This is a genomic window from Flaviaestuariibacter terrae (assembly GCF_054777635.1).
Map to the genome: position 1 here is coordinate 1 of NZ_BAAHAL010000006.1, position 114,036 is coordinate 114,036.

The 114,036-nt window shown below is 59.4% G+C and carries 101 protein-coding genes and 1 rRNA gene (1 of these 102 only partly in view); 49 read left to right on the forward strand and 53 right to left on the reverse strand.

From position 1 onward, the window contains the following. A 5S ribosomal RNA gene (rrf, locus tag ACYU7Z_RS00690) occupies window positions 1–80 on the forward strand; the annotation flags it as partial. 140 nt (window positions 81–220) lie between these two features. Here rrf and ACYU7Z_RS00695 read toward each other — a convergent pair. Together ACYU7Z_RS00695 and rpsT are read right to left on the reverse strand one after the other, a co-directional pair. Beyond that, complete coding sequence (locus ACYU7Z_RS00695; RefSeq protein WP_460566601.1) at window positions 221–1,963, reverse strand: M14 family metallopeptidase; 1,743 nt, start codon at window positions 1,961–1,963, stop codon at window positions 221–223. An 80-nt stretch (window positions 1,964–2,043) separates the two neighbouring features. Next, window positions 2,044–2,298 (reverse strand): 30S ribosomal protein S20, encoded by a 255-nt coding sequence (gene rpsT / locus ACYU7Z_RS00700; protein ID WP_460566603.1) that lies wholly within the window; start codon window positions 2,296–2,298, stop codon window positions 2,044–2,046. A gap of 165 nt (window positions 2,299–2,463) precedes the next feature. Here rpsT and ACYU7Z_RS00705 point away from each other — a divergent pair, with 165 nt between their 5' ends. The 3 genes from ACYU7Z_RS00705 to ACYU7Z_RS00715 all read left to right on the forward strand — a co-directional run bounded on the left by ACYU7Z_RS00705 (window position 2,464) and on the right by ACYU7Z_RS00715 (window position 7,706). Continuing rightward, window positions 2,464–5,214: a 2-oxoglutarate dehydrogenase family protein gene (locus ACYU7Z_RS00705; RefSeq protein WP_460566605.1), complete on the forward strand. Its 2,751-nt coding sequence runs from the start codon at window positions 2,464–2,466 to the stop codon at window positions 5,212–5,214. Window positions 5,215–5,311: 97 nt separating this feature from the next. Further along, window positions 5,312–6,556, forward strand: a complete 1,245-nt coding sequence (gene odhB / locus ACYU7Z_RS00710; RefSeq protein WP_460566607.1) for a 2-oxoglutarate dehydrogenase complex dihydrolipoyllysine-residue succinyltransferase — start codon at window positions 5,312–5,314, stop codon at window positions 6,554–6,556. 70 nt (window positions 6,557–6,626) lie between these two features. Next, a complete protein-coding gene (locus ACYU7Z_RS00715; protein WP_460566609.1) occupies window positions 6,627–7,706 on the forward strand; it encodes an RsmB/NOP family class I SAM-dependent RNA methyltransferase in 1,080 nt (359 codons plus the stop codon). Here the strand turns inward: ACYU7Z_RS00715 and ACYU7Z_RS00720 are convergent. From ACYU7Z_RS00720 to ACYU7Z_RS00735, 4 genes are all read right to left on the reverse strand, one after another. Beyond that, window positions 7,701–9,698, reverse strand: a complete 1,998-nt coding sequence (locus tag ACYU7Z_RS00720; protein ID WP_460566611.1) for a S8 family serine peptidase — start codon at window positions 9,696–9,698, stop codon at window positions 7,701–7,703. The genes ACYU7Z_RS00715 and ACYU7Z_RS00720 overlap by 6 nt on opposite strands. 6 nt (window positions 9,699–9,704) lie before the next feature. Beyond that, window positions 9,705–10,709, reverse strand: a complete 1,005-nt coding sequence (locus ACYU7Z_RS00725) for a hypothetical protein (protein ID WP_460566613.1) — start codon at window positions 10,707–10,709, stop codon at window positions 9,705–9,707. Window positions 10,710–10,774: 65 nt separating this feature from the next. After that, a complete protein-coding gene (mnmA, locus tag ACYU7Z_RS00730; protein WP_460566615.1) occupies window positions 10,775–11,869 on the reverse strand; it encodes an MnmA/TRMU family protein in 1,095 nt (364 codons plus the stop codon). Between the two features lie 218 nt (window positions 11,870–12,087). Continuing rightward, entirely contained in the window at window positions 12,088–12,504 is a 417-nt protein-coding gene (locus ACYU7Z_RS00735; RefSeq protein WP_460566617.1) for a DUF5684 domain-containing protein, read from the reverse strand. A gap of 100 nt (window positions 12,505–12,604) precedes the next feature. Between ACYU7Z_RS00735 and ACYU7Z_RS00740 the strand changes: the two genes are divergently transcribed. Continuing rightward, entirely contained in the window at window positions 12,605–13,651 is a 1,047-nt protein-coding gene (locus tag ACYU7Z_RS00740; RefSeq protein WP_460566619.1) for a hypothetical protein, read from the forward strand. A gap of 180 nt (window positions 13,652–13,831) precedes the next feature. Here ACYU7Z_RS00740 and ACYU7Z_RS00745 read toward each other — a convergent pair whose 3' ends face one another. The 7 genes from ACYU7Z_RS00745 to ACYU7Z_RS00775 form a co-directional block, all read right to left on the reverse strand. Beyond that, window positions 13,832–14,191, reverse strand: a complete 360-nt coding sequence (locus tag ACYU7Z_RS00745) for a hypothetical protein (protein WP_460566621.1) — start codon at window positions 14,189–14,191, stop codon at window positions 13,832–13,834. Next, window positions 14,188–14,736: an RNA polymerase sigma factor gene (locus tag ACYU7Z_RS00750; protein WP_460566623.1), complete on the reverse strand. Its 549-nt coding sequence runs from the start codon at window positions 14,734–14,736 to the stop codon at window positions 14,188–14,190. The genes ACYU7Z_RS00745 and ACYU7Z_RS00750 overlap by 4 nt, the downstream gene beginning before the upstream one ends. Window positions 14,737–14,890: 154 nt before the next feature. Further along, window positions 14,891–15,337: a sulfite exporter TauE/SafE family protein gene (locus ACYU7Z_RS00755; RefSeq protein WP_460566625.1), complete on the reverse strand. Its 447-nt coding sequence runs from the start codon at window positions 15,335–15,337 to the stop codon at window positions 14,891–14,893. 10 nt (window positions 15,338–15,347) lie between these two features. Continuing rightward, window positions 15,348–15,911 (reverse strand): inorganic diphosphatase, encoded by a 564-nt coding sequence (locus ACYU7Z_RS00760; RefSeq protein ID WP_460566627.1) that lies wholly within the window; start codon window positions 15,909–15,911, stop codon window positions 15,348–15,350. Continuing rightward, window positions 15,908–16,267, reverse strand: coding sequence for a fluoride efflux transporter FluC (locus tag ACYU7Z_RS00765; RefSeq protein ID WP_460566629.1), 360 nt, complete (start codon window positions 16,265–16,267; stop codon window positions 15,908–15,910). The genes ACYU7Z_RS00760 and ACYU7Z_RS00765 overlap by 4 nt, the downstream gene beginning before the upstream one ends. A 7-nt stretch (window positions 16,268–16,274) precedes the next feature. Continuing rightward, entirely contained in the window at window positions 16,275–16,688 is a 414-nt protein-coding gene (locus ACYU7Z_RS00770) for a hypothetical protein (RefSeq protein ID WP_460566631.1), read from the reverse strand. A gap of 122 nt (window positions 16,689–16,810) precedes the next feature. Next, the gene (locus ACYU7Z_RS00775; RefSeq protein ID WP_460566633.1) at window positions 16,811–17,818 is read right to left on the reverse strand and encodes a PhoH family protein; all 1,008 of its coding nucleotides are present in this window, start codon (window positions 17,816–17,818) and stop codon (window positions 16,811–16,813) included. A gap of 331 nt (window positions 17,819–18,149) precedes the next feature. Between ACYU7Z_RS00775 and ACYU7Z_RS00780 the strand changes: the two genes are divergently transcribed. Further along, window positions 18,150–18,386, forward strand: coding sequence for a hypothetical protein (locus tag ACYU7Z_RS00780; RefSeq protein ID WP_460566634.1), 237 nt, complete (start codon window positions 18,150–18,152; stop codon window positions 18,384–18,386). Window positions 18,387–18,564: 178 nt separating this feature from the next. Continuing rightward, on the forward strand, window positions 18,565–19,005 hold the full coding sequence (locus ACYU7Z_RS00785) for a single-stranded DNA-binding protein (RefSeq protein WP_460566636.1): 441 nt from the start codon (window positions 18,565–18,567) through the stop codon (window positions 19,003–19,005). A gap of 61 nt (window positions 19,006–19,066) precedes the next feature. On the opposite strand, the gene ACYU7Z_RS00790 is transcribed toward ACYU7Z_RS00785, so the two are convergent. Further along, window positions 19,067–20,020 carry a TolB family protein gene (locus ACYU7Z_RS00790; protein ID WP_460566638.1) on the reverse strand — a complete coding sequence of 318 codons (954 nt, stop codon included), beginning with the start codon at window positions 20,018–20,020 and terminating at the stop codon, window positions 19,067–19,069. Between the two features lie 116 nt (window positions 20,021–20,136). On the opposite strand from ACYU7Z_RS00790, the gene ACYU7Z_RS00795 reads away from it, so the two are divergent. Further along, window positions 20,137–21,261 carry an Ldh family oxidoreductase gene (locus ACYU7Z_RS00795; protein WP_460566640.1) on the forward strand — a complete coding sequence of 375 codons (1,125 nt, stop codon included), beginning with the start codon at window positions 20,137–20,139 and terminating at the stop codon, window positions 21,259–21,261. 11 nt (window positions 21,262–21,272) lie between these two features. Further along, a complete protein-coding gene (locus tag ACYU7Z_RS00800; protein WP_460566642.1) occupies window positions 21,273–22,592 on the forward strand; it encodes an aspartate kinase in 1,320 nt (439 codons plus the stop codon). Here ACYU7Z_RS00800 and ACYU7Z_RS00805 read toward each other — a convergent pair. The 5 genes from ACYU7Z_RS00805 to ACYU7Z_RS00825 form a co-directional block, all read right to left on the reverse strand. Continuing rightward, window positions 22,589–23,020 (reverse strand): response regulator, encoded by a 432-nt coding sequence (locus ACYU7Z_RS00805; RefSeq protein ID WP_460566644.1) that lies wholly within the window; start codon window positions 23,018–23,020, stop codon window positions 22,589–22,591. The two genes, ACYU7Z_RS00800 and ACYU7Z_RS00805, sit on opposite strands and share 4 nt — an antisense overlap. Before the next feature lie 125 nt (window positions 23,021–23,145). Further along, a complete protein-coding gene (gene queA, locus ACYU7Z_RS00810; RefSeq protein ID WP_460566646.1) occupies window positions 23,146–24,195 on the reverse strand; it encodes an S-adenosylmethionine:tRNA ribosyltransferase-isomerase in 1,050 nt (349 codons plus the stop codon). A 222-nt stretch (window positions 24,196–24,417) separates the two neighbouring features. After that, entirely contained in the window at window positions 24,418–25,374 is a 957-nt protein-coding gene (locus tag ACYU7Z_RS00815; RefSeq protein WP_460566648.1) for a phosphatase PAP2 family protein, read from the reverse strand. Between the two features lie 91 nt (window positions 25,375–25,465). Then, window positions 25,466–27,151 (reverse strand): ABC transporter ATP-binding protein, encoded by a 1,686-nt coding sequence (locus ACYU7Z_RS00820; RefSeq protein ID WP_460566650.1) that lies wholly within the window; start codon window positions 27,149–27,151, stop codon window positions 25,466–25,468. A 49-nt stretch (window positions 27,152–27,200) separates the two neighbouring features. Further along, the gene (locus ACYU7Z_RS00825) at window positions 27,201–27,971 is read right to left on the reverse strand and encodes an AMP nucleosidase (RefSeq protein ID WP_460566652.1); all 771 of its coding nucleotides are present in this window, start codon (window positions 27,969–27,971) and stop codon (window positions 27,201–27,203) included. A 30-nt stretch (window positions 27,972–28,001) separates the two neighbouring features. Between ACYU7Z_RS00825 and ACYU7Z_RS00830 the strand changes: the two genes are divergently transcribed. Further along, window positions 28,002–28,445, forward strand: coding sequence for a type I restriction enzyme HsdR N-terminal domain-containing protein (locus tag ACYU7Z_RS00830; RefSeq protein WP_460566654.1), 444 nt, complete (start codon window positions 28,002–28,004; stop codon window positions 28,443–28,445). 94 nt (window positions 28,446–28,539) lie between these two features. Here ACYU7Z_RS00830 and ACYU7Z_RS00835 read toward each other — a convergent pair whose 3' ends face one another. From ACYU7Z_RS00835 to ACYU7Z_RS00850, 4 genes are all read right to left on the reverse strand, one after another. Further along, window positions 28,540–29,061: a hypothetical protein gene (locus ACYU7Z_RS00835; protein ID WP_460566656.1), complete on the reverse strand. Its 522-nt coding sequence runs from the start codon at window positions 29,059–29,061 to the stop codon at window positions 28,540–28,542. Between the two features lie 11 nt (window positions 29,062–29,072). Beyond that, window positions 29,073–29,552 carry a hypothetical protein gene (locus ACYU7Z_RS00840; protein ID WP_460566658.1) on the reverse strand — a complete coding sequence of 160 codons (480 nt, stop codon included), beginning with the start codon at window positions 29,550–29,552 and terminating at the stop codon, window positions 29,073–29,075. A 225-nt stretch (window positions 29,553–29,777) separates the two neighbouring features. Continuing rightward, window positions 29,778–30,590, reverse strand: a complete 813-nt coding sequence (locus tag ACYU7Z_RS00845; protein WP_460566660.1) for a sterol desaturase family protein — start codon at window positions 30,588–30,590, stop codon at window positions 29,778–29,780. Window positions 30,591–30,651: 61 nt separating this feature from the next. Continuing rightward, entirely contained in the window at window positions 30,652–30,888 is a 237-nt protein-coding gene (locus tag ACYU7Z_RS00850) for a hypothetical protein (protein WP_460566662.1), read from the reverse strand. 84 nt (window positions 30,889–30,972) lie between these two features. Here ACYU7Z_RS00850 and ACYU7Z_RS00855 point away from each other — a divergent pair, with 84 nt between their 5' ends. Then, window positions 30,973–31,215 carry a hypothetical protein gene (locus ACYU7Z_RS00855; RefSeq protein ID WP_460566664.1) on the forward strand — a complete coding sequence of 81 codons (243 nt, stop codon included), beginning with the start codon at window positions 30,973–30,975 and terminating at the stop codon, window positions 31,213–31,215. A 54-nt stretch (window positions 31,216–31,269) separates the two neighbouring features. On the opposite strand, the gene ACYU7Z_RS00860 is transcribed toward ACYU7Z_RS00855, so the two are convergent. Then, a complete protein-coding gene (locus ACYU7Z_RS00860; protein WP_460566666.1) occupies window positions 31,270–32,502 on the reverse strand; it encodes a TCR/Tet family MFS transporter in 1,233 nt (410 codons plus the stop codon). Window positions 32,503–32,829: 327 nt separating this feature from the next. Between ACYU7Z_RS00860 and ACYU7Z_RS00865 the strand changes: the two genes are divergently transcribed. Continuing rightward, on the forward strand, window positions 32,830–32,997 hold the full coding sequence (locus tag ACYU7Z_RS00865) for a hypothetical protein (protein ID WP_460566668.1): 168 nt from the start codon (window positions 32,830–32,832) through the stop codon (window positions 32,995–32,997). A gap of 1 nt (window position 32,998) precedes the next feature. Further along, on the forward strand, window positions 32,999–33,184 hold the full coding sequence (locus ACYU7Z_RS00870) for a hypothetical protein (protein WP_460566670.1): 186 nt from the start codon (window positions 32,999–33,001) through the stop codon (window positions 33,182–33,184). Window positions 33,185–33,253: 69 nt separating this feature from the next. Here ACYU7Z_RS00870 and ACYU7Z_RS00875 read toward each other — a convergent pair whose 3' ends face one another. Both ACYU7Z_RS00875 and ACYU7Z_RS00880 read right to left on the reverse strand, forming a co-directional pair. Beyond that, window positions 33,254–33,523: an acylphosphatase gene (locus tag ACYU7Z_RS00875; protein ID WP_460566672.1), complete on the reverse strand. Its 270-nt coding sequence runs from the start codon at window positions 33,521–33,523 to the stop codon at window positions 33,254–33,256. Beyond that, the gene (locus tag ACYU7Z_RS00880; protein ID WP_460566674.1) at window positions 33,523–34,044 is read right to left on the reverse strand and encodes a YdeI/OmpD-associated family protein; all 522 of its coding nucleotides are present in this window, start codon (window positions 34,042–34,044) and stop codon (window positions 33,523–33,525) included. The genes ACYU7Z_RS00875 and ACYU7Z_RS00880 overlap by 1 nt, the downstream gene beginning before the upstream one ends. Window positions 34,045–34,135: 91 nt before the next feature. Between ACYU7Z_RS00880 and ACYU7Z_RS00885 the strand changes: the two genes are divergently transcribed. From ACYU7Z_RS00885 to ACYU7Z_RS00915, 7 genes are all read left to right on the forward strand, one after another. Continuing rightward, window positions 34,136–34,345 carry a hypothetical protein gene (locus ACYU7Z_RS00885; RefSeq protein ID WP_460566676.1) on the forward strand — a complete coding sequence of 70 codons (210 nt, stop codon included), beginning with the start codon at window positions 34,136–34,138 and terminating at the stop codon, window positions 34,343–34,345. A 92-nt stretch (window positions 34,346–34,437) separates the two neighbouring features. Beyond that, the gene (locus ACYU7Z_RS00890; protein WP_460566678.1) at window positions 34,438–34,695 is read left to right on the forward strand and encodes a hypothetical protein; all 258 of its coding nucleotides are present in this window, start codon (window positions 34,438–34,440) and stop codon (window positions 34,693–34,695) included. Between the two features lie 306 nt (window positions 34,696–35,001). Then, window positions 35,002–37,374: an outer membrane beta-barrel protein gene (locus ACYU7Z_RS00895; RefSeq protein WP_460566680.1), complete on the forward strand. Its 2,373-nt coding sequence runs from the start codon at window positions 35,002–35,004 to the stop codon at window positions 37,372–37,374. Between the two features lie 174 nt (window positions 37,375–37,548). Next, window positions 37,549–38,253, forward strand: a complete 705-nt coding sequence (locus ACYU7Z_RS00900; RefSeq protein ID WP_460566682.1) for a response regulator transcription factor — start codon at window positions 37,549–37,551, stop codon at window positions 38,251–38,253. Window positions 38,254–38,255: 2 nt separating this feature from the next. Then, complete coding sequence (locus tag ACYU7Z_RS00905; protein ID WP_460566684.1) at window positions 38,256–39,635, forward strand: sensor histidine kinase; 1,380 nt, start codon at window positions 38,256–38,258, stop codon at window positions 39,633–39,635. A gap of 79 nt (window positions 39,636–39,714) precedes the next feature. Further along, complete coding sequence (locus tag ACYU7Z_RS00910) at window positions 39,715–40,128, forward strand: response regulator (RefSeq protein ID WP_460566686.1); 414 nt, start codon at window positions 39,715–39,717, stop codon at window positions 40,126–40,128. 61 nt (window positions 40,129–40,189) lie between these two features. After that, a complete protein-coding gene (locus ACYU7Z_RS00915; protein WP_460566688.1) occupies window positions 40,190–40,387 on the forward strand; it encodes a hypothetical protein in 198 nt (65 codons plus the stop codon). A gap of 76 nt (window positions 40,388–40,463) precedes the next feature. On the opposite strand, the gene ACYU7Z_RS00920 is transcribed toward ACYU7Z_RS00915, so the two are convergent. Further along, complete coding sequence (locus ACYU7Z_RS00920) at window positions 40,464–40,721, reverse strand: hypothetical protein (protein WP_460566690.1); 258 nt, start codon at window positions 40,719–40,721, stop codon at window positions 40,464–40,466. 67 nt (window positions 40,722–40,788) lie between these two features. On the opposite strand from ACYU7Z_RS00920, the gene ACYU7Z_RS00925 reads away from it, so the two are divergent. After that, the gene (locus ACYU7Z_RS00925) at window positions 40,789–41,556 is read left to right on the forward strand and encodes an oxygenase MpaB family protein (protein ID WP_460566692.1); all 768 of its coding nucleotides are present in this window, start codon (window positions 40,789–40,791) and stop codon (window positions 41,554–41,556) included. On the opposite strand, the gene ACYU7Z_RS00930 is transcribed toward ACYU7Z_RS00925, so the two are convergent. From ACYU7Z_RS00930 to clpB, 4 genes are all read right to left on the reverse strand, one after another. Beyond that, window positions 41,553–42,353, reverse strand: coding sequence for an MBL fold metallo-hydrolase (locus tag ACYU7Z_RS00930; protein WP_460566694.1), 801 nt, complete (start codon window positions 42,351–42,353; stop codon window positions 41,553–41,555). The genes ACYU7Z_RS00925 and ACYU7Z_RS00930 overlap by 4 nt on opposite strands. Window positions 42,354–42,448: 95 nt before the next feature. Beyond that, window positions 42,449–43,288: an SDR family NAD(P)-dependent oxidoreductase gene (locus ACYU7Z_RS00935; protein WP_460566696.1), complete on the reverse strand. Its 840-nt coding sequence runs from the start codon at window positions 43,286–43,288 to the stop codon at window positions 42,449–42,451. 76 nt (window positions 43,289–43,364) lie between these two features. Continuing rightward, a complete protein-coding gene (locus tag ACYU7Z_RS00940; protein ID WP_460566698.1) occupies window positions 43,365–44,906 on the reverse strand; it encodes a YfcC family protein in 1,542 nt (513 codons plus the stop codon). 72 nt (window positions 44,907–44,978) lie between these two features. Continuing rightward, window positions 44,979–47,600, reverse strand: coding sequence for an ATP-dependent Clp protease ATP-binding subunit (clpB, locus tag ACYU7Z_RS00945; RefSeq protein ID WP_460566700.1), 2,622 nt, complete (start codon window positions 47,598–47,600; stop codon window positions 44,979–44,981). Window positions 47,601–47,679: 79 nt separating this feature from the next. Between clpB and ACYU7Z_RS00950 the strand changes: the two genes are divergently transcribed. Further along, entirely contained in the window at window positions 47,680–48,738 is a 1,059-nt protein-coding gene (locus ACYU7Z_RS00950; protein WP_460566702.1) for a serine hydrolase domain-containing protein, read from the forward strand. A gap of 120 nt (window positions 48,739–48,858) precedes the next feature. On the opposite strand, the gene ACYU7Z_RS00955 is transcribed toward ACYU7Z_RS00950, so the two are convergent. Genes ACYU7Z_RS00955 through ACYU7Z_RS00965 form a run of 3 tightly spaced genes read right to left on the reverse strand, consistent with a single transcriptional unit; the run spans window position 48,859 to window position 54,785 of the window. Then, the gene (locus ACYU7Z_RS00955; protein WP_460566704.1) at window positions 48,859–50,766 is read right to left on the reverse strand and encodes a DUF3857 domain-containing protein; all 1,908 of its coding nucleotides are present in this window, start codon (window positions 50,764–50,766) and stop codon (window positions 48,859–48,861) included. A 3-nt stretch (window positions 50,767–50,769) separates the two neighbouring features. Continuing rightward, the gene (locus tag ACYU7Z_RS00960) at window positions 50,770–52,761 is read right to left on the reverse strand and encodes a hypothetical protein (protein WP_460566706.1); all 1,992 of its coding nucleotides are present in this window, start codon (window positions 52,759–52,761) and stop codon (window positions 50,770–50,772) included. 23 nt (window positions 52,762–52,784) lie between these two features. Then, window positions 52,785–54,785, reverse strand: a complete 2,001-nt coding sequence (locus tag ACYU7Z_RS00965) for a DUF3857 domain-containing protein (RefSeq protein WP_460566708.1) — start codon at window positions 54,783–54,785, stop codon at window positions 52,785–52,787. A 132-nt stretch (window positions 54,786–54,917) separates the two neighbouring features. Between ACYU7Z_RS00965 and queG the strand changes: the two genes are divergently transcribed. Next, window positions 54,918–55,856: an epoxyqueuosine reductase gene (queG, locus tag ACYU7Z_RS00970; protein ID WP_460566710.1), complete on the forward strand. Its 939-nt coding sequence runs from the start codon at window positions 54,918–54,920 to the stop codon at window positions 55,854–55,856. Window positions 55,857–56,003: 147 nt separating this feature from the next. Here queG and ACYU7Z_RS00975 read toward each other — a convergent pair whose 3' ends face one another. The 3 genes from ACYU7Z_RS00975 to ACYU7Z_RS00985 all read right to left on the reverse strand — a co-directional run bounded on the left by ACYU7Z_RS00975 (window position 56,004) and on the right by ACYU7Z_RS00985 (window position 58,561). Further along, on the reverse strand, window positions 56,004–57,356 hold the full coding sequence (locus ACYU7Z_RS00975) for a hypothetical protein (RefSeq protein WP_460566712.1): 1,353 nt from the start codon (window positions 57,354–57,356) through the stop codon (window positions 56,004–56,006). Continuing rightward, window positions 57,343–57,903, reverse strand: coding sequence for an RNA polymerase sigma factor (locus ACYU7Z_RS00980; RefSeq protein ID WP_460566714.1), 561 nt, complete (start codon window positions 57,901–57,903; stop codon window positions 57,343–57,345). Before ACYU7Z_RS00980 ends, ACYU7Z_RS00975 begins: the two co-directional genes overlap by 14 nt. 190 nt (window positions 57,904–58,093) lie before the next feature. Then, the gene (locus ACYU7Z_RS00985) at window positions 58,094–58,561 is read right to left on the reverse strand and encodes an SRPBCC family protein (protein ID WP_460566716.1); all 468 of its coding nucleotides are present in this window, start codon (window positions 58,559–58,561) and stop codon (window positions 58,094–58,096) included. 143 nt (window positions 58,562–58,704) lie between these two features. On the opposite strand from ACYU7Z_RS00985, the gene ACYU7Z_RS00990 reads away from it, so the two are divergent. Then, the gene (locus ACYU7Z_RS00990) at window positions 58,705–59,286 is read left to right on the forward strand and encodes a hypothetical protein (protein ID WP_460566718.1); all 582 of its coding nucleotides are present in this window, start codon (window positions 58,705–58,707) and stop codon (window positions 59,284–59,286) included. A gap of 347 nt (window positions 59,287–59,633) precedes the next feature. Here the strand turns inward: ACYU7Z_RS00990 and ACYU7Z_RS00995 are convergent, their stop codons facing one another. Both ACYU7Z_RS00995 and sppA read right to left on the reverse strand, forming a co-directional pair. Beyond that, window positions 59,634–60,737 carry an ABC transporter permease gene (locus tag ACYU7Z_RS00995; RefSeq protein WP_460566720.1) on the reverse strand — a complete coding sequence of 368 codons (1,104 nt, stop codon included), beginning with the start codon at window positions 60,735–60,737 and terminating at the stop codon, window positions 59,634–59,636. Window positions 60,738–60,971: 234 nt separating this feature from the next. Beyond that, a complete protein-coding gene (gene sppA, locus ACYU7Z_RS01000) occupies window positions 60,972–62,720 on the reverse strand; it encodes a SppA family protein (RefSeq protein WP_460566722.1) in 1,749 nt (582 codons plus the stop codon). Window positions 62,721–62,753: 33 nt separating this feature from the next. Between sppA and folK the strand changes: the two genes are divergently transcribed. The 3 genes from folK (at window position 62,754) to ACYU7Z_RS01015 (ending at window position 65,357) form a co-directional block, all read left to right on the forward strand. Further along, window positions 62,754–63,263, forward strand: coding sequence for a 2-amino-4-hydroxy-6-hydroxymethyldihydropteridine diphosphokinase (gene folK / locus ACYU7Z_RS01005; RefSeq protein ID WP_460566724.1), 510 nt, complete (start codon window positions 62,754–62,756; stop codon window positions 63,261–63,263). A 40-nt stretch (window positions 63,264–63,303) separates the two neighbouring features. Further along, on the forward strand, window positions 63,304–63,936 hold the full coding sequence (locus ACYU7Z_RS01010; protein ID WP_460566726.1) for a deoxynucleoside kinase: 633 nt from the start codon (window positions 63,304–63,306) through the stop codon (window positions 63,934–63,936). Window positions 63,937–64,103: 167 nt separating this feature from the next. Beyond that, entirely contained in the window at window positions 64,104–65,357 is a 1,254-nt protein-coding gene (locus tag ACYU7Z_RS01015; protein WP_460566728.1) for an MFS transporter, read from the forward strand. A 19-nt stretch (window positions 65,358–65,376) separates the two neighbouring features. Here the strand turns inward: ACYU7Z_RS01015 and ACYU7Z_RS01020 are convergent, their stop codons facing one another. After that, window positions 65,377–66,708, reverse strand: coding sequence for a vanadium-dependent haloperoxidase (locus ACYU7Z_RS01020; RefSeq protein WP_460566730.1), 1,332 nt, complete (start codon window positions 66,706–66,708; stop codon window positions 65,377–65,379). A gap of 170 nt (window positions 66,709–66,878) precedes the next feature. Here ACYU7Z_RS01020 and ACYU7Z_RS01025 point away from each other — a divergent pair, with 170 nt between their 5' ends. Beyond that, window positions 66,879–67,781, forward strand: coding sequence for an MBL fold metallo-hydrolase (locus ACYU7Z_RS01025; RefSeq protein WP_460566732.1), 903 nt, complete (start codon window positions 66,879–66,881; stop codon window positions 67,779–67,781). Here ACYU7Z_RS01025 and ACYU7Z_RS01030 read toward each other — a convergent pair. Continuing rightward, window positions 67,768–68,241: a YkgJ family cysteine cluster protein gene (locus tag ACYU7Z_RS01030; protein ID WP_460566734.1), complete on the reverse strand. Its 474-nt coding sequence runs from the start codon at window positions 68,239–68,241 to the stop codon at window positions 67,768–67,770. The two genes, ACYU7Z_RS01025 and ACYU7Z_RS01030, sit on opposite strands and share 14 nt — an antisense overlap. Window positions 68,242–68,335: 94 nt before the next feature. Here ACYU7Z_RS01030 and ACYU7Z_RS01035 point away from each other — a divergent pair, with 94 nt between their 5' ends. The 4 genes from ACYU7Z_RS01035 to ACYU7Z_RS01050 all read left to right on the forward strand — a co-directional run bounded on the left by ACYU7Z_RS01035 (window position 68,336) and on the right by ACYU7Z_RS01050 (window position 71,412). Next, entirely contained in the window at window positions 68,336–68,605 is a 270-nt protein-coding gene (locus ACYU7Z_RS01035) for a hypothetical protein (RefSeq protein ID WP_460566736.1), read from the forward strand. Window positions 68,606–68,694: 89 nt separating this feature from the next. Beyond that, window positions 68,695–69,429: a tellurite resistance TerB family protein gene (locus ACYU7Z_RS01040; protein WP_460566738.1), complete on the forward strand. Its 735-nt coding sequence runs from the start codon at window positions 68,695–68,697 to the stop codon at window positions 69,427–69,429. 3 nt (window positions 69,430–69,432) lie between these two features. Then, on the forward strand, window positions 69,433–70,161 hold the full coding sequence (locus ACYU7Z_RS01045; protein WP_460566740.1) for an EcsC family protein: 729 nt from the start codon (window positions 69,433–69,435) through the stop codon (window positions 70,159–70,161). A gap of 114 nt (window positions 70,162–70,275) precedes the next feature. Then, on the forward strand, window positions 70,276–71,412 hold the full coding sequence (locus tag ACYU7Z_RS01050; RefSeq protein WP_460566742.1) for a YciE/YciF ferroxidase family protein: 1,137 nt from the start codon (window positions 70,276–70,278) through the stop codon (window positions 71,410–71,412). Between the two features lie 63 nt (window positions 71,413–71,475). Here the strand turns inward: ACYU7Z_RS01050 and ACYU7Z_RS01055 are convergent, their stop codons facing one another. Then, window positions 71,476–72,126 (reverse strand): DUF1579 domain-containing protein, encoded by a 651-nt coding sequence (locus ACYU7Z_RS01055; protein ID WP_460566744.1) that lies wholly within the window; start codon window positions 72,124–72,126, stop codon window positions 71,476–71,478. Window positions 72,127–72,545: 419 nt separating this feature from the next. Beyond that, on the reverse strand, window positions 72,546–75,440 hold the full coding sequence (gene gcvP / locus ACYU7Z_RS01060) for an aminomethyl-transferring glycine dehydrogenase (RefSeq protein WP_460566746.1): 2,895 nt from the start codon (window positions 75,438–75,440) through the stop codon (window positions 72,546–72,548). A 191-nt stretch (window positions 75,441–75,631) separates the two neighbouring features. Between gcvP and ACYU7Z_RS01065 the strand changes: the two genes are divergently transcribed. Then, window positions 75,632–76,096 (forward strand): hemerythrin domain-containing protein, encoded by a 465-nt coding sequence (locus ACYU7Z_RS01065; RefSeq protein WP_460566747.1) that lies wholly within the window; start codon window positions 75,632–75,634, stop codon window positions 76,094–76,096. A 138-nt stretch (window positions 76,097–76,234) separates the two neighbouring features. On the opposite strand, the gene ACYU7Z_RS01070 is transcribed toward ACYU7Z_RS01065, so the two are convergent. The 4 genes from ACYU7Z_RS01070 to ACYU7Z_RS01085 form a co-directional block, all read right to left on the reverse strand. Further along, window positions 76,235–78,751 (reverse strand): TonB-dependent receptor, encoded by a 2,517-nt coding sequence (locus ACYU7Z_RS01070; protein ID WP_460566749.1) that lies wholly within the window; start codon window positions 78,749–78,751, stop codon window positions 76,235–76,237. A 45-nt stretch (window positions 78,752–78,796) separates the two neighbouring features. Next, window positions 78,797–79,543, reverse strand: coding sequence for a class I SAM-dependent methyltransferase (locus ACYU7Z_RS01075; RefSeq protein ID WP_460566751.1), 747 nt, complete (start codon window positions 79,541–79,543; stop codon window positions 78,797–78,799). Between the two features lie 62 nt (window positions 79,544–79,605). Next, complete coding sequence (gene rpe, locus ACYU7Z_RS01080) at window positions 79,606–80,256, reverse strand: ribulose-phosphate 3-epimerase (protein WP_460566753.1); 651 nt, start codon at window positions 80,254–80,256, stop codon at window positions 79,606–79,608. A 54-nt stretch (window positions 80,257–80,310) separates the two neighbouring features. Continuing rightward, window positions 80,311–81,285 (reverse strand): tetratricopeptide repeat protein, encoded by a 975-nt coding sequence (locus ACYU7Z_RS01085; protein WP_460566755.1) that lies wholly within the window; start codon window positions 81,283–81,285, stop codon window positions 80,311–80,313. A gap of 72 nt (window positions 81,286–81,357) precedes the next feature. Here ACYU7Z_RS01085 and ACYU7Z_RS01090 point away from each other — a divergent pair, with 72 nt between their 5' ends. Continuing rightward, entirely contained in the window at window positions 81,358–82,434 is a 1,077-nt protein-coding gene (locus ACYU7Z_RS01090) for a TolB family protein (protein WP_460566757.1), read from the forward strand. A 116-nt stretch (window positions 82,435–82,550) separates the two neighbouring features. Continuing rightward, window positions 82,551–83,000 carry a hypothetical protein gene (locus ACYU7Z_RS01095; protein ID WP_460566759.1) on the forward strand — a complete coding sequence of 150 codons (450 nt, stop codon included), beginning with the start codon at window positions 82,551–82,553 and terminating at the stop codon, window positions 82,998–83,000. 229 nt (window positions 83,001–83,229) lie between these two features. On the opposite strand, the gene ACYU7Z_RS01100 is transcribed toward ACYU7Z_RS01095, so the two are convergent. Continuing rightward, entirely contained in the window at window positions 83,230–83,724 is a 495-nt protein-coding gene (locus tag ACYU7Z_RS01100) for a metallophosphoesterase family protein (protein WP_460566761.1), read from the reverse strand. 209 nt (window positions 83,725–83,933) lie between these two features. Here ACYU7Z_RS01100 and ACYU7Z_RS01105 point away from each other — a divergent pair, with 209 nt between their 5' ends. Then, window positions 83,934–85,097 (forward strand): homogentisate 1,2-dioxygenase, encoded by a 1,164-nt coding sequence (locus tag ACYU7Z_RS01105; protein ID WP_460566763.1) that lies wholly within the window; start codon window positions 83,934–83,936, stop codon window positions 85,095–85,097. A gap of 121 nt (window positions 85,098–85,218) precedes the next feature. Here ACYU7Z_RS01105 and ACYU7Z_RS01110 read toward each other — a convergent pair whose 3' ends face one another. Together ACYU7Z_RS01110 and ACYU7Z_RS01115 are read right to left on the reverse strand one after the other, a co-directional pair. Beyond that, on the reverse strand, window positions 85,219–86,778 hold the full coding sequence (locus ACYU7Z_RS01110; protein WP_460566765.1) for a DUF6770 family protein: 1,560 nt from the start codon (window positions 86,776–86,778) through the stop codon (window positions 85,219–85,221). Between the two features lie 30 nt (window positions 86,779–86,808). Continuing rightward, on the reverse strand, window positions 86,809–88,176 hold the full coding sequence (locus ACYU7Z_RS01115) for a M48 family metalloprotease (RefSeq protein ID WP_460566767.1): 1,368 nt from the start codon (window positions 88,174–88,176) through the stop codon (window positions 86,809–86,811). A 98-nt stretch (window positions 88,177–88,274) separates the two neighbouring features. Here ACYU7Z_RS01115 and ACYU7Z_RS01120 point away from each other — a divergent pair, with 98 nt between their 5' ends. The 10 genes from ACYU7Z_RS01120 (at window position 88,275) to carA (ending at window position 95,013) form a co-directional block, all read left to right on the forward strand. Then, entirely contained in the window at window positions 88,275–89,033 is a 759-nt protein-coding gene (locus tag ACYU7Z_RS01120) for a hypothetical protein (protein ID WP_460566769.1), read from the forward strand. 81 nt (window positions 89,034–89,114) lie between these two features. Next, complete coding sequence (locus ACYU7Z_RS01125) at window positions 89,115–89,525, forward strand: hypothetical protein (RefSeq protein ID WP_460566771.1); 411 nt, start codon at window positions 89,115–89,117, stop codon at window positions 89,523–89,525. Window positions 89,526–89,629: 104 nt separating this feature from the next. Then, window positions 89,630–89,848: a translation initiation factor IF-1 gene (infA, locus tag ACYU7Z_RS01130; protein WP_460566773.1), complete on the forward strand. Its 219-nt coding sequence runs from the start codon at window positions 89,630–89,632 to the stop codon at window positions 89,846–89,848. 41 nt (window positions 89,849–89,889) lie between these two features. Further along, complete coding sequence (gene ykgO / locus ACYU7Z_RS01135) at window positions 89,890–90,006, forward strand: type B 50S ribosomal protein L36 (RefSeq protein ID WP_046369371.1); 117 nt, start codon at window positions 89,890–89,892, stop codon at window positions 90,004–90,006. A 51-nt stretch (window positions 90,007–90,057) separates the two neighbouring features. Then, window positions 90,058–90,438: a 30S ribosomal protein S13 gene (rpsM, locus tag ACYU7Z_RS01140; protein WP_460566776.1), complete on the forward strand. Its 381-nt coding sequence runs from the start codon at window positions 90,058–90,060 to the stop codon at window positions 90,436–90,438. A 216-nt stretch (window positions 90,439–90,654) separates the two neighbouring features. Continuing rightward, the gene (rpsK, locus tag ACYU7Z_RS01145) at window positions 90,655–91,065 is read left to right on the forward strand and encodes a small ribosomal subunit protein uS11 (protein WP_460566778.1); all 411 of its coding nucleotides are present in this window, start codon (window positions 90,655–90,657) and stop codon (window positions 91,063–91,065) included. A 177-nt stretch (window positions 91,066–91,242) separates the two neighbouring features. Continuing rightward, window positions 91,243–91,848 (forward strand): 30S ribosomal protein S4, encoded by a 606-nt coding sequence (rpsD, locus tag ACYU7Z_RS01150; RefSeq protein ID WP_460566780.1) that lies wholly within the window; start codon window positions 91,243–91,245, stop codon window positions 91,846–91,848. A 174-nt stretch (window positions 91,849–92,022) separates the two neighbouring features. Next, window positions 92,023–93,024, forward strand: a complete 1,002-nt coding sequence (locus ACYU7Z_RS01155; RefSeq protein WP_460566782.1) for a DNA-directed RNA polymerase subunit alpha — start codon at window positions 92,023–92,025, stop codon at window positions 93,022–93,024. A 159-nt stretch (window positions 93,025–93,183) separates the two neighbouring features. Then, on the forward strand, window positions 93,184–93,702 hold the full coding sequence (gene rplQ / locus ACYU7Z_RS01160) for a bL17 family ribosomal protein (protein ID WP_460566784.1): 519 nt from the start codon (window positions 93,184–93,186) through the stop codon (window positions 93,700–93,702). A gap of 195 nt (window positions 93,703–93,897) precedes the next feature. Next, window positions 93,898–95,013: a carbamoyl-phosphate synthase small subunit gene (gene carA, locus ACYU7Z_RS01165; RefSeq protein ID WP_460566786.1), complete on the forward strand. Its 1,116-nt coding sequence runs from the start codon at window positions 93,898–93,900 to the stop codon at window positions 95,011–95,013. A gap of 36 nt (window positions 95,014–95,049) precedes the next feature. Here the strand turns inward: carA and ACYU7Z_RS01170 are convergent, their stop codons facing one another. Next, entirely contained in the window at window positions 95,050–96,996 is a 1,947-nt protein-coding gene (locus ACYU7Z_RS01170; protein ID WP_460566788.1) for a M1 family aminopeptidase, read from the reverse strand. Between the two features lie 96 nt (window positions 96,997–97,092). On the opposite strand from ACYU7Z_RS01170, the gene aroQ reads away from it, so the two are divergent. After that, window positions 97,093–97,509: a type II 3-dehydroquinate dehydratase gene (aroQ, locus tag ACYU7Z_RS01175; RefSeq protein ID WP_460566790.1), complete on the forward strand. Its 417-nt coding sequence runs from the start codon at window positions 97,093–97,095 to the stop codon at window positions 97,507–97,509. On the opposite strand, the gene ACYU7Z_RS01180 is transcribed toward aroQ, so the two are convergent. Further along, window positions 97,476–99,641 (reverse strand): FUSC family membrane protein, encoded by a 2,166-nt coding sequence (locus ACYU7Z_RS01180; RefSeq protein WP_460566792.1) that lies wholly within the window; start codon window positions 99,639–99,641, stop codon window positions 97,476–97,478. The genes aroQ and ACYU7Z_RS01180 overlap by 34 nt on opposite strands. A gap of 110 nt (window positions 99,642–99,751) precedes the next feature. Here ACYU7Z_RS01180 and ACYU7Z_RS01185 point away from each other — a divergent pair, with 110 nt between their 5' ends. Next, window positions 99,752–101,038 (forward strand): acetyl-CoA hydrolase/transferase family protein, encoded by a 1,287-nt coding sequence (locus ACYU7Z_RS01185; RefSeq protein WP_460566794.1) that lies wholly within the window; start codon window positions 99,752–99,754, stop codon window positions 101,036–101,038. A gap of 420 nt (window positions 101,039–101,458) precedes the next feature. Beyond that, window positions 101,459–112,885, forward strand: coding sequence for a CARDB domain-containing protein (locus ACYU7Z_RS01190; protein WP_460566796.1), 11,427 nt, complete (start codon window positions 101,459–101,461; stop codon window positions 112,883–112,885). Window positions 112,886–112,952: 67 nt separating this feature from the next. Here the strand turns inward: ACYU7Z_RS01190 and ACYU7Z_RS01195 are convergent, their stop codons facing one another. Continuing rightward, window positions 112,953–114,036, reverse strand: partial view of a beta propeller repeat protein gene (locus ACYU7Z_RS01195; protein ID WP_460566798.1) — the 3' end only. The gene runs 1,499 nt beyond the window's last position; the window shows 1,084 of its 2,583 coding nt (coding positions 1,500–2,583); its start codon lies off the right edge, out of view — the gene reads right to left on this strand; its stop codon occupies window positions 112,953–112,955.

Here is a 114,036-nt window from a genome sequence, read left to right on the forward strand (position 1 = left end):
CCCATCCCGAACAGAGAAGTTAAGCCCCTCATGGCCGATGGTACTGCACCAACATGCGGGAGAGTAGGTAGCCGCCATATTTATTACAAAATCAGCCCCACAGTAATGTGGGGCTTTTTTTATGCGCGGACCTGGACGGAGTAAATGAAAAAGAAAAAGGCCCTCAGGCCTCCTTCATTTCGTTTCCTTATTAAATACTGTCTCTGAGTCTTTCCAATAATCAATGCGCCGCCCTCAGCAGCCGGAACACCGGGTATTGCATGTGGCCCGGCTCGTACCACGGCGACCGCTTGTATACGAAATCCAACTGTGCGGCTGCACTCTTCGCGAATGCCGAATCCGTTTTCCGGCGTTCCTCCAGCGCAGCCTGCACCACCGGGTGCTCCTTCAGGAATGCCGCTGCCCGGTCTTCAAAAACATAATCCGAAAATCCTTCCTTCTGCGCCAGGATCGCATCGAAGAAGTTCCAGGCGAAATAACTGTCTTCCGCCTGCGGCTCCAGTGTCTCCATAAGGAATCGCTCCCCCGGCTGCTGCAGCGGGACATAATAATCTCCTTTGCGGAAATGCTGGCGCAGCTGCTGCCTGCTTACCTGGACATTACTATTCGGATGATGCCCCTCGTAGGGCCGCTGTGCCGCCGTATAGCTCTCGATCCGGTAGCCTTCGACGTCCAGCACCGTGTCGGCCGCCAGCCGGCGCATCCGGATCCCATTTGCCTGCAGCCGCTCGATCACCTTCCACCAGCCCTGCGGGATGATGTAGGCTTGTGGCACAGTCACCGGCAATGAGTCGATATACGTATTATAGAATGGGATCTGTTTTGTGAACGGGCGACTCCGGTCATAATACCTGCGGGGGAGTCCTGAGACATCGCTCCTTTTTTCAGCAGCCTCGAAGCCGTTGAACGTGATATCGGTATGCTGGGCCGGATCCAGGCGCCAGGCGAGCGGCAGCGAAGCGGCTTTCGCTTGGGCGGTAAATTGTTGCGCGCGTGCTTGTCGCAGCTCGCCGGCATGGGCCGCCATAAAGGCAATGAAGCTTTCCATCAGCAGGCGTGTGGCCTCCACCCGTTTTGCATAGGGTTTCAGCATATGCGTTTCCGGAACAAATCCGAAGGTGTTCCAGAGCGTCGTGTAGCCGCTCGAGTAACGCGGGCTGTCGTGGAATTCGGGCCAGCCCTTTTCAGGTGGGCCATCGTTCCAGTGGTTGACATAGGGAACCAGATCGATGCTGCGCGCTTTCATCAGCGAATACAGCGCCGGCTCGAAGGTTTTGTTGAGGTACGCGCCCATAGCTCCGCCCAGCTTGTTGTGCTGCGTGCTCAGGAGGGTCATCACGTGCTGGTAATCGGCGCCGTTGCTCACGTGGTTGTCGACGAAGACCTCCGGGTCGAGCCAATGAAAGATCCGCGCGAACGAGCGTGCGTTGCGGCTGTCGGCCTTGATAAAATCCCGGTTGAGATCGAGGTATTGCGCATTGCCGCGCGAGCCTTTTTCTTCGGGCCCGTCCTGGTCGATGCGGTAGTAGGGGCTGCGGTTGAGGGCACCACCGATATTGTACACCGGGATGATCGCCAGCACCACGTTGGCGGGCAGCTGGAACCTCCGCTCCACGATGGCCCGTACCAGCAGCATCGATGCATCGATACCATCGGGCTCGCCGGGATGGATACCGTTATTGACAAAGAGGATCGTCTTGCCCTTACGGTGAATCGAAGCGGGATCGAAGTCGCCGTCGGCGGAGACGAGCACCAGGTGGAGCGGCTCTCCGGCGTCGGTTGGCCCCATGGTCTTCATGAGCACGAGCGGCGAAGCGGCATCGAGCTTTTTCCACCAGGCGATCGCCTCAAAATAGGAGGGGCTTCCGTTGCCCCCGTGCTGTTCGAAATACGTTGGAAAGCGTTCCTGGGCGCCGGCGCTGAGCGTCGCGGCAAGCAGGAACGGGATAACCGGTTTGCGCATCTGCTAATTTAGGCCAGCGGGGGCCAACAAAAAAAGCGCTCCCGGGGGAACGCTTCAACGTTTTTATCGTGTTGCGGCTATTAAGCGAGCTTGTTGACGCGCTTGGCGAGCTTGCTCTTCAGGTTGCTAGCCTTGTTCTTGTGGATTACACCACGCTTGGCCAGCTTGTCGATCATCTCGACTACCGAAGGCAGCTTGTCGCCGGCAGCAGCTTTGTCGCTCAGTTCCTTCAGGTCGCGTACGGCATTACGGGTAGTTTTGCCGTAGTAACGGTTGCGCTCACGACGCTTAGCGGACTGACGCACATCTTTCTTTGTTGCCTTATGATTAGCCATGTTCTTTTAATTTCGGAGGGCAAAGGTAGGGAAATAAGTCCGAAGTCGAAAGTATGAAGTTGGATTTTTTTGTTAAGGGGTAATCGCAACGCTTCGTCCCGATTTGCCCGGGCAAGCGAAACAACGGTATATTTGCGTACCCAAAAAAATTCAAATCCCCTTTTCATGAAGGATTTCTCGTATATCACGAATTCACATCCTGCCTATATAGAAAGCCTTTACCACGATTTCCTGGAAAACCCTACGGGGGTAGACCCCGAATTCCGCCGCTTTTTTGAAGGTTTCGATTTTGCCGTCACCCAGGGCCGCAACGGCTCCGCCAGCGCGCCATCCGGCAATGGAACGCCAACCGCCACCGGTGGCGACCTGGCCAGGGAATTCGCCGTTTTCAGCCTCATCCAGGCCTACCGGAAGAATGCCCACCTCGTGGCGAAGACAAACCCGATCCGCGCCCGTAAGGACCGTGGGGCCAACCTCGAGCTCAAATATTTCGGGCTCTCGGATGCCGACCTCGGGCAAGCCTTCAGCGCGGGCAGCGCCATTGGCCTTCCCGGCGCCACCCTGAAGCAGATCGTGGAGCGCCTCGAGCGGGTCTATTGCCAGCATGTAGGCGTCGAATACCAGTACATCGTGGACCGCACGCGCCTCGAATGGCTGCAGCAGCAGGTGGAGAGCCTGTTCGACCAGCCGCTGCCGCTCGAAAAGCGCCGCCGGATCCTCGAGAAGCTCAACCAGGGCGTTATTTTCGAAAAGTTCCTCCATACCAAGTATATCGGTCAGAAGCGCTTCTCGCTGGAAGGCGGGGAGACCACCATTGCCGCCCTCGACGCCATGATCAACACCGGCGCCGAAGTAGGCGTGCAGGAAGTGGTGATCGGGATGGCCCACCGCGGCCGCCTCAACGTGCTGGCCAACATCATGGGCAAGACCTATGAGCAGATCTTCTCCGAGTTCGAAGGCACTGCCATCCCCGACCAGACGATGGGCTCGGGCGACGTCAAATATCACCTGGGCTTCACCTCCGAGCATACCACCCCTTCGGGCGCCAAGGTGCACCTGAAGCTGACGCCCAACCCGTCGCACCTCGAAGCCGTTGACCCCGTGGTGCTCGGCTACTCGCGTGCCAAGGCTGATGTGTTATACGAGTCGGAGTTCGATTCCGTACTCCCGGTGCTGATCCATGGTGATGCATCGGTGGCCGGCCAGGGTATCGTTTACGAGATCCTCCAGATGAGCAACCTCCGTGGTTATAAAACCGGCGGAACGATGCACTTTGTGATCAACAACCAGATCGGTTTTACCACCGACTTCGACGACGCGCGCTCGTCGGACTACAGCACGTCGCTGGCTGCCACGGTGCAGGCGCCGGTGCTGCACGTCAACGGCGACGATCCCGAAGCCGTGATCAAGTGCATGGAAGTCGCGACGCGCTACCGCCAGGAGTTCAATTCCGATATTTTTATCGACATGGTGTGCTATCGCCGCCATGGCCACAACGAAGGCGACGACCCGAAGTTCACGCAGCCGCAGCTCTATGCGCTCATCGACAAGCACGCCAACCCGCGCGAGCAATACGTGCAGTACCTGCTGCAAAACGGCGAGGCCGATGCGCAGGGACTGGCGAAAGAGATGGAGCAGAAGTTCTGGGGCGATCTGCAGGAGCGACTGGATGAAGTAAAGCAGAACCCGTTACCGTATAAATACCAGAAGCCCGACCTCGACTGGCAAAGCCTGCGCAAGGCGACAACGACCGATTTTGAAAGCTCGCCGGCAACCGCCATCAGCGAAGACCGGTTCCGCACGCTCTTCAACGGGCTCATGAAATGGCCCGAGGGATTCAAGCCGCTCCGCAAGGTGGAGAAGATCCTCCAGGACAAAGTGAAGCTTTTTGAAGGCGAGCAGAAGGTCGACTGGGCCACGGGCGAGCTTTTGGCTTACGCCAGCCTGCTGGCCGAAGGACACGATGTGCGCATGAGCGGACAGGACGTGAAGCGCGGCACCTTCTCGCATCGCCACGCCGTTATTTACGACGAGGCGAACAACCAGGAGCACAACCGCCTCAACGGGCTTGTGCCGGAGCAAGGACTTTTCCGCATCTACAATTCCCTGCTAAGCGAATACGCCGTGCTCGGATTTGAATACGGCTATGCATTGGCCACCCCCAACTCGCTCGTGCTGTGGGAAGCCCAGTTCGGCGACTTCGCCAACGGCGCGCAGATCATCATCGACCAGTTCATCGCCAGCGCCGAAACAAAGTGGCAGCGGATGAATGGCGTTGTGCTCCTGCTGCCGCACGGCTACGAAGGCCAGGGCCCCGAGCACTCCAGCGCACGCCTTGAGCGCTTCCTGCAGCTTTGCGCCGAGAACAATATGGTCGTGACCAACATTACCACCTCGGCCAACTTCTTCCACGCGCTGCGCCGCCAGCTTGCCTGGCCTTTCCGCAAGCCACTGATCAACTTCTCGCCGAAAGCGAACCTGCGCCTGCAGGCAACCTACTCGCCGATGTCGGCCTTTACCGAAGGCAGCTTCCGGGAAGTAATCGACGACGAATTTGTTACCGAGGCATCGGCCGTGAAGAAGGTGCTGTTCTGCAGCGGCAAGGTCTATTACGATCTCGCCGAGCGCCAGCAGAAAGACGCCCGCCGCGATGTGGCCATCGTGCGTCTCGAGCAGGTGTACCCGCTGCCGATGAAGCAGCTGGAGGCCCTGCAGGCAAAGTACCGCGGAGCCACCTGGTTCTGGGTGCAGGAGGAGCCGCTCAACATGGGCGCAGCCGCCTTCCTCCGGATGAACCTCGACAAGATCAACTTCGGCATCATCAGCCGCCAGGCAAGCGCCTCTACGGCCAGCGGCTACAGCAAGGTGCACGCGGGTGAGCAGGGAGAAATTATTGACACAGCATTCAATGTCTGATGTATAATGTCTGATCGCTGATTTAAATCCGGCATCAGGCATCCGAGATCCTACATTTGACGCGCGATATCAGGATAAACTAGAAAATATAATTTGGATGATCGAGATCAAAGTGCCCACCGTAGGCGAGTCGATAAATGAAGTAACGCTGGTAAAATGGCTGAAGAATGACGGCGACTATGTGAACCGCGACGAGGTGATCGCCGAGCTGGAGAGCGAGAAGGCCACCTTCGAGGTGAACGCCGAGCAGGCCGGCCAGCTTAAGACCGTAGGCAAGGAAGGCGATACCCTGAACATCGGCGATGTGCTGGCACAGATCGATGAAACGGCAGCAAAGCCTGAGTCGCCTGCCGGGGCTCCTGCGCCCGCTGAAGCGCCCAAAGCCGCCCCTGCTGCCGAATCCAAGCCGGCAGCACAGCCCGCCGCTGCCGCCGCCCCCGTTACGTCCGTTCCCAACGATATCAAGGCAACACCGGTCGCATCGGCCATCATCGCCGATAAGAAGGTGGATCCGAAATCGATCCAGGCCAGCGGCTACAATGGCAAGATCCTCAAGGAAGACGTGCTCGAAGCCCTCAGCAACCCAGGTCGCAAGCCCGGTATCACGGCCTTCAGCCGCGAGGAGAAGCGTGAGAAAATGAGCAACCTCCGCAAAACGGTCAGCCGCCGCCTTGTCGAAGCCAAGAACACCACGGCGATGCTCACCACCTTCAACGAGGTGGACATGAGCGCCATCATGGCCATCCGCGCCGCCAACAAAGATAAATTCAAGGAAACGCATGGTGTCAACCTGGGCTTCATGTCCTTCTTCGCGAAAGCCTGCTGCTTCGCGCTGCAGGAGTGGCCCGCGGTGAATGCCTATATCGATGGCGACTCCCTCGTGTACCACGACTATTGCGATATCTCGATTGCCGTGAGTGCCCCCAAGGGGCTCGTGGTTCCGGTGATCCGCAATGCCGAAAGCCTGAGCATGGCCGAGATCGAAAAGAAAGTGCTGGAGCTGGCCGGCAAGGCCCGCGACAACAAGCTCGCGATGGAAGAAATGCAGGGCGGCACCTTCACGATCACCAATGGCGGCGTGTTCGGCTCGCTGATGTCGACACCCATCATCAACATCCCGCAGTCGGCCATCCTGGGCATGCACAAGATCCAGGAGCGTCCCGTAGTGGTGAACGGGCAGATCGTGGCGCGGCCGATGATGTACCTGGCGCTGAGCTACGATCACCGCATTATCGACGGCCGCGAGTCGGTATCGTTCCTCGTGCGCGTGAAGGAGCTCCTCGAGAACCCCGAGCTGCTGCTCTTCGGAAAAGATCCGACGAAAGCACTCCTCGGACTCTGAGTCAAATAAATTAGTAAAGAAGGTCTTCGTAAGAAGGCCTTTTTTATTGCCAAGGCGGCACCTTTGCCGGATGAAGGTAGATTCCTACGTAAAAGCGGCAGCGACCTTGTTGAGTCAGTATAACGGCAAAACGCCTTTTGCCGGATGGCTGAAGGAGTATTTCCGCAACGAGAAGAAATTCGGATCGCGCGACCGGAGAATGGTGTCGCAGCTGTGCTACAGCTATTTCCGCCTCGGCAACCTGTACCGGGAGCTGCCGACAGAGGAGCGCATCTACAAAGCCGTAGAACTACAGGAAGCGCCGACGCTTTCCGATGCGGAGGCCCTCCAATTGTTTCCGCTGCACCGGCACCTTTCGCCGGAGATCGAAACCCTCGCATTCGCCCGCGCGCAGTTGCAGCAGCCCGACCTGTTTCTTCGCCTGCGACCCGGCAAGGAGGCCGTTGTCAGGCAGAAGCTGGAGGCCGCCTCCATACCGTTCAGCGCCTGCGGGCCCGATTGCCTGGCACTGCCCAATGGCGCCCGCGTAGAGCCGGTGCTGGCTATGAATGCCGAGGCCGTGGTGCAGGACCGCAATTCACAGCAGGTGTTGTCCGCGCTGCAGGAGCGCCTTGCTCCGGATACGAAGTTTTCGCTTTGGGATTGCTGTGCCGCCAGCGGCGGTAAGTCGATCCTGGCGATCGACCGCTTCCCGAGAGTGCAGCTGACGGTTTCCGATATACGCGATTCCATCCTCAATAATTTACGGACGCGATTTCGCGATGCCGGTATCCGCAATTACCGTGCTTTTAAAGACGATGTCGGGGCATCCACCTTCGCGTTTGCGCATCAGTTCGACGTGGTCCTGTGCGACGCTCCCTGCTCTGGTTCCGGCACCTGGGGCCGTACGCCGGAGCAGCTGTCCTATTTTGAAGAAGCGCAGATCGCACACTATGCATCACTGCAACGGCGCATCGCCGTCAACGCGCTGCAGCAGGTGAAAAAGGGAGGTTATTTCCTGTATGCGACCTGCTCGGTGTTTTCGGCCGAAAACGAAGACAACGTGGCTTTCCTGCAAAAAGCAAGCGGGCTGACATTGCTGTCAACCCGCTACTTCAAAGGGTGTGAGGTAAAGGCCGATACCCTGTTCGCGGCCCTGTTTCAATTATAGTTTCGCCAGCTCGCGTGTTCCGAGGAGGCGTTCGCCGGCGTATACAGCGAGGAAATACTTCCCGGCAGCCAGCGAGGAGATATCCAACCGGATCGGCGAAGTGCCCTGTGGCGCCGTGCGTTTCCAGATGCGTACCTGCTTTCCGACGGCGTCGGTGAGCAGCAGCTGGAGATTGTTCTCGGCGGAAGGAAGCGTCAGCTGGAGCGTTACGGAGCCAAGGGCCGGGTTGGGCATCAGCACGATGCTGCGGTCGGAGAAGCCGGGGCTGTTGATACCCGTGCCAGCGCAATTGGCGGCCAGGTTGAGTGTTCGCGTAGCAATGATATCGGATGCCGGTGATGCGGCGGATGTATCGAAATACTGGACAACGCGGTAAGACACGGTGCCTGCGTTGACGCCGGCGAGCGTATCGGCATATTGATATTGGTGCAGCGCGCCGAATACGGAACCCGAGCCCGCGGTGCTGTATACGGTGCTGTAGCCGGCCTGCCCGGGAACATTCCGCTGCAGCTCGTAGCGCATCGCCGACACATCCTTGCTGCTCCAGCTGATGGTAGCTTTACAGGTGCTTTGCGTGAGCGATGACGTGGCGACCGATTTGGTCAGCTCGATCAGCGCCTTGCGCATGTCGGGAATGCCGTAGCCGACGATGCTGTCGGGTGTAGCGGCCCTGCTGCCGGCCTGGCGGATGGCGTTGATAATGGTCATGTTATTCAGCTCCGGGAAGCCCTGCCACAGGCAGGTAGTCAGCCCGGCGAGGTTAGGCGTGGCGAAGGAGGTGCCATTGCCGCCGGCAATGCTGCCGCCCGGGTATTGAACGATCGTGCCGACGCCGATGGAAGCCACATCCGGCTTCACCTGCCCGTCGGACGAAGGCCCGCGGCTGCTGAAGCTTGCCGGTGAGCCCGCGCTGTTGACGGCGCCCACGGCCATCACGCTGTCGCCGTCGGCAGGCGTAATAATGCGGAACCAGCTGTTGCTGCCTTCGTTGCCCGCTGCATTCACCACGAGTATTCCTTTTTTCGCGGCGAGGTCGGCGCCGATGGCCGGCATCGTGGTATTGCCATTCAGATCGGCGTAGGTATGGCTCTGTGCCGTAAAGGGCGCATCAAACGTATTGTAGCCAAGCGACGAGGAGATGAGGTCGCCGCCGACGCTGTCCACGCGCTCGGCACCGCATACCCAGTTGAATTCCTCGATCGGCGTTTCGTTGGCAGCGATCTCCGTGCGGAACAGCCAGAAGCTGGCTTTGGGCGCGGTGCCCACGAAGGTGCCGGGCTTGTTGGCGGCGATCGTCGAAAAGCATTCCTCTCCGTGCGAATCGTCCTCGTTGACGCTGCCATCCAGCGCGGCAAAGTCGTAAACGCCAAGGATCTGTCCGTTGATGCGGACGCTGTCGAGCGAAGGCACCGTTAGGTAATTCTGGTAACCGGCATCCAGCATCCCGATCATCATCCCTTCGCCGTGGAGCCCGATGTTGTGCAGGAACTGGCCGTTGTGGATCTTGACCTGGTTGACAGAGAGACCGTAGTTATACGTATCGGCTTCGGTCTGCTCCACCCGCATCGGCGCGGCCGTACCCGGAGGCTGGGTGAACTTGTTGTTGCCGGCGCTCCGGATCCCGGCGAGGCGGAAGGAGATGCCGCTCACGGAGGACACGAACGGAAATGCCTGGATCCGCGTCAGCGCAGCTGCGTCGGTGGTTTGTATCGATACCGCATTGAGCCATTTGGAGCGGTTGAGGATCGTGACGTTGGGCACCGAGGCGATGCTGTCGATATACCGTTGGGTAACCGGCAGGTCCGTGCTGTCGACCGCGATGCCGTAGCGCGTACGTCGATCGACGGCCCGCTGCGACAGGTAGGCACCGGGAGCGGCGAGCGTAAAGCTGTTGGCGCCTTTGTTGCGAAGCCGCACGAGGTAGCGGGTCGTCTGCGCCTGGGAGGCCGTCGTCGCGATCAGCGCGAGCGCGAGCAGGAGTTTGCTTTTCATGGTTGATCAGTTATGTTCCAGTATGGTCCGCTTCACGCCAAACCCGATCGAGTAGGGAGTGCCGTTGGGATTGGGCTGGAATTCGTAGAGCGTATATTCTTGGGTAATCAAACCGACGCCGCGGGCATATTGATCGCGGGCAAAGGAGCGGAAGCCGAAGGGCAGGATCTGGGTCGTGGTGTCTTCGCCATTGTACCAGGTCCAGGCGCCGTTGTGAAACTCGTAGTTGCGCCCGAAGCCGTTGGGTGTAGCGATGTTGTTGAGCACCGCCGGCTGGTTGCTGAAGTTGTAAACCGACAGCTCGCGGCCCTGCACGGGGTTCTGCGGCGGCACGATCGTGATGGGGGCGCTGGCATTGCCGCGCAGCCACACGAGCTTGGAGTCGGGCGGAACGGTCACGCTGTTACCCGCTACCGTGAGGGTATCGGGGAGGATCTGCTCGTTAATGATATCGATGCTGGCCACGCCCGGGTAGGTCTGACCGTTCACCGTCACTTCCTGGTCTACCGAGCTCACCGTATAATCCCAGTCGGCGATGTTGTCGTCGTTGTTGAAATTGTACAGCGCGGAATAGGGCTCCTGGGCGAGGAAGCGGTTGCCTTTCCAGCTCGCGCCTTCCCGCAGGGGCGTGGCGAGGCGGATCGTCCGGAGGTTGTCTTCCTGTACCTCGTAGGTCCCATTGGTGAGCGTCACCAGGTAGGTGCCCGCCGGTTGCCAGGGACCGTTGCCCGATACATTCCGCAGCGACCGGAAGATGCGCCAGGAGGGGCGGCCCAGTCCGTCCGTGACCGCGGTGTCAACGAGGTGGCGCTCCTGGTACGAGTGCCATTCGGTGTTGCGGCCCGAGTTGGTATAGACGGTGGAGTCGAGCCGGTAAATGATGTACTTGCCGGGCTGCAGGGATACAAAGCCGGCCGGTGTTTCGGGTAGCAGTTCTTCCTTCGAGCTTTTACAGGCCAGGAAAGAGGCCGGCAGCGCTGCGACGAGGAGGAACGGTACGAGTTTTCGCATAGATAGACGTATTCAATCCGGGTGCCAGCCCCGGCGTTTAAAGCTACAAAGAAATCGGGTACTGCTCAGTAGCGCTGGATAATGCCGCCGCCGATCACATCGTCGCCCTCATAGAATACGGCGCTCTGGCCAGGGGCGATGCCTTTGGCCTTTTCAAAAAAGCGCACCCGTACACCGTCGCCTTCCGGGATGATGTCGGCCAGCGTGCCGCGGTCTTTGTAGCGGATCTTCGTCGTTGCCTCGATCCCGTCGCCAATGCCGTCGTACTTGATCCAGTTGATCTTGCCGACAAACATCTCGTCGCGGTCAAGGTCGCTCTCATCGCCCAGCACCACGGTGTTGGTATCGGGGTCGATACCGGTTACATACACGGGTTTTCCGAAGGTGATGTCGAGGCCCTTGCGCTGCCCGATTGTATAGAAAGGATAGCCTTTATGGCGTCCGAGGATATTGCCCTCTTTATCTACAAAAGCGCCACCGGCGACGCGCTCTTCGAGGCCGTCCACCTTGCGGCGGAGAAAGCCCCGGTAGTCGTTGTCGGGCACGAAGCAGATCTCGTAGCTCTCGGCTTTTTTGGCAAGCTCAGGGTAGCCGAAATCGTGCGCCATCTGGCGGATCTCGGTTTTACGGTAGGTGCCGAGCGGAAGGAGCGTGCGGCTCAGGAGATCCTGCTGGAGCCCCCAAAGCACGTAGCTCTGGTCTTTGGTTTCATCGGCGCCTTTCGAAATATAATAGCGGCCATTACTGTGCTGCGCCACCGAGGCGTAGTGCCCCGTGGCGATATAGTCGCAATGGAGCGCGTCGGCCCGCTTCAGGAGGGCGCGCCACTTGATATGCGTGTTGCAGAGCACGCAGGGGTTGGGTGTGCGCCCGGCCAGATACTCGTCGACGAAATTCTCGACCACAAAGGAGCCGAACTCGTCGCGGATATCAAGGATGTAGTGGGGGAAGCCGTGCTCTACAGCGGCGGCGCGGGCGTCGTTGAAGGAATCGAGGTTGCAGCAGCCGGTTTCTTTCTTGGAGCCGCCCGAAGCGGTGTAGTCCCAGGTTTTCATCGTAATGCCGACCACTTCATAGCCCTGCTCGTGCAGCATAAGGGCCGTAACGGTGCTGTCGATGCCGCCGCTCATGGCGACCAGCACTTTTCCTTTTTTGCTCATGTTTTCGGTCTGCCCGGGAGTTCAAAGCTCCGGCCAGGGCGCAAAAATACAAAGGAATGTTCTTAAGGTTTTGGTAGGTTTTGGAGGGTTTTGAGAGGTTTGGAGAAGGTTTTGAAGGGGCGCGCCGCGTCAGCGGCGGCACTTTATTGCTTCGGACTTCAGTCCGAGGACAAAAAAAGAGGCCAGCGGCCTCTTCAGATGATGGGTTCCTTGCGGGATCAGGCAGGGTTTGACTGCTCGAAATCGAACTCCAGATTGCGGCGGCGGGCTTCGAATTCTTCCCGGTTGCCATAGGGGCCGATGTAGCGGATGCTGTTGCTGAACCCGAGGATGGGAATGAACACGATACCGAGGAGGACAATCCCGACCGTAAATGCCTCGTCCTTGCCAAAGCTTTTCGAAATCATGTTCCACATCCAGATGATGAAGATGTAGTTGACCAAGGGAATGAAGAACATCAGGAGCCACCAGCCCGGCTTTCCGGCGATCTTGAGCATGACGTACATGTTGTAGATCGGGATAATGGCGGCCCAGCCCGGCTGACCGGCTTTCTCAAAGACCTTCCAGAAAGCTGCGATCATGAGCGTTGTGAAAACAAGTGCGACGACGATAAATCCAATGAGGAATCCTTCCATAAAAAGTGGGTTTTGGTTCCCGAATATAAAAAAAATAAAAAACAGCAAACACGGTACAAAGGCAGAGCCTTATCTAGGCGGCCACGGCTATCTTCGCGGCATGAAAGGAATTATCGGAATCTTTTGCGTGCTGACCCTCATGGCCTGCAACGGGCAGGGAAAGGGCAAGGCCGCCACGGGGGGCGACTCAACCACGAAAGACGGCCAGAAAGCCGTGGCCGCGGCCCCGGGTACGCCCGAAAGCCGCCAGGCGAAGCTCGACACGGCTCGCTACGACTACCTCATGAAATACCTGGCCAACGGCGACAGCTCGGGCCGCTGGCCGGTGAAGAATGCACCCTACCCGCTGCCCGGCGCGATCCTGCCGTTCTACCGGCCGATCGCTTACTACGGCAACCTGTACTCCAACAAGATGGGTGCGCTTGGCAAATGGCCCAAGGCGCAGATGATTCCCAACCTTCTTGCAGAAGTCAAAAAGTGGAACGAGGCCGATACGGTCATCAAGGCCATTCCCTGCCTGCACTACATCGCGGTTACCGCGCAGGGCGCGCCGGGCAAGGACGGCAAGTTCCGCTACCGCATGCCGCTCCACCAGATCGATACGATCCTCAACTGGGCCAAGGAGATCAACGCCCTGGTGTTCATCGACGTGCAGATCGGCCTCAGCACGCTTCAGGAAGAAATCCCGCAGTTTGAGAAATACCTCTCGTTGCCCAACGTGCACCTTGGCATCGACCCCGAATTTGCCATGTTGGGCAAAGGAGGCAAGAAGCCCGGCACCGTCATCGGCACCATGGATGCCAACGACATCAACTGGGTCGGCGAATACCTGGCCAACCTGGTCCGGAAAAACAACCTGCCTCCCAAGATGTTCATGATCCACCGCTTCACCAAGGGCATGATCACAGGCTACGATCGAATCAAGCTGCGCCCCGAGCTGCAGGTGATCATCGATATGGATGGCTGGGGACCGCCGGACCTCAAGAAAGGCACGTACCGCTACTGGATCAACGAGCAGCCGGTACAGCACGTTGGCTTCAAGCTGTTTTATGTGAACGACGTGGAGAAGTCGGGCCAGAAGGAGATGATGAGCCGCCAGGACCTGCTGAAGCTGAAGCCCATTCCGGAGTACATCCAATACCAGTAATCAGTCAGATTCCGGATTTGAGTGTCTGACATTGGATGTCGGATGCCTGATATCAATAAACAAAAGCCGCGCACCGCGCGGCTTTTGTCATCTTACGATATGATGTCGATCCGGGTTGAATTGTCTATCACTTCATTCGTCAAGCTCACCGCTCACCGCTCACCGCTCACGCCCCATCGCTTATTTTCCCGTGTGCATCCGGATAACGACAAATCCGATCAGGACCAGTAGAAGTACGGTAACGAGTGTGATGATTAGCCAGGGTTCCAGCTGCAGCGTCTGGCCCCTGCGGCTGCGGCGCTTCCGGGTTTTCTTCCGGAGGTCGCGGTTCAGCGCTTCGACGATTCCGGGAAGCTTGCCTTTGTCGGACAATCCCTGCAACCCTTCCACGGCATCGGTCTCGAAGTCGTTGTCGAGCAGCTGCGCCTCGAGCTCGTGCTGCCGCTCGGGCGCGAGGTGACCTTCGAGGTAACGCAGCAGCGTTTCCTGGTCTACCTCGGAGTGCAGGCTGGATAATATGTCTTTGAGGCGTTCGTTCATGACGGGTTTTCTTTCAGCTTGCGCTCCAGCAGGATCCGCAGGTTGCGCTTGCCGTTCTGGATATAGCTCTTGACCTGCATCAGCGAATAGCCCGTGGCGTCGCTCACCTGCTGGTAGCTTTTCTTATCCAGGTAAAACAAAGTTACGCACTGGCGCTGCTCCGGTCCAAGCTCACCCAGCGCCCATTCAAGGTGCCGGTAGGTTTGCTCGTTGGCCAGCAATTCGTCGCGGCTGTCTTCGGGCGCGGCGAAGGAGTGGTTGTCGATGTCCTGCACACGGCGGCCCTGCTGGCTGCGGAGCTTCATCAGGCAGTGGTTCTTGGCCACCATGTACAGCCATGACTTGAAGAACTCGATCTTGAAGCGCCCTGCCTCGGTGAGTACTTTCAGGAATACCTGCTGCACGGCATCGCGAGCTTCGTGCTCTTCCTTGAGGTACTTGAGGCACACACCGAACAGCAGCATCGTATAGCGTTCCAGCAAATGACCGAGCCATTCCTGGTCGCCGCTGCTGTAGTAGTGCGCCAGCAGCTCGTTATCGGTCATATGATGGGGGCGAGGCGGCAGAAGGATCTTGATTTACGATTAAGATGCAGGAATGTCCGGTTTCCATAACGAACTACCGGTTAGCGAGAAAGAACGTTGCGCCGAAGGGCCCGGTTCCTGGATTGCCGGGACGGGTGCGGCGTTTCATTTTCCCTTACAGTCGGCGTGGGCCCTCAGGGTCGGATGCAATGCTCATGCTCGCCTCGTTGGCTTTGGCGGTTTCCTTGATCTTCTTGTCGAGGAAGAGCATCTTGAACGCGACGAGGATGAGCACGGCTGCGAAGATTTTCTTTACCGTGTCTTGCGGCAGGCTCAGGGCCACCTTGCTCCCGAGAAACCCACCGACGACAAAGCCTGCCGCCACCAGCCACACCGCCTGCATGTTCAGCTCACCGGCCTTGTGGTATTGCCATACCGCGAGGATGCCCACGGGCAGGAGCAGGATACCGAGCGACGTGCCCTGGGCCATCTTCTGCGAATAGTTGAGGAGGTACACGAGCGCGGGCACGATCACGATGCCGCCGCCGATGCCGACGAGGCCGCCGAGCATGCCGGCAACAAGGCCCACCAGCAGGAGGGCCAGTACGATCTGGATGGTCATGGGCTTCTGTTTAAGCTTCGTGCTGGAAGGTTTCACGGTATAGTTCGATTGCTTCGCCGATGATTTTATAGGCCGTTTCGCGGGGCTGGAAATCCTCGATCACAACTTCCTTGTTCTCCAGCACCTTGTATTGCTCGAAGTAGTTCTTCAGCTCGTTGAAGAAGTGTTGCGGGAGGTCGCCGATCTCGCGCATGTGATTCACGGAGGGGTCGTTGGTTGCGATGGCAATGATCTTGTCGTCTTCCTCGCCATTGTCGATCATCTGCATGTTGCCGATGACGGTGGCCTCCACGAGGCAGAGCGCCTGGATCGATTGCGAGCAAAGTACGAGGATGTCGAGCGGGTCGCCGTCGAGGCCGAGGGTCTGCGGAATGAACCCGTAGTTAACGGGGTAGTGAAAGGAGCTGTAGATGACGCGGTCGAGCTTGAGCAGCCCCGTTTCCTTGTCGATCTCGTACTTGGTGCGTGAGCCCTGCGGGATCTCGATGAGGGCATTGACCTCGCGGGGCGCGTCGGCGCCGAAGGTGGCCCCGTGCCAGGGATGGAGAACCTGCAGGGTAGGTATTTTCTTCATGAAGGAATGACTTTGTAGCCCACGAAGGTAGCCAGCAAACCGCCAAGGAAGGTGGCGGCCGCGTACAAAAAGAACGCGCCGCCGCGTCCTTCATGAAAGAGTCCGTTGGCTTCGAGGCTGAATGCCGAAAGGGTCGTGAAGCCGCCGCAGAAGCCGCTCATCAGCAGGGCACGGCCATCGTTGCTCAGCTGGCCGCGCTCCAGCAGGCCCCACAGGAGCCCGATAAGGAGGCACCCGGCGAGGTTGACGCCGAGGGTTCCGATGGGGAAGCGCCCGGCATTGAGCCAGCGCTGGAGCGCAAAGCGAAGGATGCTCCCGGCGGCGCCCCCGAATCCTACCCAGAGATACTGTTTCATGCTGCGGTCATTTGTTGGCGTTGCCCAGATAGCTGTACTTGAGGTCTACCAGCCACTTGCCGGCCGAGCGGAAAACGAGGAGTGAGTCGCGCGTTTTCTTGTAGGAATTATCATAGATCACGACGCTGCTGCTGTCACTGAGGTTGCGGGTGTCGTAGATGCGGATGCTGGCTTCCTGGTAATGACGGTTTTCTTCGCGGGTCATCCGCGCGCGCTGGTCGCTGGCTACTTTGAGAAGCTGCGCGTTCACCGAATCGGTGAGCATGTAGTCGCGGGCCTTGTTGAAATCGTTGTCGAGCGACGCACGCAGGAAGTTGCGCGCGGCATCGACGTCGCTGTCGGAGGCCGCGGGCGTTTTGTCGTTGGCGCAGCTGCCCAGTACCAGCAGCAGCAACGTGCCGAAAAGTAGGCGGTTAGTCATGCCTGCAAAGAAAGCGACAATCTGCCAACGCGCTTGATTAGAGTTTGGCGGTGCGCGTGCATAAAAAAAGAGCCGCGGGGTTTCCGCGGCTCTGTGATTTGTTGCTCTTTCTTCATCAAGTGCTACCCTTGCGCGCCTTCTTCGGGTCGCTTCGGGGCAAAGCGTTGGCGTCGCTCGAGGCGCTCGGCTTCTTCCATCTCCATTTCGCGCTGGCCTTCCTTGTCGTAGGCCTTCAGGATGGCTTTCACGAGGCGGTGACGTACCACGTCTTCCTCGTCAAGCTCGATATACCCGATGCCGTCGATGTTGCGGAGGATCTTACTCGCTTTGGCCAGGCCGGAGCGCTGGTTGCGCGGAAGGTCCACCTGCGTCAGGTCGCCGGTGATGATCGCCTTGGCGTTGCCGCCGATGCGGGTGAGGAACATCTTGAGCTGCAGGTCGGTGGCGTTCTGTGCCTCGTCGAGGATAATAAAGCAGTTGTCGAGCGTGCGTCCGCGCATGTAGGCGAGGGGCGCGATCTCGATGGTGCGTGTCGACATGTAGTAGCCAAGCTTGTCGGCCGGGATCATGTCGTCGAGCGCATCATACAGCGGGCGCAGGTACGGGTCGATCTTTTCCTTCAGGTCGCCGGGCAGGAAGCCCAGGCTTTCGCCGGCCTCCACCGCGGGGCGGGTGAGGATAATCTTTTTCACCACCTTGTTCTTCAGCGCGCGCACGGCCATGGCCACGGCGGTGTAGGTCTTACCGGTACCGGCAGGCCCGATGGCGAAAACGATGTCGTTCTTTTCGGCCGCCGTTACAAGGCGCTTCTGGTTGGTGGTGCGGGCCCGCACGGTTTTGCCATTGGGGCCGAACACCAGCACGTCGGCCGGGTTGCGCTCCACGAAGTTGTCGACGGTTTCGGCGTCGTCGCCTCCGAGGACCTGCTCAAAATAGTTGTCGCTCATGTGGCCGTTGCGCTCCAGGTACTGGATCAGCAGCTCGATCTTTTCGCGGGCGCCGTCGACTTGTTCGGGCGCGCCACTGAGTTTGAGCTGTGTGCCGCGGGAGAGGATCTTGAGCAGGGGAAATTTTTTCTTAAGGATGTCGAGCTTTCCGTTGTTGACTCCGAAGAATTCAATCGGGTTCACGGTTTCAAGATTGATGATCGTGTCTCTCAATGGAGGTAGGTTTTCGTGTAAAAAATCCGGCGAGGGCCGCAGATAGCATCCAAGTTGTTCGTGACTACAATATAGGGCCCGCTGGGCCAGGACACCGTAGTGACTTGTACACAGATGTGAATTAAAAAATTGTGCCGATAATTCCAAAAAAACGTTTTCGGCGGGTGCAGAGTTTCGCACATCTTATGCCCATTCGCCTGTTTCAAATTTACAAAAAAGGGGGCGGTTCTGCTGTTACGTAAACGTTACAAAAAGAGCGGTTCCGGTGTGTTCTTTGCAGCCATTCCGGAAACGTTTTGTTATGAACAGGAATACCGAAAACAGCTCGTCTCAGAACCGGCAGGCCGCTGGCCGGCAGGAAAGCCAGGGGCGGAACACGCCGGCCGGTAGCGGCAACAACAGCCAGGACCTGTCGGACAGCCGGACCGGTCAGCAGCGGGTGAGCAGCCGGGAAGGCGCCGGCGCCACCGAAACCGAAAGCGAGCGCGCCAACCGCAACGAGGACGAAGGCGTTCGCGGCGGCAACAGCTCCATTTAGATGTCGGATCTCGGATCTTGGATCTCGGATCTCGGATCTCGGATCTCGGATCTTCGATCTCGGATCTGGGATCCCGGATCTGGGATGGGGAACGGGCTGCTGTACCGGCGTGTTTTCACGATTCAGGGGATGGCAATGCCACCCCTTTTTCGTACCTTAGGGGCCTAATTTGAGCACTATGATTAAAATGCAAGTGATTGGCAATCTGGGAAAAGATTGCGTCGTTAACACCGTTAACGGAAAGAATGTGATCAACTTTACGGTAGCCCATACCGAGAAGTACAAAGACAGCCAGGGCAACCCCCAGGAGAAGACAACCTGGGTGGATTGCGCGTACTGGACTGACCGCACGGCCGTTGCCCCTTACCTGACGAAAGGCAAGCAGGTGTATGTGGAAGGCCAGCCCGAAGTACGCAGCTTCACGCGTCAGGACGGCACTGCCGGTTCCTCGCTTTCGATGCGCGTACGCGAGCTTCAGCTGATCGGCGGCAGCCGCAACGAGAATGAAGGCGGAGCCGGCGGCTACGGACAGCAGTCGTACGGCCAGCAAAGCGCTCCCCAGCGTCAGAGTGCCCCGGCAAGCGGTGGCGACGACATGGCGGACGACCTTCCGTTCTGATGATTTCCAAAAAAAGTAAAAGCTCCCGCGAGGGAGCTTTTTTCGTTTATGCCTTTTGCGTTCAGAGCAGTATAGCCTTCACGCTCCACAGGTCGGCGTAGCTGTTGATCGATGGCTTGTTCTTCGGCGCACCGGCATTCGAGCTGAAGTAGATCGTGTTGTCGGGGCCAAAGGTCGGGAACCAGTTCACGGTGTTGCCCTGTGTTACCTGCGTCAGCGAGGAGCCGTCATTCTTCATCACGAAAATGTGCGCGCTCTGGTCGTCGCGGGTTGATGTGAATACGATCATCCTGCCGTCTTTGGAATAGCTCGGGTGGAAGTTGCTGAAGTCGCCGGAAGTAAGCTGCGTGCTTTGTCCCGTCTTCATGTCGTACGTGAAGATCTGCTGGAACTTGCCCACCTCCTTTGTATACAGGAAGCTTTGTCCGCCGGGGTGCCAGCTGCCATACGAGCCTTCGGTGAGCACGGTGAAATTGTTTCCGCTCGGGTCCATCAGGCACATCTGGTAGCCCGCGCCGATACGGCTTTGGAAAAGGATCTTCTTGCCATCGGGCGACAGGTTGGGGTACGAGTCTGTTTCGCCCATCGCCGACGGCGTGATGTAGGAGATGCCGTTGTTGCCGTCGATGCCGCCCTTGCAGATCACCGGTTTCGCAGGTCGGTAGTAGGTATACAGGAAGCCTTTCGAATCCGGCATCCAAGAGCCTTCAGCCGTGCTGGCCCCGATGATCGGTGTGCGGCCCGGTTGCCCGATGTTGATATAGACAAGGCCGAAGCGGTCGCTGCCGGTCTTATTGTCGTCGCGGGTGTAGAACAGTACGCGCTTGCCGTCGGGGCTGACGCGCGGGTAGTATTCGGAGATCGGGTCGTTGCTGAGGCGGATCAGCTCGCGGGCATTGCCCGTAGTGCCGGGTGCATTGTCGGGGATGATGGGTTTCCTGATCGCTGATACGGAGGCGCAGCCCTGGATGACATAGGCAAGCGCACAGAAGGAGAGGAGGCGGAACTGTTTCATAAAAAGTTTTGTCGGGTTTAAGAATGAAAAGCCGTTGTGCTTCGATGGATCAAACGTAGCGTGGCCCTCCTGCGCCGCGAATACCTAATTCTAAGTAAAATGGCGGCAGCCGCTTTATGAACGCGACAAGGGGGCAGCTTATCTTCGCGGCCATGAGCACCCCGGTTTATTCGTACGAGCAATTGCATTCCTTTACCGAAGCGGTTTTCCGTGCCATCGGTTGTCCGGCCGACGATGCGCAGCTGGCCAGCAAGGTGCTGCTATCCGCCGACCTGCGCGGGATCGACTCGCACGGCATCGCCCGTCTCATTGGGTATGTGCGGCTCTGGGAAGCGCAACGCGTAAAGGCCGATCCGCAGGTGCGCATCCTGCACGAAACGCCTTCCACCGCTACGGTCGACGGCGACAGCGGTCTTGGACTCGTGGTGGCACCCAAGGCGATGCAGATCGCGATCGATAAGGCGAAGCAGGTAGGCACCGGCTGGGTAAGCGTGCAGAACTCCAATCACTTTGGCATCGCGGGCTACCATGCGCTTATGGCCCTGGAGCATGATATGATCGGCATTGCGCTCACCAATGCGAGTCCGCTCGTGGCGCCTACATTTTCGGTGGAGCGCCTCCTCGGCACCAACCCCATTTGCGTGGCCGTACCGGCCGGCGCCGAACCTCCTTTTGTAGCCGATATGGCCACTACCACGGCCGCCAACGGCAAGCTCGAGATCCTTCAGCGCAAGAAAGGTGTCGCCCCGATGGGCTGGCTGCAGGACGCATCAGGCGGAAGCGTTACCGACCCCCATGCACTCAAGACCGGCGGTGCGTTGCTGCCGCTTGGCGGCGACCGCGATCATGGCTCGCATAAAGGCTATGCGCTGGGCGCTGTTGTAGATATACTGTCGGCCGTGCTCAGCGGCGCCAACTACGGCCCCTGGGTGCCTCCCTTCCCGGCGTATGTGCCGATGCCCACCGGGATGCCGGGTAAAGGCATCGGGCATTTCTTCGGTGCCATGCGCATCGATGCCTTCCGGCCGGCCGGCGAATTCAAGGAACATATGGACAACTGGATCCGCCGCTTCCGGAGCGCCAGGACCGTCAAAGGGCAGGAGCGGGTGCTCATCCCGGGCGATCCCGAGCGGGAAGAAGAAGCGCGGCGCCACAGCGGCGGCATCCCCGTGCACGGGGCCGTGGTGGACGACCTGCGCGGGCTGGCGGAGAAATTCAGCATTCCGATGCCCACGGCTTAATTTTGCTTCCCATGAAGATTATGAAGTTTGGCGGCACTTCCGTTGGCAAGCCCGAGCGCATGCACGAAGTAGCCCGCCTCGTGACGGCCGACAGCGAAGCCAAGATCGTGGTGCTCAGCGCCGTGAGCGGAACCACCAATGCCCTGCTTGCCATCAGCCAGCAGCTGGCGCTGGGCAACCGCGAAGGCGCCCGCCTGGCCATCGATGCGCTCGAAACGCAGTACCAGGGATTTGTTGCCGACCTCGTTAGCGGGGAGGCTGCACTCGAAAAGGCCCGCTCGGTGCTGGAAGAGCACTTCGAGTTTCTCCATATTATCCTCCGCATTTCCTGGAGCGAGGCGCTCAATAAAGATATCCTCGCGCAGGGCGAGCTGCTGTCGACGAAACTGTTTTGCACCTACCTCGAAGAGCAGGGAATCCGCTATGCCTTGCTGCCCGCCCTCGACTTTATGCGTATCGACGCCAACGAGGAGCCGCAGCTCGACGTCATCCGCGAGCTGCTCGAAGGCGCGCTGGTCCAGCATGAAGGGACGGGACTTTTCATCACGCAGGGATTCATTTGTCGCAATGCGCGCGGCGAGGTCGACAACCTGAAGCGCGGCGGTTCCGACTACAGTGCCTCGCTGATCGCGGCCGCAGTCGGCGCATCCGCCTGCGAGATCTGGACCGATATCAACGGGATGCACAACAACGACCCACGCGTGGTGGACCGCACCGTGCCCGTGGGCCGGCTTTCCTTCGACGAGGCCGCCGAGCTCGCTTACTTCGGTGCCAAGATCCTGCACCCGGCCTCCATCTGGCCGGCGCAGCAGTACAATGTGCCGGTGAAGCTGCTTAATACCATGGAGCCGGCCGCCGAGGGCACGCTTATCACCGCCGATGCCGCCACGCCCGGCGCGAAGGCCGTTGCCGCCAAAGACGGCATCACCGCGGTCAATATCAAAAGCAGCCGGATGCTACTGGCCTATGGCTTCCTGCGCCGCGTGTTCGAGATCTTCGAAAAGCACCGCACCTCGATCGATATGATCACGACATCCGAAGTCGCCGTATCGGTAACGATAGACAATGCCACGGCGCTGCCGGCCATACTGGAGGAGCTTGAAACGCTGGGTGTTGTTTCCGTCGACGGCAACCAGGCCATCGTATCGATCGTGGGCCACGAGATCGCATCCGACCCGACGATGCTCCAGCGGATCTTCAGCAGCCTGGAGGGTGTAGAAATACGGATGGTCAGCTACGGCGGCTCGCTGCACAACATCTCGCTGCTTGTTGCCGCCGATAAGAAAAAGGAAGTGCTGCAGCGGTTAAATAAGGGGGTGTTCGGTCTCTAGAAATCGTTCGGCGCGGCGCACAGCTTCCAGTATTCCATGATGACGCTGATGGTCTTTTCGAGTTCGGCCATCGAGTTCTTCTTGATAAAGAATCCCTGTACCGACAAGCTGTAGGCGTCGATAACGGCCTTCTGGTTCATCGCCGTGGAAAAGAACAGGTAGGGAATGCATTTCACCTGGAGGGCCGCGTCGGTCTTGAGCTTTTCGCGGAGCTCGAAGCCACTGAGCTTCGGCATGTTGATGTCGGAAAGAATCAGGAAGGGCACAATATCCGTGCGGTTTACATACTCGAGGGCTTGCTCCCCGTCGGAAAAGAACACGACCTCGTTGCTGTAGTTAAGGTTCCGGAAAACCTCCGTCAGGATCTCCTGGTCTTCGGCATCGTCTTCAATAATGATCACCGGGCCCTTCTTGTTCATGATGTCCATTCGCTAAATATACCGATCTTAAGCCGGTTGGCTTTGGCCAGGCTGCCAGGCTGCCCTGCGATCAGGCAGAATGAAAAAAGGCTGCACCGGGTGGTGCAGCCTTTTTTCGTCGCATAGATTCGTATTTATACAATCAGCATGGCATCGCCATAGCTGAAGAAGCGGTACTTGTCCTTGATGGCTTTCTTGTAAGCTTCCATCATGAGGTCGTAGCCGGCAAAGGCGCAGGCCATGATGAGGAGGCTTGTTTTAGGCAGGTGGAAGTTGGTCACCAGCGCATCGGCGATGTTGAACTCGTAGGGCGGGTGGATGAACGTGTTGGTCCAGCCTTCGGAGGGCTTCAGCATGCGCTGGGCCGTGAAGCTCGATTCCAGGGCGCGCATCGTTGTGGTGCCGATGGAGCAAACGCGGTGGTTCGTTTCCTTGGCCTTGTTCACGATCTTGCAGGCGGTGTCGTCGATCCGGTAGTACTCAGCGTCCATCTTGTGCTTGCTGAGGTCTTCCACCTCGATGGGGCGGAAGGTGCCAAGCCCGGTGTGGAGCGTTACTTCAGCGAAGCGTACGCCCTTGATCTCGCAACGCTTGATCAGCTCGCGGCTGAAGTGCAGACCCGCAGTAGGAGCTGCTACGGCGCCTTCATACTTTGCGTAAACGGTCTGGTAGCGCTCGCGGTCTTCCTCATCGGGCTTGCGCTTGATGTATTTGGGAAGGGGTGTCTCGCCGTGCTTTTCGAGGATGTCGCGAAAGGCATTGTCGTCGCCATCAAAAAGGAACTTGATGGTGCGGCCGCGCGAGGTGGTGTTGTCGATCACTTCGGCCACCAGGTCTTCGTCGTCGCCGAAATACAGCTTGTTGCCCACGCGGATCTTGCGGGCCGGGTCGACGATCACGTCCCACAGGCGGTGCTCCTTATTGAGCTCGCGCAGGAGGAACACCTCGATCTTGGCGCCGGTCTTTTCCTTGCGTCCGTACATACGGGCCGGGAAGACCTTGGTGTTGTTGACGACAAAGGCATCTTTGTCGTCGAAGTACTCCAGGATGTCGCGGAAGTTGCGGTTTTCGATCTCACCGGTTTTGCGGTGGATCACCATCATGCGGGAATCTTCGCGTTTCTTGGACGGGTTCTGCGCGATCAGGTTGAGCGGCAGGTCAAATTTGAATTGGGACAGCTTCATGTAGTGTACTTCAGATTTTCGGACCGATGGCCGAAGAGGGGGCGAGGAGGTGCGCCAGGGGCGCCCGTGCAGAAGTACCTCCCAGTCCCCGGTCTTACGGCACCGGGCCTGGATATGCGTTTAAGGCGGCAAAGGTAGGGAATATAGAACAAGGAACAAGGAATGCAGAACGCCGAACAGGCGCGCCGTGGTAACGGCAAGGCAACGGGGATAAGGACGGCGTCAGTGCAGGGCCAGCGGCGCCGCACTGGTGAAGGCATTCCTTGCCTTGAAATGCTTCTTCGCCGGCCGCCACGTCGCGCCGAGGCCCGCGCCGAATTCGTTGTAGGTCACGCCGAACTGCACGGTCTTGGGATTAACCTTGTGCAGCGCGGGAATGGCGATGCCCGATGTGGCGCCAACCAGGAGCCCGAGGAATACGTCAGAGGGAAAATGGGCAAGCGCCTTCACACGGGAATAGCCAATAACAAGCGGCGGCAGCGAGGCGAGGGCGTACCAGAGGTATTTTTTCCTGCCTACCTCGGGGTGATAGTCCGAATACACCTTGACCGCAAAGAAGGTCGCAGCGGCGGCATTGGCCGTGTGGCCGCTGAACATCGAGTTGCGCTGACCGCCGCCCTGGCGCAGCGCGGGATCGAAGTTGCTGTAATAAACGAGGGGGCGCAACCGGTTCTGAAACGCGGGACCCAGCGGGCTGTAATTGTAAATAGTGAATGTGACCGCCTGCGCCTCGTAAAACATCAGCGCTACCTTCCAGCCATCCTTGCGAATGTTGTCGTCGAGCAGGATGCTGAGCGAAGCCGCGACGGTCACGGGAAGGCCGACGTCGGAAAACTTATACCACCAGTCGCGCTGGTTCGGATCCTGCTCCACCGCCCAGCGGTCAAGGGAGCTCAGGAGCTCGGGCCGGAGCGCCGCGATTTCCGCCGGGGAAATCTCTTTTTTGGCGTGCAGGATGTTGGGGATGGCGTAGAAGTTACCGATCGTCATCACGGCATCGAGCGGGATGGTTACCCAGGGATTCACCTTGTACACGATCTGCTTCAGGGGCTTGCCGGCGGGCGCATGGTCGATGGTGTCGACCTTTGCTTGCTGCGCGGCTGCGGGCAGCACGCTTCCGGCGAGGATGAGCTGGAGCAGAATTTTCCCGGTCCTTCTGTAGTTCCTTGCAAAGTTCATGCGTCCGAACTTAAAAAAGCCGTGCCACCGGGCTTTGAAGGATGCGTCGGCCGGGGATGTCTAAGTACCCCAACCCGCTGCGGGTAAAATATCAGACACCGGGTCTCAGCGATTTCCCGGGAACGGCGGCCAGCAGTTGTTGGGTGTATGGGTTGCGGGGATTGCGGTAGACTTCTTCGGCCGGTCCGAGCTCAACGATGCGTCCGGCCTGCATCACCGCAATCCGGTCGCTCATATGCCGCACCACTGACAGGTCGTGCGAAATAAAGAGCAGGGTGAGGGACAGCTCGCGGCGCAGGTCGTTGAGCAGGTTGAGCACCTGCGCCTGCACGCTGACGTCGAGGGCCGATACCGATTCGTCGCACACGAGCAGCGACGGGTTAAGGGTGAGGGCTCGTGCGATTACGATTCGCTGGCGCTGTCCGCCGGAGAAAGCGTGCGGGTACCGGTCGGCGGCGCTTTCGGGAAGACCCACCTGGTCGAGCAGCTGGCGCACGCGGCGGCGGCGGTCGGCGGCGGGCAGCTTTGTGTGGATGGCAAGCGGTTCGCCAAGCGCATCACCGATTGTCAGCTTGGGATTCAGCGCCGAATAGGGATCCTGGAACACCAGCTGAACGTCGCGGCGAAAGGCGAGCAATTCGTGGGCGGATAGCTGCTGCAGGTCGCGGCCGCCAACACGGATACTGCCCGCACCTGGTGCTACGAGGCGCAGCAGGGCCCGCCCCAGCGTCGATTTGCCACAGCCCGACTCGCCAACAAGCCCCATGGTTTCTCCGGAAAAAATATCGAGGCTGACCCCGTCGACGGCGGTGAAGAAACGTACCGGCGTGCCCCAGAGATTACGCCGCAGCGGGAAGCGAACCACGAGGTCCCGTATTTCTACGGCCAGCCCCGCGGGTGGAGCCGCAGGAGTAATGGGCGCTGCGGGCGCCGTGGCGCCTTCCAGGAAATCGGCCACCACCGGGAGCCTGCTCCCGGGCGGATGCAGGGCAGGGCGGCAGGCAAGCAATGCTTTTGTATACGGCTCCCGCGGATGACTGAGGACGTCGGCAACCGGGCCGCGCTCGAGCAACCGGCCCCGGTACAATACGGCCACGCGGTCGGCGATCTCCGCCACAACGCCAAGGTCGTGCGTGATGAAGAGCACGCCCATATTGAGCTCCTGCTGGAGCTCGCGGATGAGGGCCAGGATAGAGCGCTGCACGGTAACGTCGAGGGCGGTGGTCGGCTCATCACAAATGAGCAGCGCCGGCTTGCAGCATAGCGCGATGGCGATCATGACGCGCTGCTTCTGGCCGCCACTGAGCTGGTGCGGGTAGCGGCGCATCATTCCTTCCGGGTCGGGGAGCTGCACGCGGCGCAGCCAGTAGATTGCTTTTTCCCGTGCCGCGCGCTTCGTGAGCCCCGCATGGCGGCGCAGCACTTCGGTCAGCTGGCGGCCGCAGGTAAGCACGGGGTTGAGCGCGGTCATCGGCTCCTGGAAGATCATCGAGATGCGGTTGCCGCGAATCGCCTCGAGCTGCCGCAACGGCATCGTAAGCAGGTCGCTGCTTTGGGCGCCATCGGTAAAAAGAAGCTCGCCGGAAACCTGCGCCGACGGCGGCAGCAGGCGGAGGAGCGACAGGGCCGTCACCGATTTGCCGGAACCGGATTCACCCACAAGGGCCAGCAGTTCGCCGCGGCCCACCGTAAGCGAAAGAGGCTCCAGCACCACGCGGCGGCCGTCGCCCGTACCGAAGGCGATCTCCAGGTTTCGTATCGACAGAAGTTCCTCCATCAGGTTTACGGGCTTCGCCTGCCAGGTTTTTTGTTGCGGTCCGGTTGGGTCAGAAGCGCAGGTGCCGTACCGTGAGTCCGTTGTTGGCAAGCTGCTTCAGTGAGTCGATGCCGATCTTGATATGGCGCTCCACGAATTGCTCGGTCACCTTGCGGTCGCTTTCCTCGGTCTTCACGCCGTCGGGCGTCATCGGCGAATCGCTTACAAGCAGGAGGGCCCCGGTCGGGATCTTGTTGTAGAAACCAACGGAGAAGATGGTAGCCGTTTCCATATCGATGGCGTAGGCACGCACTTTCTGCAAGTATTCTTTAAACTGCTCGTCGTGCTCCCACACGCGGCGGTTGGTGGTGTACACGGTGCCGGTCCAGTAATCCACTTCGTAATCGCGGATGGTGGTGGAGATGGCTTTCTGCAGCGCAAACGCAGGCAGGGCGGGCACTTCGGGCGGGAAGTAGTCGTTCGACGTACCCTCGCCGCGGATCGCCGCGATGGGGAGGATGAGGTCGCCGAGCTTGTTGCGTCGCTTCAGGCCGCCGCACTTGCCGAGAAAGAGAACCGCTTCGGGCTCAATGGCCGTCAGCAGGTCCATAACGGTGGCGGCGGTGGGAGAGCCCATGCCGAAATTGATGATGGTGATGTTGTCGGCGGTGGCGCATTGCATGGGCTTGTCGGAGCCCACGATCGGCACATTGTGCCATTCGGCGAAGAGCCGTACATAGTTGCTGAAGTTGGTCAGCAGGATGTAATCGCCGAATTGGTCGAGCGACTGGCCGGTGTAGCGTACCAGCCAGTTCTTGACGATTTCTTCTTTTGTCTTCATGCACAAATATAAATCAATTAGGTTTGACGCATGATCGAGCTGTTGTACCCGGAGCCGCAGTTCCGCTACAAAGACGAGGGCGGCAAGCGTTACATCTTCGACGCGCTGCGCCGGATCTGGCTCCTGCTGACGCCCGAGGAATGGGTGCGGCAAAACTTCCTGCAATACCTCCGGCAGGTACTCCATTACCCTCCGGCCTTTATCGCGGTGGAAAAAGAGATCCGCCTCAACGACCTCAAAAAGCGGTTTGATATCCTGGTATACGACACGCAGCACCAGCCCTGGATGCTCGTGGAATGCAAGGCGCCCGAAGTTCCGCTCGCGCCCCATGTGCTCGACCAGGCCCTCCGCTATAACATCTCGGTGCCGGTAGCTTATATTGTGCTGAGTAACGGGCAGCACAGCATGGCCTGGGAGAAGCGCGACGCCACGCTTGTGGGGATCGACAGGCTGCCGCCCTGGCCCGCCGTGTAAAATCATTGCTTAGTGACTTCCCGTATAAACACCGGTAAAGAAAGCACAGCCTTCACAAGCAAGCGCTTTACCTGATTGCCGAATAATTGGCCGGTCAAACCGCCCGCCGGGGCAGGTGCTGCAGCCGGAAAACGGGTGTAGCCGGCTTTACGGGCGGCGCCTTGCGCGCGAGGTAAACTTCGTAAAAGTCCTGCATCAGCGAATCCAGCAGCATCCACTGTACTTTATCCGATTCTGTTGCCCGGGCCACGAGCCATTCCGAAACGAGGTTGTAGCTGCGTACAAAATGGAACCGGAGCGGCGCATCGCCGGAAATACAGGCGGATGTATTTTCTGTCTTCACCTTGTTCAGCAGCGATTCGAGCGCCGCTCGTTCGGCCGCCGGGTCGATGGGCAGGTGACGGGTAAACTTGTGCTGCAGGGACCCAAGGAAGTCCAGCAGCCTGCCAGTCGCTTCCTCGCCTCGCTTGTTCCCGATACAATTGCGGAACAGGAAGGTGAATAGATACAGTACCAATGCCAGCAGCAGCAACTCCGGAAGTACCGTCAAAAGCGGGGCGCCCCCCAGGAATGAGGGCATGCGCCCCATACCTGCTGTGCGCGTGTAATTGTTCATGCGTTCCTTTTTTAAAATGCGTAGCGTATCCCCAGGCCTCCATGCCGGGCCTCGAAGTAATTCACTCCTGCCAGGTTCACGGCCGGCTGCCAGGCAAAGCTCAGGTTGACCGGTGCTCCGCGCACCTTGTAATCGATACCAACAATGCCGTCTGCACCGAAGACCAGGTCTTCATGCGGCTCGCCAGGATGTTCGTCCGGGATGCGGTCGCCGCGGAAGGAGCTGTGCAGGCCGGGGCCGGCAAACCAGTTCAGTCCGGGCACCTTGCCAAGGCTGCCGTGGTATTCGGCCAGCACCGTGAGCCGGAAGCCGTGCTGCAGGTAGCCGATCCCTTCCAGCGCAATATGGCGGCCGACGAAGCGCTTCAGCGTTATTCCGGCCGGGTAGTACCAGATACCCGCCGCTGTACGGTAGTCGGTGCCCACGTTCTGGCCCAGTGCGGCCGTCGCCGCGCAGGCGGCAGCGACCAGGAAAAGAAGCTTCTTGTTCATGATCCGATTTTACGTTCGTTTCAACCAGGAATAGAGCCGTAGCCAGGGAGAGCCGTTGCCTTTGATCAGTGCGAAAAAACAGCAGTTGGTTTGCGGGGCGGACATAACGCTGGGTCAGCGATTCCGCCCCGTTTAATAGCCGGGAAAAGTATGCCACGAATGGGTCCTTTGCCCGGCAGTGCATTAGAAAACAGATAAGCGGTGAGCAGCCCGCCGGGCTTCGGGTCAGGCCGAAGCCTTGGAGTCGGCGGTTACGTTTCCGCCGGAAGATTTTTGCCGGAAAAGCGCGCGGTAAAGCGGGCTTTCGGTGCCCTTCCATTTGTCCCAGAACGTAAAGTAGAGTCCGTAGTTGTAGCGGAACTGCTTGTGGTGCAGCGAATGATGGGTGGCGCCGATGAGCCATCTCCCGAAAAAGCGACCAACAGCTCCCTTAGGATACACTTCGATGTCGAGGTGGTTAATGACCGAGCTGAAGGTCATGATGGTCAGCTGCAGGAGCACCACGTACAGGTGCATCGGGAGCAGGAGCAGGAGTGCGGGCAGGAAGATCGCCTGCAGCAGCCCTTCCAGCGGGTGAAAGGAAAAGGCCGTCCAGGGCGATGTGATGTTGGAGTCGTGATGCACCTTGTGGAGGAGGCGGAATACGCGCGGGCGGTGCATCCAGCGGTGCAGCCAGTAGTAATAGGTTTCATGAAGCAACATGGCAACCACGAGTGACAGCGGCAGCCAGTACAACGGGTAGTCGTGCACGTCGAGGTACACTTTGGTATCGCCTTTCTGCCAGAGCAGGGCGAGGCCGCTGCCGGCCAGTGCAAAGAGCGCGGCTGTGATCGTGCTCCAGGTCACCTCGCGGCGGTACTGCCCGGGTTTGTGCGGGCGCTCGTTGATCTTGCGCTCCTGCCAGCGCGCGGGTTTCCAGCGGTAAAAAAAGATGTGAAAGGCGCCCGCAATCAGTACGTACCGGCCGATGACCACGAGAAAGATCACGAGGGTCGCCAGCGCGAAATAGGAGGGTACGCTCAGGTCGGGGAGTTGCATCTGCGTAAAGGTAACAGCCGGAAGAGGGAAAAGTTGGGTGCCTGCAGGCCTTTAGCCGCAGTTACTCGTCGTCGAGCAGGCCCCTGCCTTCCTCGTCATCCGAAGAAATGGTGCTGTCGCCGAGCTCGCCGAGCGGCGGGGCATGCACGAATTCCTGGCCGGGAATGTCTTTCACATCGGGAAGGTCGATAGTGGCTTCGTCGGGACGCAGCCGCTCCGTATCGCGGGCCGGGTCGTGTACATCGGAGCCGTCCCGTACTTCCGGGGCTTTGAGCTTGTTGCCGGGATCATTTGCCATAGCTAATCGTTTCGGTTTGACGAGAAAATTCTGTGCCGTAACGGAAGTGGCACAATAGTATTGGCATCCTGTAAAACGAAGTTTATGCAGCACGACGAAAACGATAAGATAGCACGCGACCGCCCCGCCGACGAGGGCCGCCGCAACGATCCCGATCTGCGCGACGAGTCGGGCGCGCAGCCCGGCGTCGGTACGATGAGCTCGAGCGCGTACGATGAGACCAATGAGCGCAGCAGTAAAAGCGCCGCCGACGGCTTCAAGACAGCGTTCGGCAAAGACGCGGATAAAACGTATGATGATGGCGGGAGCGGGGAAGACGGCAAGTAGAATATCGAATATCGAATTTCGAATATCGAATAACGAATATCGAAGCGAAGTTCGTTAGCGGTCGGCGATGACCGGGCGGCGCGTGGGATGCAGACTGTAATAGGCCCAGATACTGGCGCAGAGCATCAGCAGGGCGCCCAATAAGAATGGCGCGCCGGCAAAGTGCACCGGTGCTTTCGGCCCGGTGAAATACGAAAAGATCCCGGTCATGATCAGCGGCCCGACGATGGAGGTGAGGCTCATAAGGCTCGTGAGCGCGCCCTGCAGTTCGCCCTGCTCATTGGCGGGCGCGTGCTGCGAAATGATCGACTGCAGCGCAGGTCCGCAGATGCCTCCAAGGCAATAGGGCAGCATCACCGCAAACAGCATCCAGGAGCTGGAAGCAAACGCAAACAGCAGCATGCCGGCGGCATAGAGGCCGAGGCCGAGGTAGACGCTTTTTTCATTGCCGATCTTCGGGGTAATGATGCGGATAAGCCCGGCCTGGGTAATGGCGATGAGTATCCCGAACATCGCCAGCGAGTAACCGATCATTTTTTCCGACCAGTTGAATTTTTCGATGGTGAAAAAGGTCCAGTTGCTTTGGATGGCATGTGCCGCGATGTATACCAGCACGAGCGCGCCGATAAGTCCGCCGATGGCCGGTATGCGGCGAAACAGCAGCACGGGTCCCGCGGGGTTGGCGCGAGCCCATTCAAAGGGCCGGCGGTTTTCGGGTGCGAGCGATTCGGGCAGCACGAAGTAGCCGTAGAGCGCATTAAGCAGGCAGAGCGCGGCCGCGATCATGAAGGGCACGCGCGCCCCGAACGACCCGAGGAGGCCGCCTGCGAGCGGGCCGATGATAAATCCAAGTCCGAACGCAGCGCCGATCAGCCCGAAGTTTTTCGCGCGGTTTTCCGCCGTGCTGATGTCGGCGATATAAGCCGACGCGGTGGTGAAGGAAGCGCCCGTGAACCCGGCGATGGCACGGCCGAGAAAGAGCCAGCCGATGCTCGGGGCCAGCGAGAGGAAGATGTAGTCGACACCAAAGCCAAGGAGCGAGAGCAGCAGCACCGGGCGGCGCCCGTAGCGGTCGCTCAGGTTGCCGATGATCGGGGCGCAGGTAAACTGCATGATGGCATAGGCGAAGCTAAGCCAGCCGCCCCAGCGTGCCGCCTGCGATACGCTGCCGCCGGTAAGGCTTTCAATGAGCTTCGGCATCACGGGTATGATGAGACCGAGACCGGTAACGTCGATCAGCAGTGTCAGGAAGATGAAGCTTAGCGCAGCCGGGCGGGTTGATTTCATTCGAAACTGAATTGGGAGGCAAAGGTGGGACTTTTGGGCAGCTTCCGGAAAGCTGGGGCAAATTTGCAACAGGTGGGGCGCGCCGGGATTACTGCGAAAGCTCTTCCGGTAAGGGGCTGTTGTTGGTCTGGCTTAGGGTTTTCGCGTAGAAGCACTCATTTTCCAAGGCTCAGGCTGAACGGCACTTTATTTGAAGTTTTTTAGGTACAAAAGCGCCTGTTTATGACCGTCCTCCAGTTTAAAGAGCTGACTTCCCGCCAAAAAAAGATCGCTGTTCTTCGCACCGGCTCTTTCCTCTGTGAACGGAAACGAGGCCTTCTGCGCAGTATGCTTTACCAGGTCGACGGATTCTACATCGAGATCTGGTTTCTCCGCTTCGGCCGCGAGGCCCTTTGGTACAATGCCTTCGACGGCACGCAGGCGCTCAACCCCTACCTCAAGCAGATCGACATCTCGGGCCTCTTTGGTTCCCACTCCCTGCAGAGCAATCCCTGATATGGACAAGCAAAACGAACCCGCCGTTATTCCCCCGCGCAGCGCGGACAATGCCCAGCGCCAGGATATCGAGATCCGGCCCAATCCCAACCCGCGCGCCAACGAAAACCTCGATGCCTCACCCGGTGTTGAAAATGCCGATACGGAAGGCATTGGCAGCGAGGTGACGGATGGAGAAGACGCGTAGGGAGCAGCAGAACAGCAGAACAACAGAACAGCAGAACAAGGAACAAGGAACAAGGAAGGTTGAAGGAGGTTAGCGCTGGATGCGGAATCCTTCGGGAACCGGATCCTGAGTGTCGCTGCAGCTGACGGACTCGACGACGGCCTTTTCGGGGCCGCGCTCGCACCAGCGAATGAATTCCCGGATCTTTTCGTCGGGGCCGCTTGCCAGGGCTTCCACCGAGCCATCGGGGCAATTGCGCACCCAGCCGCGCAGCCCGAGACTTTCGGCCACATCGCGGGCGGTGGCGCGGTAAAAAACACCCTGCACCTTTCCCCTCACCTGTATTAGTACGGTACGCATCAGAATCCGTCTTTTTCTTTCCGGGCCTTTGCCGCCCGGATCATTTCTCCATAACCCATGCCACGCGCCATAGCGTCGAGCATCTGGGCGATCCGCTTGGCCCTTGTAGCATCTGTTTTGGCGCTTTCCACCCAACGCGCAAAGTAGCGCCGGTGGGAGAGTGGGAGCGATTCATAAAAAGCAGTAGCCTCAGGTTCGTCGGCCAGGCACTCGGCGATATCGGCCGGGGTTTCGAAGACATCATCGTCCACTTCCAGCACAACTTCCACTGAGGCGCCCTTTTCCTTCCGGAGCAGCTTGCGCATAGCGGCGTTGACGGCGAGGATAAAGTCGCCGGCGCCCATAGGCACAAGGGCCACGCTCTTGATCGGCATCTTGTCGATGCGCCCCTTTACGCGGTAGGAGCTGCGGCAGCCCGGCTTCAGCTGGGCGGCAAGTTCTTCGGAAATGGCCAGGTAGGTCCAGCCGGTCTTTTCGCCCTGCTGGCCAAAGCGCTCAAGCTGTGTGGTAAAGCGGATCATAGCTGGGAGCTAAGCTAACCAGAATCGGGCAAATGGTTGCTGGCACAGGATTAGCCCGGTATCCGGCATCAATCAATTAAAAAAGAGCATCATGGAACCCAATCGCAACAGGATCGACGGCCACGAATCGAACCGCCCGGAAACCCCGGGCCGTGGCCCGCAGGGCGTAGACAAGGCCCCGGGCGAAGAGCCAAGCCAGGACAATGTTCAATTCACGCAGCAAACCCAGAAGGGCAAGCAGCAGGTGGACGCCGACGTAGACCGCGAGGAAGACCGGCCGGTGAAGGAGCAGGATATTTAGAAGTTTGCTGTTTGATGTTTGGAGTTGTGCTACCGGTACCAGGAACCGATAAACCACAAAACCCAAACCCCAAACTCCCTTATTTTTACTTCATGTCTTGTCAATTCAACCTCCCCATCAGCGGCGAGCCTCAGGCTGCCCTCGACAAAGCCCGCAAAGCCGTGCAAAGCCAGGGCGGAACCTTTACCGGCGACACGAATGCCGGCCAGTTCAGCGTAACGGTTTTCGGCAATGTCATCGCCGGGGCCTATACCGTGGCGGGCGCGGAGCTGCAGATCCATATTACCGAGAAGCCTTTCCTGCTGCCTTGCCCGGCCATCGAGAGCTACCTGAAGAGTGCGATCCATTAAGAAAGCTTTAACGGGAATTTTGCCGGCTTGGCCGATGTCGAAACGGCGTTAGCCTAACGGGAACGCATTAGCGCGCCGGAAGGGTGTACTTTCATCATGTCATCACCAAAATGACACTCGTCCCTACCGGTAAGGGGTCGCAGCCAGACTAACTATCCCGCATCGAGCCCTGTCCTGTTGAGGATGTGTCAATGCATTCGGCCGTGAGTGATCACGGCTTTTTTCATGCCCGGCGCTTCCGGTTCTTCCTGAACAACTTGTTAAATGGACGGGCGCCGCCCGGATGCGCCGGTACTTTTACAGCGCATGAACCAAACCTATCGCCGGCTGTTGCTCCTGCTCCTCGTGCAGGGCTGTGTGCTCCCCCTGCTGGCCCAGTATAGCCTGGGCGTTTCCGTAACCGATGCCCGCAGGCACCCGGTGCCTTTTGCCTCCGTGGACGTTACCAGTTTCAGCGACAGCTCGCAGCGCTTCCGGCAGGTGGCCGACAGCAACGGGCTGGCCCGCTTCGACCTGCCGGCCGAAGGCGCCTGGGAGGTTACTGCCTCCTCGGTCAATTTCAGCGCGGCGCGAAAGGGCATCCGCATCAGCGCGACCAGCACGCGCTTCGGCATCGTGCTCGAGCCCTCCGGGACGCTCAGCACGGTTGTGGTGTCGTCCACAAGACCGGTGATGCGGCAGGAAGACGACAAGACGATTGTCGAGCCCGAGAACCTCGCTGCCTCCTCCACCAACGCCTACGAGCTGATCGAAAAAACGCCGGGGATCTTCATGGACCAGGACGGCAACATCTACCTGAACAGCACAACGCCGGCCTCCATCTACATCAACGGCCGCGAGCAGAAAATGAGCACGGCGGATATCGCCACGATGCTCAAGAACCTGCCACCCAACTCCATTGCCCGCCTTGAAATCCTGCGCACCCCCTCGGCCCGTTACGATGCCTCCGGCTCGGGAGGCGTTGTCAACGTCGTGCTCCGCAAAGGCGTCAAGCCGGGTCTAACCGGCTCGGTCAACGGCATCCTGAGCCAGGGTCGCTACGGCACACAGTCGACCGGCCTCAGCCTCAATAACAACAACGGCCGCAGCACGACCTACCTCAACCTCAACATCGGCCACCGCGACGGCTTCGAGGAGCTCCGGTCGCAGCGCTACTTCCGCCCCGACTCGGTGCTGGCGCAACAAAGCGTTACGCGTTACCCGACCGATAATATTTTCCTGGGCTTCGGATTCTCGCTTCCTGTGGGCCGGCGCTGGGAGCTCAATTACGACGGGCGGGCCACCTATGGACGGCAGCGCAACAGCAGCGATAACCACTCCGTCATCGCGGGGGCCGCTACCGGCATCCCGAGCAGCGACAACACCGCACACGTACAAAACAGCGGTCGCAACGGGCATATCAGCCAGGGCTTTTCGGCAAAGTATAAGATCGACAGCCTCGGGTCGGAGTGGAGCAGCGATGTGTCGTACAGCTGGACGCCGAACCGGACGGAGCAGGAGCTGCATTCCGTATTTCTACTGCCTGCGCCCGCAAGCAGCGACAGCAAAGGCATCATCGACAACGACCTCCGATCCTTCTCGGCGCAAAGCAACCTGGTACGCAAGCTGCCGCGGCACGTATCGCTCGAAGGCGGCCTCAAATCGACACTCGTTCGCTTCCGCAACACGACCGAGTACACACGCCTTTCTTCCTTCCGTTATAGCGAAAACATTCACGCCGCCTACGTGCAGGTCTCCAAGACCTTCGGGCAGGGCATCACGCTCAAAGCCGGCACGCGCCTCGAGAACACCAACATGACGGGGCGGCAGCTGCAGCCGGCCGATACGTCCTTTGCCATTCATCGCACCGATCTCTTTCCCTACGTATACCTGAGCCGCGACCTGATGAAGATCATGGGCTACCAGCTGCGGGCCTACCTCGTGTACCGCCGCAGCATCACGCGGCCTACGTACGAATACCTGAATCCATCGCTGCGCCTCGTGGACCCGTATCTCTACGAGTCGGGCAACCCCACGCTGCGGCCGCAGTTCACGCAGAACTACGAGGCCAATGTCTCCGTCGACGAGCGACCTATCGTGGCTGTGGGTATGAACGAAACGCACGACATCTTTAACCAGGTGGTGTACCAGCAGTCGGGCGCTTCGGCCGACAGCAGCCGCAAGGTGGCCTACCGTACCTACGACAACCTCGGAAGCAACCACGAGTTTTATGCGCGTGCGCTCGGCGCCATACCGGGCAAGAAGATCTTTATCGTTGCGGGTGTCCAGTACAACCGCAATTTTTACGAAGGACTCTATGAAGGGAAGCCACTATCCTTCCGTCGCGGCACCTGGATGATCTTTACCTACCAGACGTATAAGCTGACCCCGCTCACGCAGCTTACCGTGAACGGCTTCTGGCGGATGAAGGGCACCGCGCAGTTTTACGAGCTCACGCCCTTCGGGCAGCTTTCGATGAGCCTCACGCAGCAACTGCTGAAGAAAAAGCTGTCGCTTACGCTCAGCGGCAACGACCTGTTCTACACGAACAACTATGATTTCGCACTTGCGCAGGGATCGGTACGCGCCAACGGCACGCGTTCGTCCGACACGCGCCGGGCTGTTCTGACCGTCCGCTACCAGTTTGGCTTCCGCAAAAAAGAGGAGCGCGAGCTCAACCTGGAAGCGCCTTCGCAGTAGCCTTTCTAATTGCATTTTAATAGCCCTTCGGCGGGTACTAATCTAGATTTGTAGCCACTGTAGTCCCCAGTAGGATAGCAGTTTTTCTGGTCAGTTAGTTTTGGTTTATAAAGCCCCTTTCAAGGGGCTTTTCTATTAGCGGCCGGGTTTATCACCAACGAAAAAATGTAATTTGTGGACGTAACGATGGAAGCTGGAAAGATTTTGCTGGTAGAAGATGAGCGGAAAATCGCCGACACCTTGCAGGTAGGCCTTGCAGAGCACGGCTTCGACGCCACGGTGGCCTACGATGGCCTCGCGGGCAGGGCTGCCTTTGCCAAGGGAGGCTTCGACCTCGTGGTGCTCGACATCAACCTGCCCGGACTCAATGGCTACGAGCTTTGCAAGGAGATCCGCGCGGCCGATACCCATATTCCTGTGATCATGCTCACCGCGCTGAGCTCGCTCAACGACAAGATCGAGGGCTATGACGCCGGCGCCGACGACTATATCGTCAAGCCTTTCGAGTTCCGCGAGTTGTTGATGAAGATCCGCGTGCTGCTCAAGCGCACACAGCCGCCGGCGGCGCCTTCGGGCAATATCCTGAAGGCCGACGACCTCGAGATGCAGCTGGACCGGAAAGAGGTGCGGCGCAGCGGCCAGTCGATCCACCTTACGGCAAAGGAGTTCCAGCTCCTCGAGTATTTGCTTCGCCACAAGAACCGCGTTGTGTCGCGCGCCGATATCGCGCTCAATGTGTGGGAGATCGATTTCGATACCAACACCAACGTGATCGACGTCTACATCAATTACCTCCGCAACAAGGTGGACAAGCCCTTTGCCCACAAGCTGATTCACACCCAGGTGGGGATGGGCTACGTTCTTAAAGAAACAAGCTGATCATGCCCATCCGCCTGCGCATTACGCTCCTGTACTCCCTGATCGTTTTTGTGATCCTCGGGATCGTTTGTGCGGGTACCTATTACATCTCGTACCAATCGCGGGAGCGCCTTATCAATTCGCGCCTCACGAACCGGGCGCTCAACACGGCACGCCTGCTGAGCCGCGGCGAGGTATTCAAGCGATCGCTTGTGCTGCAGATCGACTCGCTGAGCCGGCTTACGTATTCCAACAAGCTCATCGAAGCCTATTCACCCACTTACGAAAAGGTGTACAGCTACAGCGATGTGCCGGGCGACTCCATTTCCGTGAGCCGGTCGGTGCTGCGGCGTGCGTTGAACGATGAGACGGTTTATTTCGAGTCGGGTACCAAGGAGGCGGTTGCGCTGCATTATAACGAGCATGGCAACAGCCTTGTCATGGTATCGGCGGGCACCGACTTCGAGGGAAAGGCCGGCCTGCGGCGCCTCGCGCGGATCCTGCTGCTGGTGTTTCTATTCGGCAACCTGCTGGTGCTGATCAGCGGCTACATTTTCTCGTACCGCCTGCTGCGCCCCGTGCGCCGCATCAGCGCCGACGTAGCGGAGATTTCCGCGCAAAACCTTACCCGCCGCCTCGCCGTCGGCAACAACCGCGACGAGTGGAGCCAGCTCGCTACTACGCTCAACGACCTGCTCAACCGGCTGCAGGACTCCTTCGATATGCAACGGCGCTTTATCAGCAATGCCTCCCACGAGCTGTCGACACCGCTGACATCGATATCCAGCCAGCTCGAAGTAGCGTTGCAGCGGGAGCGCGCCGCCGGCGACTACCGGCAGGTAATGCGCTCCATTTACCAGGACGTTCGGCACATGAGCAAGCTGACACAGACGCTGCTCGAATTCGCCAAAGCCTCGGGGAACCCGGGCGGCCTCGAGATCCAGCTGATCCGGATCGATGAGATCCTGCTGCGCCTGCCGGCCGATATCAGCAAGGCCAGCGCCCGCTACCAGGTGCAGCTCCATTTCGACGAGCTGCCGGAAGATCCCTCGCAGTTGCTGGTGTTCGGGAACGAGGCGCTGCTGTTCACGGCCTTCAAGAACATAACGCTCAATGCCTGCAAGTATTCCGACGACGGGCTGGCACGGGTGTATCTTCGGGCGGGCGCCGATACCATCGAGGTGACCATCGCCGACCGTGGCCGCGGAATAAGCCCCGAGCACATGGAGCAGATCTTTCACCCGTTTTACCGCGTGGAGGAGAACCTGCAGGGTGGCTTCGGGCTCGGGCTCTCGCTGGCAAGCCGCATCATCGGGCTGCACAAGGGAAATATCGAGGTGTTTTCGGAGAAGGGAAAGGGGACCCGCTTTGACATTGAGTTGCCGCCTGCGCACGCCGAATAGGGGAACAGCTCTTCTTTATTTGGCATAATCTTTTATTTTGTTGCAGGGAATCTGGCCCCCGACGAACTATAGAACCATCATGACGACCCAACACAGTAAGCCGACATTGCTTTACGCCGAAGACGACCTGGACGACTACGAGGCCCTCAAAGAGGCATTGGCCCAGATCACGGATAAATACGAGCTCGCCCACGCCAAGAACGGAAGCGAGGTGATCGAATACCTCGACGGCAAGCATGGACCGGTGCCCTGTCTCATTGTGCTCGACCTCAACATGCCGATCATGGATGGCAAGGAAACCCTGCTCTGGCTGAAAAGCCGCGCCGAGTTCGACGGGATACCCACCATGGTCTTTACCACCTCTTCACGCGAGGAGGATATCAAGCTCTGCCAGAGCCACAACTGCACCTTCTTCCGCAAGCCCACCCTCTACCGCGACCTGCTGCATGTAGTACAAATAATGCTACAAATGTGCGGTGAGGCAAAGGGATAAAAAGGGCCCGCTGTTTGTTCGCATAGTACTACGATTTTGTGCAGAATGTAAACAGTGTGTTATGGAAAACCGAGAACGGCGCCAGCTTGAAAAGCAATATGTGCATGCCACGCAGGAGTTTCTACAGAAGCTCAGGGACGGAACGGAGCAACAGCAGCTGGAGCAGCAAAAAATGCGCATCCTGGAACTATCCCGGATGCTCGATCAGCGCGGGCCGGCCTCCGACCCATCGGCGAGTCTGTTACGACGACACCGGTGAATGGATGCAGACCCGGAATAAGAGCAACAAAAAAGAGGCGCGTTTGCGCCTCTTTTCTTGAACCGTATTTCTGCGGTTAGGGATTCTGATGCTGTCCGTCTGTGCCTTCCAGCTTCACCAGCTTGTTGTACAGTCCCATGATCAGGAATGCTGCCGGCCATTGGCCGATGAACAGGCTGAATTTCTGCTTCCGCGCGATCTGCAATGCCAGGGAGACGCCCATACAGGCGACTGCCGTCCACAGGTATACATCCGAAGGGACTTTGGCCGTCTGCTTTTCGATAGCGGCCGCTACTTTGCCTTCCTGGTAGGCAGGGTTGTAATTTGTTGCCATCGTTATCTGCTTTTAGTGCGCTTTCATAAGTCAAACTTCTTGCCAAGCAAAAACGCTAAATTTGAGCATGCCCCCGTTTGTAGCGGAAAATTCGATCGTGCGGCGCATCTGGAGCCGGAGCGAAACCGTGTTGTTTATCTTTGCCGGCGCCGCTGCCGAATTCGCCCTCAACAAGGCAGTCGATTGGCTGTACTTCACCGGGCGGCTGCCCGCCGATCCGTTGGGGCGGCTTTTCTCCACCGTGCAGTATGCGCGGCGAATTGTCTTCGCCTCGGAAGAAAAAGCGCTCGCCGCCATCGACCAGATCACGAAGATTCACCAGGCCGTTGAGACGGCGCGTGGCAGCGTTATCCCCGACTGGGCGTACCGCGATGTACTCTACCTGCTCATCCACTATTCCATCGCCTCCTACGAAATGATCGAGCGCCCGCTGACGGCAGGGGAGAAGGACGAGCTCTATTCCGTATTTCTACGGATCGGGCAACGCATGGGGCTCAGTGGGCTTCCGGAAAGCTTCGACGCCTGGCTTCCCTCGCGCGAGGAGCACCTGCGCCGCGACCTGGCCCACAGCGCCTGGACCGACGACCTGTACCGCCAGTACCGCAAGCATCTCGGTGCCTTCCGCTATTTCCTGGTGCGGCAGCTGCAGGCTGTACTGGTGCCTCCCGCCGTTCGCGAGATGCTGGCACTTAAACCCTCGCTGCTCATCCGCGCCTCGCTGCCTCTTTACAAAGCCGGTTATAAGATCGGGCTCGATCGGCCAATCAAGGCTATTTTACTCCCGGAGAAATACAAGGCCCAGGTCGCCGCGCTCGATGTGCCGTCGGCCGGCTAGCCCTTGTCGAAGATCTGCAGGTAGCGCTCCGCCGAGCGTAGCACGGCTTCTTTGGCATCCCCGCGGACGTACAATCCGAAAGCCCCGTACAGGTCGTCGAACGCGTAGGGCGCCACGGCCGCACAAATGCCTTCCACGGCTCGCTTCGGCAGCGGGATCATATTGGGATAGCTGTACATGAACGAAACGGTGCGCCGGGTGGGTGTTACCTGGATGGTATCGCCGGCAAAGAGGGCCCCCGCGCCGCGGCTCCAATGCAGTACCGAGGCGCCGGGAAAGTGCCCGCCGCACTCCACGAGCGTCAGTTCCTCGTCAACACGCTCGCTGCCTTCCCAGAAGCGAAGCTCCGGGCCGCGGCGCGTGAGAAAGCCCGAGTCCTTGCGGTTGATATACACCGGCGCGTTGAACGCCCGCGCCCACTCGACGATCGTGGAATAGTAGTGCGGGTGCGACAGCGCAATAGCGCGGATGCCGCCCAGTTGCTGCAGCAGCGAAAGCGTCGAGGCATCGAGGTTAGTAATGCAATCCCAGAGCACATTGCCGCTATCCGTTTGCAGCAGGTGCGCCCGCTGGTTGATGCCAAAGGCCGGTGTGCTGTAAAGCGCATACACGGACGGTGCAACAAGCTCGAATACATTCCTGTGCGCCGCATTCACCGCAGCGAGCGTTGTCCAGCGCTGGCCGCCCGCGCCGATATATTGCCGGTCGTCGCTGCAGATAAGACAAGATTCGGGAGGCGCCGCCGAAGCTTCGTACTGGCAGCCGCAGGTGACGCAGATGTAGTGTATCGGTTCCATGCCGGGTTGATTCGTATCCGGTAAAATTGCGAAAGCCCGGCTCCCGCCAGGCTCTTCGCTGTATGAATTGTTGCAGCTGCCGAACCAACCGGCGCCTACTGGTTGTTGTCGCGCTCCCGGTCGCCATGCACGGGCCGGTCGCGCTTGTCGGTAGGCTGCATGTGCCTGGCCATGTTCGCGGCGTTGGCCTTGTCGGGCAACAGGCTCGTGAGCGTGGCCATCACCTTGTTCTTCGCACCCGACACGATCTTGTCGTCGCCTTTCATCATCGCCTGGTACCCGTCGCGCGCAACGTCGGCAGGATCGGAGAGGGATGCTTCCTGGTACTCTTTCGTGGCCTCCGCGCCGGCCTTGTGAAAGAAGTCGGTATCGGAAGCTCCGGGTTGCAGCACGGTTACGTTAACGCCTGTTCCCTGCAGCTCGTTGTGCAGGGCTTCGCTGAACTTGAGCACGAAGGCCTTGGTGGCGCCGTACACCGCCATCAGCGGCGTGGGAACGCCACCAAGCAGCGACGATACTTGGAGGATACGGCCGTGACCCTGCTCCACCATGTCTTTCAGGAACAGCTTTGTGAGCACGACCAGCGAGGAGATGTTGAGCTGGATAAGGTCGAGGTCGCGCTGGAGATTGCCTTCGGCGAAGGCCCCGTAATCGCCCTGCCCCGCGTTGTTGATCAGTATTTCTACGGGAAGCTCGCGCGTTTTCACTTCCTCGTACACGCCATAGGCGGCGTCTTCCAGGAAGAGGTCTTTCGACAGCGTTACCACATCCACGCCATAGCGGTCGCGCAGCTCGGCGGCAGCGCGCTCGAGCTCCTGTGTGTTGCGGGCCACCAGCACGAGATTGAATCCATCGGCGGCGCACAGCTGGGCAAACTCCCAGCCGAAGCCGTTTGAGCCGCCCGTGATGACGGCATAACCCCTGTTCGAAATCATAGCCTTTTTGGGGGTACCTGCGGCAATCCCAATGCCATACCCGGTTACATCCCCATCCCTCCCCGTAAAGGAGGCATCAGTGCCGGTAAATACCGACAAGGAGAAACGCGATGCACAGCAGCAGGAGCCAGAGAAGCAGCACCCGGATGAATTTCCACCAGGCCTTGAAGCTGACGTTGACCAGCGCCAGCGACGGAAGGATGAGCCCCGTTGGGGTGAGAAAGCCCATTATCCCCATCCCGAAGAGGTAGGCATTCACCATCTCGCGGCCCGGCACACCGGCCAGGATACCGAGGGCGCCCATGATCGGCATCGTGAGCACCGCCATACCGGAAGACGACGAAATAAATAAGGTGAAGAGGATATAGAGGCTCAGCATGAGCAGGATGAAAAGCACGGGCGAAAGCCCGCCCAATCCCTGTGAGGTGCCGTAGAGGATCGTGTCGCTGATGGCGCCGTCGTTGAGCACAATGGTGACGCCGCGTGCGACCCCGACGATAAAGGCCACGCTCAGCAGCTCCTCGGCGCCTTTCAGAAAGGAGGCGACAAACTTCTTCTCCGGCAGGCGGAGAATAAGCCCCAGCAGCAGCGCAGAGGCGAGGAACAGCGCCGTCATTTCGGGCAGCCACCAATCGAGCTTCACCACCCCGAAGATCATCACGCCGAAGGTGCCGAGGAAAAGCGTCAGCAGGAGCCGGTCGCGCCAGCTGAGCGACGCGGAGGCAGCGGCGGGGAGCTCCGTCGGGAAGGGTGCCGACACGGGCCCGTCGATCCGGTACACCCAGGATTTCGTGGGGTCTTTCTTCACACGCTGCGCATAGCGGACCGTGTACACGATGGTGACGATGGTCGAAGCAAGGAACATCAGGATCCGCTCGTCGAGCCCGTCCTTCCAGTTGACGCCGGCCGCATTGGATGCGATGATGGTGGAGAAGGGATTGGAGAAGGAAGCCAGCGTGCCGAGCTGCGTGCCGCCGAAGATCACCATGACGGGCACCAGCAAATCGTAGCCGGCAGCGAGGAAGAGCGGCACGAGGATGACGTAAAAGGCAAAGCCTTCCTCCGCCATGCCGTAGGAGGCGCCGCCGAACGAAAAGAGAAATGTGAGGATGATGATGAGCCAGGACTCGCGTCCCTTCATCCGGTAGGAGAGTGCCGACAGACCGCGGACGAGGGCGCCCGACTCGTTGAAGACATACATGAACGACCCGATGATCAGGATAAAGAGAATGATGTCGATGCTGTCGTAGATGCCCTTGATCGGCGCGAGCAGCACGGCGACCGGACCCTGCGGCCTTGCGGCGAGCCGCTGGTAGGTGCCGGGCACCGACACGGGCTTCCGGATGACGCCCTGCTCAAACGATGCGAGCGGCACGCGGATGCCGAGGCTGTCGAGCGTTCGCTGTGTGGCCGGCAGGCTGCGCTCGGTAACGGTGTCGCGCAACGCACCGGATGAATCCCGGTACTGCTGCGGGCTGCTGATGTGGAAGCTGCCCTCGCCATACGTGAGCGCAGCATACTTGCCGGCGGGGAGCAGCCAGGTGGCGGCCGCGGCGAGCACGATGACGATCATCAGGATGGTAAGCGGGGTAGGGAAGCTTCTCTTCTTGGTGGACATGGCGGTAAAGTAATAAAAAGCCCCGCGTAGCGGGGCTTAAAAAATCTGTGATCGGGTATCCGGGACTCGGCATTACGCGCTCTGCGGTTGCTCCACCTCGTTGCGGAATACCACCACACCGTCGAAGACATCCACCAGCACGGGCTGGCTCCGGTCGATCGCACCGGCAAGGATCTTCTTGCTGAGGGTGTTGACGATCTCCTTCTGGATAAGACGCTTCAGCGGTCGGGCGCCATACTGCGGGTCGAAGCCGTTCTCGGCGAGGAAGTCGAGCAGGTAGTCGGAGAACTGCAGCTGGATGCCGCTCTGGGCCACGAGGCGCTTGAGGCCTTCGAGCTGGATGCGGATGATGCCGCGGATCTCGCCCTTCATCAGCGGGTGGAACAGGATGATCTCGTCCACGCGGTTGAGGAACTCGGGGCGCACGGTCTCGCGCAACCGTACGAGCACTTCGGCCTTCGTTTTCTCGACCACTTCTTCCTTGTTGCGGTCGGTTACATCGGCGAAGTTTTCCTGGATGATGTCGGAGCCCATATTCGACGTCATGATGATGATCGTGTTCTTGAAGTTCACCACGCGGCCCTTGTTGTCGGTAAGACGGCCATCGTCGAGCACCTGGAGCAGAATGTTCCAGACATCGGGGTGCGCCTTCTCGATCTCGTCAAGGAGCACGACCTGGTAGGGCTTGCGGCGAACGGCCTCGGTGAGCTGGCCACCTTCCTCGTAGCCCACATAGCCCGGAGGCGCACCAACCAGGCGCGACACCGTGTGCTTTTCTTGGTACTCGCTCATATCGATACGGGTCATCATGTGCTCGTCGTCGAAGAGGTAATCGGCAAGGGCCTTCGCCAGCTCCGTTTTACCAACACCGGTTGTGCCGAGAAAGATGAACGAGCCGATGGGACGCTTCGGGTCCTGCAGGCCGGCGCGGCTGCGGCGCACGGCATCGGCAACGGCCGTAATGGCTTCCTCCTGGCCCACCACGCGCTGGTGCAGCTCGTCTTCGAGGTGAAGCAGCTTCTCGCGCTCGCTTTGCAGCATCTTGTTGAGCGGGATTCCGGTTGCTTTCGAAACGCTCTGGGCAATATCCTCGGCGTCCACTTCCTCCTTCATCAGGCGCCGGCTGTTGGCCGACAACTCATCGAGCTCTTTCTGGAGCGTGCCGATGCTTGCTTCCTGCTCCTTGATACGGCCGTAGCGGATCTCGGCCACGAGCCCGTAGTCGCCCTCGCGCTCGGCCTGGTCGGCCTGCTGCTTCAGCGATTCGATCTGGGCCTTGGCATTCTGGATCTTTTCCACGAGCTCTTTCTCCTCGCTCCATTTTGCCTTGAGCGTATCACGCTCCACCGACAGGTTGGCCAGGGTCGTATTGAGGTCTTTCAGCTTTTCTTCGTCATCCTCGCGCTTGATCGCCTCGCGCTCGATCTCGAGCTGGCGGATGCGGCGCTCGAGCTCGTCGAGCTCCTCGGGCATCGAGTTCATTTCGAGGCGCAGCTTGGCGGCGCTTTCGTCGATGAGGTCGATGGCCTTGTCGGGCAGAAAGCGGTCGGTGATGTAGCGGCTCGAGAGCTCCACGGCGGCGATGATCGCCTCGTCCTTGATCCGCACATGGTGGTGCGTTTCGTAGCGGTCCTTCAGGCCCCGCAGGATCGAGATCGCGTCTTCCACCGAAGGCTCGTCGATCATCACCTTCTGGAAGCGGCGCTCGAGGGCTTTATCTTTCTCGAAATATTTCTGGTATTCGTTGAGCGTGGTGGCGCCGATCGCACGGAGCTCGCCGCGGGCGAGGGCGGGCTTCAGGATGTTGGCGGCGTCCATGGCACCTTCACCGCCACCGGCACCAACGAGTGTATGAATTTCGTCGATGAAGAGGATGATCTCGCCCTCGCTGCTGGCCACTTCCTTCACCACACCTTTGAGGCGCTCTTCGAACTCACCCTTGTACTTGGCACCCGCGATGAGCTGGCCCATGTCGAGGGCGTAAATGATTTTTGATTTCAGCGTTTCGGGTACGTCGCCGTTAACGATGCGCATCGCAAGGCCTTCCGCGATAGCCGTTTTACCAACGCCGGGCTCACCCACGAGCATCGGGTTGTTCTTCGAGCGGCGCGAGAGAATGTGCAGCGTCCGGCGGATCTCCTCGTCGCGGCCGATAACGGGATCGAGCTTCCCCTGGCGGCCAAGCTCGTTGAGGTTCTTGGCGTATTTCTCCAGGGTGTTGAATTGCGTCTCCTGCGTTTGCGAGTTGACGGTGCCGCCCTTGCGCAGGTCTTTGATGGCCGTCACCAGGCCTTTCTCGCTAAGGCCGAAATCTTTCAGGAGCTTGCCGGTATTGTCGTTGCCCTGTACGAGTGCAAGGAGCAGGTGCTCCGGGGTTACAAACTCGTCGCCGAATTGCTGGATCACCGAGCCGGCGCGCAGGAGCGCGTTGTTGGCTTCGCGGCCGAGGTTTTGTGCCGGGTCGGCGCCCTGCACCTTGGGGAGCTTGTCGAGCGCAGCCGACAGCCTCGACTCGAGCTGGGTAATGTTTACACCGTTTTTCTTGAGGAGAAACTCGACGGGCGATTCCTTTTGCTCGAGCAGTGCCTGCAGGAGGTGCTCGGTTTCGATGTTGGCGTGCTGCCGATTGAAGGCTGCCTGCTGGGCGCCCTGGATTGCTTCCGCCGCTTTAATGGTATAGTTGGATAAGTTCATAGCCGTGCTTTTAGCTTTTTGTTTGCCTGTTTTCCTGTATGTTCACAAATTCAATTCCAAGCCCCGATAACCGGAAATTATGACGTTAAACACTCGTTCGATCTGCCTGAAAGTCAGTACTGTAGCGACTTTCCTGCTATTCTTTCAGTTTGCGCAGGCCCAGCCGTCCCGTATTGATACGGCCTCCCTCAGTAGCCTAATGGAGCAAAAGGCGCGCCTCCTTAAAAACAACAACCTGGTGCTCGCCGTGGCCAGCCGCGATTCCATCGTGTACAAGAACGACACGAAGCTCTTCAACGTTGCCCGCGGGCAGGGCGAGGCCGGCTATATCAGCGAGTGGTTCACCACCGTGCTCACGCTGATGATGGTCGATGACGGGAAGTTTTCGCTCGACGACAAGGTAGCGGATTACCTGCCCGATTTTGCCAAGTATGGAAAGAACTACATCACGATCCGTCACTGCCTGACCCACAACACGGGCATCCAGGTGCCCTCGAAGCTTGAGCTGTTTGACAAGAACAAAGGCGAGTCGTTTGAAAAGGTAGCGACGTCTTATGCATCGAAGGAGATCCAGACCAACCCCGGAGAGGAGTTCCGGTACAGCGACCGCGGCTACTATATCGTGGCGGCGATCATCGAGAAAGTAACGAAGCGCAAGTTTGAGCAGCTCGCCTCGCAGCGGGTATTCCGCGCCCTCGGTATGCGCGGCTCCAATTTCCAGAGCCTCGACGGCTCGCTCGTAAGCCCGGCATTCGGCGCCAAGACAACCGCTGCCGACCTGACCAACTTCGGCCGGATGCTGCTCAATGGCGGCAAGTGGCAGGGACAGCAGCTGCTCAAGCCCGAGTCGGTAGAACAGTTCCGCGCCATCGTGGCGCCGGCGGCCGCAATGAAAGGCGCACCGCGCGAAACCAGCAACTGGGATTATGCCCTGGGTGGCTGGGCACCTGAAGCAAATGGCCAGAAGGCCACCGCGATCGCGATGCCTTCCTTCGGAGGCACGGCGGTGCTTGTCGATTTTTGCCGCGGGTACGTTGTTGCTTACCTGCTGAAGGAGCTTGATAAAGACAAGAAGGCCGATGCGCTGATGGATATCAAGGCCAGCATCGACGGCGGCGCGGAGCTGCATTGCCAATAGCATTGCTCCTGACCAATAGATTCATAAGGTTGTCCGTTCGGGCAACCTTATTTTTTGGGGCATCGTGCGGGAAAAGTAAAGGCCGCCCGAAGGCGGCCCTTGTTGCTGGAATTGGTCCTCTTACTGCTTTACAAGCACCACCTGGCTATGATCGGCACGGTCGATGCTGCTGAAAAATTCGCGTACCTGTGCCCATTCCGTTGCCGGGAAGGTTCCGGCAAAGCCGCAGCGGCGGCGCACGTACAATACTTTGTTGTCGCGGAAGACTGTGCTTGTTTCGTAGGTGCCGTAGCGGGTCGCCAGCTTTTGCGCGCGCGGCAGCGACTCCACCACGTAGCCGGCCGGAACCGTGATCTCGACGGAGTCGACATCGCTGAATTCCTCACCGAGGCGGATGGCCATTGTGCGGTTCTCTTCCTCGGCCTCGTTCTTTTCGCGGTTGGCGACGTTGGGCGTGATGAAGAGACGCTTGCCCGATACAGACGCATATGCGCGAACCGAGAGGCCGAGCTCTTCTTCGAGCTCCGGGAGGATGCCGGCATGCGGCGTGTAGGTGAATGTTTTTACCTCGTAGCTCGGGAATTCGAGCTGTCCGTTGAGGTACTTTTTCAGGCGGTCGGCCGACAGGGCTTTCGTCAGCTGGAAAAGCTGGTCCTGCTGCTCGGCGCGCAGCCGGGTGTGGATCGTCAGCTCGAGATTTCCTTCGGCGTCGAGCGTGCCGGTTGCCTTGCGAACGAGCGTGTTCTCGCGCCAGCTGTAGCGCGGCGTCGCGGCAAGCTTTCCACCTTCGTCGGTAATGAGGAGCGCCTTGCGATTGCCGGTGAAGCCGCTCGTGTAGCCGGCGGGAAGCGTCTGGCTGGTGCATTCGAGCCACATCGAGTCGGCGCCCATGGGCACGCAGAGGATCGCGTGGTTGAACTGGTTGCTGGCAAATGTTTCCTGCATCGTGCGGGCATCAACGCCATAGCCGGCGCGCACGAGCGTGTAGTGAGCGCGGATGCCGGCTTCCTTCAGCAGGCTGAACATGTAGTTGCTGAGCGCTTTGCAGTCGCCGTAGCCTTTCTCGGCGACGGTTTTCGCCTCGAAGGGCTGCCAGCCGCCGATGCCCAGCTGGATGCTGATATAGCGGCTGTTCTGCTGCATGTATTCGTAGAGGCGGCGCACCTTTTCGCGGTTGTCGGTAACGCCTTCCGTGAGCTGGCGCACCTTCTGCTTCAGCGTTTCGGGAAGCGCGTCGCGGCCGCTGTTGAGGCGGCTCATGAACTGCCCGAAGCTGGCCCAGTCGCGGCTGTCGCCTTGCTGCCCGCTGATCTCGAAGCGGTTCGGCGCAAAGCGGAGTACCGGTGTCAGCTCGTCCCAAAGAGGGCTGGCGAAGGGCCGCTTGATGGCGGGCAATCCGCTCACCGACCAGCTGCGCACCTGCTTGCCGTCTTCGGTGCGCACCGTGGCCGGCTTGCCGATATTGGCTTCCAGGAAACGGTAGTCGCTGTCGGAGTTGCTGACGAAGGTGAAGCTGCTTTTTTCGACCGAGAGGTACTCGCCGTCCTGCGGCATCCAGGTCGGGAAGAAGAAGGAGCTGTTGTAGCGGATCGTCACCTCGTATTCAACGGTGTAGGGATAGGTGGGATATACGAAGCGGTGCACCTTCACGCGGCTGTCGTCCATCAGGTTGACCTCCGAGGTGGCGCTCATGTCTTCCATGTCTTTTCCTTTCAGGCGGCGTTGCTGCTTGCCCTGCGCGTCATAAAGCGTGCCTTCCACGTCCTGGATCTTCCGGAACTGGTCGTAGTACTCCGCAAACACCGCGCGGCGGCGTCCTTCCTCGTCGAGAACGGTAATGGCAAACTTGCGGTGCAGGTAAGCTTCGTGGCTGCTAACGAGCTCGAAGCGCTCTTCCTCGAGGCGCTTTACGGCGTGCGCGTTGACGAGAAGTTCGGCCGGGATTGCCGACACCGCGTAGGGATCGCCGGCAAAGGAGGCAAGGGTTTTCAGCAGTCCGCAGAGGAGCAACAGGCTGGTCTTTCGCATGGCTTATTTTTTCTTTTTGAGGACGATCTGCTCGTGTTGCTTGGCAAGGATCATCGTGTAAAATTCCCGGAGCACTTCGTACTCATCGGGCTGGTAGTTGGCGCGGTCGAAGCGGATCTGCGAGCGGAGGGAGATAACGCCGTCGGCTTCCGACACCATGTACAGGTACGAGGCCTCATTCCGCTCATTGAGATTTACCCGCACCGGTTTCGGCAGCTCGTCGACCACGTAGCCTTCGGGGATCTCGAGGCGGAGAATATAGGTCTGGTCGATGGTGTACGGCATTTCTACGGGGTAGATGCGCTCCGCCGAGCGGAACGGGTTTTCCTTGAGCGCCACGTTCATCATCGGGTTGATGTACAGAATGTCTTCGTTGCCCCCGGGTACGCTGATATCGTAGCGAAGACCCACCGGCTCTTCGAATTTCGTCAGTGAATCGATCTGCGCGTTGCTGATCGTCACCTCCATCGGGAACTCTTTTTTCAGCGATGCATAATACGCATCGCGGCCCTTGTCCTGCACTGTCTTGCGGCTGTCGTACGAGTCGCTGTAGCCCTGCACCTGCTGCACCGTCCCTTTCCAGCCCTTGTGGCCATCGGCATTGAGCTGTACGAAGGAGACGCTTTTCTCGCGCAGCGAGTCGGCCACGAGCATGACGGCTTCGGCGCTGTGGTTGATGATGCGGGCCATGCCGTTGTAGCACTCAGGGAGGAGGCGGCCAAAGCCGAGGCGCGGCTTGCTTGCATCGAGGTAATAGGTCTGGTCGTCGATCTTCAGCGCAACCACGACGTAGTTGAACCGGTCGAGCATCGGGATGGAGCTGTATACAAACCCGTTTTCGCGGGTGCTGAGGAGCACCGGCGACGCATCGAGCTTGGCGTGGAGCAGCATTGTTGTAAGCAGCAGGTTCACGTCGGCCACCGTTCCGGCTCCTTTTTTGAAAACGTCTTTCACGGATTGGCTGAGGTAAATGCCATCGCGCCCGTCGCAGGTGATGGCGTCGCGCACGTGTGCGTAAATGGCGCGGGCCTGGTCGAGCGGGCTGCCCTTCATCATCGGGGCCATGGCGTCGTTGAGCCAGCCGTTGCCCATGTCAAACTGGTTTCCGAAACCTTCGTCCTCGAGCAGCGACCGCGTGGCGGCAGTCCAGCTCGTGGTCAGGCGCTGCGGCTGCAACGGCGGCTGCAGGGCTACGAGGTGAAACTCCACGCGCGACAGGTAATTGAGCGGCGATGCCACGAAGCCCTCGAACTCGAAGGCCGGCACATCGCGCGCCACCCAGCGGTGGTCGTTGAACGTGATCTGCGTTTGCCCGAACATCACGGTGCGCTGCTCGTTGCTAAGCTCCACATCGAGGTAGCCTTTGTTGATGATCTGGAACTCGGTGAACTGAGGGATGGCGGCCGTGTACTCGCTCCAGAGGCGGGGCAGCTTGCCCTGGAAGGTCCAGCCGCGGATGCCGAGGCCGTAGGCCGAGTAGATCTTGTATTGCACGTCGATGATCGTGCCTTCGCGCACGGCCGGCAGGGTGAACTTGGCAACATCCTCGTAGCGATAGGCCTTTTCGGTAAAGATGGCGTCCTTGGTCATCTTCGTTTCCACCACCTTGCCGTCTACAAGGTTGTATGAAACGGCCTTGATGTCATCGATGCTGTTAACGCTGTTGCCGTAGCGGTCTTTGTAGAGCGGCACCTGGATGCTGGCCTCGTTGTATGCCGTTTTATCCAGGATATGGATGCGGAGGTGGCGGCTGTATTCGACGGCGTAGCGGCCGCGGTTCAGGTCGATATTGGTGGCGCCGACATCCGCGAGCACTACCGCGTGGGCGCCGCTGTCGATGCTGTATACTTTCTGCTGCAGCATCGCCGCATCGATCTTCTTGAATTTATAGGTACCGGAGCCCTGGGCCTGGCTGCTTTGTGCGGCCAATAGCAATACCAGGATGGCAAGGACGCTGCGCAGGCGCGCAGCATTGTGAACGCAGTTTGTTTTCATGTGTGGGGCGTGGTTTGGGTTGGTTATTTCTTTTTGCGGAAGACGATCTTCTCCTTGTGCTTGGCTACGATGAGGTCGAAAAACTCGCGCAGGTCGGCGTAGTCCTCGGGGCGGTAGCTGGCGCGGCGGATGCGGATCCGCGAGCGCAGCGAAATGAGCCGCTCGTTCACCGAAAGCAGGTACTCGAAGCTGCCGTCATTCTTGTCGTTGAGCGATACCCGCAGCGGCTTCGGGAGCTCGTCGATCTCGTAGCCTTCCGGGATCTCGAGCGTAAGCAGGTACGTATAGTCGCGCGCAAAAGGCATTTCGATCGGGTAGATGCGGTCGCTCGATTTGAACGGGTTCTCCCGGACGCCTTCACCGAGCATCGGGTCGAAATAGATCGGTCCTTCAGTGGGCACGGGACGCTTCAGCTCCGCATGAAGGCTTAGCGGCTTCTCCAGCATGCCGAGCGAATCAACGGCCGGCTGCAACACGCGGTAGTCGTTGCCGATACCGTCGCGGAGCTCGCTGTACAGCACGTCGCGGCCTTTTTCAGCGACGCGGTTGCGGAGCTCGTACGATTCGTAGTTGCCCATCACGCGGTTGAACGTGCCATCCCAGGAGTCTCCCTTTTGCGGCAGGAAGGCCAGCGTCATCCGCTTTTCCACGAGCGAGTCGCTCAGCAGGAAGATGGCTTCGGCGCCGGGCGAAATCACGCGGGCAATGCCGTTGTAGCAATCGGGAAGCAGCTGCCCGAAGCCGAGTCGCGGACGCGAGGCGTCGAGCATTATTTTCTTGTCGTCGATGGTCACCGAGGCGATGATGTAGTTGAAGCGGCTCAGCATCGGGAAGGCGGTGAACACGGTTCCGTTGTCGCGGGTGCTGAGCATCACCGGGTTCGCATCGAGCCCTGCATGACGCAGCATGGTCACCAGCAGCAGGTTGATCTCCGATACAGAGCCTTTGCCGGCGCGGAATACGTCTTTGAGCTGGTCGCGGAGGTAGATGCCGCGCTGGTTATCGCACTGGATATGGTCGCGCACCCAGGCGTGGATGGCCTGCGCCTGCGCCAGCGGGCTTCCCTGCTCGAGCGGCTTCATGACGTCATTGAGCCAGGGATTGTTGCGGTCGATCTTCCGGCCGAAGTTCTCGTCCTTGAGCAGTTCCGCGGTCTTTTCGGGCCAGGTGGGTATGAAGTTGTGTGCCGTCACCGGGTAGCGGTACGCGGAGAGCTGGAAGTCCATGTGGGCCTGGTAGTTCGCGCGTGCCGACAAAAAAGGTTCGTCCTGGAAGGCAGCCACGTTGGCGGCGACCCAGCGGTAATCAGTAGCGCCCGACAGGAAGCTGCTGCGCTCGGTGGGACCGGTGCCGCCCTGGTCGACGATGTTGAACTGCTCCTGGCGATCGAGCTTGTCCACGATCAGGAAAGGCACATAGCCTTTGTAGATGAACATGTAATCGAAGAACTGCGGCACCGAGAGCGTATACTCGCTCCACAGCATCGGGTAGGTTCCCTGGAAGTCCCAGGGCTGCAGCGTATTGAGGTAGTCGGACTTGATGCTGTATTCTATGTCGATGATGCTGCCTTCACGCACCGCCGGCAGCGTGAACTTGTACAGCGTCACATTCTTGCTGACCGTTTCCTTGAAGATCTGGTCGCGCGCGAGTTTTGTTTCGGCCACTTTGCCTTCCGTGAGGTTGTAGGAGACGGCTTTGATGTTCTCGATCCGCTCTTCCGCGTCGAATCCGTCGTGGTAGACCGGGATCTCGACGGTCGCGGCGTCGTAGGCGCTTTTTTTCAGGACGTGCACGCGGCGATGCCGGCGGAAGACAAAGGAGAACCAGCCCTTGTTGTTGCCTTCGATCCGCGTGTCGCCGACGTCGGCAATCACCACGGCGGCGGCATTGCTGTCGAGCGGGTACGCGGTCCGGGAGAGGGCGGCAGCGTCTATCTTTTCGAATTTGTACTGGTTGCGTTTCTGGCCATGAGCGGAGCTGAGCAGTAGCAGGGCCGAAGCCAGGAGGGTCGTTCGTACGGACATAAGCAGTTGGTTGGAAGGCGAAGGTCGGGATTTCTGCAAATATGACCTAATGCAGCCGGAGCGGCGTGCCGTTTATTTTAACGGGCTCCTGTGTCGCGGCGCGCGCCAAAAAGCGGAACTTTGCCGCTCCCCATGAATACTGCCGCACATACCCGCTGGATCAAAGAGGCCGCGCGCCGTCATGGCTTCGACCATTGCGGTATTGCCCGCGCAGAGGCCCTCGACGACGACGCCCGGCGCCTCGAGCGCTGGCTGGCGCAGGGCCATCACGGCAGCATGGGCTACATGGAAAATCATTTCGACCTCCGTGTCGACCCGCGGCGCCTTGTGCCCGGCGCCCGCTCGGTGATCACATTCCTGAAGAATTACTACCCGGAAGAAGAAGCCGTCAGCTCCGATGTCAAGGTGGCGCGCTACGCGTGGGGACAGGATTACCACGATGTCATCCGAGCGCTCCTCAACGCGCTGCTGGCCGAGGCCCGCACGGCCATCGGCGCCATCGACGGCCGCGGCTTTGTCGACTCGGCACCCGTGCTCGAGCGCAGCTGGGCCCAGCGCAGCGGGCTTGGATGGGTGGGTAAAAACGGCAACCTGATTAACAAGGGCGCGGGCTCTTATTTTTTTATCGCCACGCTCATCACCGACCTGGAGCTCGAGTACGACGACCCATTCGCGAAAGACTTCTGCGGCAGCTGCAGCCGCTGTGTGGATGCCTGTCCTACGGATGCGATCCTGCCCGACAAGACGATCGACGGCAGCCGCTGTATCTCCTATTTTACCATTGAGCTGAAAGAGGCCATGATTCCCTCCGAGATGGAAGGGCGCTTCGACAACTGGTTGTTTGGCTGCGATACCTGCCAGGAAGTTTGCCCCTGGAATCGTTTCAGCCAGCCGCACAGCGAGCCGGCCTTTGCCCCGATCCGCGAGATACTGCACCTGTCGAGCGGCGAGTGGGAGCAACTGGGCGAGGAAGCCTTCCGGCGCATCTTCCGCGGCTCCCCGCTGAGCCGCGCCAAGCACAAGGGTATCCAGCGCAACCTGCGCTTTCTAAAAGGCAATACCGGCGCTTGACCAGGGCTGCAACGGGAGCACGCTTGCAACTGAGGTACGTATTATTCCAATTGTATAAATACGGGTTCAGGGCCGCCGGTGCTACAGGCCGGCAGCAGCCCGGGATTATCCGACGTATACTGCTGGTTTGCACTGCTGCGCACTTCGTCAGAAAGAAAGACGCAGCACCGCCGAGGCGCCCACTGGGCGCTGGCTCCCGTTGAGTCGCTTGAGGCCGTACCAAAGCTGCGGGCCGAGCTCGAGGCTGCTGCTACCAACCCGCGCCACGCGGTAGCGCGCGCCCGCCTGCAGCGAGACGTACGTGCGCGGCAAGCCGTATGGGTCCGTATTTCCAAATAGTGTCGAGAAAGAAGCACCGCCCCAGAGCGACAGCGGGAGACGTGCCGACGGGCGGCCTTCGAGCGTAACCGGGATTTGCAGCAATACGCTTCGTACGCGCTTGCTGGTTTTGCTTTCGTCCGCAGCGGGCGGAGCAAAGGGCGTGGAAGGGTTGGCCGCTGAGTAGCTCGTCGTGGTTTCAGCGGTTACTTGCAGGAGGCCGATATCGAGACCTGCCTGCAGGTGCAGTCGTCCGCGGAGCGGCAGCAGCAGGCGACCCCCGATCGTATAAAGCGGTCCGCTTCGCCACTGCTGCTTGCTGTACGTTGAGGCGCTGCTGCTGCCAACCACCCCTGTAAGCGTGTCGGCGTTGAAGCCCGAAGTGCTGATGGGCATCACAACGCCGGCACTACCCTCGAGTGCCCATTGGAGGCGGCGCCTGTGCGGCTTCGGCGCTGCAGCTGTTGGATTACTGCTGTGAAGCTGCGCGTCTTTCGAGGCCGTTGCCAGCGCGGTTGCACGGATGCAGCTGTCGGGCCCGACCGGCGCCGTTTTGCGGGTCGTTGAGGTTGATGTTGCTGCTGCTGCGGAAGGCGCCGTCGTTTCCCGAAGAGGCGTTCCGGGACTTGCTGCTATCTCTTCCGGGTGGTTTGCCGGGACAATGCTGCCCTGTGTCGCCTGTGCAACTTTCTTTCTGCGTGCCGGCGATGCGCTTGCCGTCATCCTGGAGCCTTTCTGCACGAATAGCTGCACCGGCTCTTTTGTTTTAGATAGTGCTTGCTCCGTTTCGCTGATCGGCCCGTTATTGATGTCGGCGGTTTTCATGGGAAGTTCATTGCCGGCTACCGTATCCCGTTGTCGTTGTGCTTCCGCAACGCTCACCTGTTGGCTCGTTTCTTTTGTACCTGCCAACGGAGTGCTGCTTGTTGTCAGTTGTCCGGGTTCATGTCCTTTTCCGCGCACAGCGTAGCTGCTGTTGCCCGAAACGTCGCGAAGCAGCCACCAGCCTGCGCTGCCCAGCAGGAGGCCAAGGGGGAGGAGCAGCCAGAAGACCAGGAGGCGGCGCTTCCTGCGTTCCTTACCGATGCGCGCTTCGACTGCCGCCCAAACGGGTGCCGGCGGCTCCATGCGGAGCGCGTTCATCTTGCCCTGTACCTCGCGTTCGAATTTATTGTCGTGCATAGGAAAGCGTTTGGCTGTTATCCTCGTGGCGGCGGATCCAGGTGATCAGCAGGGCGCGGGCGCGGGCATACTGCGAGCGCGAGGTTCCTTCCTGGATCCCCAGCAGTTGCCCGATCTCGGCATGGCTGTAGCCTTCCACGGCATAGAGGTTGAAAATGGCCTGGTAGCCCGTCGGGAGCTGCCGGATGAGCGCGGCCAGGTCCTTGGCGTCGAGTGTCACCCCGGGGTCGTCGGGGGCAACGGGATGCAGGTGGTCGGATTCAAAGGAAAAGCCGCTGTTGTAGGGCGACTTCCGCTTCAGGTAGTTGAGCGCGGTATGCACCATGATCCGGCGGATCCAGCCACCCAGCTCGCCCTCGAAGCGGTATTGCTGCAGGTTGAGAAAAACGCGCACAAAGCCTTCCTGCAGCAGGTCTTCGGCATCGTGGGTGGATTTGGTGTAGCGGTAGCAGACGGCCAGCATGTCGGGCGCAAAACGGTCGTACAGCGCCTTTTGGGCACTGGGCTTCCCTTTGAGGGCGGCTTTGACCAGTTCGCGGTTATCCATGAATGCCTACTCTGACAAGCGCCTTGCGGCTTTCGTTGCACGCGGAGGAAAAAAATCAAAAATCAAAAGGCAAAAACCTACTGCTGCCGGTTGCCGAAAGGTTTCGCAGCATTTCGAATTACAGGCCCTACCCTTGCGGCGGGCACTCGAACTGGATAGACCTTTTGACTTTTTGTTTTTGACTTTTGAATTACTCCCGCTCCGCCTCGCTCTTCAACTGAACCAGCCCTTCCTGCATCATATTTCCGTAGGAGCTTTCAAAAAACAGGGAGCTGAATTTTTCCCAGGGATACCAGCGCAGCTTGAAGTCGATATACCACTGCAGCGTAAGCGAGTCGCTCCGCTCGAAGCGGTACAGCCGGAAGTTGTTGTGCAGGTCGCGCACACCGGGGTGCCGCAGCGTTACGCGGGTGAGCGAGTCGCTCCGCTCTTCCCATTGGAAGCGCACCTGCCGGAGCACGGTGCTGCTGTCGCCAAACCACGGATGCCAGCGGCGCCACTGCGCGCTGTCGTTCACCAGGCTCCAGATCCGCTCCGGCGGTGCAGCGATATTGGTGGCCTTCGAGATCCGTACCGTCGACGGGATCAGGAGCGACAACAGGGTCCAAAGAAGAAACAGGAAGAAGGCGCTGATAAGACCGAGTTTGATGATCCGCACGGGAGAAGGTTTTGGAAGGTTTTGAGAGGTTTTGGAAGGTTTTGGAAGGGCGGCGTGCTCGTCGGCTCCCGCCTTCCTCCGGCCATTCGGTTGCGCGCAAAGGTAGGCGAAACGGTTGGCCGTAGTGGCTACCTTCGCAGCCGATGCCTTATCTCGCCAGTGAACAAACTTTCCGGTACCGGCCCGCACCCTGGAGATCCTGGCGTACGGTGACGATCGGCCCCGATTCGGTCAATATCAATGGCCGTCACCTGTTGTTCGAAGATATAGAAGCAGTCAGGTATGGTGTAAAAGGGTGGGGGATATACCTGCCGTTCGGCCGGGTGAATTGTGTCGACCTGAAGCTGCATTCGGGGCACATCCGAAAGCTTCGTATCCTTTCCGTTTCCCGCATCCGGAAAGTCGTTGCCAGCCATGAATATCATCGGATCGCCACCGTGCTGCTTAACGCGCTCATTCAGTCAGATTCCGACGATTACAGGCATCGGTTCGAACGGGGTGAAACGATTACCGTCTGCGGTGTGCAGCTTTCGCAGGAGGGATTGCAACTAGCGCAGGGCAAGACGATACTTTCCTGGCTCGACATCGACCTTCATTGTTACTGGCATCACTTCACGGTCACGTCGCTTTCCGACAGAAAGCAGTACCGGAATTTTTATCACCTGAAAGACTGGAACGCCGGCCTTTTACTGGCCATTCTCCAGGCGCTCACCGGCAGGCGCTGATCAATTTCAATCCAAGCGAAGGTTGCAGGAAGGGCTACTCCAGCGCGGAAATACTGCCGCGACTTATAAGGAGCGGTTCCGCCGCGGCGGATGTGTTTCCAACAGGGTAGGTAACGGGCTTCCACCGAAGGATAAATGTTTTTCCAGGTTAGGGAAAACGTTTCCGCTTAAGCAGAAATGCTTTTCACAGGGTAGGGGAAACGCTTCCGCCGCCGCGGAACCCTTTCCCACAATAAAAAAAGGAGGATTACTTGCTTCCAACGCGGCTGCCAAAAGTCCTGCGCCCGAAGAGCAGCGAATCGGCACAAGCTCACCGCTCACTGCTCACCGCTCACTGCTCTCGCTCCTTACTCCCAGCGGAACACCTTCACCGTTGCGGCATACACCAGCACGCCCCATACGGCGAGGATGATGATCTCCTGCCAGCAGGCAGAGAGTGCCGTTCCTTCGAAAGCCACCTTGCGCATCGAGTCGTTGAGCGCGGTGAGCGGCAGGAACTTCAGCACCGGCTGCATAAAGGCCGGGAGCGCCTCGCGCGAGAAGAAGGTGCCCGAGAGAAAGTACTGCGGGAACATAAAGAGGTTGGCGTAGATCGGGATCACGTTCTGGTTGCGGGCCACCGAGGCGATGAAAAAGCCGAAGCCCATAAACACCAGCAGCGCGAGGAAACTCAGGAAGAGCATCGAGAACAGCGTGAAGAACCCGTTGGCCAGCGTGAAGTCGTACGCGAAGTAGCCGAACGCGATCAGCACCAGCACCACGAGCAGCTGGAACAGCACCCGCGACAGGCTTTCACCCATGATGATATAGCCGCGGCGGATAGGGGTGGAGTAGAGCCGCTTCAGCACGAGGGTTTCGCGCATGGAGAAGAACAGGAATGCCACACCGAACACGGCCGCGCCGATCAGCGAGAAACCGATCATGCCGGGGAGAAAGAAGTCGATCATCTTGTAGGCGCGGCCCTCCTGGTAGTTGGGTACGATGCGCACATACTCCGGCCGGTTCCTGAACACCTTTCCCTCGAGCTCGTGGATGGCGTCGCGGAGCACGGGTTGCAGCACGGCGAGGTCTTTGGCGCTGGCCTGCGTGTAGCGCACCTGCAGCTGGTAAGGCGTGCCCACCGTTTGCCGGCGGATGCCGAGGATGGCGGTGAGGCGGCCTTTCTTGAGCATATCCTCGATGTCTTTATCGGGACGGTTGTTGGGTACGATGCGGAGGCCTTCGGCGTCTCGGAGCTGCCGGTACAGGTCGGTTGTGCTGTCGGTACCTTTCTCAAAGGCCACGTCGACCGAGGAGCCGCCACCACCACGGCCCAGCGCGCCGAAGATCATGATCAGCACGATCGGGAAAAACAGTCCGAAGAAGATCGACTGCGGGCTCTTGAACGTCGCCCGGAGGCTGGCAACGGTGATGGCCAGCATGGCACGTACCTGGCTGTAAGGTTTTGGCATACGGGGGCAAAGGTAACCGGAGAAAAGGTTCTGAAGGTTTTGAAGGTTCTGGAGGTTCTGAAGGTTTTGCTGGGAGGCGGCAGGGGCCTGACCGTCATTGAGACGGAGCGTAGCGGACGACGCAATCCGTTCCGGGATAAGCACTGTGGCTTGTTGGAGCCGATGCGCCAATCCGTGAGAGATTGCTTCGTCAGCCGGCCCGAACGCCGGCCTCCTCGCAATGACGATTGCCTGTTACCTGATCTCAAACGTAAACGGCATCCGCGCCTGCGGGGCCTTGCACAGGCGGTTCAATTCAACGAGTTGCTCGTACACGGCAAATTGCTCGGCACCCAGCTGGCGGCGCAGTTCCGCCATCGGTTCTTCTTTCTTGCGCTCGAGGAGGTTGTGGAGCCAGCTCTCGGAGGTCGGGTACTCGCGGAGGCGGTAGCTGCTCACATGGGCCATCCGGGCGGCGCAGCGCACGGCGTCGTCGAGTGTGCCGATGCGGTCTACGAGCCCGATCTGCAGCGCCTTGCTGCCGCTCCACACACGGCCCTGCGCGATCGACCCGATATAGGCCGTGTCTTTGCGGCGGCCATCGGCCACCCGTTGCTTGAACAGGTCGTAGATCCGCTCCACCTCGCGCTGCTGGAAGCCTTTCTCCGTGGCGCTCAGCGAGCGGAACGGGTTGTTGCGGTCTGCATAGGTCGCGGTCTTTACGCCATCGAACGTGACACCCAGCTTGTCGTTAAAGAATCCCTGCAGGTTGGGGAGCATCGAGAAGACGCCGATGGAGCCGGTGATGGTATTGGGAAGCGCAAAGATGGAGTCGGCGGCGGTGGCGATATAATAGCCGCCCGAGGCGGCCACGTCGCCGAAGCTCACCACCAGCGGCTTGTCCTGCTTCGCCAGCCGCAGTTCGCGCCAGATGTTCTCGGAAGCGAGCGCGGAGCCGCCTCCCGAGTTGATGCGGAAGACAATCGCCTTGACCGATTTGTCGAGACGCGCCTTGCGGATCCAGCGGATATAGTCTTCGTCGCCGATCACCTGCTTGTCGCCCGGCCCGTCGACGATATTGCCTTCGGCATAAATAAGCGCGATGCGGTTGTCGCCGCTCTGGCGGAAGTCGACCGCGTCGGCGTAGGTGGCGATGTCGGTGAGGGGCAGCTTGTCGTCTTTGGCAATCCCGGCGCGTTGCTTCAGCTCGGCGCGCACCTCGTCGTCGTATTTGAGCGCGTCGACAAGCTGGTAGCGGAGCGCGTCGTTGGCATTCTGGATGCTGCCTTCGTCGGCGAGGCGCTGCAGGGTTGCCGTGTCGGTGCCGCGGGCGGCCGCTACGCGCAGCTGCAGCTCCCGGTTGATGTCGCCCAGGAATTCGGCGGTCTGCAGGCGGTTCTCCGGCGTCATGCGGTCGGAGCGAAAGGGCTCCGTGGCGCTCTTGAATTTTCCGGCGTAAAAGATCTGCGGCTCGATGTGCAGGCGCTCGAGGGCGTTCTTGAAAAACAGCAGCTCCACGGCGAGGCCTTTCCATTCGAGCATCCCCGCGGGGCTTACATACACTTTATCGGCAACGGTGGCCACATAGTACGCTTTCTGCGACATGCGGTTGCCGAAGGCGACAACGAACTTCCCGCTCTTGCGGAATTCGGACAGCGCGGCACGCAATTCTTCGGATGCGGCAAAGCCGTTGCCGTTGTCGTCGGCCTGCAGGTAGATCCCGGCGATGTTCTTGTCGGTAGAAGCCCGGTGCACAAGGCGCAGCACGTCGTAAAGGCCCGGTGCATCGGCTTCGCCGCCGCTGAGGCGCTGCAGCGGGTTGCGGCGCTCCTGCTCCGAGAAGTGGCGCCCGAGGTCGATCGTGAGTACCGTCTTTTTGGCAACGACCGGCTTGTCGGAGGAGCCGAGCGACACCGCCGCGGCCACCAGGAAGAAAAAGGCGACGAGGAAGAACGCGAACAGGGCCAGGAACGAAGCCAGGAACATCTTCAGGAATGCACGCATGGGAAATGGTATTCCATCAAAAATAGAGGATATTTGACGCCCTTGCACGAGCCCCTTCATACCGCGTACCTGCTGCTTGGCGGCAACCTTGGCGACCGCTTGCAGCAGCTTGCCGCCGCGCGTGCCGCCATTGCCGCACGCGCCGGTCATATCGGCGCGGCCTCGCGTCTCTACGAGACCGCGGCCTGGGGCCTGGAAGACCAGCCGGCCTTTCTCAACCAGGCACTCGAGCTGCATACGGCCCTGCCCGCCATGGACCTGCTCCATGAACTGCTGGCCATCGAAGAGGCACTTGGCCGCCGGCGCGACGAGCGCTACGGGCCGCGCCTGATCGACATCGACATCCTGCTGTACGACGACGCCGTGATCGATGCGCCGGGGCTGCAGGTGCCGCACCCGCAGCTGCCCTTCCGCCGCTTTGCGCTGACCTGCCTCGCAGACCTTGCGCCCGGCCTCCGCCACCCGCTGCTGGGGCGCACGGTGGCCCAATTACTGGCCGGCTGCGGCGACCCGCTGCCCGTGCATAACTTCCGCGAAGGGTGACCGCCGAATTCCTTTATTTTGCCCGACTGCAAGCGACCCCGTGAAGTACAATTTTATCACCATCGAAGGAAATATCGGCGCCGGGAAGACCACCCTGGCCAACCTGCTGGCGAAGCATTTCGACGCACGACTCGTGCTGGAGCAATTTGCCGACAACCCCTTTCTCCCGAAGTTTTACGAGAATCCCGGCCAGTATGCCTTTCCCCTGGAGCTGTTCTTCATGGCCGAGCGCTTCAAGCAGCTCAAGGACCTCGTGGGCCAGAAAGACCTGTTCCAGAGCGTCACCATCACCGACTACCTGTTCACGAAATGCCTGCTGTTTGCGCGCGTGAACCTGCCCGAGGACGAGTACCGCCTGTACCAGCGGCTCTTCGACATCATCCTGCAGCAGCTCGTGCAGCCCGAGCTACTCATCTACCTGCACGCACCGGTGAGCAAGCTGCAATCCAACATCGCCAAGCGCGGGCGCCCCTACGAGCAGAACATCCCCGACGACTACCTGTTCAGCATCCAGGAAACCTACACGCACTACATCAAGCAGCACAACATCAAGACGCTCATCATCGACGTGTCGAACGCCGACTTCCTCTACAACCCGAAACATTTCGAGGTGATCCTCGATGCGCTGAACCGCGATTATACCGAGGGACAGCATTACCTGACGTTGCCGTAAGACAGTTTGGAGTTTGGAGTTTGGAGTTTGGGGTTTGTTGTCCCAGGCCGTCATTGCGAGGCGACGCGCCTGCAGGGCGTGTCAACGAAGCAATCCCTTGGGGCAGACACAAAACACAAAACACAAAACGTAAAACGTAAAACGTTCCCGTCTGTACATTCGCAGGGATGCCCGAAACGATCGAAACCCGTCCCCACAGCCTTGCCCCGCTTCTTTACCACAAGGAATACCGTCTCTTCATCATCGCGCGCTTCTTTTATACGATGTCGCTGCGGATGGTGGCCACGGTGGTCGCCTACCAGCTTTTCCAGCTGACGCGTAGCTCCTTTTCGATCGGTATCTCGGGTCTCGCGGAATTCGTGCCGGTGTTCGCGCTCGCGCTGTATGCCGGCTACCTGATCGACCGCTCCGACAAGCGGACGCTGCTGCTCCGGGGCATCCTCAGCTACAGCCTTTGCGTCGCGGGGCTCGTGGTGCTTACGATGCCGCACATGACGCAGGTGCTCTCGCGGAGCATCCTTCCGGTATTCTTCTACGGGATCATTTTTTGCACCGGTGTCATACGCGCCTTCGCCGGGCCGACCGCCAGCGCCATCATCGCGCAGCTCGTGCCCCGCAACATCCTGCACCTCGCTTCGGCCATCAGCTCCTCGTCGTTCCTCATTGCCTCTATCGTCGGCCACGCCTCGGCGGGTCTCTTCATCGCCGCCTTCGGTGTACACGTCACCTTCGTGATCGTGCTGGGCTATGTGTTGCTGGCGGCGCTGCTGCTGTCGCGGATCAGCCGGAAGCCGGTGCTGCACAACATGGTGGGCGTGCGCGCCTGGGAAAGCGTGAAGGAAGGCCTGCGCTTCGTGTTCCGCAACAAGATCATGCTCGGCGCCATTTCGCTCGACCTGTTTGCCGTATTGTTCGGAGGCGCGGTGGCGCTCATTCCCGAGATCGCCGACCGTATTCTCAAGGTCGGGCCGCAGGGCTTCGGCCTGCTCAACGCCGCCATCGATATCGGCTCCGCCACGACACTCTTATTCAACACCTTCTTCCCGCTGCGGCGGCGGCAGGGGCAGATACTCCTTTTCGCCGTGTTTGGCTTCGGGCTTTGCATCATCGTATTCGGTCTTAGCACCCTGTTCTGGATGGCCTTCGCCGCGCTGCTGATGGCGGGGATGCTTGACGGGATCTCGGTGGTCATCCGCGGCACCATCCTGCAGCTCACCACGCCCGATGAAATGCGCGGCCGCGTCAGCGCGGTCAACTCGATGTTCATCAACTCGAGCAATGAGCTCGGGCAATTCGAAAGCGGTTTTACCGCCCGCCTCTTCGGCACTGTGCCGGCCGTTCTGTTCGGCGGCAGCATGACCATCATCGTGGTGCTGCTCACCTGGTGGCGATCGCCGGGGCTGCGCAAATTCGAATACTAGCAGATGATGACAACGCAGGCTAGCGTTGCAGGTGCACGTAGCGGAATACGCAGCGGGCCACCAGGTTGCCCTGCCTGACACCGATCTCGTTACTCTGGCGGTAGTGAATGCCGCCATACAGGCGCGACATGGCCGCTTCGTTGGCCGCTTCATAGAACGACCCGAACTGTCGCGGCTGCAGCCCGAGCTCCGTGTTCGTTGCATCGGTAAACGGTATGTTGCCGAAGATGCGCGTCAGGATCTCCGCGGCCGTGCCGGAAGAAACCGAATGCCCCGAAGGAAACTCGGGGAACGGCGGCGTTGCAATGAACGACGACCAGTTGGCGCCTCCCGGAACGTAATTGCGGATATAGGTCTGCGGGCGGAGCAAATTAAACTTGTACTTGGCATCCCAGCAGGAAATGAAGGCATCGGCAAGCCCGATCGTAAGCAGCGCATACATCTCGCTGGCGCGTCCCAGGTCGAGCTGGCGGCCCGCGGCGAGGCTTCCCGCGATCGCGAGCCAGTGGCCGGGTGGCGTGGCCGTTCCCGCACCATCCGACCACCAGCGCGCAATGGCCTTCTGCTCGTCGCTGAGGTTGTGGGAGACCTGGTACAATTCAAGCGCCTGCCGGTAAAACGCCGATGAATCCGCCGTTTGAAAGAGCGCTTCCATCTGTTGCTCGCACTCGTTCGAACGGGTCATGGCGAAACACTTGACGCGGCACCAGAAAGGCTCGAGCGGCTGCGTTACGGCGCCGGTGGGTGCCCAGTTCGCGGGATTGAGACTTTGGCTGGGTACACTGTACTGCAGGTTACGGGTGTCCGAATAGCCATCCGCGGAAACGCGGGCGTGGAGCGCGTCGGCTACCTGTCGTCCGAAAGCCTCGGAGCTGCCCAGGGTCTGCGGACCGACGCGGCCGGCCAGGGTCGATTGCCAGGCGCTGTGGAGCGAGTCGATGACCGCCCGTGCGCGGGCGCTGCTCCCCTGGAACAACTCCAGCGCAACGCGGTAAAGCGCTTCGTTTACCACCGCCTCGTATTGCAGTTCGCTGTTGGCGGGCGCTACCGGCGCGGTCGTATATAACGGCACCTGGCCGGCAAGCGACCGGCGGTCGGGCATGCCGGGTACCACCGATTCGTACAGCGCCATCCCCGCATAGGCATAGAGGCGCGATGCCTGCGGCGGGGCAAACCCCTCGATCCGGACGATCCGTCGAAAGCCTTCCATCCAGTTGATGGCGACCTGCGCGGGAAGCGATGTGGCGGGCGGAAGGGCCGGCAGAGGCGCATCCTGCTTCCGGCAGCTTCCCAATACAAGGATCAAAAGGAGACAAAGGACGGTGCAAACGCGGGCACGGGGCTGCCGCATAGCTACATGTTTCATAGGTAAGCCGGGTCGTGTTTGTAGGGTGAGCGTGGACGATTACACTGCGACAACTCTTGCTGCTGCAATTTCCTTAGGATACCTTTAACAAAAGGTTCGCCAAAAAAATAGTCCGGGTAGCCGGGCATTCGGTCACCACTTCATCCAACAACCACATGAAACGAAAAGACTTTCTCCGCTACTCCTCGCTCATCGCCGGCGGCGCGCTGCTGTTCCGCCAACCTGCACTTTCAGCTTTCGTGTTGCCGAAATCGCCGGCGGGCACGCTCCGGATGCTGCGCAACAACGTCGGTATTTATACGGAACGTGGCGGCACCATCGGCTTTCATGCCGTTAAGGAAGGGCTTACCGTCATCGATTCGCAGTTCCTGGACACGGCGCCCAACTTCATCGAGGAAGTGAAAAAGCAGTTCGATCAGTCGTTCCTCAACCTGCTTTATACGCACCACCACCGCGATCACAGCAGCGGCGGCGCGGCATTCAAGGACCGCGTAGCCCACGTCATTTCACAGCGCAATGCGCTAGCCAACCAGAAAGACGCCAGCGCGAAGGCGCAGAAGCCCGAGGAGCAATTGTTTGCCGACACCGTTTTCGACGACGAGCTCAAGCTAAAGGTGGGCGAAGGAAAGCTCAAAGGGTATTACTACGGTGCGGCCCATACCAATGGCGACGCGGTCTATCATTTCGACGAGACCAATATCGCCCACGTGGGCGACCTCGTATTCAACCACCGCCCGCCGGTGGTCGACCGCAACTACGGCGCCTCGGTGCAGCATTGGGTGGAGGTGCTGGAGCGGATCGACAAGCAGTTCGACAAGGACACGCTGTTCATCTTCGGCCACAGTGCCGAAGGCTTCGAGGTTACCGGGAGCAGGGCCGATGTGATCGCCTTCCGCGACTACCTCCAGCGTGTGCTCGAATTCACGCAGCAGGAGATCAGGGCGGGGCGGAGTAAAGAGGAGTTTGTGAAAAATACGGCCGTACCCGGCGTTGATGCCTGGAAGGGCAGCCCGGACCGCATGCTGGCAGCGGTGTGGGACGAGCTTACGGCAAAGTAGCGCTCAGCTTGTCGAGCACATGGTGCACGATGGGGCAGAAGGTCGCATTCTTCAGCGTCAGCTTCGGGCGCTTCAGCAACACGTCTTCGTCGGTGTAGGGAAAGCGTGCGCAGTCGGACGGACGCACGTCGTAGATGCTGCAGTAATTGTCGCTGCCCAGGAACGGGCAGGGCGTCGACTTGACCACGAAGTCGCCGTCTTCATCCACATTGAGGTAGGTTTCGATAAACACGCTTTCCTTCAGGCGCAGGTGCTTGCTGATGCGCTTGACGTCGGGTGTTTTGAAGCGCGGTGAATAGTTTTTGCAGCAGGCCGCGCAGGAGAGGCAGTCGTTGGCGGCCGTTGCTTCCTCGTGCAGGTCGGGCAGCTGCCGCAGCACCTTGCGCGCGTCGGCGCGCTGCAGGAAGCGCTGAAACTTTTTCTGCTGCTCTTTGGAGGCAATGTCGGCGGGGCGCGGCATGCTGCAAAGTAAACACATCCGGCGCGCACGCCTGCCTTGGGTCCTGTTAAATAGCGGCACAAAAGTGGCAGTAGAAGGGCTATAATCAGTATCTATGAGTACGTATTTCTTTCGCACCAACCTGCACGGCCTCGGTAACATCGCCGCCGTCAAGCAGCAGCTCGACCAGTGGGAGCAACGCGGCGAGATCGACAGCTGGCATATCGACGTCACCAATCCCGATGCGCCCCTCGAGATCGTAACGCAGCAACTTACTCCCGAGCTGGTGAAGCACCGCATCCGCGCCCTCGGCGTCGATGCCGAATTCAGCGCGCCGCCCGACAGCGGCCACCGCGACCGCGGCCACGCCCCCGGACGGCCCTGAGCAATGCCCTGTGCCCCGATCGGTACTTCCATTTTTCAACTTTTGCGCGAACCGCGCACGCGTCACCCTGTCTCAATAAACAACGCAACATGCCCGAACAGATACTCGAAGGCTACTCCAGCCTCGAAAAAGGAGCCTACCTCGGCGCCATCGCTTCCATTGCCACCGCCGACCGCACAGCCTCCGATGCCGAGATGGAGCACCTCGATACGCTCTCCGAAGCCGCCGGCCTCGACGAGGGCCAGCGCAATATGATCCGCCGCGCCGCAACCGAGCTCACCGGCGACGAGCTCGGTCGCTGCCTCGACGTGCTGAAGAACAGTGACCTTCGCTTTTCACTTGTTACCGACTGCATCGCCTTTGCCGAATCGGATGGCGACTACGGCCAGGAGGAGCGGGCCCATATCGAGAAGATGGCCGGTCATCTCGGCGTTGACCAGAAGCAGTTTTCGCTGCTCGACGAGTTTGCCCACGAGGCGAAGGCCAAGGCGGCGGACCCCGAAACGGCGGCGAAGCCCGAGTTTCTGCAATCGACCGGTCTCGGCGCGCGCATGCAGCAGGCCGGTATCAATACGTCGGGCCTGCTGAAAGGATTGCTCGGTGTGGTCGGCCCGATCATGCTCGCCGGCATGCTGAGTGGCGGTCGCCGCCGGGGCGGCCTCTTCGGGAGCATGCTCGGTGGCCTCGGCGGCGGGCTGCTGGGCGGCGGTATGGGCGGCCTCGGTGGAGGCCTTGGTTCACTGACCGGCATGTTCGGCGGATCTTCGCGCAACGCCGGTTTCGGGCGGCGCGGCGGGATGCTGGGCGGCCTTTTTCCTTTTTAAGCCATGCTGTACACTCAATGGGCCATACAACAGAACCGCAAGTGGCAGACGGAAATGCAGAAGCGACCCTCGGCCCTCAGCCGCGTGTCGCAACGGCTGCAGGGTAAGGTCAATGCCCTTATCCCCGAGAAGGCGCACCGTATTATTACGGGGGCGATCCGCCATATGGTCGAAGGCGTGCTCTTCGGTGCGCGGCACCTGTCGCGGGTGCGCGCGGTGCCCGGGCCGCTGCATAAGGTGGAAGCGGCCGCCGAAGAGCGGATCCGCCACTACCGGCATGCGGCCGCGGCCGAAGGCGGGCTTACCGGCGCCGGCGGCTTCTGGACCAGCATGGCCGATTTCCCGCTGCTGCTCGGGATCAAGCTCAAGCTCCTTTTCGATGTGGCGGCGCTCTACGGCTACAAGGTTTCCGACTACCGCGAGCGTCTTTACCTGCTCCATATCTTCCAACTGGCCTTCAGCAGCCAGGAGCGGCGACAGGCAGTATTCGAGCAGATGCGGCACTGGGAGCAGCACGCGCACGAGTTGCCCGAAGATGTGCAGGACTTTGACTGGCGCCGCTTTCAGCAGGAGTACCGCGACTATATCGACGTGGCGAAGATGGCGCAGCTCGTGCCCGGCATCGGCGCCGTGGTGGGCTTTATCGCCAACTACCAGCTGGTCGACCGCCTCGGCAAGATGGCAATGAACGCCTACCGCATGCGCTGGATCGAGGAAGGAAAACTCGCGTAGCGCGTCTGTTGCCCGCATTACCAATCCCGCGCCAGCAGCCGATCCCGGCGTATGGAGCGCGTCGGGGCACGGCATAATTTTTTTAGGTATGGCGCAAACAAATACATCTTCGCCATGGAAAAGTTGAATGATCTCCGCGACCTGCTCAAACACGAATTGCAGGATCTTTATTCCGTAGAAGAACAAATCATCGCGGCCCTTCCGAAAATGATCGAGAAGGCCAGCAACCGCGAGCTCAAAACTTCGCTGAAGGAGCACCTGCGCATTACCGAGCAGCAGAAGTCCCGTCTCGACCAGTTGCAGCAGCAGATGGGTGAAGGCGGGTCGCAGGAAAATACCGGCTTGCTGGGGCGCCTCTTCAAGTCGCGCATCGTGTGCGAAGGCATGCAGGGGATCATCAAGGAAGGCAACAAGATCCTGTCGGAAGATATTGACCCCGATGTGCTCGATGCGGCCATCATCGCCTGTGCCCAGAAGATCGAGCACTACGAGATCTGCGGCTATGGCACGGCCCGCGCTTACGCCGAAGAGCTCGGTCTCGACGAGGTAGCGCGTGTGCTCCAGCAAACACTCGACGAAGAATATTCCGCCGACGACCGCCTCACGGCGCTTGCCGAAGGCCGGCTCAACCGCCAGGCACAGGAAGCCGGCACGAAATCGAACAAGAGCGCCAGCTCCAAAAGCGGTGGCCGCAGCGGCAGCAGCACGCGGGTAGCCGAGCCGGAAGCCGAGCTCGAAATGGCCTCTTCGGGCCGCGGCAGCCGCGGCGCATCGGGCAGCACCGGTACGCGTGGCAGCAACAGCGGCAGCAGCCGCTCCGCCGGCTCTGCGGGCGCATCGGGAAGCCGCAATGCCGCTTCGCCTGCGTCAACACCCTCAGCAGCGCCTTCCTCGAAAGGCACGTCGGGCCGCAATGCCGCCAGCAGCGGTACCACCGGCCGCAGCGGCGCCACAACGGGCCGCAGCATAAGCGGCAGCGCCCGCAGCGCTTCGGGTACCACGGGCACGGGTGCTGCGCGTAATACGGGTGCATCGACCGGTAACGGGCGTGGCAGCACGGCATCGGCGGGCAACACGCGCGGAGCCGGAAACAGCAACGGCGGCGCCCGCTCGGCAGGCACCGGCACTACACGCTCGGCATCTACCGGGACCAGCGGAACTACCCGCAGCGTATCGGGCGGCCGCGGCAGCGACACAAAAGGCAACGGGCGCGGCTCGGCCGGCAACGGCAAGTCGTCGCGCACACGCTGATGCAGCAGCTTATCGATATAAAAAAGGCCGCCCACCGGGCGGCCCTTTCTATTCATTTGCTGCTTACTTCTTGCGGCGGTAGTGCACCTGCATCGTCTTGAACTCCTTGCCGTCGGGGCCGGTGCCGTACATCTGCATCAGGTGGTGATCGGCGTCGAGAAGGGTGTAGGTTTCGCGCACATTCGTTTCCTCGGCGAGCGACGGGTCCATCATCCGGCCGGTGAAGCTGATCGTCTTCGTTGTTGAATCGAAGCTGCCTTCCATCTCCACGATGCCCGTGCCCATGTTGTCGATCCAGGTGCTCACAAACTTCTTTTTGTGGTTGTCGAAGGCAAGCGTGCTGATGCCTTCGAAGGACATGCCCATCATGTTGCCGCTGTGGGTCGACTGCTGGTAGCGGTCGCCGAGGAGCATTTTATTCACGGTGGTCATGCTGGCCTTTTGCTCCGGCGCGCCGGGGCCCATCCACATCGTGACCTCGGCATCCCAGGTACCGTTGGCTTCTTTGAGCATTTTCTGCTCGGGACCGGGCGTCATATAGACCTGGCAGTTTCGCGCCTGTGCTGCCGAGTCGGGGCGGGACTTAGCGGCTTCCGTACCGGGAGCGTCGCTGTGGGCGGCTGCTATAACCGGCTCGCCGGCGGCTATGGGCTTTGTTTCGCTGTTGCAGGCGGCAAGCCCGAGGAGAAGCGCTGCGGGGATCCAATTTTTCATAAGATGAATTTGCTTAAATGTACAAAAAAGGACCAAGGATGGGCTTCCCGGGACGCTAATCGCTTTTTAATGTTCTTTTAAGAAGAACGTCGTTCAGAAAAAGTACCTTTGAAGCTCAATACAAATACCAAGGCAATCAACTCCACTTCGGTGGGGTTTTTTGTTTCCGCCAAGCCCAATGTCTCCGATGGGACACTTTGATTGGAGTGGTCAGTTTTCATTTGGACAGTTTTTGCTTCGATAATATTCAATTCTCAACGCTCAATACTCAATATTCAAGTTCATTGGTGTATTGCTTCATGGATACCCTCCCTAAGCATTGAGCATTGAATATTGAATATTGAGAATAAAATTAGAAAGCCCCGCTACAAGCGGGGCTTTCGTATAAAACAACGTTCGGACGATTTCCAGAACAGGGGCTATTCCGCGTACATCTCCGTCGGCAGGCACACGCACACCAGGTTGCGGTCGCCGTAGGTGTTGTTGACACGCGCCACGGAGGGCCAGAACTTGTTGTCCTGCACGGCCGGCAGCGGGAAGGCTGCCTGCTGGCGGCTGTAGGGGCGGCTCCAGTCGTCGCTGCACACCGCGGCCTGCGTATGGGGCGCGCCTTTCAGCACATTGTCTTTCTTATCGACGGCACCGCTTTCAACCGCGGCGATCTCCTTGCGGATCTCGAGCAGCGCATCGCAGAAGCGGTCGAGCTCGGCCTTGTCCTCGCTTTCCGTGGGCTCCACCATGATGGTGCCCGGCACCGGGAACGACATCGTCGGTGCGTGGAAGCCGTAGTCCATCAGGCGCTTCGCCACGTCTTCGGCTTCGATTTCCGCGGTCTTCTTGAAGGGCCGCAGGTCGACGATGAACTCGTGGGCACATTGCCCGTTGTGGTTGGTATAAAGAATGTCGAATTGACCTTTCAGGCGCGCCAGCATGTAGTTGGCGTTGAGGATCGCATACTCGGTAGCCTTGCGCACACCGTCCTTGCCGAGCATCCGGATATAACCGTAGGAGATGAGCAGGATAGAGGCGGAGCCGTAGGGTGCGGCGGATACAGCGCCGGCACCCTGGAAGCTGTTGCCACCGGCCGAATCCTCATGACCAAAGACGTGGCCGGGCAGATGCGGCGCCAGGTGCTGCTTCACGCAGATGGGGCCCATGCCGGGACCGCCACCGCCGTGCGGGATGGCGAAGGTCTTGTGCAGGTTGAGGTGGCAAACGTCGGCGCCGATGAGGCCGGGAGCGGTGAGGCCCACCTGGGCGTTCATGTTCGCGCCGTCCATATATACCTGGCCGCCGTGCTCGTGCACGATGCGGGTGGCTTCGGTAACAGTCTCTTCGTACACACCGTAGGTCGACGGGTAGGTGATCATGATGCCCGCGAGGTTGGCGGCGTGCTGCGCTGCCTTTGCCTTCAGGTCTTCCACGTCGATGTACCCGTTCTCCAGTGCCTTCACCACCACTACGTGCATGCCGCACATAACGGCCGAAGCGGGGTTGGTGCCGTGCGCCGAGATCGGGATGAGCATCACGTTGCGGTGGCCTTCGCCGTTCGCTTCGTGGAAACCCTTGATCGCCAGCAGGCCCGCATACTCGCCCTGGGCGCCGCTGTTGGGCTGCAGGCTGCAGGCGTCAAATGCCGTGATGCGGCAGAGATATTTCGAAAGTTCTTTTACAATAAAGCCGTAGCCTTCTGCCTGGTCGGCGGGCACAAAGGGATGGATCTTGCTCCAGTGGCTCCAGCTGAGCGGGATCATTTCTGAAGCTGCGTTGAGCTTCATGGTGCAGGAGCCCAGCGGGATCATTCCGTGCACAAGCGAGTAGTCCTTGCTCTCAAGCTGGCGCAGGTAGCGCATCATCTTCGTTTCGCTGTGGTGTTTGTTGAACACCGGGTGCGTCAGGAAGTCCGACGTGCGGGTAAGTGCCGTGGGGATCGTGTCGAGCTGGCCTTCGTGCTCCACTTCAAAAGCCACCGGGTCGCTGTCGTTCTCGAAGGCGTTGATCACGTCGAGAAGGTCGGAGGGCGTCGTGGTTTCGTCGAGGGAGATGCCGACGAAGTTGGTTCCGGCAAAATAGCGGAAGTTGATCTGCTGTTGCTCTGCCTTCGCACGTACGGCGGCCACATCGTCGACCTTCACAACGATCGTATCGAAGAAGTATTCGTGCTGCAGCTCGAGGCCGCGCTCTTCAAGCGCATTGGCCAGTGTCTGGGCGAGGAGTGCAACGCGCTTTGCGATGTTGCGCAGACCGTCGGGGCCGTGGTAAACGGCGTACATGGCAGCCATGTTGGCGAGAAGCGCCTGGGCGGTGCAGATGTTGGATGTTGCCTTTTCACGCTTGATGTGCTGCTCGCGGGTTTGCAGCGCCATGCGGAGGGCGCGGTTGCCACTTGCATCGATGCTGACGCCGATGATACGACCGGGGATGCTGCGCTTGAAATCGTCTTTTGTTGCGAAGAAGGCCGCGTGCGGCCCGCCGTAGCCCAGCGGAACGCCGAAGCGCTGCGCGGAGCCAAAGGCACAGTCGGCGCCCAACTCGCCCGGGGGCGTGAGCAGCGTCAGCGCCAGCAGGTCGGTAGCCATCGCCACGAAAGCGCCCGTTGCGTGTACAGTTTCAATGAAAGCGCGGTAGTCTTCCGCCGAGCCTTTATCGTTGGGGTATTGCAGCAGTGCACCGAAATAGCTGTTGTCGATCGGGGTGGTCTTGTAGTCGCCGAACACCACCTCGATGCCATAGGGAATGGCGCGGGTCAGCACCACGTCTTTCGTTTGCGGGAAGGTCTCGGCATCTACGAAAAAGCGCGGGCGCACCACGTGCTGGCTGTCTTTGTTGAGCAGGTTGAAGAACATGCTCATTGCCTCGGCGGCGGCGGTGCCTTCATCGAGCAGCGATGCGTTGGCGATGGGCAGGGCCGTGAGGTCACTTACCATCGTCTGGAAATTAAGCAGGCTCTCGAGGCGGCCCTGCGCGATCTCGGCCTGGTAGGGCGTGTACTGCGTATACCAGGCGGGATTTTCAAACAGGTTGCGGCCGATGACGCTCGGTGTGATCGTATCGTAATAACCCTGGCCGATGTAGCTGCGGAAAACCTTGTTCTTCAGCGACACATCCTTGAGGTGCTGCAGGTATTCGTATTCGCTCATGGCGGGCGGAAGATCGAGCTCCTCCTGCATACGAATGCCGGCGGGTACGGTCTTGTCGATCAACTCGTCGAGGCTGGCGGCGCCAATGGCCTTCAGCATCTCGGCGGTTTCGTGGGGATCGGGGCCCATATGCCGTTGATGAAATTCGGAGGCTTGTGCTTCAAAAAGGCTCATGGAATAGATTTAGAAGTCGCAAAGGTACAGGGATTTTGCCCCATTTAAGCGGGCAGAGGCGGCTGTGCGGGTTTGTGGTTTGTTGTTGGTCGTTTGTAGTTTTGCAGCAACCGTTTCTTTAACGCTTCGGCAACAGATCCGGCCTTTCCCGACCCACAAACCGCAAACTACAAACGACAAACTTTTCTCCCATGCCCCTCAAGCGAAGCCTTCCCCTACAGCCCCTTTCCCGTGAGCACCACGAAGGACTCCTGCTTTCCTGGAAGATCCGCCAGGGCCTGGCGAAAGGAGTAGAGCCGAAGCGGATCGGGGCCTACGTGCTTTGGTTTTGGGAGCGGCAGCTGGCCGGTCATTTCCGGCGCGAGGAGGCTGCCTTTCACCCGCTATTTCCCGGCGCGCCGCTGCTGCAGCGGATGCAGGAGGAGCATGAAGAGATCGAGGGTTTGCTGCACGTGCTGGAACAGATCGCCGACGCCGCACTACTGGAAGAGATCGCTGCGAAGGTCCACGACCACATCCGCTTCGAGGAGCGCGAGCTGTTCCCGTGGATCGAGGAGCAGCTGGGCCAGGAGAAGCTCGATGCGCTCGAAAAAATGATCGATGCGGAAAAAACGGCTGCCGCGCCATGGGCGGACGAATTCTGGGCAAACGCGTGAAGAGAAAGAACGCAGATTCTTTATGATTTTTAAGATTTACGCGGATTTTCATTAGCGTGCGGCAGCAAATCATAACGAAACCTAACAAATCTGCGTGTCCCGCTCGCGGGACCTGCGTTCTTTCTCTCCGCCTCCGCCCTACCACTTCGCGATGATCTTGAAATTGAGCAGCCGCGGCGTCAGCCGGTTGGGCATCGTGTAGGTCGTGTTGGAGAAATCCTTTATCAACAGGTACGAGATCGTATTCGGCCGGTCGATGAGGTTGAAGACCTCCAGCGTGGCCCAGATGTTTTCGAAGTTGCGGAAAGGGCTGTGGCTGCGGCGCTTGTCCTTGTCGCCGTCGAGCAGGAGCGCGCTGAAGCCGATATCGGCGCGGATATAGGCCGGGATGTTGAGCGCATTGCGGTACTTCACCGACCCCGGTATATTGTAGGGCAGGTTCGACCCGTACAGCAGGTTCAGATACACCTTGAAATTCTTGTTCGTGGCCAGGTAGTCCTGGAAGAAAATTCCAAGCGTAAGCAATCGGTCTGTGGGACGGCGCAGCCATCCGCCTTCGACGCTGCTGCTGTCGACCGGGCGTTTGAGCGAATCGAGCGTGTACACCTTGTACGTATCGCCCTCGAGGTTTTCGCGGGTGCGCATGATGCCGATGCTGAGCCAGCTTTCGGCGTCTTTTACGAGCTCACCAAAGAGCCGCGCCTCGATCCCGGTAGCGTAAGCCTTCGCGCTGTTCTCGCCGAAGTAGCGTACACGCACATTGTCGATATCATAAGGCACTACATGGGTCATGTACTTGTAGTAGCCTTCCAGCGTCAGCCGCAGCGGGCGGCCAAGGCCGATAAAGTTGTAGTCAAGCCCGGCCACCGCCTGCCAGCTTCGCTGGGCTTTCAGCGCCGTGTTCAGCGTACCGTCGTAGCGGCGCAACTCGCGGTAGAAAGGCGGCTGATGGTAAGCGCCCGCGGCGGCGCGGAATACGATGTCGCGCTTCCAGGCCGGCTTCCACGATAGCCCCGCGCGCGGGCTGATGAGGAGCTCGCCGTTGAGATCGTTGTAGTTGCCGCGAACGCCGGCCTGTACCGTGTAGGTGGCCTTGCCGCGATGAAACACGCGGTTGTTTTGCAGGTAGCCGCTCCACTTGTTGATGAGCAGGTGGGCGCTGCCGCGGAGCGAGCTGTTGAGCGTCAGCGCGCCCGGCGAATAGGGGAGCGAGTACCCGGCGGAGTCCTGGTATTGCCATTCGCGCAGCCGGTCGTCGATGCCGGTGCGGTCGTAGCCCAGGCCCCATTGCCACTGGCTGGCGCCCGCATCGAGCGTGCCGCGGTGCGCAATATTGTAGTTGGCGATGTCGAGGTGGTTGCGTGCGAAGTCCTGGCTGATGCCCGCGCCCAGCGGGTTGACGATTAGCCCGAAGGTGGCGCTGTTGGCCTCGAAGTCGCGGTCGCCAAACAGGTAGGCGCCGCTGATGTCGCGCTCTTCCCACTCCTCGTTCTCGAACCGCGACGCCAGGAACTTGAGCCGCAGGTTGCTGCGTGGCGCGTAGATCGTCGAAAGTCCGAGCATACGCGTGTAATACTGGTCTTTTTCCTGACCCTCGAAGAAGATATCGACACCGAGGTTGGCCGTGAACAGCGGCGAGAATACCGACGACGTCAGCTGGCTGAAAGCGGGCCGCAGCGTGAATTTCGTTTGCGAATAATTGACGAGCAGCTCGGTGCTCCACTTCGAAGCGGGTTGCCAGGTAAGCAGTGCCTGGAGGTCGGAGGAGGAAGGCGTATACGCACCCTGCGTTTCCTGGCTCTGGAGCAGGTTGCGGTTGCTGCGGTTGCGCAGGCCGAGCAGGTAGCTGAAAGTATTTTTCGGGTTGCTGCCTTCCACGTGCAGGCCTTGCTCCAGGAGGCTCACATAGGCCGAGCCGCCAAAGCGCCGCGGCTTGTTATACTGGATGTCGAGCACAGAGCTCATTTTGTCGCCGTAGCGCGTCGCGAAGCCGCCATTGTAAAAAGAGATGTTGCGTACCAGCGCCGGGTTGATGAACGACAGTCCTTCCTGCTGCCCACTGCGCACGAGGTAGGGACGAAAGATCTCGAAATCGTTTACGTAGATCAGGTTCTCATCGTAGGAGCCGCCGCGCACGTTGTATTGCGAAGTGAGCTCGTTGTTGGAGCCCACGATCACTTTGATGAGGCTTTCCACGCCGGTAACCGGTGCCGGGAGGTTGAGCACGTTCTTGGGGTTGGGCCTGATAAGCCCGGCCTCGCTGCGCTCCCGCTGGTCCTGAACAACCACCGTGGCCAGCTCGGTGCTGCCGCGCTCGAGGTAAACCGTTACGCGCTCCTGCTCGCCGGGGTTAAGGAGGAAATTCTGCTGGAACGATTTGTAGCCTGAAAACGTAAACGTGAGGGCAAAGGCCCGGTTGGCGGGCGCACTGACGGCAAAGTAGCCGGAGTCGTTGCTGACAACACCCTTTTGCTGTCCCAGTATAACTACGGATACCGCCGCGAGGGGCTTACCGTTTTCATCATACACCCGGCCGCTTACCGATGTGCGGCGCTGTACGCGCGCGGGACGTGCCGTCCGTGATGTGTCTTGCGCCTTCACGAAAGGAGCGATCGAAACGAGCAACAGAAAGAGGCAGACAACACGAAAATTCACCGGGCACAATTTGCTGCCTAAAATAGCGCATTGCCGTCAATGCCCTTATTTTTCAACACGTCCGGCCTTTAGGAATATGGGGAAGTGCACATCGGTGAACGCGTCTTCGGGCATTACCTCGGCAAGCGGTCCTTCCACGAGCGGGAGCGGCGAAGCTTCGTGTAGGCGGATGTATTTCTGGGTGGCCGACCAGGTGCTGAAATAGCCCATGAGGTCGGCGCGGCTCCAGCGGAACGACGACGTGAAGCGGGCGGTTTCCACCTCGGCGAAATCCCAGGCCAGGTTGGCGTAATCGTTGTCGACATGCGCGCGCTCAGGCTCCCAGTACGGGCCGGTAACGCCGTTGTAAAATTGAAGGATCACCTCGTTGATCGCCGCGTCCGACACGGTCGGGAACTTGTACGACCAGGCCGCAATGAGCGCGCCCGGCCGGCCTACGCGGTTCATCTCGGCGCAGAAGCGCGGCGCGTTCATCCAGTGAAAAGCCTGCGCCATCGTGACCAGGTCGAAGTGGTTGTCGGGAAAGGGCGTCTGCTCCGCTCGTGACAGGCTGTAGTGGATGTTCGGAAGCTGCACCGCATTATCCAGCTGTCCCTGGCTGATGTCAATACCCTCGACCTCGCGGAATGGCCCGGCCAGCACCGCGGCTGCCTGCCCGTTGCCCGTGGCGCAATCCAGGGCGCGCTCGCGGCCTTTGGTACGTGCCAGCAACCACTCGAAGAGCTCGGGCGGGTACGTGGGGCGGTAGCGGGCGTATTGGGCGGCTTGTTGGGAGAAAAGGTCTTTGGGCATGGGGCGGATAAATCGAATAACGAATAACGAATATCGAATAACGAATAACGAAGGAGAGAGGGTTAGCCGAGGTGCTTCAAGGCGGCGATCATGGCCGCCGGGTCCTGCGCGCGGAAGACGGTGTTGCCGGCAACGAGCACGTGGGCGCCTGCCTCCACGATCGCGGGGGCATTTTGCAGCGTCACACCGCCGTCGATCTCGATCTGAACAGCCAGCCTGTTGTCGTCGATCATCCGGCGCAGCTCGCGGATCTTGTCGAGGGTGCGCGGGATGAACTGCTGCCCGCCGAAGCCTGGGTTGACGCTCATGAGACAAACAATGTCGATGTCGCCGAGGATATCGTACAGCGCGGCCACCGGCGTGTGTGGGTTCACGGCGACGCCCGCCTTCATCCCCAGGCCTTTAATCTGCTGGATGTTGCGGTGCAGGTGCGTACAGGTTTCGATATGCACCGTGAGGTGGTCGGCGCCGGCCGCGGCGAAGGCTTCGGCATAGAGCTCCGGCTCGAGGATCATCAGGTGCACGTCGCAGACCTTCGTGGTGGCGCGGCGGATATGCTCGATCACGGGTATGCCGAAAGACAGGTTCGGCACAAAGCGGCCGTCCATCACATCGAGGTGAAACCAGTCGGCTTCGCTCTCGTTGAGCATGCGGCATTCGTCTTCGAGGCGGAGGAAGTTGGCGGAGAGTAGGGAAGGGGCGATAAGGGGCATGGCACAAAGGTAGAGAAGGAGTGGAAGACAATATGCGAACAGAAATGGCGAAGACTAGAGTCGTTCCGCAGCAGCCCTGGCCTCTTTGTTGCTTTTATCGAGGCCCCAGGCGCGCTGGTAGTTGGTTTTCGCGTCTTCCTTGTTGCCCAGCGCCTCGAGGCATTTACCCACCCAGTAATAGCCGTCGGCAAAAGTGGGTGTGATGGTCAGGGCCAGCTGGAACGTTTTGAGGGCCTCGTTGTAGCGCTTTGCATCATAGAGAATCTGTCCTTTTTCCATATGCGCATCGATGAAATTGTAATCGTGCTGCACGGCCGCATCGAGCCAGCGAAGCGCCTCGGCCGGGTTGCCTTTCTTTTCGAAATAAAGGCCCTTGAAATAATAGGGCTCCGCATGAACGCCTTCCTTGTCGCGGGCGATAAGCGAATCGGTCAGCGCGAGAACGCGCGCATTGCCGGCCAGCGCATAATCAAAGCAAAGACGGTGCACAAGCTCCACGTCGAATGGCGCATAGCGATAGGCGGTCTCCAGTGTCTGCAGGGATTCTGCATCTCGGCCCTGCTCGCTGAGCAGTTCGGCGCGAAGCAGTAAAGCATCGAGCTGGTTGGGAAGTGCGGTGACGATGTTGTCGCAGATCTCGAGGGCGGCATCGGGCTGTCCTTTTTTCTGGTAAGCGCGGGCGAGGCCGATTGCAAGCGAGAGGCTTTGCGGCAGATCGTGGCGTGCCGACTGCAGGAACACAAAAGCCGAGTCGTCCGACTCGCGGCGGAGCGCGGTGGCGAGGCTCAGGCCAATGTCTTCGCGGGGCTGCAGGCTCCAGGCCTGGCGCAGGTCGCGCTTCGCAGCAGCAAACTCGTTGCTTCCGTACAGCAGCTGCCCGCGCCGGTAATAGAGGTCGGCATTCCGGGGCGCCTGCCGGATGCTGTCGGTCAGCGCCGCGTAGGGAGCGCTGTCGAGCAGCGGGTCGCTTTCGGAATGCTGGCAGGCCGCGAGGCCACCCGCGAGGATACAGAGCAAAAGGGTTCGCATGGCCTCAAAGCTAAAAACGCCGCGGCCATTCGCCGAAACTTTGTGTTTCTTTAAGCAACTTAACGAACGGCTATGCTGAAAAAACGATTGCTTTCTTTTGCCGCGGGTATCCTGCTCGCCGCATCTGCCGGGGCCCAGGGCGCCGCCTCCGACACGCTGCATTATCCCGGTGAGCGGCACTTCCGCAACCTGCGCCAGCTTACGTTTGGTGCCGACAATGCCGAAGCGTACTGGAGCAACGACGGGAAATGGATCGTCTTTCAACGCACCGCGCCGCGCGACTCCGTACCCTGCGACCAGATCTTTATCGGCCGGGTGCCGGAGCCCGGCAAGCCGTTTACCTACCGGCGCATCAGCAGCGGCAAGGGCCGAACCACCTGCGGCTTCTTTACCGGCGACGGGAAGCATATCATCTACGCCTCTACCCAGCTCGGCGGCGCGGAATGCCCGCCGCTGCCCGATCGCAGCAAGTACGGCAACCGCTATATCTGGCCGGTATATGCATCCTACGATATCTTCATGGCCGACCGCAACGGGAGGATTGTCAAGCGCCTCACCAATACACCCGGCTACGATGCCGAAGCCACGCTGTCGCCCGATGGCCGGCGGATGCTCTTCACTTCGATGCGCGATGGCGACCTCGATCTGTATTGCATGGACCTCAAGACCGGCAAGGTGACCCGCATCACCAACACGCTCGGCTACGACGGCGGTGCCTGGTTCAGTGCCGATGGAAAGCGGATCGTATGGCGCGCCAGCCGCCCGAAGACGGAGGCCGAAGTGGCCGAATACAAAAGCCTGCTGGCCGATGGCCTCGTGGCGCCGACGCAGATGGAGGTTTTCGTGGCCGATGCCGACGGGAGCAATGCGCGCCAGGTAACCAGCCTCGGCAGCGCCAACTGGGCACCCAACTTCGCGCCGGGCGGTCGGATCATCTTTTGCAGCAATCACGAGTATCGCCGCGGCTTTCCGTTCAATATGTACCTGGTCGCACCCGATGGCAGCGGGCTCGAGAAGATCTCGCGCGACAAGGGCTTCGACGCCTTCCCGATGTTCAGCCGCGATGGAAAGCGGATCCTGTTCTGCTCCAACCGCAACAACGGCGGTACGCACGACACCAACATCTTCATCGCCGACTGGGTCGATTGACCGCGGCGCTGGTTTGTGACCGGAGGGAAAAGGTAACTTTTGGATTACCGGCAGCGGCAGGAAACAGGACCGGCCTTCCTTTTCCGTAGATTTGCCGGCAAACCGAAATCCCACTTATGTACGAAATTATGCGTCATGCCCACAGCGGTCTCCGCTGGGTGGTGCTGATACTCCTGCTGCTCGCCATCTTCCGTCATGCCACTGCCGGCGACAAGCCCTATGGCCGCAAGAACGGGCTGCTGCTGACGATCTTCTCCGACATTCAATTGCTGATCGGCATTTACCTCTGGGCTGCCGGCAGCTGGGGCCTCTCGCAGATCCAGGCCCGTGGCCTGAGCGAAGTGATGCGCGATCCCGTCGCCCGCTTCTTTGCCGTGGAGCACACGATCGGTATGATCATCGCCATTGCCTTGCTGCATATCGGCAAGGCACAGGGTAAGAAAAATATGCCCGATCGTACCAAGCACAAGCGCGCGCTCATTTTCTACGTGATCGGTCTGCTGGTAATGCTCGCTTCCATTCCCTGGCCCTTCCGCGTTGTCGGTGCCGGACGCGGCTGGTTCTAGGCCAAAGCTTCGTAACCGCGAAGAAAAAAAGAGAATAAGGTATTCGCAAAGGAATACAGGAAACGCCCCGGCATGCCGGGGCGTTCTATTTCAAATTTTCAATGCTCAACGCTCAATGCTCAATTTTCAATTGGCCCTCCTTGAATATTGACTATTGAGTATTGAAAATTGAATATTATCGGCTGAAAGACTGACCAAGGGAAAAGTGAAGCCCCGAGCTAAATGTGGGCTACTTCCGCCCCAGCTCAATCACCTGGCAATTCCGGATGTCCGCGCCATCGATCTCGAAGCGGATGATCGTGCGCACCTGGTGCCAGCCCTGGCGGCCGCAGGCGCCGGGGTTCATGTGGAGGCAGTTGATCTTCGGGTCATAGATAACCTTGAGGATATGCGAGTGCCCGCTGATGAACAGGCGGGCGCCTTCCTTCAGCAACTCCGCCCGCACACCCGGCGCATAGCGGTCCGGGTAGCCACCGATATGCTTGATATATACACGCACTCCCTCGCAATCCCAGCACAATACTTCGGGGAATTGTTGGCGGATCGCTGCATCGTCTATATTTCCGTATACGCCCCGAACCGGCTTGCCGGTTTGTACGAGCAGGTCCGCCACGCCCGGCCCGAAGTCGCCGGCATGCCAGAGCTCGTCGCAATCGTCGAAGTGCCGCAGCACGGCCTCGTCGAGCCAGCCGTGGGTGTCAGAAAGTAGGCCGATACGGGTCATGCGTGCAAGGTAAGGCGGCGATGGGGTGATGTGGTGATTTCGTGATATGGTAATGTAGTGGCAGGCTGCTGTGATGGGTGCTGCTACACGTTGGCTGCGTCCATGCATTCATTGAAAAGAGTGCTGTTCCCGGCTCTGACAAACGTCAGCCGCCCCGTTCCCCGGAATGCTGTTAAATTTGTTCCCACGGCCCAATAGCCCACGATTGTATGCCTTATTACCACAAACTCGGAAACATTCCGCACAAGCGCCACACGCAGTTCCGCAAGCCTGATGGTGGCCTGTATTCCGAGCAGCTTTTCTCGACCGAGGGATTCTCCAACGACTACTCGCTGCTGTACCATGTGCATCCGCCGACGCAGATCATCAAGACCGAAAAGCCGGTCGACGTATCGCCCAGGATCGCCGAGGAAAAGATGCTGCAGCACCGCAGCTTCGAGGGCTTTCATATCAAGCCTGCGGCCGACTACCTCGAAAGCCGCGTTCCGGTACTCGTTAACAGCGACCTGCACATAGTGCTTGCGGCGCCGAAGGGAGGCAACAAGGACTATTTCTACAAGAATACCGATGCCGATGAAATGATCTTCATCCACGAAGGCTCCGGCGTGCTCCATACGATGTACGGCAAGCTTGACTTCGCCTATGGCGATTACCTCGTGATCCCACGCGGTACGATCTACCAGATCGAGTTCAAGACCGAAGACAACCGGCTTTTTATCGTGGAGTCCTTCAGCCCGATCCGTTTCCCGAAGCGCTACCAGAGCAAGTACGGGCAGCTGCTCGAGCATTCGCCATTTTGCGAGCGCGACCTCCGCGCTCCCTATGGTCTCGAAACGTTCGACGAGAAGGGCGACTTCATCATCCGCGCCAAGAAGCGCGGCGTGCTCTACAACCTTCACTACGGCACCCATCCCTTCGACGTGGTGGGCTGGGACGGCTGCTGCTATCCCTTTGCCTTTTCCATCCACGACTTCGAGCCCATCACCGGTCGCGTACACCAGCCGCCGCCGGTGCACCAGACCTTCGAGGCCCACAACTTCGTGGTGTGCTCGTTCGTGCCGCGGCTGTACGATTACCACCCGGAGTCGATCCCGGCGCCCTACAACCACAGCAACATCGATTCAGATGAAGTGCTTTACTACGTCGATGGCGACTTCATGAGCCGCAAGAACGTCACCCGCGGCATGATCACGCTGCACCCGGCCGGCATTCCGCACGGGCCGCACCCCGGCACGGTGCAGAAAAGCATCGGCAAAAAAGAAACAAAGGAGCTCGCCGTCATGGTCGATACGTTCCACCCGCTTATGCTCACGAAGCAGGCGCTGGAGATCGAAAACAGCGGCTATACCACGAGCTGGAGCGAAATAGAATAGAAGTTCCGGATGTAGGATCTCGGATCTCTGATGTCTGATGAATTGAATAGAAAAAGGATCGCAGGGCGATCCTTTTTCTATTTGCAAAAGCTGAAATCCCAAATCTGAGATCCGGAATTCTTTAGTTGATTTTTTCCAGTCGCAGCTCCACCTTCTTCTTCTTCTTGAAGTACTCGGCGATCATGATAAAACCGGGTTTGGCGGGGAAAACCACGAGGGTAGTGGCGTCCGTCTTCAGCGGCACCTGGTCGTTGGTGATCTTGCCGTCGTTGTACGAGATCGTCTTGAACACGAGACCCTTGTAGTCCTTCGACTTCTCGTAGTCCATGTAGCCGGTCGTGAACGAGCGGTTGTCGCGGGCTACCTGCGTGAAGCGGTAGTCGAAGGCGCCGTACGCGCGGGCGGCCATCGCCATCGTGTGAGCGGTGAGGAAGTCGGTCTGGCCGGGAAGGTTGAAGTTGTTGTTCGTCTTCTCGTAGATCGTTGCGTTGGTGAGCTCGAACTTGTTATTCAGCTGCACCGTGAGCAGGTCGGTGATCTTCAGCTTGGTGAGGCTTACCGATCCGGCCGAGCGGCCGCCGCTCAGCACGGCCATCGCGATGCCTCCGGCATTGGCCACCTTGTGATATCCTTCGCCTACAGCGAAGAAGTTGCCGTCTTCGGTCTGCAGGATGTTGTGGATGTAGATGTAACCGAGGTTGCTCACCTGGCCTTTCGAGTTCACTTTTACATAGCGGCTCAGCGTGCCGTCGTACGGGTTGTACTTGCTTTCGAGCACCTTGCCTTTGGGGTCAACGACCCAAACGCCAAGGCCTGCGGGACGGTCCTGCAGCACACGGCCATCGCCATTGTAATACGGCCCGATCAGCATTACGTTCTGCGTGCCGCGGATGGGGGCAATGTTCATCGGGTAGAGCGTATTGCCCGCAAACATCGTCGGCATTTCATACAGCTTGTGGCCGTTCGACATGTCGATGCCGATCAGCGTGGAGTTCGTTTCGCTGGAGAGCAGCTTGTCCTTCGAAAGGATCTCGAACACGGCGATGCTGTCGTTGTTGCCAAGGTATTGGGCGGCCTGGTACTTGCCCGTTTCGATCGGGTTGAAGGTCCAGGTGCGGCGCTTGTCGGTGCCGTAGAAGGTGATCTCGTAGGTCATCTTCCGGTCTTCCTTCAGCGGTGTAAGCGCCATGAAGCCGCGTCCGTTGACGTTGTACAGGTTGCTGTTGTCGGTTTCCTCGCCGTCGTTGAGTGCCTGGAGCGCCACCTTGAAATAAGCGTTCGACTTTTTGTCGAGCTCGCGGCTGTACTCATAGCTCTTCGTGCCGTCGATGTTGTAGGCGCGGTAGGTGAGCATGCGCTGGTCGTCGTTGTAGAACATGAACATAAGCGCGTTGCCGTTGTACGACGATTCCATCAGCACGATGTCCTTGTCGTCGGTGAACTTGACGGTCTTCAGCGTGTTCAGGTTGGCGTCGAAAAGCTGCAGGGCATACTCGTTGGTCTTGCGGTCTACCTTGTCGCTCTGGAAGAACATGTAGTAGCCTTTGATCTGACCATCGGCTACCACGGAGCCGCTGTTTTGCAGGCGCATCGCGACCACCGACTCGATGGTTGCCTTGTTTTGTGCGCGGGCGCCGAGGAGGCTCGCCGCGAGGGCAAGGGAAAGGAGAATTTTTCTCATAAGTGTCTGTTTGGTATTTAAAAGTTGGGATTACTGTTGGAAATGCGCTTTGCTGCGGGCCTGCTCCGACGCGAAGGCGGGGTAGCCGGCGAAGCGCGGCGACTGCTGCTCGAAGTAATAGTAGGCGATCGAGGCGATCTCTCCGAGGCGGAGGTTGTCGACCATGACGAGCAGCTTGTTGTAGTCGTCGTGTTTGTTGTTATTGGGTCGTTCCGCCACGCGGCCCAGCTGGTGGGCCTTCTGGCGCTCGTAGAAATCGTTGAGCACGCGGCCGCAGAAGGTATGCAGCCAGGCGTCGTTCGGGAAGGAGCGGGCCATGAGCAGCGCGTAATACAGGGCCCGGGTATAGTTCTCGCGCTCGTAGCAATACACGATGATCTCGTTGTCGAAGCGGAGCTGCAGCGCCGTGAACAGGGCGGCATTGACCGGGTTGGCGGCATTGTGACCGGTATTGTACTTGCCCACGCGCTCCTGCAGCCGGGCGATGCGCTTGTCGATGTCGGGGTGCGTCTTCAGTGAGTCGCGGAGCGCGCTGTCCTTCGCGGTGGTGGTGCCGGTCATGATCAGCTCGTCGCTCTCGAGCCAGCTTTTGCGGAAGGGATAATTCGCAAAGCTGAAGCGGCTTTCAAGCGCCAGCGGCTCCTTGTATTTCTCCTGGTCCGACGAGTCGAGGAGGGCCAGGCCGGTAAGTACGCCGCGGAGGTCGTAGGGCGTGCCGCGCATCAGCTCGAAGGCCATCGAGTCGGCGGCTTCCTCCACCTGCCGTCCGTGGCGTCGGTTCACGAATACGAAGTCGGTGTAGAGCTCGCGGATCGCTTGTCCCTGCCCGTATTGCTGCCTGGCGATCTGCTTCACCTTGTCCTTGAATTCTTTCGAGTTGATATGATCCACCTTGCGGTAGATCTCGTTATTGCCGTGCCCGAGGAAGTAGTGTGCAAGCTCGTGGCACAGCACGAATGCGGCTTCGCTTTCGTTGTGCAGCCGGCGGAATAGACCGATGTTGAAAAACAGCGTGCCTTCGCCCATCGAAGAAGCGTTCATTTCGGGGGAGCGTGAAAAAACAAGACGCAGCTCGTTCCAGTCGTGGTCGGGATGCTGCCGGCGGATGGGCTCCAGCAGCGACTCGAGGTAGCCCTGCGCGGTATCGTTGAGAAGCGCTTCGTTGTCCACGAAGGCCTGCCTGATCGTCTCGTAGCGGCTTTTGAAGATCTCGCTGAGGTCTTTTCGGTTGTCCCGGCCCTTGAGGGCTTCGAGGTCGCGCTGGTAGCGCGCATCCAACGATGAAAGGATGGCCTGGTGGCGGGCCTGGTTGAGCGCAAAGGGAAGGTAGATGGTGGTTTGCGACCGGGCGTTCAGCATGGAAAGGCCCAGCAGCGTCAGGAGGAGGAGTCGCAGCATTCGGTTTAGTTCGGTCGGACAAAAATAGGTTTTCCGGTTAATATATCCCGTCGCGGCGCCATTAAACCTGCTGCTCCCCGGTTGGTCAGAGCCGTTGTATGCGAAACACCAAAACCCTGGCAACTGCGGCCCTCATCCTGGGCGCACTCCTGGCTTCCTGCGGCCAGCAATTCTACCGGTCAAGGCCCAACGATCCCCCGCTGCTTGCCGAAAAGGGCGATGCGCAGGTTGGCGCGCAGCTGCAAATCGGGGCCACCGGCACCACGGGCATCAGCGGCGCCTGGTCGCCGGCAAAGCACCTCGGCCTGCAGGCAGGGCACAGCGGCAGCGGGTCCACCGGCATCATCACGGTCGGCAACGACCTGTACCACTACCAGGAGCGGCGCAACCAGACTTACCTCGGCGTCGGGTACTACACTGCACCGACTGCGACCAAACTTTTCGAGGTATACGGCGGCGTCGGCGCAGCCGGCTTCAGCTCGCTCAATACGGGCTACGTGCACCGGATGCGCCTCACGAACTGGTACCTGCAGCCTGCCTTCGCGGTGCGGCTGCCCCATGTGGAGCTGGCGGCTTCCCTCCGCTACGATTACCTGCGACGCGGGCTTACCGAGCTCGACACGTCGTACCAGCGCGCCTCGCTGCACCGGTTCCTCGATTTCCGCAACTATGGGTTCCTGCAACCCGGTCTTACCCTGCGGGCAGGAGGCCGGCTGCGGTTTACGTTCGAGTTTTTCGAAAGTTTTGTTCTGAACCGGTCATACGAAACGATCTACGGCAGCAGCAGCCAGCATGGGGTGGCGCAGTATGCGGTGGGGCTGCAGTGGAAGCCGGGTCGCCGGATGCGGGCGCGCTGACGTCCGTGGCAAAGCCCGGCCATGGGGCTGGGGCCAATAGCCGGAACTTTTTTTGCTTATATTCGGAAAAACAAAGGCTATATGATTACAATTACGGATCTCAAGCCCGGCGATGTAGTCCGCGTACTCGACGAGGGCACCGAGCGGGAGGGCATTGTTACCGACACCAGCCGCGACGAGAACATGGCGTGTATCGACAACGGCATCCAGGAATTCTGGTATCCGCCCGAGCAGATCGTGCCCATCCCGATCTCGGAGGCCGCGCTGGTGAACATCCTTGGCTTTGAGAAGGAAGAGCTTGCCGACGGCATGGTGAAGTTCCGGAAAGGACCCTTCCGGATCCTGCTCCGCGAGCCCGGTAACTACACCAATATGGAGATCTGGTACCGCGAGGATCACCGGCATTTCCACAACTCCCTGTACCTGCACGAGCTGCAGAATCACCACCTCCAGATGACCAAAATGGTACTGGAGCGGGGGGCCACTGCTTAATTTTCCCCAGGTTTTGTGAAAAATACGCACCTTTGAGCCGCAAAAAGCGGCTCTTTTTTCTTTTTACTGGAAAAGTTGCATATCTTTGCGCTCCCAAAATCTGTATGTCGAAGCAGCCATTAATCAAACAGGACGGAATTATTTTAGAGGCTTTGTCGAACGCCATGTTCCGGGTTAAACTCGAGAACGGGCACGAGATCATCGCCACGATCTCGGGCAAGATGCGGATGCACTACATACGGATCCTTCCGGGTGATAAAGTGGGCGTGGAGTTGAGTCCTTACGATCTTTCAAGAGGACGGATCAACTTCCGCTATAAATAAAAAATAGCGGCGGCGAAGAGCCCACGCACAAACTGAGAACCATGAAAGTAAGAGCTTCAATCAAAAAGCGCAGCGCCGACTGCAAGATCGTGCGCCGCAAGGGTAAACTGTACGTGATCAACAAGAAAAACCCCCGCTACAAGCAGCGCCAGGGTTAATCCTTGATCCCGCCCCCCTCATTCGTAATTAGTAAAAACTGAATAGATCTTATGGCACGTATTGCCGGTGTTGACTTACCCAAAAACAAAAGAGGCGAAATCGGTCTGACCTATATCTACGGTATTGGTCCCGCCACCGCCCGCTATATCCTCGACAAGCATTCGATCGACCGCAGCAAGCGTGTCAACGAGTGGAACGACGAGGACCTGAACGCTATCCGTACCACCATCACTGAAGAGTTCAAGGTGGAAGGCCAGCTGCGTTCGGAGACCCAGATGGCGATCAAGCGTCTCCTGGATATCGCCTGCTACCGTGGTCTGCGTCACCGCAAGGGCCTGCCCGTTCGCGGCCAGCGTACCAAGACCAACTCCCGCACCCGTAAGGGCAAGCGTAAGACGGTTGCCGGTAAGAAGAAGGCTCCGAAGAAATAAGATAACGAGCCTTGTGCTCGGTGGTCAAACTGCAAGCGTACCCCGCTTGCAGTTTGCTGCTTGAAGCCCGGGCCGCTTATAGCACCAGTCATTCCTTTTCTACGCTGGATCCCGCGGTGCCGGGGGAGGGTAGGGAAGGCCTTCGACAGGCTCAGGCTGACAATCAGGCTGGGTCATCAGAGGATTTTTAAACATTTTAGAGTACCTGTTTCAAACATGGCAAAAGCACAAAAGGCCCAGCAGTCCGCTAAGGCCGCCGCCAAGAAGCGTATCGTAAAGGTGGATGCCTACGGCGACGCGCACATCAACGCAACCTTCAACAACATCATCATCTCCCTCACCAACAAGAGTGGCCAGGTGATCAGCTGGGCTTCGGCCGGCAAGATGGGTTTCCGTGGTTCCAAGAAGAACACGCCCTATGCCGCCCAGATGGCTTCCAGCGACGCCGCTAAAGTAGCTATCGACGCTGGTGTGAAGCGTGTGGACGTATTCGTGAAAGGCCCCGGTGCCGGTCGCGAAAGCGCTATCCGCGCCCTCGCCCAGAGCGGTATCGAAGTAGCGATGATCAAGGACGTGACCCCGCTGCCCCACAACGGCTGCCGTCCGCCCAAGAAGCGCCGCGTATAACGATCGCTGATGTCGGATGTCTGATTGCTGATGTACGTCACATCAGACATCCTACATCCGACATCCTACATATCTCTCCCGCCAGGGGCTTTCATTTAACTAAAGGGCGCTGCATTAATTTTTACCGCTTTCAACGATGCATCCGCCGGTTTCTAAAAAGCGGAAATGAAATAAACTATGGCACGTTACACTGGTCCCAAGACCAAAATCTCCCGCATTTTCGGAGAGCCCATCCTGGGCAATGGCAAATGGCTGAGCAAAAACTCTAACCCTCCCGGACAGCACGGTGCGCTCCGCAAGCGCAAGCAGCTCGGTGAGTATGCCCTCCAGCTCCGCGAAAAGCAAAAGGCCAAGTACACCTACGGCCTGCTCGAAAAACAATTCCGCAAAACGTTTGACGAAGCAGCCCGCCGCAAAGGTGTTACAGGTGAAAACCTGATCAAGTTATTGGAAGCCCGTCTGGACAACACCGTTTTCCGCATGGGTATCGCTCCCTCCCGCCCGGCTGCCCGCCAGCTGGTATCGCACAAGCACGTTACCGTTAACGGTGAAGTGGTGAACGTTCCTTCTTTCCAACTCAAAGCCGGCGACGTTGTATCGCTGAAAGAGAAGTCGAAGGACAACCCCACGGTTACCTCGTTCGTACGTGAGAAGAACCCCAAGTTCGGCTGGCTCGATTTCAACGCCGGCACCTTCACGGGTACCTTCATCACCTACCCCGAGCGTGACTCCGTTCCGGAGAACATCAAGGAGCAGCTGATCGTCGAATTGTACTCGAAGTAACGCTTCGACTGCGCTCAGCGTGACAGTGAACCTCATTTTGGTGGTTTGCTGGCATGGTGGGCGCAGTTGCGTTTCAACAACTACAGGGTGACACCGCAGCTCACTGTTATGCTGAGCGTAGTTGAACCATGACGACGGACCACTAACTTGTTCAATCATTTAAACCTGAAATACATGGCCATTTTAAATTTTCAGAAACCCGACAAGATCGTACTTCAGAAAGTAACGGACTTCGAAGCCCAATTCGAGTTTCGTCCGCTGGAGCCGGGCTACGGTGTGACCATCGGTAACGCCCTGCGCCGCGTGCTGCTGAACTCGCTCGAAGGCTACGCCATCACCGGCGTTCGCATCGAGGGCGTGGATCATGAGTTCGCGACCATCAAAGGTGTTTCTGAAGACGTGGTAGAGATCATCCTGAACCTCAAGCAGGTTCGCTTCAAGAAGATCGTTGACCACGAGGTGCAGACCGAGAAGATCTCCCTGTCGGTGAAGAACCGCACGGAGCTCACCGCCGGCATGCTGGGCGAGGGCACGCAGTCCTTCCAGATCATGAACCCCGAGTTGCTCATCTGCACGCTTGACTCTTCCGCCAAGCTCGACATCGAGCTGAGCATCGGCCGCGGCCGCGGCTATGTGCCCGCCGAAGAGAACCGTCCCAAGGATGCTGCCCTCGGCCTCATCCCGGTGGATGCGATCTATACGCCCATCAAGAACGTGAAATACGCCATCGAGAACACCCGCGTAGAGCAGCGTACCGACTACGAGAAGCTTGTGATGGAAGTGACCACCGACGGCACCATTCACCCCGAAGAAGCGGTGAAGCAGGCCTCGCGCATCCTCATCCAGCACCTCATGATCATCACCGATGAGAACATCACCTTCGATTCGAAAGAAGAGAAGAAGGAAGACATCGTTGACGAGCAGACGCTGCAGCTCCGCAAGGTGCTGAAGACCCCGCTGGAAGACCTGGATCTCTCCGTTCGTGCCTTCAACTGCCTCAAGGCAGCCAAGATCAACTCGCTCAGCGAGCTGGTACAGTACGAGCAGGAAGACCTGATGAAGTTCCGCAACTTCGGCCAGAAGTCCCTCTCCGAGATCGAGCAGGTGCTCAACGAGCGCGGCCTCCACTTCGGTATGGACCTCAGCAAACTCGGTCTCGACCGCGAAGAATACTAAAACAATCAGCTAATGTGGTAATGTGGTGATGTGGTAATACGGCAGTCAGTAATTCGACAGCATTCTATTACCACATTACCCAATTACCAGATTACCACATTTTTCCCTTCATGTAGGCTGCAATTCCTGACACGGTGCAGCCGATAAAACTCAAATGTCATGCGTCACGGAGACAAGATCAAAAACCTGGGCAGAACAAAATCGCACCGCGATGCCCTTCTGATGAACCTCACCTGCCAGCTCATCGAGCACAAGCGTATCGTAACGACCCTGGCGAAGGCCAAGGCCCTGCGCGTTTACGCCGAGCCGCTGATCACAAAGGCCAAGGAAAACACCACGCACCAGCGTCGCGTTGTTTTCGCTTACCTGCAGAACAAGGAAGCCATCAAGGAATTGTTCGGAACGGTCGCTGAGAAGGTGGCTGGCCGCCCCGGTGGCTACACCCGCATCATCAAGCTGGGCATCCGCCCCGGTGATGCCGCGGAAACCGCCCTCATCGAGCTCGTAGACTTCAACGAAATCTACGGTAAAGCAACCGCCAAGAAGGAAGAACCCGCCAAGCGTACCCGCCGCGCCGGTGCTGCCAAGAAGAAGGCCGACACAGCTCCCGCTGCCGAAGCCCAGACTGAAGCTCCTGAAGCCGACGCTACGGAAGCTACCGAGCAGCAGCCCTCCTAAGGCCCGCTTCGCCCAACGTATAGAGGCAGCACCGCAAGGTGCTGCCTCTTTTTTTCTTTGGAAGCTGCCCTGAGCGGCCCTTTGCCCCGTGACGCCCAGTATTTGGTGAAATTTGGATAAAATTTCCGGTGCAGCCCCCGCTTTCTGCATGCACGGTTTCGCTAGTATGTACATTTGCACAATTTGTTTAAGCCCATGACCCCACAACGTGAAGCCCTGCTCGTACTTGAAGATGGCACAGTGTGCCGCGGAAAAGCTTTTGGCGCCATCGGTACCACCGGCGGCGAGATCTGTTTCAATACCGGCATGACCGGGTACCAGGAAGTATTCACCGACCCCAGCTACTATGGACAGGTGCTGATCATGAACAACGTGCATATCGGCAACTACGGCGTGACCGGAGCCGACGTGGAAAGCGACAGCATCAAGATCAAGGGTCTTATCGGCCGTAACCTCGAGGAGCTCTTCTCGCGCCGCCAGGCCCAGGGCTCGCTCGACGAGTATCTCAAAAGCCAGAACATCGTTGCCATCGAAGGCGTCGATACACGCGCGCTGGTAGCCGGCATCCGTAACAAGGGCGCCCAGAACTGCATCATCTCCTCCGAGATACTCGACGCTGAGGAGCTCAAAAAGAAACTCGCCGACGTACCTGATATGGACGGCCTCGAGCTGGCTTCGATCGTCAGCACGAAGGTGGCCTACGAGCTCGGCGACCCGGCCGCACCGGTGCGGATCGCGGTGCTCGACTTTGGCGTGAAGCGCAACATCCTCAACTGCATGACCGACCGCGGCGCATTCGTGAAAGTGTTTCCGGCCAAGGCCTCACCCGACGAGATCCGTGCCTTTGGCGCCAACGGCTATTTTATCTCCAACGGACCCGGCGACCCGGCCTCGATGGATTATGCCATCGGTACGGTGCGCGCACTGCTCAACGACGACGTGCCCACCTTCGGCATCTGCATGGGTCACCAGCTGCTGGCCCTGGCCAACGATATCCCGACCTTCAAGATGCACCACGGCCACCGCGGTCTTAACCACCCGGTGAAGAACCTGCTCACCGGCCGCTGCGAGATCACCACGCAAAACCATGGCTTCGGCGTCGATCCGGAGGCGGTGCGCAAGGCAGATCATATCGAGATCACCCACGTCAACCTCAACGACCAATCCATCGAAGGCATCCGCATCAAGGGAAAGCCGGCGTTCTCGGTGCAATACCACCCGGAGGCCACGCCGGGCCCGCACGACAGCCGCTACCTCTTCGACGACTTCGTGGAGATGGTCCGTAGTTATACGGAAAAGAAATCCTCCTGATAAAAGAAAACCGGCCTCCTGGCCGGTTTTCTTTTTTTACTGGGTTGCGATAATCACCGGTTGCCGGGAAATGCCCTTGCTGCGGTGACTGAGCTCGAGCCAATACACGCCGGGCGGTAGCTGCGCCACGCCGATCGTTGCCTGTGTGCTGCCCTGCGGGAAGCCCCGCTCCAGCACCTTTTGGCCGCTGCTATTGTACAGGCGGATCCGGGTGCCGTTGTAATTCCCGGCAGGCAGTTGCACTGTGATCGTCGTGCGCGCCGGGTTGGGAAACACCTGCAGCGCGCCCGGTGGCACAAGGTCGGGAACGGCTGTGCTGATCCGCTGGCTCGTCTTTGTTTTCGAGAGGATCCAGAGCTGCGGGTCGATGATAAGCGTATCGGGAACAAAGCCAAGATTAAACGTGAAGACCTGCGCATTCTGTGTGTGGTTGGCGATCACGATCGTGTCGTGGCTGGCATCGCGGAACTGCAGCGGCACCGGCATTTCGAAAAACGATACGGAAGAATGTGCGGGTGCCTGGTTGAGCGTCACCTGTACATTACCCCCGGCCTGCGGCGTCCACTGCGCGCTGTAGTTGGGATAACCCTGGCCGTAAAACCAGTCGTTGAAAAACTCGCTGAGCGATTGGCCGCTTTCGGCTTCGAGGTTGCGCTGCAGGTCGGCGGTGCGTGCGGTGCCGTACGAAAGCGTTGGGTCATTAAGGTAGCGACGGATGCCGCGGTAAAACGTGGAGTCGCCCAGCTTCCAGCGAAGCATCACGGCGAGGTAGCCTCCTTTTTTGTAGGTAAGCCGGTTGTCGAAGATTCGGTTCTCGTCAAGCGTATCGGCCGGCAAAATATACACCGACCCGGTTGGCACGGTGCTGACGGTGTTCGTCCAGGCCTGCAGGAAATCGATTCGGGTAGCGGGCGCGGTTTGCAGCATATACTCGAATTCCATGTAGCTCGCGAATCCTTCGTTGAGCCAGATGTCGCTCCAGCTCCGGCAGGTGACCTTGTCGCCGAACCATTGGTGTGCGAGCTCATGGGCCACGAGTGGTGCGGATGTGGAGCCCAGGAAGGTATTCGTCTGGTGCTCCATCCCGCCGCCGATATTCCACTGCGTCTGGGCGTAACGCTCGTTGAGGAACGGGTAATCCGAAAGGAGAGGCGTAAAGCGCTGCAGGCAGAATTTAGCCGTACCCAGCACGCTGAGGAATGCCGCCGTATTCTCGGGGTAGGAATGGAGCGCCAGGGGCATGTCGCGGCCCGGGAGCACTACATGATCGTTGCTGACGGTATAGTTGCTGACGGCCATAGCTACGAGGTACGGAGCAATAGGGTAGCGGTGTTTCCAGTGGGTGCTGCGGATGCCGTTGCTGACGGTTTCCTCCACCGGCAGCCCGTTGGAGGAAGACGAATAGGCCGACGGGCAATTGATATACAGGTCTACCGAATCGGCCTTATCGGCATTGAGGTCCTTGCAGGGCCACCAATGGCTGGCGCCGTAGGATTCCGACTGGGTATACAGGACGGCCGTGCCGTTGTGCGTCGTGTTGATAAAGTAGCCGGTATTAGGCGGCGTTCCGCGGTAGGCAATGCGCACTGAATCGAGGAGCCCTGAGGCGATGGGAGCGGGGAAGTTGATCCGGAGGCTGCGGTCGGCACCCTGCACGAAAAGCAGCTGCGCGCCGTGGTACACGATGCTGTCGATGGTAAACTGGTTGTGCAGGTCGAGCGTGATGCTCGACGCGCTCGAGAGCGTGCGGAAGCGAACGAGCACAGAGCCGGTGATGTGGCGGATGGCCGGGTTCACGTCCCAGTAGCAGCGGTAATACTGTACGTCGTAGTTGTTGGACGAGACGGAAAAGACGCGGCTGTTGTGCTGCGCTGCGAAGTGGCTCCGCTCCGAGGCTACGAGGGCATCGCTTTCAGCAGCGCTTTGCGCCAGGGCACTGCCGGCAGTCAGCGCCAGCAGCAGAGAAAGACATGTGTTTCGCATAGATGATTTGTCGGTTTGGGTGACCGCCCGCTAATTTACTGATTAAATAGCCGGTGCCTTTCACCGCGGTGTCAACTGTGGAATTATCTTAGTGAAATGAAGATCTCGCTGATCAATGGTCCCAACCTCAATTTACTCGGCAAACGCGAAACGGATATCTATGGTAACGTACCGTTCGACGACTACTTCGCGCAGCTCCAGCAGCGGTATCCCGACCATGAATTGCATTATTTCCAAAGCAATGTCGAAGGAGAGCTGATCAACGAGATCCAGCGTGTCGGGTTCGACTACGACGGCATCATCCTGAATCCCGGAGGCTATACACATACTTCCGTTGCCATCGGCGATGCCATCGCCGCTATCAAGGCGCCGGTTGTAGAAGTACATATTTCGAATGTCCATGCCCGCGAGGAATTCCGCAAGCTTTCGCATGTATCCGGAAAAGCGGCCGGCAGCATCATCGGCCTCGGCCTCCGTGGCTACGAGCTTGCTTTGCTCTGGCTGCTCGGGTAGCTTTCGGCCAGCACGCGCGCCATGTCGGCGCACAGCTGCGCGATGAACGTTACCTGGCCCGCCAGCAAGGCCTGCTCTTCGATAGGAGTGCCTCCCGCTACGGGTTCGGCCGGTACCGGCTCGGCCGGCTGCTCCGGGGGCAGGCCCAGGTGCTGCTGCGCGTCGCGGAGACTGCGCTGGGCCCGCGCGATGCCGTGCCGCAACGCAGCGGCCTGCAGCTGCGGCTCCTTATGACGTAGCTCGGCCAGCGCCGATGCGATGTTGGAAAAAAGGATATGCTGGAATACGATGAATTGCTGCAGCTGCTGTGTCGACCGCTGCAGGGTTCGCGGCTCGTTGAGCATCCGCTGAAAGGCAGCCGAGAGGTTGGCCGTCTGCACATAAATTTCCTTTCGCGCCAGCTTATAGGGTAGCGGCGGAACAGGCTTTCCTTCCAGTGCATCCTGGAGAAGGGCGAGGTAACGCCGGTCGGCATCCAGCAGTCCCTGCAGGTAGCCTGTGAACTGGCGCGCTTCCCAGGAAGGAAAAAGCAGCACGCTACATCCGAATGCGATGGCGCAGCCCAGCACGGTATCAAAAAGACGCTCCAGGACCACCTCCCGGAAGGGCATCCCCAGGAAGGAGAATAGCAGGATCACGAAGGGCGTGGTGAAGAGCACCATCACCAGGTAATTGATCCGCATGAACGAGTAGGTGAGGAGCATGCACAGCACCATGATGGCAAACTGGATCTTGCGCACCGGCACCAGTAGTAATACGGTAATGCCAATGAGTCCGCCGGCCACCGTGCCGATGATCCGCTGGATGTTGCGCTCACGGGTCAGGCTGAAGGCCGGCTTCAGGATAAAGGCGATGGTAAGCAGCACCCAGTAGCTGTGCTGGCCATAGGCGATGAGCAGGATCATGCCATAGCCGCCAAGGCAGGCGGCTGCCACGCGCAGGCTGTGCCGGAACACACCCGACTTGAGTGTCAGGTTGTCGGCGAAGATGCGCGGGTCGAGGGGCTGGTGGGTCACGAAGCGGCCGTGATCGATGCGGCTGCGGCGCTCGCCGTCATCGCCCCCCAGGTAGCGCTCCAGCTCGCGCATCCGTTGCAGCAGGCGCCGCAGGTTCACGAGGATCTTGCGGAGCACGAGGTGGCTTTCCGTCGGCAGCCGCGGGAGCGCATCGAGCTCGCTTTTGAGTGCCGCCAGGCTTTCCTCCAGCTCAGGTCCGCCGCGGTAGGGGCGGTTCATTTGCACGGCCGCCCCGATGGCGTCGAGCTCGCGCGCCAGCAGCTGCACCTGCCGCGCTATTTTTTCGAGCGCGCCCGTTGCGGCAAAGCGTTTCCGCAGCGAGTCGTAATCGTAGTAGATATGGGTCATCTCCTCGAACAGGTCGACGCCTTCCACGAACAACAGCACGAGGCGGCGGCCGGGCGCCGTCGTTTCCTGTACGATCTGGCGCGTCTTGAAGAGGATCTCGCGCACCGCCTCCTGCTTTTCCTGCACCAGCACCTGACGCGCCACCATGTTCTTGTAGTTTTCCTGCAGGTCGGTGGCGGGATTGTAAAAGCTGGCCTTGCTGTGGAGGTAGCGCGCGGTTTCGCGGAGGCAGTCGCCGAGAACACGCTGGGCAGGCCGGTACGGGCTGATGAGCGAAAAGGCAAGGCTCAGGGTGAAGTACCACAGCCCGCCCGCCATGATGAGGGCTGCGTGCGCTGCTGCCTGCTGGAGCGGCACGGCCTTGTCCATGGTCAGGATCATGATGAGGATCGCCGCATTGCCGACGCCTGCGGCGCGCGAGCCGTAGGCATTGAACATCGAGAAAAAGAAGGTGACGAGTACGAGCTCCACTGCCATCAATGCCGGGTGCAGGCGGGCAAAGCTGGTGAGCAGCGCCGTAACGAACAGGGCGATGGCCGCTACCAGCATGCCGTTGCGCTTGTTGGTAACGGGCCCGGGTGCATCGGTAAGCGAAAGGCAAAGGGCACCCAGCGACAGGGTCATGCCCAGCTCGAAATGGCCGCTGTAAAAGCCAGCCAGCGCCGGCACGAGGATGGCTACCGTGGTGCGCAGCCCGTCGGCAAAGGCCTGGCTGTAGAGGAAATAGCGGACCTCCTGCCGTTCGATTCGCAAAGGGATCGGGGTCATGGCTTCCTGCGAAATTAAGGCGCGGCTTTCCTTTACTGAGTAAAAACAGGCGACGGGCTAAGATGCCTCAGCCGTAGCGCTGCCGGCTGCCCCGTTTCTTTGCATTACGTATGAAAACACCCGTTCGCTATCAATCGCCCGAGGAAGCCCTTTCGATCGTCCGCTCCGGCCAGCGCCTGTTTGTTCATGGAAGCGCGCAAACACCCACCTGCCTGCTGCGCGCCCTTGCCGCCCAGGCCCCGCGGCTCCGCGATGTGGAGCTCGTTTTTATTTCGGTGTACGGCGACATGCACGTTGACAAGCCGGAGCTCGCCCACAGCTTCCGGCTCAACTCGCTTTTTGTTTCCGCCTCCATCCGCGGCGATGTGGCCGAGGGCCGTGCCGATTATGTGCCGGTGTTTCTCAGTGAAATCCCGAACCTGTTCAACCAGGGAATACTCCCGGTTGATGTGGCGCTGGTGCAGGTGTCGCCGCCCGACAGTCACGGCTATTGCTCGCTGGGTGTTTCGGTTGATGTGGCGCGGTCGGCGGTCAACAATGCGCGGCACGTGATCGCGCAGGTGAACCGCCATGTGCCGCGCACGCACGGCGACGGACTCATTCACGCAAGCCGCTTCCATGCCCTTGTGGAATGCCACGAGCCGCTGTACGAGGCCCGCTTCGGCGACAAGGCCGGCCCCGACGAGCTGCGGATCGGGGAATACGTGGCAGGGCTCATCGAAGACCGCTCAACCCTGCAGATGGGCATCGGCGCCATCCCCGACGCGGTGCTCCGCGCACTTACGGGCCATAAGGACCTGGGCGTGCACACGGAAATGTGCTCCGACGGGATTGTGGACCTGTTCGAGCGTGATGTGATCACGAATCGCTATAAAAGGATCCATCCCAATAAAGCCGTCGCCGGCTTTGCCCTCGGTACGCGCCGGCTGTACGATTATGTCGACGACAATCCCGCCTTCCAGTTCCTGGATATCGACTATGTGAACGACCCGCATATCATCCGCCGTAATCCACGCATGGTAGCCATCAACAGCGCCATCGAGGTTGACCTAACCGGGCAGGTATGTGCCGACAGCATCGGCACCTACCAGTTCAGCGGGGTAGGGGGGCAGATGGATTTTATGCGCGGCGCCGCGCTGAGCGAAGGCGGAAAGCCGATCATTGCCCTGCCTTCGCGGACTGCCAAGGGTGTACCGCGGCTGGTGCCTTTCCTGAAGCCCGGCGCGGGTGTGGTGACCACGCGGGCCCATATGCACTACGTGGTGACGGAATACGGTGTGGCGTATTTATACGGGAAGAACCTACGGCAGCGCGCCCGGGCGCTGATCGACATCGCCCACCCCGACGACCGGGAGGCGCTTGAGCGGGCCTGCTTCGAGCGATTCAAGGTGTTTTAGGCCCCGCTACGGTTCATCCGCGGGAAATGGCAGTTGATACACTTTTTATCCCATTTTAATGTTATCGTAGAAATACGGTGATTTTCAGGAGCCCGCCCTGGGCCTGCATTGCAGGCCCAGGGCGGGCTTTCGTGCATAACCCGTGGAGAAAAAATGATTTTGCTGATTTGTTTAAAAAGATACCTTCGTCTCATCACTCCCATCGGCAACCGGTTTTAAGCCGGCTGCACCGGTCCGTCCCCTTGAAAGCAGACCCGAAGCTGCACAACCTGTAACATTTACACCAACTGCGTACGCCCCCCAGGTACGTGTCTCTCTATCCTACCGAAGCGCCCGAACTGCCCTGAGCAAGGTATTGCCCCGTCATACCTGCGCGGGTCATTTTGCCATTGAAACCAGACAACCCTAAACTGTTATATGATGAAAAGGAGCCTGATCCTGCTGCTTGCGTGCTTCGCAGCGTTATTTGCACAGGGACAAACTGTGCAGGTCGGTACCATTGATCCCACTGTCTTTTGCGCCGGTGCCACCCTGAGTGTGCCCTACACGGCTTCGGGCAGCTTCGACGGTGCCAACGTGTTCACGGCCGAACTGAGCTCGGCGTCGGGAAGCTTTGCAAGCCCCGTAACGATCGGATCGGTGCAGGCTACTGCTGCGGGCACGATCAGCGCCACCCTTCCCGCCGGTGCCGGCAGCGGCAACGGCTACCGGATCCGCGTCGTGGCCAGCAGCCCCGCTGTTACGGGATCCGACAACGGAACGAACCTGAGCATCAACGCGCCGCCGGTACTGAATATCTCCGGCGCGGCGACCGTTTGCTCCGGCAGCACGGCCACACTGGTGGCCTCCGGTGCCAATACGTACAGCTGGTCGCCGGCGACACTCCCGGCCGACGTTGCGCCTTCGAGCATCCGCATGGCCGTGGGTCTGCGCCTGCTAAAGGCGGGCTACAATGGTCCCATCATCCGCCTGCGCCGCGCGAGCGACGATGCGGAGATGGACTTCGGTGCCTCCGGTCTCCATCTTGACCTGGCGGGCATCCGCAGCTGGCTCAACGGAGCGGCGGGTTTTTGCGTGAAGCTCTATGACCAGTCGGGCAACGGCCTCGATGAAGTACAGGCCTCCGGCAGTGCCCAGCCCCAATTCATCGACAGCAGCGTACTCAACGGGCGTCCGGCGCTCGTGTTCAACACGTCGCAGTTCATGCAGATGCCGACCAATTTTTCAAACCCGTTTACCGTCATCTGCGCATCGCGCCAAACCGGTGGCGCCCGCGGCCGTGTGCTTTCCTCGGTAGGGGATAACTGGCTGCTTGGCTTCCACGGCGGCCGCCACGGTACTGCCTATTTCGAAGGCTGGGTCAGCCTTGACTACAACCTGACAGCCGATAACAGCATTTACGTGCACACCGGTTCTTCCAACGGCAGCGTGTCGCAGTTTTATGAAAACGGCTCGCAGCTCGCCAGCAACAGCAATGGCGTTTACCCGCCTTATGGCCTTCAGATGAATGGCCACGCCTATTACGGGGAGCGCTCCGATTGCGAGTTTTATGATATCGTCGTTTACAACAGCGTACTCAGCCCCGAAGCCCGCAGCATGGCTGAAAGCAATATCTGGAACTATTACGTTTCCTCGAACATGCAGTTCGTCAGCCTCGCGGCCGGCCAATCGGCTCAATACACGGTAACCGGCAGCACTCCCGGCTGCGGCAGCGTGAGCCAGACCGTCACGGTGGCCAACTCCTCCGTCGGCGATCCTTCGGTATTCGGACAGAACCAATGGAACGTGTATGCGTGGAATGCCGGAACCTATTACAATAACGGCTCTTCGTGGAACGACAATTACGCCGGCTACTATACGGCTACTGGTCTCAATTTCAACTCGCAGGACCAGTGGAATCCGAACAACTCACCTTCCTCCGCACCCGGCTACCAGGGTTGTACCGTAAATACCGACAACTTCTCCTGGTCGGCCCGGCGCAAAGGCTTCCCCTGCGGCTATTATAAAGTGTCGTTACCCGGCCACGATTATTATGCCCGCGTGCTGATCAACGGACAGCAGGTGTATTACACGTGCTGCGGCAATACGACCGTCTGGACCGGCTACCTCAATGATACGAGCACGGTGGAGTTCAGTGTTACCGACGACTATGGCACTTCCTACGGTGGCATCAACTTCGAGCTGGTGCCTGAAGTGTCCATCAGCTATCCAACAGCTACGTCGGGCAGCGGCTGCAGCACCCTCGGAACGATGGCGCCTGCGGTTACGGCGCCGGCGGGCACGGCCGCAGGTTACTTTATGGCACTGCCGGCGGGTCTTACGATCGACAGCCTGTCCGGTGTCATTACGCCTTCGAGCAGCAGCCCCGGACAATACACTGTTTATTATATCGATACGTTGCTCGCCTGCGGAAGCCACGTCGATACGGCGGTTACCACGATGAAGATCGTTGCGTCGCAGGGCGATCCCTCCGTATTCGGTACGAATGCCTGGCATGTGTACGGCTGGAACTCCGGTTACTATTATGATATCGGAACGTCCTGGAACCAGAACTACGCCGGCTACTTTGTCGACTCGTCGCTGAATTACAATTCGCAGAACTTCTGGTCCTATTGGGGCGCGCCTTCCGATGCTCCGGGCTGGATCGGCTGCCCGATTAATCCGGATTTCCATTCGTGGTCTGCAAAGCGCAAGGGCTTCCCTTGCGGCTACTACACGATCAACCTTCCCTACCACGACGACTACGGCCAGGTGTATGTAAATGGCCAACTGGTATACAACACCTGCTGCGGTAATACCAATGTATGGACCGGCTACCTGAATGATACGAGCACTGTCGAATTCCGGGTCACGGAGGGCAGCAGCTACTCGTACGGCAGCATCAACTTCATACCGACGTCGGAAGCGAAGATCAGCTACCCCGCCAGCAGCTACTGCGGCTCGGCCGGTATGATCAACCCGACGATCACCGAGGCGGCCAATGGAACGGATGGCTACTTCTACGCAACTCCCGCCGGCCTCAGCATCGACAGCACTACCGGTGTGATCAATGCGCCCGGCAGCCTCAGCGGCGACTATACGATCTTCTACCACAAAATCTTCAGCTCCAATTGCGGTGTTGATACCGTGGTCACTTCGACCACGATGCACATTACACAGGTGGTTGGCGACCCGGCGGTCTATGGCAACAACGTCTGGAACGTATATGCCTGGAACGGCGGATACGCTTACAACGATGGCAATTCCTGGGTAACCAACTACGCAGGATATTTTACGGATACCACGCTCAGCCACTACTCGCAAAATTTCTGGTATAACTATTATTCGCCGTCCTATGCTCCCAACTGGCAGGGCTGCGCGGTAAACTGGGATGGTCACTCCTGGGCGGCGAAGCGCCAAGGCTTCCCCTGCGGTTATTACCAGATCAATATTCCCTACCATGACGACGAAGCCGAGCTCTGGGTGAACGGCGTCAAGGTTTGGGGACACAATGGTTGCTGCGATTACCACGGCAACGTGTGGAGTGGCTACCTGTCGTCGACCGACAGTGTGATGCTGCGTGTTACCGAAGGTTACGGCGGCTCCACAGGGGCTGTTGAACTGGTATTGGTTGCCCCGGCAACCATCAGCTACCCGTTGTCGCCCTATTGCAACAGCGGCGGCTCGGCACCGGTTACGATGACCGGCGTTACGGGCGGCTCGTTCGTTGGCGATGACTCGCTGGTTGTGGATGCCGTTACCGGAGCCATCAACCTGAACGCGTCGGCCGTTGGAACGCACACGGTTTCGTACATCGTTGCCCATGAAGGCTGCAGCACCGATACCGTAACGACCACGATGGAAATCTCGCCGGCACCGTCGGCTGCGATCTCCTATGCGCAGCCAGCCTATTGCAATACCAGCGGCACGGTTTCCGTGATCCGCAGCGGCGCCGGCGGCGGAACCTACAACGCCACTCCGGCCGGCCTTTCGATCGATCCCAACACGGGTACGATCGCGCTTACGGCGAGCGCGGCCGGCAACTACACGGTGACCTACACGGTTCCGTCTTCGGGCGATTGCGCCTCGTTCTCCAACACGACGCAGGTCGTTATCTCGAACCCTCCCTCGGCAACCATCAGCTACGGCAGCAATGTATTCTGTACTAACCAGGATTCGGTCCAGGTACAGATCAGCGGAACCACGGGCGGTCATTTCTACAATTACGCCGGCTTTGACGTCAACCCGGTAACAGGCACCCTGTACCCGGCTACGAGCAATGCCACCTTCAACTACATTTACTACGACGCAAGTACGCCCGGATGTTCGTCGTCCGGCACCTATGTTGGCGTGCAGATCAACGCAGCCCCGACGGCAACCGTGAGCTATGGTACGAACCCCTACTATGTGGGCGGTGGTATCATAAGTGCGAGCCAGAGCGGCACAGGCGGCGGTACGTACAGTGCGAGCCCGTCCGGCCTGAGTCTCAACACGAGCACCGGTTCTGTGAATCTCAATATCTCCTCGCCCGGCACCTACACCGTTACGTATACGATGCCTTCCGGCACCTGCCCGGGCAGCACGGCTACGGCAACGATCCAGGTGCTCCCGACGGCCTCTGCACAGATTTCTTACAGCGGCAACCCGTTCTGCGCCAGCTTCGGTACGGCCACCGCAACGCAAACAGGCATCAGCGGCGGCACCTACAGCGCGCAGCCTGCAGGTCTCAGCCTGAATGCAGGAAACGGCGATATCAACGTGTCGACGTCGACAGCAGGCACTTATACGGTTACGTACTTCATCCCGGCAGGCAACGGCCATGGCGATGTTACGGCAACGACCAACGTTACGATCACGGCGCAACCCGCGGCGACGATCGCGTACAGCGCCCTGTATTGCAACTCCGTTTCCGCGTCGAACGTAACGCTGACCGGCACCGGCGGAGGCAGCTTTGCAGCGGCACCGGCCGGTCTGTCGATCAACGGCAGCAACGGCGCGATCTTCCCGCAGTCGAGCAACCCCGGCACCTATACCGTTACCTACACGATCCCGGCTGCCGGTGGCTGCGCCAGCTTCAGTACAAATACGTCCCTCACGATCCAGGCAGGAGGCAGCATGAACGCCGTAGCCAGCCAGTCGCTCTGCAATGGCGCGAGCAGTAATGCTGTTGCCTTTACGAGCGCGGATCCCGGTACGACCTACACCTGGACCAACAACAATACAAGCATTGGTCTTGCCGCAAGCGGAACGGGTAACATTCCCTCGTTTGTTACCGTCAACAGCGGCGCGGGCGTACAACAGGCGATTATTACGGTAACGCCGGTCAATACGAACGGATGCTCCGGCCTTGCGCGCAGCTTCACCATTACGGTGCTCCCGAGCCCGGTGGTTAGCATCAGCGGCGGCAGCAACGAAAGCTATTGCCTTGGTGAGAGCGTGCTGCTCAGCGCCAGCGCAGGCAGCAGCTACCTCTGGTCGACAGGTGCTACCGCGCAAAACATTCCGGTAACATCGGGTGGCTCGTACAGCGTCACCGTCACCAGCGCAGGTGGATGCACGGGTACGGCAACGAAGAGCGTCCCCTTCAGCAGCAACCACCTGCCGACCCTCGCCTTCACCGGTGCTACGGGCTTCGCGAGCAGCGTGGTGAACCCGGCCTCCGGTCTTCCCACGAGCAGCTACCGGTTCGAGGTGCGCTATACGGATGCCGATGGCGACCTGCCGCAATCCAACACCATCAAGCTGCTGCTCGACTACGAGGGCAACGGCTCCTTCAACAACAGCGGCGACCGTACCCTGTACCTCACCGAGAAGGATCCCTCTGATGCGAATACGACAGACGGCAAGGACTATTTTATCGTCGTCAACTTCCTCACGGCTTCCGCCAACTGGCATACGACCATTGAGGCCACCGACCAGGGCGGCTGCAGTGCGTCTTTCGGTCCGTTTGCGGGCCCCGTGGTGCTTCCGCGCGTAGACGTTTCGATCTTCGCCAATGACATCACGTTCTCCAACCCGCATCCCGACCCGGGCCAACCGCTGACTGTTACGGCGACGGTGCACAACAATTCGGGCCGTGATGCCGGCAACTTTACCGTGCACCTCGTAAATCAGAACGACACGGCGACTCATTACCCCGATCAAACCGTTGCCTTCCTCTCGGGCGCCAACGGCACGACGCAGGTGACCTGGCAGATCAACACGCCTTCGGTGCCGATGTGGTGCCCGATGCAGGTGTTTATCGACTACGGTGCCAGCCTCGACGAAAGCAACGAGCTCGACAACCAGGCGATCCGTCCGTTCATTAACGGCAACTACCAGCTGCCCGGCGACATAGGTATTACTGCAGCGCCCACGCCGAGCACGATCTATACGGGCGATAACCTGTCCATCTCGGGAACTGCCTGGTACCGCAATACGGCGGTGCAGCTGCAGGACTCGTCCTGCGCAGGTGCCACGGTAACGGTCAAGGTTGTCGAAACCGGCCAGACACAGACGGTATACAGCAACTCGCTGGGCGCCTACTCGGCTTCCATTTATGGACCCGCAACACCCGGCACCTATCATGTGCAGGTGACCATCACCGACTATACACTTGACGGCGACACGACCACTCAGTTCGTTGTCATTCCGCGCCCCGTATGCTCGGGTCCGGACCTGACCACACAGCTTCTGCTCGGCCCCGGTACGATCACACCGCAATACCCGCAAACGAATACCCGCTACATCGTAGAGGGGCAATCGCTCGGCGGCTCGGTATCGGTTTCGAACGGCGGCAATGCCGCAACCGGCAGCAGCAGCAACCTGGGCATCGAAGCACCCGCGGCCAGCAGTATCCCCGTGCCCTTCGCGGTGAACGCGCTTGCCAGCGGTGGCAGCCAGAACTTCACTCTGCCCACGCTCACGTTCAACAGCATCGGCAATACGTATGTACGCTCCATAGCCGACGTTGCCAACGAGGTGGATGAGCATTGCGGTGGCGAAGGAAACAACAGCTCCTATACCAACGTGCTGGTGCTGCCCAACGCCCCGGATATCGCTCCCTACAACAACCTGTCGTCGTACAGCTACGCCAACCAGTGCCAGGGCATTCCCCCGGTAAGCTTCGTGGTGCGCAACCTCGGTGGCCAGCCGACGAGCAGCTTCAGCGCCCGCCTTACGGTGTTCCGCAACGGTGTGCTGGAAACCACGATGACCCAGACCATGGCTAATATCAACCCGCTCTGGGAAGCACAGGTGAACTTCAACTACGCGTATAACGGCCTGGCCGGCCTGTATACGTTCACGCTCGACTGCGACGTTCCGAACGCAGTTGCCGAATACAACGAAGGCAACAACGGCGTATCGTACCAGGTGCAGGTGAGTGCCTGTAACCCCGACCTCACGGTTTGGGGCTGCGGCAACGTAACCGTTACACCGGCCGAACCCTCACTGCCGACGAACATCACGATCGCCGCCGAGCTCGCCAACACGAGCCTGGTAGCCATCAGTGGCCCGATCGCCGTAGACTTCAACGTAGGCGGTACGCATTATACGTATACGTTCAACGGGACACTTGCTGCCGGCGTCCACACACCCGTATCGGTGACGGTACCGGCCCCGGCTCCGGGCAACAACAGCCTCGTGATCACCGTTGATGCTGCCGATGCAGTGTCGGAAACGAACGAGAATAATAATACCAGCAGCGCCAGGCTTTGCTGGGATTTCCAACCCACGAACAGCGGCTGCTACAGCGGTCTGTACATCAATACCACGCAGTATGTGAATACGCCGGTAACGATGGCCACTGGCCTGTATAACCTTGGTCTCTACAAAGCCACGCATGGACAGGTTCGCTTCGAAGTGAGCGGGCCCGGCATCAGCGGCTGGCTGAACCTCGGAACGGTCAACAACAACATCGCCAACACCTGCACCTGCCCGCTGGGGCTGAGCCTCCCGAACCCCTACGTGTTTGCGCAGACCGGCGACTACCTGGTTCGCATCACGGCTGACCCCGCCGGTCAGTACGCCGAGTGCGACGAGTCGAACAACCAGATCATTGTGCCGGTACACGTCATACTGCCGCTGCCCGATTACCTGACACGTTCGGAATACATCGCACCGTCGCTGCTGAACCCCGAGCTGGGGCAGCCGATCGACATCGATATCAGCTACGTCAACCAGGGTGCGAGCACTACGGATTCGATCACGGTCTACAGCAAAGTTGACAACGACTCGCTGACGCAGCTCCGCGTGCCGGGTCTCGTTACGGGCCAGCTGGCTACCGTGCGCATGCCGCGCCAGTGGTCGTCGGATATCCGCGGTATCCACGTGATCCGCGCGGTCGTAGACAAAGACCATCAGGTGGCTGAAGGCGATGAGCTGAATAACGAAGCAACACGGGCGGTGATCGTGGGTAAGGCCCCGAACCTCCTGTGGCAGTCGTTCGCGCTGAGCAACTATAGCCCCGCCGTCGGAAGCACCATCGCTATCACCGGTGTCATTCACAACATCGGCTTTGATGATTGCGATGCCGTACTGCAGCTGCTCTTCATCAACGACCAGGGCCAGGAAACCCTGATCAGCCAGCGCAACATCTCTGTTGCCGAAGGCGCTGATTACAACCTGAGCGCCGTCTGGAACGTTACCGATGCGCATACACGTGTTATCGCCCGCATCATCAACTCGATGCCGGCTGAATACAACAACGACGACAACGAAGCCGGCAACTACATCGGCGAGATGAGCCTCATGACTTCGTTCACCCAGGCAAGCTGCGGCACTACGACCGATGGCTCTGCGACGGTGACCATCAACGGAGGCCTTGCGCCGTACTCACGCCTGTGGAGCAACGGTGAAACCTCCAATACGATTACAGTAGCCGCAGGTACCTATACCGTAACCGTTACCGACGCCACCGGCGCCTTCGTCACCGACACGGTAAACGTTACTTCGGTCAACAGTGCCTGCAACGAAGTGACCTCCAGCGTCAGCACCGGCAGCGCCTGCAGCGGATCCTCGTTCTCCATCAACTATACCGCCAGCGGCAACTTCACAGCGGGCAACCAGTTTATTGCCCAACTGAGTAACGCAAGCGGCTCCTTTGTTAGCCCGGTCAACATCGGCTCGTTTGCCGCCACTACGAGCGGTACGATCAGCTGCCTCATTCCCGCCAACACCGGGGCCGGCAACGGCTACCAGGTGCGTGTCGTGAGCACGATGCCGGTACTTGCAGAGGCAACGGGTCATGCGCTTACCATCAATGCAGCGACGACCGCTTCGCTGAGTTATAGCGGCGGGCCTTTCTGCAACAGTGGTGGAACCATCCAGGCCAACCAGGGAGGCACAAGTGGCGGCCAGTTCAGCGCCCAGCCTGCCGGCCTGTCGCTCAACAGCGTTACCGGGGCCATCAACCTCAACGCCAGCCAGCCGGGCACCTATACCGTTACGTACACGGTCGGCAATGTCAATGGTTGCACAGGTGCGAGCAGCAGCACTTCGATCACAATCAATGCGGCCCCGACGGCCAGCATCCTTTACGAAGGACCGTTCTGCCCTGGTGGCACGGCACTGCCGGTGCTCACGGGTAGCGGCGGCGGCAGCTTCACCTCGACGGCCGGACTTGTGCTGAACCCGAATAGCGGCGCGATCAACCTCACCACTTCGGTAGCTGGTACCTACACCGTAGTGTATACGATTGCTGCAAGCGGCACCTGCCCGCTGGTACAGTCGGGCACACAGGTAACGATCTACCCGAAGGCAGTTCTGGATACGATCCCCGGCTTCACAACGCGCAACGGTGCTACCATGTCCCCTGTGACCTTTACAGGATCGCCGGCCGGCATCCAGTTCGCCTGGACAAACGATCGTCCCTCGATCGGCCTTGCGGCCAGTGGCAACGGCAACCTGCCTTCATTCGTTGCCAGCAACACGGGCAGCACGCCGGTATCGGCCAACGTCACGGTTACACCGGTCTATGTCGCCGGTGACCTTCCCTGCGCGGGCACGGCACGCAGCTTCCGCATCACGGTGAACCCGTTTGTGCTGACGACGATCTCGTATCCGAATGGCCCGTACTGCGCCCGCAACAACGCAACGCCGGTGCTCAACGGCCAAAGCGGTGGCAGCTTCAGCGCACCCGCAGGTCTTTCGATCGCCGCATCTACGGGCGTCATCAACCTTTCCGCATCTACGCCCGGTACTTATACGGTTACGTATAACTACACAAGCTATGGCCAGGCCGGGGTAGCTACCACATCGATCACCGTGCTGTCGCTTCCGAGCGTCAACTCCGGTCCGAACCAGGTTGTTTGTGCCAACGCGAATGTTGGTCCGATCAACTTCACCGGTACCGGCAGTTCCTTCGCCTGGACCAATGACAACCCGGCCATCGGCCTGCCCGCATCGGGCACAGGTCCCATCAGCTTCACGTCGGTGAACAACGGTACGACGGCACTTTCCGCGAACGTAGCTGTTGTGGCTGTATCGGGTGGCTGTACGTCGCAGGCGGCTTCCTTCCGCATACTGGTGCAGCCGCTGCCCATCGTAACGGTGCCGGCTAACACGACGGTATGCGCCGGCTTTGCAACACCGGCCCTCCAATTCACGGGCACGGTGAGCGGAACCGTGTTTAACTGGACGAACAACAATACGGCTACCGGTGTTGCCACTTCGGGTAACGGTGCGATCGCCTCGTACAATGCCGTCAATAACAGCGGTGTCAACCAGGTGTCGACGATCACCGTTACACCTACGGCCAATTATTGCAGCGGACCTACAGCCAGCTTTACCCTGGCCGTGGTGCCCGCGGCCGGATCGATCTCGTACAGCGGCTCGCCGTACTGCCCCGGTGGCACGGCGACCGTAACCCGTACCGGGTCAACCGGCGGCACATTCAGCGCCAGCCCCGCAGGCCTTGCGCTTAATTCCGGCACGGGCAGCATCGACCTTACGGCGTCAACGCCCGGTACCTACACGGTAACCTACACGGTTGGCAGCGGCGGTGGCGGTTGCAGCAACACGGCGAGCACCCAGTTTGTCCTGAACCAACGGGCCGTCATCAACGGTATCAGCAACCAGGCCTATTGCCCTGGTACGGCCACGCAGCCGATTGCCTTTACCGGCTCCGGTGTTACATCGTACACCTGGACCAACAGCAACAGCGCGATCGGCCTGGCCGCAAGCGGGTCAGGTGCGGGAATCCCTTCCTTCGTACCTGTAAACAACACAACGGCCAATGCCAGCGGCACTGTACTGGTAACCCCGGTCGGCGCCTGCCCGGGCACCCCGATCAGTTTCCGTGTACTGGTCTACCCGATGCCGACCGTGGTTGCCGTTCCCGACCAGGTGTACTGCCGCGGCGCAAGTACCAGCCAGGTAACCTTCGCCGCAGGTTTCAGCAACACCACGATCCAGTGGACGCGTACGAACGTAGCTATCGGTTTGCCGTACACAAATGGTTACACGTCGATACAGTCCTTCACGACCCAGAACAACACGTCGGGCCCGATCAGCTCGCTGGTCACCGTGACGCCGCTCGCCAACAAATGTTATGGTGCGCCGATGCAGTTCAGTTACGTGATCAACAACTGCGTGACGCAGGCCGGAAACACCGGCGGCAGCCCGCAGACCGCACGCCTCGCCGACCAGGTGACCGTTGGCCCGAACCCGACCCAGAACCAGGTGACCATCTGGTATACGGGCGCCGGCGAGGGACCGCGCAGCGTGGAACTGCTCGACCAGTACGGACGGACGCTACTCAAGCCTGCTTCCTTCAATGGCAGCAGCTATAGCCTCAGCCTCGTTGGACTTACCGCCGGCACGTACATCGTGCGGGTCGTCGATACCAAAACCAACGAGTCGGTAGAGCGAAAGCTGGTCAAGCTTTGATTGGGTTACTCGTATAATACAAGAAGCCGCCCCATCGGGCGGCTTCTTTCGTTTGCGGGAGGATCGTTTAGTCTTCGTCGCGGAGCAGGGATTGCTTTTCGGTTTTTGCTGCTTCCTCTTCTTTCGGTTGCTGCGCTTTCTTTTTCAGCCACTGCGGGTCGCGCTGCAGACCCTGTACATCATCGAGCTTAACGGTATAAAGACTTCGCCCGTGCGTGCCAAGTACCAGCTCGTTGTCGCGCTCCTGGATGGCGATATCGTGCACGGGTACCGACAGCGGCAGTCCTGCTGTCCAGGCCATAAAATGACGGTCCCGGTCGAAGCTGACGTAGAGACCGCCATCGGTGCCCACATACAGGATGTCGGGATTTTTCGGGTCCTCGCGCACTACGTTGACGGGCTCGAAGGGCAGGTCGCTGCCGAGTGCGGTCCAGCTGTTGCCTTCATCCTCGCTTACGTATAAATACGGGTGGAAGTCGTCGTTGCGGTAGCCGTTGAGCGCTACGTACACACGTGGCGCGCTCCAGCGCGAGGCGATAACGCGGCTTACCCACAATCCCTGCGGTAGCGGGCGCCGCTTGCCTTCGTTGAGGGCGCTCCAGCTGTAGCCGCCGTCACGGCTGATGTGCAGCCGGCCATCGTCGGTGCCGGTATACAGCAGTGAAAAGCGCAGCGGCGATTCGGCGATGGTCGTAATGGTGCCGTAGGGAACGTTGCCGCCGCCATCGCCTTTGCTGAGGTCGCTGCTGATCACCAGGAAGCTGTCGGCTTTCGCAAAAGAGCGGAACAGGTGGTTGCCGCCGAAGTAGACTATGTCGGGATTGTGCCGGCTGAGCAGGATGGGCGTTTGCCAGTTGTAGCGGTAGGGGCGCTGTCCCAGTGCATGCTGCGGCGTGATAAGGCGGCTGCTTGTTTCCGGATAGCGGCGGTCGAGGCGGTTGTAGTAGCCGAATTGGGCGCCGGCATACACCGTTACGTTGTCGCGCGGGTCGACCTGCACCTGCATACCGTCACCACCCGAGATATGCTTGAATGGGTAGTTTCCATCCGCCATCCAGCCGGGGCTGTCGCGGTTGGTCGAGGGGCCGTACCATACGCCGTTGTCCTGCAGGCCGCCATATACGTTGTAGGGCTTTGCGTTGTCGACCGTA

Coding starts and splice junctions, on each gene's coding strand:
- ACYU7Z_RS00790 (WP_460566638.1), bottom strand. CDS start 20,020: ATGAAACAGTTCCGCCTCCTCTCCTTCTGTGCGCTTGCCTATGTCATC.
- ACYU7Z_RS00935 (WP_460566696.1), bottom strand. CDS start 43,288: ATGATTTCGAACAGGGGTTATGCCGTCATCACGGGCGGCTCAAACGGC.
- ACYU7Z_RS01115 (WP_460566767.1), bottom strand. CDS start 88,176: ATGCTGCGACTCCTCCTCCTGACGCTGCTGGGCCTTTCCATGCTGAAC.
- ACYU7Z_RS01105 (WP_460566763.1), top strand. CDS start 83,934: ATGCCTTATTACCACAAACTCGGAAACATTCCGCACAAGCGCCACACG.
- ACYU7Z_RS00855 (WP_460566664.1), top strand. CDS start 30,973: ATGCAGCACGACGAAAACGATAAGATAGCACGCGACCGCCCCGCCGAC.
- ACYU7Z_RS00780 (WP_460566634.1), top strand. CDS start 18,150: ATGAACAGGAATACCGAAAACAGCTCGTCTCAGAACCGGCAGGCCGCT.
- ACYU7Z_RS00965 (WP_460566708.1), bottom strand. CDS start 54,785: ATGTCCGTACGAACGACCCTCCTGGCTTCGGCCCTGCTACTGCTCAGC.
- ACYU7Z_RS00990 (WP_460566718.1), top strand. CDS start 58,705: ATGCCTTATCTCGCCAGTGAACAAACTTTCCGGTACCGGCCCGCACCC.
- ACYU7Z_RS00870 (WP_460566670.1), top strand. CDS start 32,999: ATGGACAAGCAAAACGAACCCGCCGTTATTCCCCCGCGCAGCGCGGAC.
- ACYU7Z_RS00845 (WP_460566660.1), bottom strand. CDS start 30,590: ATGCAACTCCCCGACCTGAGCGTACCCTCCTATTTCGCGCTGGCGACC.
- ACYU7Z_RS00930 (WP_460566694.1), bottom strand. CDS start 42,353: ATGGAACCGATACACTACATCTGCGTCACCTGCGGCTGCCAGTACGAA.
- ACYU7Z_RS01055 (WP_460566744.1), bottom strand. CDS start 72,126: ATGAAAAATTGGATCCCCGCAGCGCTTCTCCTCGGGCTTGCCGCCTGC.
- ACYU7Z_RS00915 (WP_460566688.1), top strand. CDS start 40,190: ATGGAAAACCGAGAACGGCGCCAGCTTGAAAAGCAATATGTGCATGCC.
- ACYU7Z_RS00865 (WP_460566668.1), top strand. CDS start 32,830: ATGCTTTACCAGGTCGACGGATTCTACATCGAGATCTGGTTTCTCCGC.
- ykgO (WP_046369371.1), top strand. CDS start 89,890: ATGAAAGTAAGAGCTTCAATCAAAAAGCGCAGCGCCGACTGCAAGATC.
- ACYU7Z_RS00705 (WP_460566605.1), top strand. CDS start 2,464: ATGAAGGATTTCTCGTATATCACGAATTCACATCCTGCCTATATAGAA.
- infA (WP_460566773.1), top strand. CDS start 89,630: ATGTCGAAGCAGCCATTAATCAAACAGGACGGAATTATTTTAGAGGCT.
- ACYU7Z_RS00910 (WP_460566686.1), top strand. CDS start 39,715: ATGACGACCCAACACAGTAAGCCGACATTGCTTTACGCCGAAGACGAC.
- ACYU7Z_RS00715 (WP_460566609.1), top strand. CDS start 6,627: ATGAAGGTAGATTCCTACGTAAAAGCGGCAGCGACCTTGTTGAGTCAG.
- carA (WP_460566786.1), top strand. CDS start 93,898: ATGACCCCACAACGTGAAGCCCTGCTCGTACTTGAAGATGGCACAGTG.
- ACYU7Z_RS01015 (WP_460566728.1), top strand. CDS start 64,104: ATGCCCGAAACGATCGAAACCCGTCCCCACAGCCTTGCCCCGCTTCTT.
- ACYU7Z_RS00860 (WP_460566666.1), bottom strand. CDS start 32,502: ATGAAATCAACCCGCCCGGCTGCGCTAAGCTTCATCTTCCTGACACTG.
- ACYU7Z_RS00905 (WP_460566684.1), top strand. CDS start 38,256: ATGCCCATCCGCCTGCGCATTACGCTCCTGTACTCCCTGATCGTTTTT.
- ACYU7Z_RS00765 (WP_460566629.1), bottom strand. CDS start 16,267: ATGAAACAGTATCTCTGGGTAGGATTCGGGGGCGCCGCCGGGAGCATC.
- ACYU7Z_RS00880 (WP_460566674.1), bottom strand. CDS start 34,044: ATGATCCGCTTTACCACACAGCTTGAGCGCTTTGGCCAGCAGGGCGAA.
- ACYU7Z_RS00885 (WP_460566676.1), top strand. CDS start 34,136: ATGGAACCCAATCGCAACAGGATCGACGGCCACGAATCGAACCGCCCG.
- ACYU7Z_RS00890 (WP_460566678.1), top strand. CDS start 34,438: ATGTCTTGTCAATTCAACCTCCCCATCAGCGGCGAGCCTCAGGCTGCC.
- queA (WP_460566646.1), bottom strand. CDS start 24,195: ATGAAGCTGTCCCAATTCAAATTTGACCTGCCGCTCAACCTGATCGCG.
- ACYU7Z_RS01025 (WP_460566732.1), top strand. CDS start 66,879: ATGAAACGAAAAGACTTTCTCCGCTACTCCTCGCTCATCGCCGGCGGC.
- ACYU7Z_RS00925 (WP_460566692.1), top strand. CDS start 40,789: ATGCCCCCGTTTGTAGCGGAAAATTCGATCGTGCGGCGCATCTGGAGC.
- gcvP (WP_460566746.1), bottom strand. CDS start 75,440: ATGAGCCTTTTTGAAGCACAAGCCTCCGAATTTCATCAACGGCATATG.
- ACYU7Z_RS00940 (WP_460566698.1), bottom strand. CDS start 44,906: ATGTCCACCAAGAAGAGAAGCTTCCCTACCCCGCTTACCATCCTGATG.
- clpB (WP_460566700.1), bottom strand. CDS start 47,600: ATGAACTTATCCAACTATACCATTAAAGCGGCGGAAGCAATCCAGGGC.
- ACYU7Z_RS00750 (WP_460566623.1), bottom strand. CDS start 14,736: ATGACCGATAACGAGCTGCTGGCGCACTACTACAGCAGCGGCGACCAG.
- ACYU7Z_RS00725 (WP_460566613.1), bottom strand. CDS start 10,709: ATGCGAAAACTCGTACCGTTCCTCCTCGTCGCAGCGCTGCCGGCCTCT.
- sppA (WP_460566722.1), bottom strand. CDS start 62,720: ATGCGTGCATTCCTGAAGATGTTCCTGGCTTCGTTCCTGGCCCTGTTC.
- ACYU7Z_RS01090 (WP_460566757.1), top strand. CDS start 81,358: ATGCTGAAAAAACGATTGCTTTCTTTTGCCGCGGGTATCCTGCTCGCC.
- ACYU7Z_RS00840 (WP_460566658.1), bottom strand. CDS start 29,552: ATGAACAAGAAGCTTCTTTTCCTGGTCGCTGCCGCCTGCGCGGCGACG.
- ACYU7Z_RS01095 (WP_460566759.1), top strand. CDS start 82,551: ATGTACGAAATTATGCGTCATGCCCACAGCGGTCTCCGCTGGGTGGTG.
- ACYU7Z_RS00805 (WP_460566644.1), bottom strand. CDS start 23,020: ATGGACATCATGAACAAGAAGGGCCCGGTGATCATTATTGAAGACGAT.
- ACYU7Z_RS00760 (WP_460566627.1), bottom strand. CDS start 15,911: ATGAAGAAAATACCTACCCTGCAGGTTCTCCATCCCTGGCACGGGGCC.
- ACYU7Z_RS01125 (WP_460566771.1), top strand. CDS start 89,115: ATGATTACAATTACGGATCTCAAGCCCGGCGATGTAGTCCGCGTACTC.
- ACYU7Z_RS00875 (WP_460566672.1), bottom strand. CDS start 33,523: ATGCGTACCGTACTAATACAGGTGAGGGGAAAGGTGCAGGGTGTTTTT.
- ACYU7Z_RS00785 (WP_460566636.1), top strand. CDS start 18,565: ATGATTAAAATGCAAGTGATTGGCAATCTGGGAAAAGATTGCGTCGTT.
- ACYU7Z_RS01035 (WP_460566736.1), top strand. CDS start 68,336: ATGAGTACGTATTTCTTTCGCACCAACCTGCACGGCCTCGGTAACATC.
- ACYU7Z_RS01110 (WP_460566765.1), bottom strand. CDS start 86,778: ATGAGAAAAATTCTCCTTTCCCTTGCCCTCGCGGCGAGCCTCCTCGGC.
- ACYU7Z_RS00895 (WP_460566680.1), top strand. CDS start 35,002: ATGAACCAAACCTATCGCCGGCTGTTGCTCCTGCTCCTCGTGCAGGGC.
- ACYU7Z_RS00740 (WP_460566619.1), top strand. CDS start 12,605: ATGAAAGGAATTATCGGAATCTTTTGCGTGCTGACCCTCATGGCCTGC.
- ACYU7Z_RS00830 (WP_460566654.1), top strand. CDS start 28,002: ATGATCGAGCTGTTGTACCCGGAGCCGCAGTTCCGCTACAAAGACGAG.
- queG (WP_460566710.1), top strand. CDS start 54,918: ATGAATACTGCCGCACATACCCGCTGGATCAAAGAGGCCGCGCGCCGT.
- odhB (WP_460566607.1), top strand. CDS start 5,312: ATGATCGAGATCAAAGTGCCCACCGTAGGCGAGTCGATAAATGAAGTA.
- ACYU7Z_RS00835 (WP_460566656.1), bottom strand. CDS start 29,061: ATGAACAATTACACGCGCACAGCAGGTATGGGGCGCATGCCCTCATTC.
- ACYU7Z_RS00850 (WP_460566662.1), bottom strand. CDS start 30,888: ATGGCAAATGATCCCGGCAACAAGCTCAAAGCCCCGGAAGTACGGGAC.
- ACYU7Z_RS01085 (WP_460566755.1), bottom strand. CDS start 81,285: ATGCGAACCCTTTTGCTCTGTATCCTCGCGGGTGGCCTCGCGGCCTGC.
- ACYU7Z_RS01185 (WP_460566794.1), top strand. CDS start 99,752: ATGAAAACACCCGTTCGCTATCAATCGCCCGAGGAAGCCCTTTCGATC.
- ACYU7Z_RS00975 (WP_460566712.1), bottom strand. CDS start 57,356: ATGCACGACAATAAATTCGAACGCGAGGTACAGGGCAAGATGAACGCG.
- ACYU7Z_RS01155 (WP_460566782.1), top strand. CDS start 92,023: ATGGCCATTTTAAATTTTCAGAAACCCGACAAGATCGTACTTCAGAAA.
- ACYU7Z_RS01100 (WP_460566761.1), bottom strand. CDS start 83,724: ATGACCCGTATCGGCCTACTTTCTGACACCCACGGCTGGCTCGACGAG.
- ACYU7Z_RS00735 (WP_460566617.1), bottom strand. CDS start 12,504: ATGGAAGGATTCCTCATTGGATTTATCGTCGTCGCACTTGTTTTCACA.
- ACYU7Z_RS00955 (WP_460566704.1), bottom strand. CDS start 50,766: ATGCGAAAGACCAGCCTGTTGCTCCTCTGCGGACTGCTGAAAACCCTT.
- ACYU7Z_RS01065 (WP_460566747.1), top strand. CDS start 75,632: ATGCCCCTCAAGCGAAGCCTTCCCCTACAGCCCCTTTCCCGTGAGCAC.
- ACYU7Z_RS01020 (WP_460566730.1), bottom strand. CDS start 66,708: ATGCGGCAGCCCCGTGCCCGCGTTTGCACCGTCCTTTGTCTCCTTTTG.
- ACYU7Z_RS01075 (WP_460566751.1), bottom strand. CDS start 79,543: ATGCCCAAAGACCTTTTCTCCCAACAAGCCGCCCAATACGCCCGCTAC.
- ACYU7Z_RS01190 (WP_460566796.1), top strand. CDS start 101,459: ATGAAAAGGAGCCTGATCCTGCTGCTTGCGTGCTTCGCAGCGTTATTT.
- ACYU7Z_RS00820 (WP_460566650.1), bottom strand. CDS start 27,151: ATGGAGGAACTTCTGTCGATACGAAACCTGGAGATCGCCTTCGGTACG.
- ACYU7Z_RS00950 (WP_460566702.1), top strand. CDS start 47,680: ATGACGTTAAACACTCGTTCGATCTGCCTGAAAGTCAGTACTGTAGCG.
- ACYU7Z_RS00980 (WP_460566714.1), bottom strand. CDS start 57,903: ATGGATAACCGCGAACTGGTCAAAGCCGCCCTCAAAGGGAAGCCCAGT.
- rpsK (WP_460566778.1), top strand. CDS start 90,655: ATGGCAAAAGCACAAAAGGCCCAGCAGTCCGCTAAGGCCGCCGCCAAG.
- aroQ (WP_460566790.1), top strand. CDS start 97,093: ATGAAGATCTCGCTGATCAATGGTCCCAACCTCAATTTACTCGGCAAA.
- ACYU7Z_RS00770 (WP_460566631.1), bottom strand. CDS start 16,688: ATGACTAACCGCCTACTTTTCGGCACGTTGCTGCTGCTGGTACTGGGC.
- rpe (WP_460566753.1), bottom strand. CDS start 80,256: ATGCCCCTTATCGCCCCTTCCCTACTCTCCGCCAACTTCCTCCGCCTC.
- ACYU7Z_RS00815 (WP_460566648.1), bottom strand. CDS start 25,374: ATGAACTTTGCAAGGAACTACAGAAGGACCGGGAAAATTCTGCTCCAG.
- rpsD (WP_460566780.1), top strand. CDS start 91,243: ATGGCACGTTACACTGGTCCCAAGACCAAAATCTCCCGCATTTTCGGA.
- ACYU7Z_RS00695 (WP_460566601.1), bottom strand. CDS start 1,963: ATGCGCAAACCGGTTATCCCGTTCCTGCTTGCCGCGACGCTCAGCGCC.
- rpsM (WP_460566776.1), top strand. CDS start 90,058: ATGGCACGTATTGCCGGTGTTGACTTACCCAAAAACAAAAGAGGCGAA.
- ACYU7Z_RS01045 (WP_460566740.1), top strand. CDS start 69,433: ATGCTGTACACTCAATGGGCCATACAACAGAACCGCAAGTGGCAGACG.
- ACYU7Z_RS01170 (WP_460566788.1), bottom strand. CDS start 96,996: ATGCGAAACACATGTCTTTCTCTGCTGCTGGCGCTGACTGCCGGCAGT.
- ACYU7Z_RS00920 (WP_460566690.1), bottom strand. CDS start 40,721: ATGGCAACAAATTACAACCCTGCCTACCAGGAAGGCAAAGTAGCGGCC.
- ACYU7Z_RS00795 (WP_460566640.1), top strand. CDS start 20,137: ATGAACGCGACAAGGGGGCAGCTTATCTTCGCGGCCATGAGCACCCCG.
- ACYU7Z_RS01030 (WP_460566734.1), bottom strand. CDS start 68,241: ATGCCGCGCCCCGCCGACATTGCCTCCAAAGAGCAGCAGAAAAAGTTT.
- ACYU7Z_RS00720 (WP_460566611.1), bottom strand. CDS start 9,698: ATGAAAAGCAAACTCCTGCTCGCGCTCGCGCTGATCGCGACGACGGCC.
- ACYU7Z_RS00755 (WP_460566625.1), bottom strand. CDS start 15,337: ATGACCATCCAGATCGTACTGGCCCTCCTGCTGGTGGGCCTTGTTGCC.
- ACYU7Z_RS00825 (WP_460566652.1), bottom strand. CDS start 27,971: ATGAAGACAAAAGAAGAAATCGTCAAGAACTGGCTGGTACGCTACACC.
- ACYU7Z_RS00745 (WP_460566621.1), bottom strand. CDS start 14,191: ATGAACGAACGCCTCAAAGACATATTATCCAGCCTGCACTCCGAGGTA.
- ACYU7Z_RS01050 (WP_460566742.1), top strand. CDS start 70,276: ATGGAAAAGTTGAATGATCTCCGCGACCTGCTCAAACACGAATTGCAG.
- ACYU7Z_RS01120 (WP_460566769.1), top strand. CDS start 88,275: ATGCGAAACACCAAAACCCTGGCAACTGCGGCCCTCATCCTGGGCGCA.
- mnmA (WP_460566615.1), bottom strand. CDS start 11,869: ATGAGCAAAAAAGGAAAAGTGCTGGTCGCCATGAGCGGCGGCATCGAC.
- rplQ (WP_460566784.1), top strand. CDS start 93,184: ATGCGTCACGGAGACAAGATCAAAAACCTGGGCAGAACAAAATCGCAC.
- ACYU7Z_RS00960 (WP_460566706.1), bottom strand. CDS start 52,761: ATGAAAACAAACTGCGTTCACAATGCTGCGCGCCTGCGCAGCGTCCTT.
- ACYU7Z_RS00800 (WP_460566642.1), top strand. CDS start 21,273: ATGAAGATTATGAAGTTTGGCGGCACTTCCGTTGGCAAGCCCGAGCGC.
- ACYU7Z_RS01180 (WP_460566792.1), bottom strand. CDS start 99,641: ATGACCCCGATCCCTTTGCGAATCGAACGGCAGGAGGTCCGCTATTTC.
- ACYU7Z_RS00995 (WP_460566720.1), bottom strand. CDS start 60,737: ATGCCAAAACCTTACAGCCAGGTACGTGCCATGCTGGCCATCACCGTT.
- ACYU7Z_RS01040 (WP_460566738.1), top strand. CDS start 68,695: ATGCCCGAACAGATACTCGAAGGCTACTCCAGCCTCGAAAAAGGAGCC.
- rpsT (WP_460566603.1), bottom strand. CDS start 2,298: ATGGCTAATCATAAGGCAACAAAGAAAGATGTGCGTCAGTCCGCTAAG.